At 36.8% G+C, this 88,039-nt stretch carries 89 protein-coding genes and 2 pseudogenes; 59 read left to right on the plus strand and 32 right to left on the minus strand.

The window, feature by feature from the left end; translation table 11 throughout:
- Positions 1 to 454 precede the first annotated feature (454 nt).
- Complete coding sequence (locus SP041_RS05560) at positions 455 to 1,924, plus strand: HD domain-containing phosphohydrolase (protein ID WP_025562730.1); 1,470 nt, start codon at positions 455 to 457, stop codon at positions 1,922 to 1,924.
- Between the two features lie 199 nt (positions 1,925 to 2,123).
- On the opposite strand, the gene alr is transcribed toward SP041_RS05560, so the two are convergent.
- Positions 2,124 to 3,206, minus strand: a complete 1,083-nt coding sequence (gene alr / locus SP041_RS05565) for an alanine racemase (RefSeq protein WP_025562729.1) — start codon at positions 3,204 to 3,206, stop codon at positions 2,124 to 2,126.
- Positions 3,207 to 3,215: 9 nt separating this feature from the next.
- Positions 3,216 to 4,475 (minus strand): D-amino acid dehydrogenase, encoded by a 1,260-nt coding sequence (locus SP041_RS05570; protein WP_025562728.1) that lies wholly within the window; start codon positions 4,473 to 4,475, stop codon positions 3,216 to 3,218.
- Between the two features lie 649 nt (positions 4,476 to 5,124).
- Here SP041_RS05570 and SP041_RS05575 point away from each other — a divergent pair.
- Positions 5,125 to 5,874, plus strand: coding sequence for an SDR family oxidoreductase (locus tag SP041_RS05575; RefSeq protein ID WP_025562727.1), 750 nt, complete (start codon positions 5,125 to 5,127; stop codon positions 5,872 to 5,874).
- Between the two features lie 134 nt (positions 5,875 to 6,008).
- On the opposite strand, the gene SP041_RS05580 is transcribed toward SP041_RS05575, so the two are convergent.
- From SP041_RS05580 to SP041_RS05610, 7 genes are all read right to left on the minus strand, one after another.
- On the minus strand, positions 6,009 to 6,578 hold the full coding sequence (locus SP041_RS05580) for a septation protein A (RefSeq protein WP_025562726.1): 570 nt from the start codon (positions 6,576 to 6,578) through the stop codon (positions 6,009 to 6,011).
- Between the two features lie 27 nt (positions 6,579 to 6,605).
- Positions 6,606 to 7,430 carry a tryptophan synthase subunit alpha gene (gene trpA, locus SP041_RS05585; protein WP_025562725.1) on the minus strand — a complete coding sequence of 275 codons (825 nt, stop codon included), beginning with the start codon at positions 7,428 to 7,430 and terminating at the stop codon, positions 6,606 to 6,608.
- The gene (gene trpB, locus SP041_RS05590; RefSeq protein ID WP_025562723.1) at positions 7,430 to 8,617 is read right to left on the minus strand and encodes a tryptophan synthase subunit beta; all 1,188 of its coding nucleotides are present in this window, start codon (positions 8,615 to 8,617) and stop codon (positions 7,430 to 7,432) included. Before trpB ends, trpA begins: the two co-directional genes overlap by 1 nt.
- An 83-nt stretch (positions 8,618 to 8,700) precedes the next feature.
- Complete coding sequence (gene trpCF / locus SP041_RS05595) at positions 8,701 to 10,122, minus strand: bifunctional indole-3-glycerol-phosphate synthase TrpC/phosphoribosylanthranilate isomerase TrpF (protein WP_025562722.1); 1,422 nt, start codon at positions 10,120 to 10,122, stop codon at positions 8,701 to 8,703.
- Positions 10,115 to 11,137 carry an anthranilate phosphoribosyltransferase gene (gene trpD, locus SP041_RS05600; protein WP_025562721.1) on the minus strand — a complete coding sequence of 341 codons (1,023 nt, stop codon included), beginning with the start codon at positions 11,135 to 11,137 and terminating at the stop codon, positions 10,115 to 10,117. The genes trpCF and trpD overlap by 8 nt, the downstream gene beginning before the upstream one ends.
- Positions 11,137 to 11,766 carry an aminodeoxychorismate/anthranilate synthase component II gene (locus tag SP041_RS05605; RefSeq protein ID WP_025562720.1) on the minus strand — a complete coding sequence of 210 codons (630 nt, stop codon included), beginning with the start codon at positions 11,764 to 11,766 and terminating at the stop codon, positions 11,137 to 11,139. The genes trpD and SP041_RS05605 overlap by 1 nt, the downstream gene beginning before the upstream one ends.
- A gap of 4 nt (positions 11,767 to 11,770) precedes the next feature.
- On the minus strand, positions 11,771 to 13,405 hold the full coding sequence (locus SP041_RS05610) for an anthranilate synthase component 1 (protein WP_025562719.1): 1,635 nt from the start codon (positions 13,403 to 13,405) through the stop codon (positions 11,771 to 11,773).
- A gap of 337 nt (positions 13,406 to 13,742) precedes the next feature.
- On the opposite strand from SP041_RS05610, the gene SP041_RS05615 reads away from it, so the two are divergent.
- From SP041_RS05615 to galU, 4 genes are all read left to right on the plus strand, one after another.
- Complete coding sequence (locus SP041_RS05615) at positions 13,743 to 14,588, plus strand: PHP domain-containing protein (RefSeq protein WP_037047847.1); 846 nt, start codon at positions 13,743 to 13,745, stop codon at positions 14,586 to 14,588.
- A gap of 59 nt (positions 14,589 to 14,647) precedes the next feature.
- Positions 14,648 to 15,268: an L-threonylcarbamoyladenylate synthase gene (locus tag SP041_RS05620; protein ID WP_025562718.1), complete on the plus strand. Its 621-nt coding sequence runs from the start codon at positions 14,648 to 14,650 to the stop codon at positions 15,266 to 15,268.
- 212 nt (positions 15,269 to 15,480) lie between these two features.
- On the plus strand, positions 15,481 to 16,353 hold the full coding sequence (rluB, locus tag SP041_RS05625; protein ID WP_025562717.1) for a 23S rRNA pseudouridine(2605) synthase RluB: 873 nt from the start codon (positions 15,481 to 15,483) through the stop codon (positions 16,351 to 16,353).
- A gap of 98 nt (positions 16,354 to 16,451) precedes the next feature.
- A complete protein-coding gene (galU, locus tag SP041_RS05630) occupies positions 16,452 to 17,279 on the plus strand; it encodes a UTP--glucose-1-phosphate uridylyltransferase GalU (protein WP_025562716.1) in 828 nt (275 codons plus the stop codon).
- Positions 17,280 to 17,860: 581 nt separating this feature from the next.
- On the opposite strand, the gene murQ is transcribed toward galU, so the two are convergent.
- Positions 17,861 to 18,754, minus strand: a complete 894-nt coding sequence (murQ, locus tag SP041_RS05635; RefSeq protein WP_025562715.1) for an N-acetylmuramic acid 6-phosphate etherase — start codon at positions 18,752 to 18,754, stop codon at positions 17,861 to 17,863.
- An 86-nt stretch (positions 18,755 to 18,840) separates the two neighbouring features.
- On the opposite strand from murQ, the gene SP041_RS05640 reads away from it, so the two are divergent.
- Positions 18,841 to 19,392 (plus strand): CidA/LrgA family protein, encoded by a 552-nt coding sequence (locus SP041_RS05640; RefSeq protein WP_025562714.1) that lies wholly within the window; start codon positions 18,841 to 18,843, stop codon positions 19,390 to 19,392.
- Positions 19,392 to 20,072, plus strand: a complete 681-nt coding sequence (locus SP041_RS05645; protein ID WP_025562712.1) for an LrgB family protein — start codon at positions 19,392 to 19,394, stop codon at positions 20,070 to 20,072. Before SP041_RS05640 ends, SP041_RS05645 begins: the two co-directional genes overlap by 1 nt.
- Positions 20,073 to 20,532: 460 nt before the next feature.
- Here SP041_RS05645 and purN read toward each other — a convergent pair whose 3' ends face one another.
- Together purN and purM are read right to left on the minus strand one after the other, a co-directional pair.
- Positions 20,533 to 21,186 carry a phosphoribosylglycinamide formyltransferase gene (purN, locus tag SP041_RS05650; RefSeq protein WP_025565476.1) on the minus strand — a complete coding sequence of 218 codons (654 nt, stop codon included), beginning with the start codon at positions 21,184 to 21,186 and terminating at the stop codon, positions 20,533 to 20,535.
- A 4-nt stretch (positions 21,187 to 21,190) separates the two neighbouring features.
- Positions 21,191 to 22,231 (minus strand): phosphoribosylformylglycinamidine cyclo-ligase, encoded by a 1,041-nt coding sequence (gene purM, locus SP041_RS05655; RefSeq protein WP_025565477.1) that lies wholly within the window; start codon positions 22,229 to 22,231, stop codon positions 21,191 to 21,193.
- A 276-nt stretch (positions 22,232 to 22,507) separates the two neighbouring features.
- Between purM and SP041_RS05660 the strand changes: the two genes are divergently transcribed.
- On the plus strand, positions 22,508 to 23,557 hold the full coding sequence (locus SP041_RS05660) for a DUF2066 domain-containing protein (protein ID WP_025565478.1): 1,050 nt from the start codon (positions 22,508 to 22,510) through the stop codon (positions 23,555 to 23,557).
- A gap of 8 nt (positions 23,558 to 23,565) precedes the next feature.
- The gene (hda, locus tag SP041_RS05665) at positions 23,566 to 24,294 is read left to right on the plus strand and encodes a DnaA inactivator Hda (protein WP_025565479.1); all 729 of its coding nucleotides are present in this window, start codon (positions 23,566 to 23,568) and stop codon (positions 24,292 to 24,294) included.
- 116 nt (positions 24,295 to 24,410) lie between these two features.
- On the opposite strand, the gene SP041_RS05670 is transcribed toward hda, so the two are convergent.
- Genes SP041_RS05670 through SP041_RS05690 form a run of 5 tightly spaced genes read right to left on the minus strand, consistent with a single transcriptional unit; the run spans position 24,411 to position 26,981 of the window.
- Positions 24,411 to 24,788 carry a DUF2069 domain-containing protein gene (locus SP041_RS05670; protein ID WP_025565480.1) on the minus strand — a complete coding sequence of 126 codons (378 nt, stop codon included), beginning with the start codon at positions 24,786 to 24,788 and terminating at the stop codon, positions 24,411 to 24,413.
- A gap of 47 nt (positions 24,789 to 24,835) precedes the next feature.
- The gene (gene arsC / locus SP041_RS05675; protein ID WP_025565482.1) at positions 24,836 to 25,186 is read right to left on the minus strand and encodes an arsenate reductase (glutaredoxin); all 351 of its coding nucleotides are present in this window, start codon (positions 25,184 to 25,186) and stop codon (positions 24,836 to 24,838) included.
- A gap of 25 nt (positions 25,187 to 25,211) precedes the next feature.
- A complete protein-coding gene (locus SP041_RS05680) occupies positions 25,212 to 25,652 on the minus strand; it encodes a YcgN family cysteine cluster protein (RefSeq protein WP_025565483.1) in 441 nt (146 codons plus the stop codon).
- A gap of 16 nt (positions 25,653 to 25,668) precedes the next feature.
- The gene (locus SP041_RS05685) at positions 25,669 to 26,694 is read right to left on the minus strand and encodes a lytic murein transglycosylase (protein ID WP_025565484.1); all 1,026 of its coding nucleotides are present in this window, start codon (positions 26,692 to 26,694) and stop codon (positions 25,669 to 25,671) included.
- On the minus strand, positions 26,691 to 26,981 hold the full coding sequence (locus SP041_RS05690; RefSeq protein ID WP_025565485.1) for a YcgL domain-containing protein: 291 nt from the start codon (positions 26,979 to 26,981) through the stop codon (positions 26,691 to 26,693). Before SP041_RS05690 ends, SP041_RS05685 begins: the two co-directional genes overlap by 4 nt.
- A gap of 126 nt (positions 26,982 to 27,107) precedes the next feature.
- On the opposite strand from SP041_RS05690, the gene minC reads away from it, so the two are divergent.
- Genes minC through minE form a run of 3 tightly spaced genes read left to right on the plus strand, consistent with a single transcriptional unit; the run spans position 27,108 to position 28,950 of the window.
- The gene (minC, locus tag SP041_RS05695; RefSeq protein WP_025565486.1) at positions 27,108 to 27,851 is read left to right on the plus strand and encodes a septum site-determining protein MinC; all 744 of its coding nucleotides are present in this window, start codon (positions 27,108 to 27,110) and stop codon (positions 27,849 to 27,851) included.
- An 18-nt stretch (positions 27,852 to 27,869) separates the two neighbouring features.
- Positions 27,870 to 28,682, plus strand: coding sequence for a septum site-determining protein MinD (gene minD, locus SP041_RS05700; RefSeq protein ID WP_025565487.1), 813 nt, complete (start codon positions 27,870 to 27,872; stop codon positions 28,680 to 28,682).
- A gap of 1 nt (position 28,683) precedes the next feature.
- Positions 28,684 to 28,950: a cell division topological specificity factor MinE gene (gene minE / locus SP041_RS05705; protein ID WP_025565489.1), complete on the plus strand. Its 267-nt coding sequence runs from the start codon at positions 28,684 to 28,686 to the stop codon at positions 28,948 to 28,950.
- 132 nt (positions 28,951 to 29,082) lie between these two features.
- Here the strand turns inward: minE and SP041_RS05710 are convergent, their stop codons facing one another.
- Both SP041_RS05710 and SP041_RS05715 read right to left on the minus strand, forming a co-directional pair.
- Complete coding sequence (locus tag SP041_RS05710; protein WP_025565490.1) at positions 29,083 to 29,631, minus strand: peptidylprolyl isomerase; 549 nt, start codon at positions 29,629 to 29,631, stop codon at positions 29,083 to 29,085.
- A gap of 110 nt (positions 29,632 to 29,741) precedes the next feature.
- Entirely contained in the window at positions 29,742 to 30,326 is a 585-nt protein-coding gene (locus SP041_RS05715; RefSeq protein WP_025565491.1) for a YajG family lipoprotein, read from the minus strand.
- Positions 30,327 to 31,211: 885 nt separating this feature from the next.
- Here SP041_RS05715 and uvrB point away from each other — a divergent pair.
- Positions 31,212 to 33,236: an excinuclease ABC subunit UvrB gene (uvrB, locus tag SP041_RS05720; RefSeq protein WP_025565492.1), complete on the plus strand. Its 2,025-nt coding sequence runs from the start codon at positions 31,212 to 31,214 to the stop codon at positions 33,234 to 33,236.
- A 333-nt stretch (positions 33,237 to 33,569) separates the two neighbouring features.
- Here uvrB and SP041_RS05725 read toward each other — a convergent pair whose 3' ends face one another.
- The 3 genes from SP041_RS05725 to SP041_RS05735 form a co-directional block, all read right to left on the minus strand.
- Positions 33,570 to 33,833 carry a glutaredoxin gene (locus tag SP041_RS05725; protein WP_025565493.1) on the minus strand — a complete coding sequence of 88 codons (264 nt, stop codon included), beginning with the start codon at positions 33,831 to 33,833 and terminating at the stop codon, positions 33,570 to 33,572.
- A 703-nt stretch (positions 33,834 to 34,536) separates the two neighbouring features.
- Complete coding sequence (locus tag SP041_RS05730) at positions 34,537 to 35,013, minus strand: hypothetical protein (protein ID WP_240791420.1); 477 nt, start codon at positions 35,011 to 35,013, stop codon at positions 34,537 to 34,539.
- Between the two features lie 140 nt (positions 35,014 to 35,153).
- Positions 35,154 to 35,735, minus strand: coding sequence for a Maf family protein (locus tag SP041_RS05735; protein ID WP_025562452.1), 582 nt, complete (start codon positions 35,733 to 35,735; stop codon positions 35,154 to 35,156).
- A 136-nt stretch (positions 35,736 to 35,871) separates the two neighbouring features.
- On the opposite strand from SP041_RS05735, the gene yceD reads away from it, so the two are divergent.
- The 23 genes from yceD (at position 35,872) to SP041_RS05850 (ending at position 58,474) form a co-directional block, all read left to right on the plus strand.
- A complete protein-coding gene (gene yceD, locus SP041_RS05740; protein WP_025562453.1) occupies positions 35,872 to 36,393 on the plus strand; it encodes a 23S rRNA accumulation protein YceD in 522 nt (173 codons plus the stop codon).
- A gap of 18 nt (positions 36,394 to 36,411) precedes the next feature.
- The gene (gene rpmF, locus SP041_RS05745; protein ID WP_025562454.1) at positions 36,412 to 36,582 is read left to right on the plus strand and encodes a 50S ribosomal protein L32; all 171 of its coding nucleotides are present in this window, start codon (positions 36,412 to 36,414) and stop codon (positions 36,580 to 36,582) included.
- Positions 36,583 to 36,591: 9 nt separating this feature from the next.
- The gene (gene plsX, locus SP041_RS05750) at positions 36,592 to 37,632 is read left to right on the plus strand and encodes a phosphate acyltransferase PlsX (protein ID WP_025562455.1); all 1,041 of its coding nucleotides are present in this window, start codon (positions 36,592 to 36,594) and stop codon (positions 37,630 to 37,632) included.
- The gene (locus SP041_RS05755; RefSeq protein WP_025562456.1) at positions 37,625 to 38,584 is read left to right on the plus strand and encodes a beta-ketoacyl-ACP synthase III; all 960 of its coding nucleotides are present in this window, start codon (positions 37,625 to 37,627) and stop codon (positions 38,582 to 38,584) included. Before plsX ends, SP041_RS05755 begins: the two co-directional genes overlap by 8 nt.
- 111 nt (positions 38,585 to 38,695) lie before the next feature.
- Positions 38,696 to 39,637, plus strand: a complete 942-nt coding sequence (gene fabD, locus SP041_RS05760; RefSeq protein WP_025562457.1) for an ACP S-malonyltransferase — start codon at positions 38,696 to 38,698, stop codon at positions 39,635 to 39,637.
- Positions 39,638 to 39,639: 2 nt separating this feature from the next.
- Complete coding sequence (gene fabG / locus SP041_RS05765) at positions 39,640 to 40,374, plus strand: 3-oxoacyl-ACP reductase FabG (RefSeq protein ID WP_037047665.1); 735 nt, start codon at positions 39,640 to 39,642, stop codon at positions 40,372 to 40,374.
- Between the two features lie 175 nt (positions 40,375 to 40,549).
- Positions 40,550 to 40,783, plus strand: coding sequence for an acyl carrier protein (gene acpP / locus SP041_RS05770; protein ID WP_025562459.1), 234 nt, complete (start codon positions 40,550 to 40,552; stop codon positions 40,781 to 40,783).
- 219 nt (positions 40,784 to 41,002) lie between these two features.
- A complete protein-coding gene (fabF, locus tag SP041_RS05775) occupies positions 41,003 to 42,244 on the plus strand; it encodes a beta-ketoacyl-ACP synthase II (RefSeq protein ID WP_025562460.1) in 1,242 nt (413 codons plus the stop codon).
- Between the two features lie 150 nt (positions 42,245 to 42,394).
- On the plus strand, positions 42,395 to 43,216 hold the full coding sequence (gene pabC / locus SP041_RS05780; RefSeq protein WP_025562461.1) for an aminodeoxychorismate lyase: 822 nt from the start codon (positions 42,395 to 42,397) through the stop codon (positions 43,214 to 43,216).
- Positions 43,213 to 44,208, plus strand: coding sequence for an endolytic transglycosylase MltG (mltG, locus tag SP041_RS05785; protein ID WP_025562462.1), 996 nt, complete (start codon positions 43,213 to 43,215; stop codon positions 44,206 to 44,208). Before pabC ends, mltG begins: the two co-directional genes overlap by 4 nt.
- 1 nt (position 44,209) lies before the next feature.
- A complete protein-coding gene (tmk, locus tag SP041_RS05790) occupies positions 44,210 to 44,863 on the plus strand; it encodes a dTMP kinase (RefSeq protein WP_025562463.1) in 654 nt (217 codons plus the stop codon).
- Complete coding sequence (gene holB, locus SP041_RS05795) at positions 44,864 to 45,922, plus strand: DNA polymerase III subunit delta' (protein WP_025562464.1); 1,059 nt, start codon at positions 44,864 to 44,866, stop codon at positions 45,920 to 45,922. It begins immediately after the preceding gene.
- Positions 45,916 to 46,698, plus strand: a complete 783-nt coding sequence (locus tag SP041_RS05800) for a YchF/TatD family DNA exonuclease (RefSeq protein ID WP_025562465.1) — start codon at positions 45,916 to 45,918, stop codon at positions 46,696 to 46,698. The genes holB and SP041_RS05800 overlap by 7 nt, the downstream gene beginning before the upstream one ends.
- Before the next feature lie 131 nt (positions 46,699 to 46,829).
- A complete protein-coding gene (locus tag SP041_RS05805; protein WP_025562466.1) occupies positions 46,830 to 47,441 on the plus strand; it encodes a fumarylacetoacetate hydrolase family protein in 612 nt (203 codons plus the stop codon).
- Between the two features lie 166 nt (positions 47,442 to 47,607).
- Positions 47,608 to 48,588 (plus strand): phenylalanine--tRNA ligase subunit alpha, encoded by a 981-nt coding sequence (pheS, locus tag SP041_RS05810; RefSeq protein WP_025562467.1) that lies wholly within the window; start codon positions 47,608 to 47,610, stop codon positions 48,586 to 48,588.
- 12 nt (positions 48,589 to 48,600) lie between these two features.
- Positions 48,601 to 50,988 (plus strand): phenylalanine--tRNA ligase subunit beta, encoded by a 2,388-nt coding sequence (gene pheT / locus SP041_RS05815; protein ID WP_025562468.1) that lies wholly within the window; start codon positions 48,601 to 48,603, stop codon positions 50,986 to 50,988.
- 3 nt (positions 50,989 to 50,991) lie between these two features.
- Positions 50,992 to 51,297: an integration host factor subunit alpha gene (locus tag SP041_RS05820; RefSeq protein WP_025562469.1), complete on the plus strand. Its 306-nt coding sequence runs from the start codon at positions 50,992 to 50,994 to the stop codon at positions 51,295 to 51,297.
- A 424-nt stretch (positions 51,298 to 51,721) separates the two neighbouring features.
- The gene (gene cobB / locus SP041_RS05825) at positions 51,722 to 52,444 is read left to right on the plus strand and encodes a Sir2 family NAD+-dependent deacetylase (RefSeq protein ID WP_037047669.1); all 723 of its coding nucleotides are present in this window, start codon (positions 51,722 to 51,724) and stop codon (positions 52,442 to 52,444) included.
- A gap of 173 nt (positions 52,445 to 52,617) precedes the next feature.
- Positions 52,618 to 53,454 carry a hypothetical protein gene (locus tag SP041_RS05830; protein WP_025562471.1) on the plus strand — a complete coding sequence of 279 codons (837 nt, stop codon included), beginning with the start codon at positions 52,618 to 52,620 and terminating at the stop codon, positions 53,452 to 53,454.
- A 58-nt stretch (positions 53,455 to 53,512) separates the two neighbouring features.
- Positions 53,513 to 54,178 (plus strand): DUF2987 domain-containing protein, encoded by a 666-nt coding sequence (locus tag SP041_RS05835; RefSeq protein ID WP_025562473.1) that lies wholly within the window; start codon positions 53,513 to 53,515, stop codon positions 54,176 to 54,178.
- Positions 54,179 to 54,298: 120 nt separating this feature from the next.
- Positions 54,299 to 55,003, plus strand: a complete 705-nt coding sequence (locus SP041_RS05840; protein ID WP_025562474.1) for a phosphoglycolate phosphatase — start codon at positions 54,299 to 54,301, stop codon at positions 55,001 to 55,003.
- 36 nt (positions 55,004 to 55,039) lie between these two features.
- Complete coding sequence (locus tag SP041_RS05845; RefSeq protein ID WP_025562475.1) at positions 55,040 to 56,485, plus strand: FAD-dependent oxidoreductase; 1,446 nt, start codon at positions 55,040 to 55,042, stop codon at positions 56,483 to 56,485.
- Between the two features lie 174 nt (positions 56,486 to 56,659).
- Positions 56,660 to 58,474 (plus strand): ABC transporter transmembrane domain-containing protein, encoded by a 1,815-nt coding sequence (locus tag SP041_RS05850; protein WP_025562476.1) that lies wholly within the window; start codon positions 56,660 to 56,662, stop codon positions 58,472 to 58,474.
- Between the two features lie 119 nt (positions 58,475 to 58,593).
- Here SP041_RS05850 and SP041_RS20845 read toward each other — a convergent pair whose 3' ends face one another.
- A complete protein-coding gene (locus SP041_RS20845) occupies positions 58,594 to 58,755 on the minus strand; it encodes a hypothetical protein (protein ID WP_170968522.1) in 162 nt (53 codons plus the stop codon).
- A gap of 454 nt (positions 58,756 to 59,209) precedes the next feature.
- Here SP041_RS20845 and SP041_RS05855 point away from each other — a divergent pair, with 454 nt between their 5' ends.
- From SP041_RS05855 to SP041_RS05865, 3 genes are all read left to right on the plus strand, one after another.
- Complete coding sequence (locus tag SP041_RS05855; protein WP_025562477.1) at positions 59,210 to 59,860, plus strand: hypothetical protein; 651 nt, start codon at positions 59,210 to 59,212, stop codon at positions 59,858 to 59,860.
- 426 nt (positions 59,861 to 60,286) lie between these two features.
- Positions 60,287 to 61,249: a hypothetical protein gene (locus tag SP041_RS05860; RefSeq protein WP_037047672.1), complete on the plus strand. Its 963-nt coding sequence runs from the start codon at positions 60,287 to 60,289 to the stop codon at positions 61,247 to 61,249.
- A gap of 2 nt (positions 61,250 to 61,251) precedes the next feature.
- Positions 61,252 to 61,626 (plus strand): hypothetical protein, encoded by a 375-nt coding sequence (locus SP041_RS05865; RefSeq protein ID WP_025562479.1) that lies wholly within the window; start codon positions 61,252 to 61,254, stop codon positions 61,624 to 61,626.
- Positions 61,627 to 62,100: 474 nt separating this feature from the next.
- Here SP041_RS05865 and SP041_RS05870 read toward each other — a convergent pair whose 3' ends face one another.
- Entirely contained in the window at positions 62,101 to 63,129 is a 1,029-nt protein-coding gene (locus tag SP041_RS05870; RefSeq protein WP_137297447.1) for an IS110 family transposase, read from the minus strand.
- A gap of 158 nt (positions 63,130 to 63,287) precedes the next feature.
- Here SP041_RS05870 and SP041_RS21015 point away from each other — a divergent pair, with 158 nt between their 5' ends.
- The 6 genes from SP041_RS21015 to SP041_RS05900 all read left to right on the plus strand — a co-directional run bounded on the left by SP041_RS21015 (position 63,288) and on the right by SP041_RS05900 (position 67,551).
- Positions 63,288 to 63,452, plus strand: a complete 165-nt coding sequence (locus tag SP041_RS21015) for a Type I secretion system protein TolC (RefSeq protein WP_137297448.1) — start codon at positions 63,288 to 63,290, stop codon at positions 63,450 to 63,452.
- A gap of 25 nt (positions 63,453 to 63,477) precedes the next feature.
- The gene (locus tag SP041_RS05880) at positions 63,478 to 64,281 is read left to right on the plus strand and encodes a hypothetical protein (protein ID WP_137297449.1); all 804 of its coding nucleotides are present in this window, start codon (positions 63,478 to 63,480) and stop codon (positions 64,279 to 64,281) included.
- Positions 64,282 to 64,540: 259 nt separating this feature from the next.
- Positions 64,541 to 66,091 carry a hypothetical protein gene (locus SP041_RS05885; RefSeq protein ID WP_025564725.1) on the plus strand — a complete coding sequence of 517 codons (1,551 nt, stop codon included), beginning with the start codon at positions 64,541 to 64,543 and terminating at the stop codon, positions 66,089 to 66,091.
- Between the two features lie 40 nt (positions 66,092 to 66,131).
- Complete coding sequence (locus SP041_RS05890) at positions 66,132 to 66,929, plus strand: hypothetical protein (RefSeq protein WP_025564724.1); 798 nt, start codon at positions 66,132 to 66,134, stop codon at positions 66,927 to 66,929.
- Between the two features lie 60 nt (positions 66,930 to 66,989).
- Complete coding sequence (locus SP041_RS05895; protein ID WP_025564723.1) at positions 66,990 to 67,277, plus strand: PAAR domain-containing protein; 288 nt, start codon at positions 66,990 to 66,992, stop codon at positions 67,275 to 67,277.
- Between the two features lie 79 nt (positions 67,278 to 67,356).
- Positions 67,357 to 67,551, plus strand: a complete 195-nt coding sequence (locus tag SP041_RS05900) for a hypothetical protein (protein WP_025564722.1) — start codon at positions 67,357 to 67,359, stop codon at positions 67,549 to 67,551.
- Positions 67,552 to 67,941: 390 nt separating this feature from the next.
- Here SP041_RS05900 and SP041_RS05905 read toward each other — a convergent pair whose 3' ends face one another.
- A complete protein-coding gene (locus tag SP041_RS05905) occupies positions 67,942 to 68,547 on the minus strand; it encodes an IS110 family transposase (protein WP_025562480.1) in 606 nt (201 codons plus the stop codon).
- 425 nt (positions 68,548 to 68,972) lie between these two features.
- Entirely contained in the window at positions 68,973 to 69,803 is an 831-nt protein-coding gene (locus tag SP041_RS05910; RefSeq protein WP_025562481.1) for a transglutaminase family protein, read from the minus strand.
- A gap of 711 nt (positions 69,804 to 70,514) precedes the next feature.
- Here SP041_RS05910 and SP041_RS05915 point away from each other — a divergent pair.
- The 3 genes from SP041_RS05915 to SP041_RS05925 all read left to right on the plus strand — a co-directional run bounded on the left by SP041_RS05915 (position 70,515) and on the right by SP041_RS05925 (position 72,741).
- Positions 70,515 to 71,657, plus strand: a complete 1,143-nt coding sequence (locus SP041_RS05915; RefSeq protein WP_025562482.1) for a cytochrome P450 — start codon at positions 70,515 to 70,517, stop codon at positions 71,655 to 71,657.
- A 229-nt stretch (positions 71,658 to 71,886) separates the two neighbouring features.
- Entirely contained in the window at positions 71,887 to 72,207 is a 321-nt protein-coding gene (locus tag SP041_RS05920) for a hypothetical protein (protein ID WP_025562483.1), read from the plus strand.
- Between the two features lie 156 nt (positions 72,208 to 72,363).
- Positions 72,364 to 72,741, plus strand: a complete 378-nt coding sequence (locus SP041_RS05925; RefSeq protein ID WP_025562485.1) for a DUF2237 domain-containing protein — start codon at positions 72,364 to 72,366, stop codon at positions 72,739 to 72,741.
- A gap of 451 nt (positions 72,742 to 73,192) precedes the next feature.
- On the opposite strand, the gene SP041_RS05930 is transcribed toward SP041_RS05925, so the two are convergent.
- The 5 genes and pseudogenes from SP041_RS05930 to SP041_RS05945 form a co-directional block, all read right to left on the minus strand.
- Entirely contained in the window at positions 73,193 to 73,678 is a 486-nt protein-coding gene (locus SP041_RS05930; RefSeq protein WP_137297450.1) for a hypothetical protein, read from the minus strand.
- A gap of 1 nt (position 73,679) precedes the next feature.
- Positions 73,680 to 73,901, minus strand: coding sequence for a hypothetical protein (locus tag SP041_RS05935; protein WP_137297451.1), 222 nt, complete (start codon positions 73,899 to 73,901; stop codon positions 73,680 to 73,682).
- Positions 73,902 to 74,196: 295 nt separating this feature from the next.
- Positions 74,197 to 74,826: an SGNH/GDSL hydrolase family protein gene (locus tag SP041_RS05940; protein ID WP_137297452.1), complete on the minus strand. Its 630-nt coding sequence runs from the start codon at positions 74,824 to 74,826 to the stop codon at positions 74,197 to 74,199.
- Positions 74,827 to 75,335: 509 nt separating this feature from the next.
- Positions 75,336 to 75,463, minus strand: a pseudogene (locus SP041_RS21165) (IS3 family transposase); the annotation flags it as partial.
- Positions 75,464 to 75,675: 212 nt separating this feature from the next.
- Positions 75,676 to 77,610: a sigma 54-interacting transcriptional regulator gene (locus SP041_RS05945; RefSeq protein WP_025565777.1), complete on the minus strand. Its 1,935-nt coding sequence runs from the start codon at positions 77,608 to 77,610 to the stop codon at positions 75,676 to 75,678.
- A gap of 458 nt (positions 77,611 to 78,068) precedes the next feature.
- Between SP041_RS05945 and SP041_RS05950 the strand changes: the two genes are divergently transcribed.
- From SP041_RS05950 to SP041_RS05995, 10 genes are all read left to right on the plus strand, one after another.
- Positions 78,069 to 78,551 (plus strand): MSMEG_0572/Sll0783 family nitrogen starvation response protein, encoded by a 483-nt coding sequence (locus tag SP041_RS05950; RefSeq protein ID WP_025565776.1) that lies wholly within the window; start codon positions 78,069 to 78,071, stop codon positions 78,549 to 78,551.
- Positions 78,552 to 78,615: 64 nt separating this feature from the next.
- Entirely contained in the window at positions 78,616 to 79,617 is a 1,002-nt protein-coding gene (locus tag SP041_RS05955; RefSeq protein WP_025565775.1) for a Nit6803 family nitrilase, read from the plus strand.
- A gap of 2 nt (positions 79,618 to 79,619) precedes the next feature.
- Complete coding sequence (locus SP041_RS05960; protein WP_037050136.1) at positions 79,620 to 80,708, plus strand: MSMEG_0568 family radical SAM protein; 1,089 nt, start codon at positions 79,620 to 79,622, stop codon at positions 80,706 to 80,708.
- A gap of 10 nt (positions 80,709 to 80,718) precedes the next feature.
- Complete coding sequence (locus SP041_RS05965; RefSeq protein WP_025565772.1) at positions 80,719 to 81,258, plus strand: MSMEG_0567/Sll0786 family nitrogen starvation N-acetyltransferase; 540 nt, start codon at positions 80,719 to 80,721, stop codon at positions 81,256 to 81,258.
- Complete coding sequence (locus tag SP041_RS05970) at positions 81,255 to 82,286, plus strand: sll0787 family AIR synthase-like protein (protein ID WP_025565770.1); 1,032 nt, start codon at positions 81,255 to 81,257, stop codon at positions 82,284 to 82,286. Before SP041_RS05965 ends, SP041_RS05970 begins: the two co-directional genes overlap by 4 nt.
- A gap of 10 nt (positions 82,287 to 82,296) precedes the next feature.
- Positions 82,297 to 82,584, plus strand: a complete 288-nt coding sequence (locus SP041_RS05975) for an MSMEG_0570 family nitrogen starvation response protein (RefSeq protein WP_025565769.1) — start codon at positions 82,297 to 82,299, stop codon at positions 82,582 to 82,584.
- Positions 82,585 to 82,598: 14 nt separating this feature from the next.
- Entirely contained in the window at positions 82,599 to 83,864 is a 1,266-nt protein-coding gene (locus tag SP041_RS05980) for an MSMEG_0569 family flavin-dependent oxidoreductase (protein ID WP_025565768.1), read from the plus strand.
- A gap of 239 nt (positions 83,865 to 84,103) precedes the next feature.
- On the plus strand, positions 84,104 to 84,586 hold the full coding sequence (locus SP041_RS05985) for a nuclear transport factor 2 family protein (protein ID WP_037050133.1): 483 nt from the start codon (positions 84,104 to 84,106) through the stop codon (positions 84,584 to 84,586).
- 705 nt (positions 84,587 to 85,291) lie between these two features.
- The gene (locus SP041_RS05990; RefSeq protein WP_025565766.1) at positions 85,292 to 85,618 is read left to right on the plus strand and encodes a hypothetical protein; all 327 of its coding nucleotides are present in this window, start codon (positions 85,292 to 85,294) and stop codon (positions 85,616 to 85,618) included.
- Between the two features lie 550 nt (positions 85,619 to 86,168).
- The gene (locus tag SP041_RS05995) at positions 86,169 to 86,573 is read left to right on the plus strand and encodes a hypothetical protein (RefSeq protein WP_025565765.1); all 405 of its coding nucleotides are present in this window, start codon (positions 86,169 to 86,171) and stop codon (positions 86,571 to 86,573) included.
- A gap of 314 nt (positions 86,574 to 86,887) precedes the next feature.
- Here the strand turns inward: SP041_RS05995 and SP041_RS06000 are convergent.
- Positions 86,888 to 87,881, minus strand: a pseudogene (locus tag SP041_RS06000) (integron integrase).
- Positions 87,882 to 88,039 lie beyond the last annotated feature (158 nt).

The raw sequence follows: 88,039 nt of genomic DNA on the forward strand, positions 1-88,039 counted from the left end.
TAAGTTAAAATAAGTATCAGTTAACAAATTGAAATTCTTTAAGGCTATCTTCGGATAGCCTTTTTTGTGCCTGTTGTCCTGCCTTGAAAATATTTTTTAATATGACTGAAGTAATTTTCACTGGTCAGTTGTTCGTTAGCTATCGATTAGCTATTCGTTAGTTATTGATTGGTTATTGATTAGTTAGTTGTCTACTGCAATAAATTTATTCTGACTTATTCTGACTTATTCTGACTTATTCTGATTTTTGTTTACTAATAAATGAGAAGCATTTGCTTAGTTTTTATACCTATTATTGGCTATAGTGTTATTTGGGTGTTTTTGTTTTTTTTGTTAAACATAAATTTCAATCTACTATTCGGCACTTTTAATGAGTGATAAATCATTGTAATAGTCATTTTTAGCTATTCAATAAATATAAAATATTATGAATCTACGTACTAAAAGGCGCACAATGAACAGCTCAAACTATAATGCTTCTCTTACTTTTAAACTCTATATTCTAGCGGCTATCTTATTTGCTATTTATGGTGGGAGAGTTTGCCCCTTTTTAGCGACTTTGACGACCAGTGAAGTATCGATACATGTATCCATTACTTTTTCTGTTTTATTGTTAGTCCGTCATTTCCTGCTACCTCATCACACCTTGAATAAACAGATAAAACAAATAAAGTTAGATACGTTTTGCTTCTTCATCGCCAGCCTTCCATTGGCGATTTATTACAATATTGGTTATGATTTTGGGTTAGATAGTAATGTTAAAATTGTTTTCGGGATGGCGCTGTTTGGTTTTTTTACAGGATGTATTTTACAGCTTTCAGCAAAGCTCGCACAAATGGATGAAATGGAGTTGAATGGGCAATTCGATTTTGAACTATCAGGTCAACGAAGTTCTTTAATTAATCAAATGATTTGGTTAGTGGTACTTTTATTAGTGATCCTGACGGGGGCATTATCTATGGTGGCAGTAAAAAATATTTTTTGGTTAAAGCATAATCCTGAACTAGTCATGGATGGCAGTGGTCAAATCAGTGTTATTAAAGAGCTTATCTATATTGCAGCTTTGGTGACAGGTTATGCGATGGCCGTTATGTTTTTATGGAGTAAGGTCATTAAGCGTATTTTATTAAGTCAAGAATGTGCCTTAAAAAGGGTAAGTGAGGGCGATATCAATACCCGTTTGCCTATTTTTAGTTACGATGAGTTTGGTTCAACGGCATCATTAACTAATAGCATGTTAGATAGTCTTGAGTTTGCTCAAAATGAAGTGAAAACAACAAGGGATGTAGCGATAGTTAGCTTATCTGCTTTAGCTGAATCTCGTGATAATGAAACCGGTGCACATATTTTACGTACACAAGAATATGTTAAGGCATTGGCTGAGAATTTAAGTGAATCTACTGCATATTCTGCGTTATTAACCCCTCATTATATCGAACTGTTATATAAGTCTGCTCCGTTACATGATGTAGGTAAAGTAGGTATTCCTGATAATATATTACTTAAACCAGGTAAATTAACCGACGATGAATTTGAAATTATGAAAGGGCACGCTCAAATTGGTGCGGACGCTTTATCGATAGCAGAAAAGCAATTAGGCAGTAGTTCATTTTTAGAAATTGCAAAAGAAATTGCCTTATCACATCATGAAAAATGGAATGGTTCAGGTTATCCGAATCAACTATCAGGGGAAAGTATTCCTTTGTCTGGACGACTAATGGCTTTAGCAGATGTCTACGATGCACTTATCTCTAAACGAGTTTATAAGCCTGCTTTTTCACATCAAGAAGCGAAAGATATTATTATGAAAGGGGAGGGTTCGCATTTTGACCCTGCAGTGGTAAAAGCGTTTCTTGCTATTGAAGATAAGTTTGTTGCTATTGCCGCTCATTTTCAAGACAGCGCCAAAGATTTATTGGCATAAAGTACGAAAGTTATTTGTGCTTGTTGAAGATTGAAGATTGAAGATAAAGATTGAACAGAATATTTTATTTTAAAGTAGTTGCGTAAAGGTAGGTATTTTTATAAAAGTGATTTGTTAAAGGTATAGTGAGTTAAAAGGTGAGGGTGTAGATAATTTAACGTGATTCATTGTTCACAAATCACGTTAAATTAATGATAGGTTATTTTATGTAAGTTTTACTGACTCGGCGTGTTAAACCACACAATAATGAATATGAGATAGTTTCTGAGCAGTTAGCTACCTCGGTTACTGAAATGTTATCACCCCATAATTCCACATCAAACCCAATACAGTCTTGTTGCTCAAACATAGATAAATCAACCATGACCATATCCATTGAAACACGACCTAATATTTGACTCTTTTTACCGTTGATAAAAACAGGCGTACCATTTTCTGCATGTCTAGGGTATCCATCAGCATAACCAATTGACACTGTCCCTATTTTTGTTGTCTCTTCAGCGGTCCATAAACCGTTATAACCAACACTTTCATCTTTATTGATCGTACGCTGAGAGATAACTTTTGCTTTAAATGTCATCGCAGGGATTAAAGGACACGCTAGCTCATCATCGTCGATAGGTGATGAACCATAAATAATAATGCCTGGGCGCACCCATTGGTTTCTACCTTTGACAGCTTTTGTCAATACAGCTGATGAATTAGCAATACTAATTTCACCAGGTAATTCACCAATCGTGTTTATAAACAACTCTGTTTGTTTTTTAGTTAATGGCGAGCTTAAATCATCAGCAGATGAAAAGTGACTCATGTGGGTGATACTAGCAACTTGCTCTAAGTTAGATAGCTGTTGCCAAGCATCTGCATATTCTTCAGGTAAAAAACCTAATCGATGCATACCTGAGTCCATTTTTAACCAAACATTAACCGGCTGCTTAAGCTTTACTGCTTTTAATGCATCAAGTTGATGTTGGTTATGTATTGCACACCACAAATTATTTTCACTGATGTATTCTAATTCGTCTGCTGTGAAAAAACCTTCCAACAATAAGATAGGTTGTTTAATACCAGCATCACGCAATTCTATTGCTTCTTCAATACACGCTACACCAAATGCATCCGCTACATCAGTTAAAGCGTTAGCGACTTCAATTGCGCCGTGACCATAAGCATTCGCTTTAATCGTTGCAATTGCTTTAGCAGGTGCAGCAAGTAATTTTGAATGTAAATAGTTTTGTTTAATCGCGTTTAAGTTAATAATCGCTGTTGCTGTTCTAGCCATTTTTCTCCCCTAACGTGCGTAACGATCAGCTGATAAGCCAGAATCATCAATATCCGGTGTTTTATCATTAATAACATCACTTACAAATTTTGCTGAACCTAAAGACATTGTCCAACCTAGTGTGCCGTGACCTGTATTAAGAAATAAGTTATCAATGTTGGTTTTACCTAAGATTGGCGTGCCATCAGGTGTCATTGCTCTTAAACCCGTCCAGAATTCAGCTTTAGTTAAATCTGTTGCATGAGGGAATAAATCAGCAATAGAAAACTCAATATTTTTACGACGTTTTTCTAATAACGCTAAGTTATAAGAGCTAATTTCAGCCGTTCCACCAACTCGAATACGATCGCCTAAACGCGTGATTGCCACTTTGTAAGTTTCATCCATCACGGTTGATTCTGGTGCTGCTGAATAGTCTTGAATTGGGATAGTAAGAGAATAGCCTTTAATAGGGTAGACAGGCACTCTGATATCAAGGTTTGCAAGCATGTGTGTAGAATAAGAGCCTAAAGCCATTAAATAAGCATCTGCAGTCAATTCACCTTTACTGGTAGAAACACTGACGATTTCACTACCTTGCTTATTGATTTTCTCAATATTGGTATCCATTACAAACTTAACACCTAAGCCTTCACACGCTTTAGCTAATTCAGTAACGAACATGTGACAATCGCCTGTTTCATCATTTGGTAAGTGAATACCACCTACGATTTTATCAATAGTATGATGAAGTGCAGGTTCATAACCTAAACAATCTTCAGCCGTTAGTATTTTATGTTCAACACCACACTCTTTTAATACTTCAATGTCTTTTTTAGAGCTCTTTACTTGGCTTTCAGTACGGAATACTTGCAATGTACCTTGCGTTCTATGATTGTATTCAATATTAATTTCTTTTCTAAGTTCTCTTAAACAATTTCGGCTATATTCTGCCACTCTCATCATTCGAGCTTTATTGATGTGATAATCTTTAGTATTACAGTTTGCGACCATTTTAGTCATCCAAACTAACGTTTCCGTGTCTAGATCTTTAATGCTAATTTTTAATGGTGCAAGTTCTTGCATTAACCATTTCATTGCTTTAACTGGAATACCTGGCGCAGCCCAAGGTGCAGAGTATCCTGGAGATATTTGCCCTGCATTGGCAAAACTTGTTTCATTAGCAACGCTTGATTGTCTGTCAACTACCGTGACATCATGTCCAGACTTAGCTAAATACCAAGCACTCGTTACGCCTATTACACCAGAACCTAATATTAAAACTTTCATTTTTATCCCAAAATAATCATCAATTCGAAGACACATCATAGATGATATTCACAATTATTAATGATTGTATTTACAGTTGTTTCAGCATAAAAAACTAAAATAAAACCAAAATTAGCATTTTAATCTGAAAAATGCAGTAGAACTAGGAGGTTAGACAATATTTAACCAATATGGAATCATCATTGAAACAGTAAAGTAACATTAAATAAACATAGGTAATAAGATTGTGTTATTTATGTTGATGATGACTTAAATAAAGCTTTAATTATAGGTGCATCGTTATAAAAATGAGGCTCTGTGGTAATGGTAATGGTTAGGGCTGAAGAACTAATGTCGATACATTCGCTTTATATATGAAGTATTGAATTACATGACGTAAGACGGTTATGTTTGATTTTACTTGGCCTTTAAAACCATCAAATAACTATTTAGCGCCATTTAACTCCACTGTCACTTTTAACTCGTTCAGATACCTGCTTTTAATAACAGCTTCTGATGTATAAGAGAGATGCAGATATTTAAGTCAATACCTGCATTTGACAGTTTCAAAGTTCAAAGTTCAAAGTTCAAAGTTCAAAGTTCAATATTTAATAGAGTAATACCATCGTTAAAGTGATGTCGAAATTACAATAATCAAGGAGAACGTTGAATGGCTTTTCAAGTGCTTAATCATTCGGTTGTGTTAGTCACCGGTGGCTCTCGAGGTATTGGAGCCGCGACTGCAAAACACCTTGCTAAGTTAGGTTATGCCGTTTGTGTTAATTATAGTGCAAATGAAACGGCAGCACATCACGTTGTATCTGACATCGAAAAAGAAGGCGGTAAAGCCATTGCAGTGCAAGCTGATGTTTCGAATGAAGATGACGTTATTCGCCTTTTTAATACACTTGATAATACTTTAGGCCCAGTGACACACTTAGTGAATAATGCTGGTATTTTATTACCGCAGATGCGTGTTGTTGATATGTCAGCTGAACGAATTAATAAAGTACTGATGATCAATGTAACCAGCTATTTTTTATGTTGTAGAGAAGCGATTAAACGAATGAAAAATGGTGGGGCAATTGTTAATGTTTCTTCCGCTGCATCAAGGTTAGGGTCTCCTTTCGAATATGTGGACTATGCCGCATCAAAAGGGGCAATAGACACCTTAACAACTGGGTTATCACTTGAAGTGGCGAAAGATAATATTCGCGTTAATTGTGTCCGTCCTGGGTTTATTGATACGACTATGCACGCTGATGGTGGAGAAGCAGATCGTATCGAACGTGTTAAACATTTAATCCCACTTCAACGAGGTGGTCGACCAGAAGAGGTTGCTGCATCAATTGCATTTCTGTTATCACATGACGCGTCTTATATTACTGGAACCTTTATTGATTTAGCAGGAGGTAAATAGGCGATTAATAGTTAATAGGGAAAGTAAGTAGGAAGAGGGAGTAGGGTTAATGTCGAGGCTTTTAAATAAAAAATCCGATGTATTAACGACATCGGATTTCTATTTACACAATAATTAAAGAGTTTCCAGAGGGATTACTCAGACTCTTTGTTAGTCTCTACTTCTGTTTTTTCTTTGTCTTTTGGTAGGTACTTATAAATATAAACACCACTGAATAGGGTGAACACTAATGTCGCTCCCATTAATCCAAAGACTTTAAAGTTTACCCAGACTTCTTGAGGCAAACTAAATGCAACATAGATATTAAGTAAGCTAAGTGCAATAAAGAAAAGAGCCCAAGCAATATTTAAATTATTCCAGACTTTATCAGGCAAGGTGATTTCTTTACCTAGCATCTGTTTAATGATTGGCTTTTTAAAGATGAATTGACTCGCTAACAGTGCAACTGCAAACAATGCGTAGATGAAGGTGACTTTCCATTTGATAAACACATCATCGTGTAAAATCAACGTTAATGTGCCGAATACAAAGACCATTATAAAGGTAATCACTTGCATTTTTTCAACTTTACCGTGCTTAAAGTAGTTATAAGCCAGCAATAAACCTGTGGTTACGATCAATGATCCCGTTGCCGCATAAATGTCGACCATTTTATAAACGGCAAAAAAGATAATTAGCGGTATAAATTCAAGCAATTGTTTCATGAAACTCTCTTCTTTAAAGTGAATAGGTTATTTAATAGTGGCTGCTTTCATTGCACTGATAAAGTCAGACATTTCTGTTTTCATTTTATCTGGGTTATCAAGATTACGTTCAATCACCTTAACCACTGCTGAGCCTGAAATAGCACCTGCTGCTCCAGATTTAATGGCATTAGCAACTTGCTCTGGTTGTGAAATACCAAACCCTAACAATGAAGGAGGAGCATTATACTCACCTAATGTTTCAAGCATATGTTCAACCGGCATACCTGCTTTTGCATCTGCGCCAGTCACACCCGCTCGGCTTAGTAGATAAGTATAACCTTGACCATATTCTGCAACTTGCTGCAATGTTGCTTTATCACCGTTAGGTGGGGCAATAAATATTTGTTGTAAACCAAATTTTTCAGCTGCTGCACGATACGGAGCACTTTCGTGTAAAGGAACATCTGCGATTAAAATAGAATCAACACCAGCTTCTTTACAACGTTGGTAAAAGTTCTCAATACCGTTACGGAACACCAAGTTTACATATAACAATAAACCAATTGGCACTTCAGGGTATTCAGCACGAACTTCTTTAATGATTTCAAAACAAACCTGCGGTGTCGTACCTGCTTCTAATGCACGAATTGATGCGTCTTGAATTACAGTACCGTCAGCCACTGGATCCGAAAATGGAATACCTAACTCTAAAGCATCAGCACCCGCTTCAACCAATGTTTTGATGATACTTAAAGATTGATCACGGTTTGGATCGCCAATAGTAACAAAAGGAACAAAAGCCCCTTCGTTTTTAGCGGCTAAACGTTCAAATAAGTCTGCATAACGTGTTGTTTGTAGATCATAAGTCATTAGATCAGGCCTCTTTTTTCGAAAATATCAGCAACAGTGAAAATATCTTTATCACCACGTCCAGATAAGTTAACAATAATCACTTGCTCTTTGTCATCTTCTTCAATGATTTTTAGTGCGTGCGCTAATGCATGTGCAGACTCTAAAGCAGGGATGATACCTTCTTGCTCCGCGAGTGCTTTAAATGCCATTAATGCTTCATCATCAGTAGCGTTCACATACTGTGCTCGACCTGTTTTTGCTAGATGTGCGTGTTGCGGACCAACAGATGGAAAATCAAGACCCGCTGAAATTGAATATGACTCTTGAATTTGACCTTGTTCATCTTGCATCATTAATGATTTCATACCGAAGAAAATGCCGTCAGTACCACACGCGATAGGGCAACCATGCTCACCTGTTTCAATACCGTGGCCACCAGGTTCAACGCCAATCAACTCAACCCCTTCGTCATCAATAAAGTCGCTGAAAATACCAATTGCATTTGAACCGCCACCAACACAAGCAATGACTTTATCAGGCAAAATACCTTCTTTACGTAGACATTGAATTTTTGATTCTTCACCAATTACTTTTTGGTATTCACGCACAATCGTCGGGAATGGGTGTGGTCCAGCCGCAGTACCTAATAAATAATGTGAGGTATCGTAACTACCAGCCCAGTCACGCAATGCTTCATTACACGCGTCTTTTAAGGTTGCAGAACCCGATGTTACAGGAATAACTTCTGCGCCCATTAAGCGCATTCTAAACATGTTTGGCTTTTGGCGTTCGCAATCTACTGCGCCCATGTAAATACGGCATTTTAGCCCTAATAGTGCGCAAGCTAACGCTGTTGCAACACCGTGTTGGCCTGCACCTGTTTCAGCAATAATTTCAGTTTTACCCATACGTTTTGCTAATAGCGCTTGTCCTAGTACTTGGTTAGTTTTATGTGCACCACCGTGTAATAAGTCCTCACGTTTAAGGTATAGTTTAGTCTTTTTACCTTTTGTTAAATTACGACACAATGTTAACGGAGTAGGGCGTCCTGCATACTCTGTTAATAATTCTTGTAATTCAGCATTAAAAGCATCATCTGTTTGTGCTTTTAAAAATTCTGCTTCAAGTTGTTGTAATGCTGGGACCAAAATTTGTGGTACGTACATACCACCAAAGTCACCAAAATAAGCGTCTAACGTTTTCATGTTTTTTTACCTTCTAATGCGTTTATTACTGCATGTTTCTTATCATGAGCCATGATTATGTCTTCATGACTATCGCTTCATGCCTATCGTTTCATGTAACGACGTATTGCTGAGAAACTACGATTTAATTTGTCTGCGTCTTTTTTACCTGGGGCAGATTCCACACCTGAATTAAAGTCTAATCCTGCACAGCCTATTAATGCTGCTTGTTGTGCATTTTCAGGTGTTAAACCACCGGCTAATATAATTTTACTTTTATCAATATCGAGTAATTTATCTTGTTGTGCAGTAAGCAGTGACCAATCAAATACTTTACCGGTACCGCCACTTTGCGTACCAACACGTGTATCTAATATATGTTTACTGACATTATATTTTTCAAATTCTGGCAAGCTATCGCTGATGCCATGGGCTTTCCAAATCTCACAGCTTTTAGGTAATACTGTTAATAGCTCTTTAATGTATTTTGGTGTTTCATCACCATGTAACTGCACTGCGCTTAACCCTAAGCTTTTAGCGGTGTAGGCGATTAACTCAATTTCTTCATTTTGGAATACACCGACGTACATTAATGGTGCGCCCAACATGACTAAACGAGCTTGTTCTAATGCAACAAAACGAGGTGATTTTTCAACAAAAATTAAGCCACCATAAACTGCGCCCGCTTTATGGACATCTGCTGCATCACGTGCGTGAGTTAATCCACACACTTTATTTTCGCCTAAAATAAGTTGTCTACAAGCTCGGTCAATATTGGGTTGAGACATAATAGAGCTACCGACTAAAAATCCATTCGCAAATTGACTTAGTTCTTTCACTTGCTGGTGGTTGTAAATCCCCGATTCTGAGATGACGATACGGTCTGCAGGGATTTTTACTGCTAGCTCTTTAGTACGGTTTAAATCGATACTAAGATCACGTAAGTCTCTATTGTTAATACCAATTACTTTAGCATTGAGCGCTATTGCTCGAACTAGTTCATGTTCATTACTGACTTCGGTTAACACACCCATATTTAAGCTATGTGCGGTATCACGATAAGCTTGGTAAGCATCATCATCTAACACAGAGAGCATTAATAAAATTGCATCTGCGTTGTAATGGCGCGCTAAGTAAATTTGGTATGGGTCAACAATGAAGTCTTTACAGATAACAGGTTGAGTGACTTGCTCACGTACTTTATTAATGTACTCAAAGTCACCTTGAAAGTATTTTGTATCCGTTAGCACTGAAATAGCTGATGCGTAGTTTTTATAAACGCCTGCTATTAAGTCTAAATCGAAATCTTCACGTATTAGGCCTTTTGATGGAGAGGCTTTTTTACATTCAAGAATAAAAACACTTTTATCTTGGTCTAGTGCTTGGTAAAAGTGGCGATCGCTTTCTACTAGTTCGTCTTTAAATTTAATTAAAGGTTGCTGTTGTTTTTTTTCTTCAACCCATAGCAACTTGTCATCAACAATTTTGCCTAAAATAGTATCTTGTAAACTTTGATCGTTAAGCATTGCTTTGCTCCGCAAGTTGTTTTAATAGTGAGAGAGGTTGACCTGATTGCATGCTTGCTAATGCCATTTCTGTACCTTGTTTAAAGTTATCTGCTTTACCGTTTAACACGAGTAGCGCAGATACGTTAATTGCGACAGCAGCTTGTTGAGCCGCGGTGCCTTTACCTTGTAAAATTTGTTCTATGATGACTTTGTTTTCTTCTGGTGTGCCACCAAAGATGCTCTCAACAGGGTAGTAATCAACGCCGAAATCTTCCGGTGTTAATGTGTATTCTGTTATTTCACCGTTATGTAATTCAGCGACCTGAGTGCTGCCATGTAAAGCGACTTCATCTAAACCACTGCCATACACGACCATGACACGTTTCATGCCTAATTGTTGGTGTACTTTTGCAATCGGTAACAATAACTCTGGTGCATAAACACCCATTAATTCAAAATCAGGACGTGCCGGATTCACTAATGGACCGAGCACATTGAATATTGAACGTGTTTTTAATGCTGCTCGAACGGGCGCTGCAAAACGCATTCCTGCGTGGTAACTTGGCGCAAAAATGAAACAAACGTTCAAATCATCTAAACATTGACGTGCTGTTTCTGGTGACATTTCAAGATTAATACCAAAAGCCGCTAATAAGTCAGAAGAGCCTGACTTACTTGAAACACTACGACTACCATGTTTACAGACTTTAACACCACAGGCTGCTGCCACAAATGCGCTCGCTGTTGAAATGTTAATGGTGCCTAGACCATCTCCGCCTGTGCCAACGATATCTGTAAAAGGATAATCAGGACGCGGAAACTTTTTAGCTTGCGCTAAGAGAGCTTTGGCTGCCCCTGTTATTTCAGTCGGTGTTTCACCTTTTATTTTTAGTGCCGTTAAGACTGACCCTAATACGATGGGATCGATTTCGCCTGAAACAACTTGTTCAAAAAATGCCTGACTTTGTTGCTCGCTGAGCCCTTCACCTTGATAAAGCTTTTCTAAGGTCGGTTGTACATCATATTGGCTCATTATTTGTTCTCCGTTGCAGTCAGTAAGTTGAGACTGTTTTCTAAAAGCTGTGCACCTTCACAAGTTAAAATGGATTCAGGGTGAAATTGAAAACCGATCACCTTATCTTGTTGATGATAAATCGACATGCACATACCGTTATATTGTGCCACGATTTCAAGTGAAGCGGGAACTGATGTACCCACTAAAGAGTGATAACGTGCAACAGATAGCGGTTGTGATAGTCCTGCGAACATTTTGTCAGCACAATGTTCAATTAAAGAGGATTTACCATGTTGTATTTCGTCTGCTTGGCCAACGACACCACCGTATTGTTCTATTAATGCTTGGTGACCTAAACATATCCCTAAAATAGGCACTTGGCCTTTACATAAAGTGATTAAATCGATCATACAACCCGCAGCACTTGGTGTTCCTGGACCTGGTGATAACACTAAAACAACTTCACCTTCACAAGCATCAATGTGTGCTTTAATTTGTTCTGCGCTTTGGTTATTGCGATAAATCTTAACGGGATAACCTGCGGTTTTAAATTGATCCACTAAGTTGTAAGTAAATGAGTCAAAGTTATCAAGAAAAAATAAGGTCGCTTTAAGCGTTTGGTTGATTTTATTAGTTTGAGTTGTCATGACCTTATTCCCCTTGCTTAGTGGCTGTGTCGTTAACTGCTGACGTTACTTTGGTTGACGTTACGTTAGCTAATGTTGTTCCGTGAGCTAATGCGACTGCATTTAATACGGCAGCGGCTTTACTACGTGTTTCATCTGCTTCAAGCTGAGGGACTGAATCATAAACAACACCGGCACCTGCTTGTGCTTGTGCAATACCATCTTTTACAAAAGCAGAACGAATAACAATACAGCTATCCATATCACCATTACCGTTAATGTAACCAACAGCGCCGCCATAACTACCACGACGTTTTTTCTCGACTTTTCGGACTAGATTAGACGCACTTATTTTCGGTGCACCGACTAAGGTGCCCATGTTCATACAAGCTTGATAAGCGTGTAGTGCATCTAAATCACTGCGTAATTTACCCACAACACGTGACACCAAGTGCATAACATGACTGTAACGGTCAACTTGTAATAGTTCAGCAACGTGGCGTGTTCCAGGTTCACTAATGCGTGCAACATCATTACGTGCTAAATCAACTAACATAAGGTGTTCAGAGGTTTCTTTTTTATCTAAACGTAACTCTAATTCTAAGCGGCCATCTAAATCTTTATTGATAGTGCCATCTTTATTAAAACCACGACGACGCGTGCCTGCAATAGGGTAAATTTCAACATCTTGTGTTTCTTGTGTAAATTTAATTGCGCTCTCTGGTGAGGCTCCAAATAAGATGAAATCACTGTCCTTTAAATAAAACATGTAAGGACTTGGATTGGTTTCTTTTAGTTTTTGGTAAGCTGAAATTGGATCTGGACAAGGTAATGAGAAACTACGAGAAGGCACCACTTGAAAAATGTCACCTTTGACGATATTGGTTTTGAGTTGCTTTACGATGTCGCAATATTCTGCATCTGAGACATCAACTGAAACTTTCGCATCAATGGTTATTTGCTGGTTAATAGGAGCGATGAAGTTATCGCATAGGCCTTGTAATTCAGCAATGCGTTGGGTAATTCTAAGTTCGCTTTCATCTGAATATAAACCACCAAAAATACTGCCTAATATTTCACCCTGTTGAGTTTGATGATCGTGAATCATTAATGTTTCTGCTACATAAAAAACATAATCAGGCGTGGTGTTCTCACCATCAGGCACCTCTATTAATTGCTCAAAAGTAGCAATAAAGTCATAGGCAAATACGCCACCTAAAAATAACGCTTCTGAATGTGCAGAACGTTTTTTGATACGGTCAACTAAACAACGTATGGCATCCATTGGAGAAGCTGATTTTAAACGTTGGTCTTCATCGCCACTAGTATCAGATTGTGGAAAAGTGAGTTGTAATTGGCTTGGTGTTTGACCAGTAATGAGCTGTGTTGAAAATTTTGGTGCAATGAAGGTGAGAAGATCTTTACCGTTATCGGTTAATGCTTCTAGTGTGACCACTAAACCTTGGCAAGTCAGTTTCAAACAGGCATCAACAAGTAGCAAACTTTTTAAATGTTCTTTACTTTCAATCTCTGCTGAGTCGAACAGTAAGTGATGGTCGCTATCTGCACTGATTTGTTGAAATAATCCTAGTGAATCTTGGATGTAACTGCAGGGTGCTTCAATGGTTTTTAATACGCCAATTGGGTGTAGAGTATTCATGTTTAAGTCCTTAATAATATAATGAGCAAATGGTTTTTTATTAGTGTTTTATTTGCCATCGCCAACTAAAGACTGTGTAAAAAATGGTCATTGTCGCCTACCTGTTTATTTTTTGTTTGTTCCAAATATGAAAAAAGCCCGCAAGATGCGAGCTTTAAAATTGGTTTTCTGGGGAAATTAAATATACAAAAACCTCATTGCTCGCTTATGAGAATGAGTGCCACCAAGAATCTTTAAGAGTAATTGTATTAAAAATCATATATTATGCGTCCCGTATTAATTAGGACTTATTTTTTTGCATTCTGCTCCTAATGTCAAGGTTATTTTTAGGATATTCATGTTAATCGATCTTCATTCTCATACTAAAGCCTCAGATGGACAACTCACACCCAGCGAATTAGTACAACGTGCTGAAAATAGACAAGTTCATTTTTTAGCGATTACTGATCACGATACTGTCGATGGATTAGTTGAAGCGACGCAGTATATTCAAGATAATGATTTAAAACTGCAATTAATTAATGGTATCGAAGTGACCACTAATTGGTTGAATCACGAGATTCATGTGGTTGGATTAAATATCGATCCTACACATCCTGCATTAGTTGAGTTAATTGAAATTCAGAAAGATAAACGTGAACAGCGTGCTATTGAAATGGGCAGACGTTTAGCGAAAGCTAATATAGAGAATGTCTATGAAGGGGCAAAGGCCTTAGCTGGCGATGGTGCTATCACACGCGCACATTTTGCTCGTTATCTCGTTGAAATTGGTGTTGCTCCTACTTTTCCTAAAGTATTCGATAAATACTTAAGCCGTGGTAATACCGGTTATGTGCCACATGATTGGGTCGATTTAGCTGATGCTATCGCTGTCATTCATGCCGCTGGTGGTCAAGCAATACTCGCTCATCCAGATGCTTACAGCTTATCGAATAAATGGTTAAGAAAATTGTTAATCACCTTTAAAGCCGCCGATGGCGATGCAATGGAAGTGGCTATCGGACAGCAATCACCACAAATGCGCTTACAGCTAGGTATGTGGAGTAAAGAATATGGCTTAATGGCTTCACAGGGCAGTGACTTTCATTTTGTTGGGCGTTGGCGTGATTTAGGAAAAAGTTTATTTTTACCTGATATTTGCCAGCCAATTTGGCATAATTGGCCTGCTTGCCAATCGGTTTGATTAAGTAACCTATTTTTATAAAAGATAAGCACAGCCATCATTAACAGTAGAAGAGAATTATGAGTCAGTTTTTTTATGTTCACCCTGAAAACCCACAAAAGCGTTTGATGAAACAGGCTGCTGAAATAATCGAGAAAGGTGGAGTAATTATTTATCCTACCGATTCTGGTTATGCATTAGGTTGTGCAATCGATGATAAAAATGCGTTAGAACGTATTTGCCATATTAGAAAAATAGATAAGAAGCATAATTTCACGTTAGTGTGTAAAGATCTTGCTGAAATTGCAGTCTATGCACGCGTTGATAATAGCGCTTATCGTATGTTGAAAAGTAATACGCCTGGGCCGTATACATTTATTTTTAAATCGACTAAAGATTTACCTAAACGTTTAATGAACCCAAGCAAACGTACTATTGGTATTCGTATTCCAGATAATGCAATTGCATTAGCGTTATTAGAAGAGTTAACAACGCCATTAATGACAACCAGCCTTATTTTACCTGGCAAAACCAGCACAGAATTTGACCCTGAAGAGATTAGAGACCTATTAGAGAATCAGGTTGATTTGATCCTTAATGGTGGATATCTCGGAGAATCACCAACGACGGTGATTGATTTATCTGATGACGAAGTTGTTATCGTCAGAGAAGGAGCGGGCGATTTAAGCCCATTCCAATAAAATTGAAAAAAACTGTTTAGTTTAAATCTAAATAGTTTTTTGCATAAATAGTTATATAAGTAGTTATATAAGTAGTTACATAGCGAACTACATGAAGTAGTTAGCAAATAATTCGTAAAGCAGTTAAAAATGAAATGTATGCACAGTCGCTTTTTGTTTAGCGTAGTAAAAAGTGCAGTTGGCATAATGTGAATTACCCAAAGGAAAAGAAAATGAGTGAAAAATTACAAAAAGTATTAGCCCGTGCTGGATTAGGTTCTCGTCGTAAAATGGAAACAGTGATTGCTGAAGGGCGTGTTAGCCTTGATGGTAAAATTGTTGAATTAGGCGAACGAGTAACACAAGAGCAAGTGATTAGACTTGATGGTCATGTTGTTAAATACCAAGCTGCAGAGAGTGTTGTATGTCGTATTTTGGCTTACAACAAACCTGAAGGTGAAGTTTGTACCCGTAGTGACGAAGAAGGGCGTAAAACAGTATTTGATCGTTTACCTGCATTAAAAGGTTCGCGTTGGATTTCAATCGGTCGATTAGATATCAATACATCAGGTTTATTGTTGTTTACAACAGATGGCGAATTCGCTAATAAAATGATGCACCCAAGTCAACAAATTGAACGTGAATACGCTGTACGTGTTTTTGGTGACGTTACTGAAGCTATTTTAAACCGTTTACGCATGGGGGTTCAGCTTGAAGATGGTGAAGCTAAATTCTTAGATATCAAAGAGCATGGCGGTGAAGGTATTAACCGTTGGTTCCATGTAGTATTAACTGAAGGCCGTACTCGTGAAGTTCGTCGTTTATGGGAAAGCCAAGGTCTACAAGTTAGTCGTTTAATGCGTGTTCGTTACGGTAATATCATTCTAAATAATCAATTACCGCAGGGCGGTTGGCAGGAACTAACACTAAAAGAAGTAAATTATTTACGTAAATTAGTGAACATGCCGCGTGAAACAGAGACAAAAGTCCGTGTTGAAGTGAATAAAGTGACTAACCCTCAAGCGAGAATTCGTCGAGCGGTTAAAAAACATAATCAACATCGTAAAGCCGGCGAACGTCGTCGTGTTACCCGTACAAGAAGTTAGATTTTTAAATTATCACTCTATTATGTTAGGTGTTTTATGCATAAAAGAGTGATAAAGTAGATTTAAATCAAGTAAATGTATTCATTAAGTGAGGGGTTATGATTAAAAAATGTTTATTTCCAGCAGCAGGTTATGGGACACGTTTTCTACCTGCAACTAAGTCTATGCCAAAAGAAATGATGCCACTTGTTAACAAACCTTTGATTGAATTTGGGGTTGATGAAGCAATTGAAGCAGGCATGACGGGTATGGGTATTGTGGTTGGACGAGGTAAGCATTCTATCTCAGATCATTTTGACCATAATTATGAATTAGAAAAAGAAATTAGTGGCACACCAAAAGAAGAAAAATTAAAAGATATCCGTAAAATTATGGACACGGCTACTTTTTCTTTCATTCGCCAACGTCAAATGAAAGGTCTTGGCCACGCTATATTGGTAGGACAAGAGTTGATCGGCGATCAACCTTTTGCTGTGGTCTTAGCTGATGACTTATGTATCAATCAAGAAGGTGATGGCGTATTAAAGCAGATGGTTGCTTTATACGAGCAGTTCCGTTGTTCAATTGTTGCAGTTGAAGAAGTACCTGAAGACGAAATTCATAAATATGGTGTCATTAAAGGGTCTGTCATCAGAGATGATATTTACCGCGTTGATGATATGGTTGAAAAACCAGCTCCTGGTACTGCGCCAAGTAACCTTGCAATTATCGGTCGTTATATTTTAACGCCTGATATTTTTGAAATCCTGAAGAACACTAAACCAGGTAAAGGAGGTGAAATTCAAATCACTGATGCACTATTAGCGCAAGCTAAATCAGGTTGTGTTTTAGCTTATAAATTCAAAGGTAAACGTTTTGATTGCGGTAGTGTACCCGGTTACATAGAAGCGACAAACTTTGTTTATGAAAATTTATATGAAGAATAAGCATTAATTTAAATCGCTTATTTATCTAAAACCGTTCACTAACCTGAACGGTTTTTTTTTGCCTTTTTTATATTTTAAGGCGATGTAGTGATTGCTTGTTATTTTTGCTTATCTTCCTTCGTGTGCTTCGTGCAGCGCAGCGACTTCGTGGTCGTTTGTTATTTTTAAAACCTTTTAAAATTCAAAACTAGATTAACCAGGAAGACTCGAAGGGAAAATAAGGTTAGAGAAAAGACGTTTATTGTTTAATCGTCTTGTTATTTTCCTTGTCTTCCTTCGTGTTCTTCGTGCAGCGCAGCGACTTCGTGGTCGTTTTTTTTCTAAAACCTTTTCAAATAAAAAACGAATTAACTACGAAGACAGGAAGGGCAAAGAAGGTTAGATAAAAAGGGTTATTTTTTAATAGCTTTATCATTTTTCTTGTTCTTCGTGCAACGAAGCGGCTTCGTGGTCGTTTTTATTTTTAAAACCTTTTAAAACCCAAAACAGAGTTAACCACGGAGACAGGAAGGGAGGAGAAAATTAAGTAAAAGGATTTTATTACTAAATTGTACTGAATCGAGTGGTAAATAATATTGTGGTTAAATGCATTGTCTTATAAAGCCTTGATGTTGTTTTAAACTGTTTTTGGCTTGGTTAACATCTAAGCCCGTTAGCACCATTACGATTGCTGTTTTACAATGATTACCTGATTCGTTTAATGCAACGTCTGCAATTTCTCGAGAGCACTCTGTTGCTTCCATTATTATTTTCTTTTGTCGCTCTATTAACTTTTCATTGGTTGCTTGTACATCAACCATTAGGTTACCAAAAACTTTACCACTTTTTATCATAGAGCCTGTTGTAAGCATGTTCAGTACCATTTTTTGTGCTGTGCCTGCTTTCATTCTTGAAGAGCCTGTGACGACTTCAGGGCCAACAATGATGTCTAATTTTATATCTGCAATATGAGACATTTCACTATTGTTGTTACAACAAAGGCTGATAACAGTACAACCTTGAACTTTTGCATATTGCATCGCACCAATAACATAGGGAGTTCGTCCGCTCGCTGCAATGCCGACAACAATATCTTTATTCGTTAATTGTATATTCTGTAAATCTTGTTGGCCTGCTTGAATATTATCTTCGGCATTCTCAACTGCTTTTAAAATAGCGGGTTTACCACCTGCAATTAATCCAATCACTTGTTCGGCTGGGCTGCCAAAAGTAGGAGGGCACTCACTTGCATCTAATATACCTAAACGGCCGGAAGTCCCTGCACCGCAATATAATAAACGTCCCCCTTTGCTAAAAGCTTGTTGAATAACATCAACGGCTTGAGCAATATGAGGAAGAATAGCTTCTACGGCAATGGCTACTTTTTTATCTTCGTTATTAATAATGGTCAGCATGTCTAATGTTGATACAGTATCAATATTCGCACTAGCTGGATTGCGGCTTTCGGTAATAAATTGCTGTAAAGATAAACTCATAATAGGCACTTAGTCATAATAGCTTTTAACACTGTGGATGTAAGTTGGTATAATAACAGCTCACTTAATCGAGTTGAATTGATATCATGAAACAGCCTTCGAAAATACCTAAGAAACAAGATCAAAATATAGCTAATCATAAAAGCAATAACATAAAAAATGATGGGGATAAACTAGAAGTGAAAAATGAAGATAATGCGAACAACGCAGGTAATGGAAGTAATCTAGATAAGCCTGATAGCATCGTGTTTACAAAAAAACAGAAAGTAGCGACATTAGTAAAAAATACGTTACAACTCGTATTGGGTTTACTCATTATCATGTTGTTCTTATCAATCGCTAAAATGATTGTTCGTTATTTTGAAATTACTTTTCCTGCTTCTATACTGGGTATGTTGATGCTATTTGTAGCACTTTCTCTTGGTATTATTAAATTAAGTTGGATTGAATTTACTGGTAACTTATTCTTAAAATATTTAGCCCTATTATTTATACCTATTGGTGTTGGCTTAGTTAACTATTTTGAATTAATTGCTGAACATTGGTTAGTGATTATATTCTCTTTGTTTTTTACTACATTATTTACGTTATTCATGGTCGGTCATTGTTATCAATGGTTAAGCAGAGAGGAAAGATAATGTTTGTTTATATTGCAGCGCCACTTACTTTATTGTTATTTTATTTGGCAAAAAAGTTATATAGCTTAAAACCAAGTGGGTTATTAAATCCTGTCTTGTTAACCATCTTTGGCTTAATTTTAACGTTACTCATCTTTGATATTCCTTTTGTTGATTATCAGCAAGGGACTTCTGTCATAACTGCCTTTTTAGAGCCCGCTATTGTTGCGTTAGCGGTGCCACTTTATTTACAACTAAAAGTCATTAGATCACGTTTGAAATTCATTCTTATCAGTTGTTTATTAGCCGTTTTTGTTGCTTTCTTTTGTGCTTTTTACATTATGCCGTTGTTAGGTGCTGATTTAATTACAGCGGCTTCTTTTGCTGGGCAATCGGTTACTACACCTATTGCAATGGAAATTAGTTCGAAGTTAAATGGTATTGTGTCATTGACTGCCGCTATGGTTATTTTTGCAGGTATTATCGGTGCCAGTATTGGTTTACCTTTTTTAACATTATGTAGGGTAAAGGATCAGCAAGCGATTGGCGTTGCAATTGGTTGTGCGTCACATGCTTTAGGGACAGCTAAAATTTTAGAAGATAATGAAGAAGCTGGGGCTTTTTCTTCTATCGCTTTGATTGTATGTGCAATATTATCAGCGTTGATTATGCCTATTCTGTATCAGTGGCTCATTGTTTAATCTTATTTTAATCTTATTTTAATCTTATTTTAAGATTACTTTAAACTAGCTTTATAGTTATGCCAATGGAATTAAATAAGTGATCAGAGATTGCGCAGGAAAAATTAACACTAATAAGGAGATAGTTGTTCTCACTTCAAAACTCACAACGCAGTTAGGGGTGAGTTTAACCAGCAAGAATGATCACCTTATTAATTCTTTTAGTATTATACCCATTACGTTAAGTATGAGATCTAAATTTGGCGCAGAAAAAACAATTTAATTCGAGGTATAAATTGAAGTAAATTATTGTTTCCTTTTACAAAATTTACAACAAAGAAGTGAATTTTTTAGCAAGTAAAATAGATCAGCTATTTATCAGAGTTAGTATTAACAATAGGCAATAAAAAACCGAAGCAAGCTTCGGTTTTTTTGATTTCACATTCATTACAGCTTAATAAATATAATGGGTAGTAGCCAATTAATCAGCCGCGTAACCAAATTCATTTAATTGCTTATCATCTAAATAGGCAAACTGACCTTGCATATTTAAACGACCACTAACAAACCAAGATGCGGCAAGAGCATATATTTGATGTTCTTGCGTTAATACTCGCTCAGTTAAGTCTTGTGCACTATCTTCAGAGAAAATAGGTACTTTAGCTTGTAATACTGTTGGACCACTATCAAGCTCTGGCGTAACAAAGTGTACTGTTGCACCATGCTCTTTATCGCCAGCATCAATCGCACGTTGGTGTGTATTAACACCTGGATACTTTGGTAATAAAGACGGGTGGATGTTAAGCATTTTACCTTGATATTGATTAACAAAATCAGAAGTTAAAATACGCATAAACCCTGCTAATAAAATAAGATCCGGTTGTAACTTATCTAACTCAACTGCTAATAAAGCATCGTATTGCTCACGCGATCCGACACCTTTACTTTCAACTAAGATAGCAGGAATATTTGCATCACTAGCACGTTGTAATCCAAACGCATCTGCTTTATTGCTGATCACAGCAATAATTTCGACTTGTTGATCATTTATTTGCTGCTTATGTAACTTATCCATTAGTGCTTGCAGGTTACTGCCGCTTCCTGAAATAAGTACAACTATCTTTTTAGTCGCCATTGTATTATTTGATCTCTACTTGAGATTCACCTTCAGCAGCGTCTTCGATATGACCTAATACCCAAGCGTTTTCACCTTGTGCATTTAAGATCTCAACTGCTTTTTCTTTTTCAGCAGCAGGAACAACAATCATTAGGCCAACACCACAGTTAAATGTGCGATACATTTCTTCTGTTTCTACGTTACCATTTTCTTGTAACCAGTTGAAAATAGCAGGCCATTCCCAGCTCTTACCATCAACAACTGCTTTGCTGCCAGCGGGTAATACACGAGGAATATTTTCCCAGAAACCGCCACCAGTAATATGTGAAATAGCATGTACAGGACAGTTTTTGATTAATTCTAATGTAGATTTAACGTAGATTTTAGTTGGCGTTAATAAAGTATCGCCTAGTGTTGAATCACCAAAGGGTGCACTTGTATCTGCTTTTGATACTTCTAAAATTTTACGAACAAGTGAGTAACCGTTTGAGTGAGGACCACTTGAAGCAACAGCAATTAATGCATCGCCAGCAGCGACTTTAGTACCGTCGATCACTTCTGACTTTTCAACAACACCAACACAGAAACCAGCGATATCGTAATCATCACCTTCATACATGCCTGGCATTTCAGCAGTTTCGCCACCGATTAATGAACAGTTTGATAATAAACAACCTTCACCAATACCCGTTACAACATCTGCAGCTACATCAACATCTAATTTACCTGTTGCGTAGTAGTCTAGGAAAAATAGTGGCTCTGCACCTTGAACGATTAAGTCGTTCACACACATAGCAACAAGATCAATACCAACCGTATCATGCTTTTTAAGGTCAATTGCTAAACGCAATTTTGTGCCTACACCATCAGTACCGGCAACTAATAATGGCTCTTTATAACCTGTTGGTAGTTGACATAAAGCGCCAAAACCACCAAGTCCGCCCATTACTTCAGGACGTTTAGTGCGTTTTGCTACACCTTTAATACGTTCAACTAATGCTGTACCTGCGTCAATATCAACACCAGCGTCTTTATAGCTTAAAGAGGTTTTTTGGTTGCTCACTTGCATTCCCCACAAATAGAAGTTAAAAGCGAATATCGCTTTAAAAAGTTTAGAAGATTAAAATTGCCCGCATTTTAGCATTTATAAGACTAGGGTCGAATTATTTCTGAAAAGAATTGTCTATTTTGCTGAATATTTTCGTAATACTCGTGCTAAGTGATTAAAATACATATAATAGTCAGGCCTTTTAAGATATTTATTACCTGAAACTTGCATTAGTATAGGATCTGCTTATGATCTCCCTCATATTGATTAATTTAATGGTTGTGTAAATAAATGAAAAGTAATCGTTTAGTTCGTTTTTTTGCTGTAATAAGTTTGTTTTTCTCGGTACATAGCGTTGCTTTACCTCAGATCAGCCCTTATCAAGGGTTAGTACCTGCAGAAGACAGCAATGAAGATAAATTAAGAGAAGAAGCGCTCGAACAAGTTTTAATTAAAGTATCAGGCAATGTCGATATTGTTAAGTTAGATGGCAGTAAAACGCTCGCTAAAAGCATACCTGATATGCTGGCTCAATTTGGTTATCAAGATATTAATGATAAACGTTTCTATTTTGCTCTTTTTGAAAAACAAGCCATTAATAGTGCGCTTATCGCGATGCAACAACCTATTTGGGGCGAAACACGACCTAGTCCATTAATTTGGTTAGTGAATGAAGATAGACAATTAACATCTGAAAACATGGTGGATAGTAGCCAAGATGGCGCAATATCATGGGGATTAAATAAGTCGCAAATAGAACGTGGGATCACGGGTAAATTTCCACTTGTTGATCTTGATGATCTCTTAACGGTTTCAGTGTCTGATGTAAGTGGACGTTTTTACCAAACCGTTGCGGATGCTTCTAAACGTTATGATGCAGAATATTTTGTGTTAGCTAATTTAACCAGTATCAACGCGCAGCAATGGCAGTTAAAATGGGAGCTAGTGCAGTACAATGCGCAGAGTAAAAAAAATCAGGTGTTGATTAAACAAACAAGTAATGGCGATAAAGCAGGTGTGATGTCTACAATGCTAGGTGAGATAGCTGATTACTACGCTAAGCAATTTGCCATTTTAGAAAATAATGGTGCAAGATCTGCTCAGCTATTAAATATTAATAATATTAACTCTCTCGAAAAGTTAATGAGTATTAACGATATTCTTAATAACTTAAATTCAGTAGAGAGTTTTGAAGTTGTTAGTTTAAATGATAAAAAATTAGAAGTATTAGTAACATTAAAAGGTAGCTTAGCAAGTTTGGAAAATGCATTGAATGCACAACCAAAATTGCAAAAAGATTTAATATCAACTGCTCCTTTTTACTATAATTGGCAACCATAGAGTATTTAATGCCTCAAGATGAATTAAGATTTCAATACCCTTTACTTGCTTTAAAGTTTCCAGACGATGAAACGTTTGCCAGCTTTTATCCAGGTCAAAATGCAGAACTGTTAACGTTACTTAAAAATAACGTGGTAGGTATCGGCGAACCAATATTATATATGTGGGGAGAATCCGGCAGTGGTCGTTCTCATTTACTACATGCATTATGTTCCGAAGTAGATGAAATAGGCGAAACCGTTGCTTATATTCCTTTGCACCATTATCGCAGTATGACCTTAGATATTTTCGAAAACATGGAAAATATTACGCTTGTTTGTATTGATAATGTCGATGCAATTGCGGGTGATAAAAAATGGGAAAAAGCTCTTTTTGATTTTTATAATCGTTGGTTAGATAATAAAGATAACCGAGTCCCTGGTGCTAATTTAGTGATTTCTGCTAGTGACTTACCTAAACAAATAGGGGTTGAGTTAGTTGATTTAGTCTCGCGTTTAGAGTGGGGCGCTTGCCATCATTTACAACCGCTTAATGATGAAGAAAAACTAGGTGCTTTACAATTACGAGCTCAATTAAAGGGCATGCGTTTACCGATTGATGTAGGACGTTTTTTATTAAATCGTCTGTCTCGTGAAATGTGTATGTTGCTGAATACATTAGACCAATTAGACAATGCCTCATTAGAAGCGAAACGAAAATTAACCATTCCTTTCGTTAAAGAAGTGTTACGTTTATAACTGGTTTATAAGTGAAAATGGATAGTTGACAACGTAAAATAAAAAACCAATTAAGAAGCCACTTACTGAAGTGGCTTTTTAATTTTAGAGAGCGCCTTAAAGGCAGTTTTAATGGGTCATTTCTTTTTTTTACGAATGCTTAACCCAAGCTCTATCCCACGGTATTTAGCAAAGTAGATATTACCCGCTAAAAATAAACTCGCGAATATAAATTCAATAATAGCTAACCAAAGTTCCTGATCGTTACCCATGATAATGACACTGCCATGCATGATGTAGATAAGTGATATAAAACCACTCCATGCATAGGTATAAGGATTGCCCTGAACAATGCCTTTTAAAGGACATAACAATGGAATTAACCAAATAAGTGTTATTAAAACTGGGCTAATACCTAATGGAGGTGGTGATAAATAAAGGTGCCAAAGGGGAACCAATATTAATAAACCAAAATATCCACATTGTGCAATACGTTGAAAATGTAAGGTGTTCATTTAATCCCTTTATCGTTAATGCTATTAATAAAAAGCAAAGTTTACAACTAAAGTATCGCGAGTACTGATTCAGGTGGACGGCCAATCGCAGCTTTTCCATTTGCCACTACAATCGGACGCTCAATTAGTTTCGGGTTCGCTTGTAAAGCGATTACTAAAGTCGACTCATCATGCTCTGAAGCAAGGTTTAGTTCTTTATATAGCGTTTCTTTCGTGCGCATTAGTTGTCGTGCAGAGTCAAAACCTAATTGTGAAATAAGTGTTTTAATCGTCTCTACTGACGGTGGATTCTCTAAGTACTTTATTATATCAACCGTATTTTTTTCATTATCGACTAACGCTAATGTTTCACGGCTTTTAGAGCAACGTGGATTGTGGTAAAAAGTAATATCTGTCATAACAACCTCGTATTATATTAAGTCTTTATTCGGCAGGCCAAATAGCAATGTAGTCTTCTAAATTATCTGGGTCAACTTGCGTTTCTGATACAATTTTACCTCGAATTGAATGACCCCCTTTATGCATAGCTGACTGGCTTCCTGTTATTAAAGGATGCCATTCAGGTAATGGTTTCTCTTCAATTAATCGTTTATAAGCACAACTCGCTGGCAACCAATGAAATTGTTCAATATCATCCAATGATATTTTTACGCAGTCAGGCACTATTTTTAATCGATTTTCATACTTTTTACATCGACAGGTTTTTGTATGTAAAAGATGACAAGCCACATTGGTAAAATGTAACGCTTCTGTTTCATCATCAATTATTTTATTAAGACAGCATTTACCACAACCATCACAAAGTGATTCCCATTCATTTTGAGACATTTGTGACAGTGTTTTAGTTTCCCAGAAATTATTCATTTATTACTCTTTTCTCTTACTTAACTACGATCGGTGGTGACATAATACGTTCAGATAAGTAAGTTACTGCGGTAGCAAAATAATAAGAACGATTCCAATGCATTAATACTTTATAATTATTGTACGCGAGATAAACTCGGCCATTTTTATCATCAGGAATAACGATAGAAGCTTGTAATTCTACGTTAGGTAAGTCTTGTCCTTCATATCGACGAACGCCTAAAGCTTGCCATTCTGCTAATGATTTTTGTTGTTTAATACCCGCTAGCTCAACATCGAAGCCTTCAGGTAACCTAACTTGACGTCCCCATATATGAGTATCATCCCAACCTTCAGTTTTAAGGTAGTTAGCGGCTGAAGCAAAAACATCGCCCGGTGTATTCCAGATATCTTTTTTACCATCACCGTCGTAATCAACGGCATAATTCAAGTATGACGTTGGCATAAATTGTACTTGACCCATCGCACCTGCCCATGAACCAATGAATTTATCTTGGGTAATGTGACCTTGCTCTAGGATGGTCAGTGCTGCAAATAATTGTTTTTTGAATAACGTTTCACGACGACCTTCATAAGCCATCGTTGTTAAAGATGAAATAACATAATGACGTCCAGTTAAACGACCAAAGTTAGTTTCGATACCCCATAAAGCAACAATAAAACGCGGTTGTACTCCGTATTCTTTACCGATTTTTTGTAGCAGGTGATAATGCTTTTTGTAAGCCGCTCTTGCTTGTTTAATTTTCCAATCAGGTACTGCTCTTGGAATATACGTATCTAATGTCATTTTAAATTCAGGTTGTTGCTTATCTGAAGACACACTGCGTTGTAAAAACTTAACGTCTTTAAAGGCATTATTGACTGTCTTTTCATCAATACCTGACTCGATGGCTTCTTTTTTAAGATCGTCTACATATTTAGTAAATGAAATGTCACGCTCAGTGTTTGCAAAACTACTTGTAGAAAAGCTACATAAAGTGATAATAGATAAACTTTTTAGAAAATAGTTGATGTTTTTTGAAAATAAATTAATTGTTTTCATGACTCTGATTCCAATTGCTGTAGTTTACGATTTTTATGGTCTTTTAAATAATCGATAGGTGGTGGTGGTAACTGTAAGTAAAAACCTGAATCAGTTACTGCTTTGATCACTCTAGAGGCCTCTGCCATCGCCATTTTTGTGGTTTCTTTGATATTTAATATAGAAACTAATTGTGGTGGCCCAAATTGTTCTAGCAAAGGAGTAGGGACTTGAGAGAAGTCATCTCGTTTTGCAACAAAAATATAGGTTTGTGGTTTACGGATACTTTTATATACAGCACATAACATAATACTTATCTAGCCCTTTGCTTGCCTAATGTTGATGCAAACTATAACATGCATAAGCATTTATTTTTTATAGAAATTGACTGAATTTTATGTCAAATAATAAAGATTTAATTAGAAAGGACAATTATGACGTTAAAATCGTTAAATTTTACCTTGTTAGTAGTAAACCTAGACAGTGAAAACCTTTCAGAGCTAGCCGAAGAATTAAATAAAAGGCGTTTAATGGCTCCAGAATTTTTCGCTAAGACGCCAATGGTAGTGAATATTGTAGAAACATCGTTAAATATCGATTTTTTACAATTGCAAAAAACCGTTGAAGAGCATGGTTTTATTTTGACAGGTATTACAGGCAAAGTGTCAGAACAGCAAAAACAACAAGCAAGTCAATATTCGATTGCTGTATTGCACGGTTCGAAAAGACAAATCGTTAAAACTGCCCCTACTGAGCAAAAATCAGAACAGGACGCGGATTCAACAAAAGACATTAAAGAAAGCACTGAAGCATCGCCGGAAGAATCATTTGTTCCTGGCGAAGTGAAAACGAAAGTGCATAGTGGCCGAGTTCGCTCAGGCCAACAGATTTATGCTAAAGAGTGTGATTTGGTGATTAGTGGTGATGTAGGCGCAGGTGCCGAAGTTATTGCTGATGGCAATATTCACATTTACGGAACGCTAAGAGGTAAAGCATTAGCGGGTGCCATGGGTAATACTGGCGCGGCTATTTTTTGTACTGTATTAGAGCCTGAATTAGTATCAATCGCAGGTGTTTATAAATTAAGTGAAACATTACCAGAGGATATGTGGTCAACCTCTTGCTCTGTTTCTTTAGAAGATCAGAATATGGTCTTTTCAAGTTTAAATAAAATTTAAAATACAAAGGAAAGTTATATGGCAAAGGTAATTGTTGTCACGTCTGGTAAAGGTGGTGTTGGTAAAACAACAAGCAGTGCAGCTATTGGCACTGGTTTAGCTAAAACAGGTGCTAAAACTGTCATCATTGATTTTGATATCGGTTTAAGAAATTTAGATTTGATCATGGGTTGTGAACGCCGTGTGGTTTACGATCTTATCAATGTTATTAACGGCGAAGCAAATTTGCAACAAGCATTAGTAAAAGATAAACGTGTAGAAACACTTTATATTTTACCTGCATCTCAAACGCGTAATAAAGATGCTTTATCACAAGAAGGTGTTGCAGAAGTTATCGAAGCGTTAAAAGCGGATGGCTTTGAATACATTATTTGTGATTCACCAGCAGGTATTGAGCAAGGTGCAATGATGGCATTGTATTTTGCTGATGAAGCGATTGTAACGACAAACCCCGAAGTATCGTCGGTGCGAGATTCAGACCGTATTACAGGTATGTTATCAAGCAAATCATATCGTTCAGAAAAACAAATGGAACCGGTTAAGGTTCATTTGTTGATCACACGTTATAGCCCTGAGCGTGTTGAGCGTGAAGAAATGCTTAGCATTGAAGATATTGATGACTTATTAGGCATTGATTTATTAGGTGTGATCCCTGAATCTAAGGATGTATTAAGCGCATCTAACTTAGGTGAACCAGTGATACTGAACCAAGAAAGTGATGCAGGTAAAGCTTATCAAGATGCAGTAGACAGACTATTAGGTCACCAACGTGATTTACGTTTTGTTACTGTTGAAAAGAAAGGCTTTTTAAGCCGCATATTTGGAGGGTAAGATGGGATTATTACAATACTTTAGAAAGGATAAACCTAAAAAAGGTACTGCAAAATTAGCAAAGGATCGCTTACAAATTATTGTTGCTCATGAGCACTCTAGTTTTGATGTCCCTTCATATATGCCTGAGTTACAAAAAGAGTTAGTCGCAGTTATCCGTAAATATATGGATATATCATCTGATGATGTTAAATGTGAATTTAATGATAGAGCAGATGATGACATGTCTGTCTTAGAAGTTAATGTAACGTTACCTAAACTAAAGTAAGTTTTCGATGATTTATTCACTTTGCTCATCGCTAAGTGAATAGATATAAGGATATTGCTGCTTCTTCTTACTATAAAAAATGCGACTACTAAGTCGCATTTTTTGTGGTCATAACATTATTTTATTAACGTATTATTCAGCGCTATCTTTTACTAATGTAATTTTATTAATAATAACAGGCTCTACAGGTTTATCTTGTGATGCTGTTTTAACGTTAGCTATTTTATCAACTACCTCTAAACCTACTGTCACTTTACCAAATACTGCATAACCCCATTTATTAGTGCTTGCATCCAAAAATGAATTATCTTTTTGATTAATAAAGAACTGACGAGAAGCTGAATGAGGATTGCCAGTACGTGCCATTGAAATAGTACCTCGTTCATTACTCAATCCATTTTTAGACTCGTTCTGAATCGATGCGAGCGTCTCTAAACGTTGACCTGATGCTAAGAAACCACCACCTTGGATCATAAAGCCTTCAATAACTCGGTGAAAAGTTGTTTCTTTGAATTCATCTCTTTTAATGTAAGCTAAAAAGTTAGCCACAGTTTTAGGCGCCTTTTCAGGATATAACTCGACAGTTATTTGTCCTTGGTTAGTATCAATCACCACACTTGGGTTGGCTGCTAGTGCTATATGGCTTGTTAATAATAAAATGAATGCCGTAATGTATTTCATGGTGATTCCTTGTGTTTGTTTTTTGTATTTAAATACTAATTTAAATTAGTATTTAAAAGTTGTAGTGAATACTAATTTGTTGTTAGGAAAAGTTCTAACATAATCGCTAATTAAAACACTTGCATCTGTTCGTTTAGTTCTTGGTCTTCAACTATTTGAGCCAATAAAAGTGATAATTGTTTATTCATGCGTTTAGTAATATTGGCTATATTAGCTGAGAAAGCAGCATCCCATTGTTTGTTTGAACGAAATAACTTGATGAAGGAGTTACCTTGGTGTGTTAATGCCACTTTAACCATCATTTGTGATGAGACATCGTAGCTAGCTGTATTTTCTGTCACTGTAGCAAGTGCTTTAACTAATTTAATATCGACCTTGTAATCGCTTGTATGAGCGATCTTTAATTGATTATCTGTCCAAGCTTTAGTTAAACTTTTTTCAATTAATAAACGTAAAGATTGTTGTTCATTAATGAGTTGTGCAACATTATCGCCATCAACTATTTCAATCAAATGACGAGCTACTCTTTCATCTTGGCTATTAATTACCCAGGGTTGTGGGTTTGTAAAAGTATAAGCTCCTTTTTCAATATTAAGCTCGGGCATTATATTGGTATAAGAAGGGGTCGAAGTACAACTGATTAATGTTAATAAACTGGTGATGATTAATAATGATTTGAAAAAAGCATTAAACATTTTAAGATCCTAATAAGAGAATTAAAAACACATCATAACAAACCTATTATTGAAGCGAATTAATAAATCTATCTGTTGGGATTAATTGTTTTAATTTTCACCCCAAATAATTTTAAAAATGACATTTAGCATAAAACAAGCTGTTTTTTATCATTAATACCTATTATTTTCCACTTTCAATAAATAAATGTGTCTATGAGTTTATAAAAACATTTTATGTAAAATATGATCAATATTACTGGTTTTTTATAAGATGAGATCTCCGTCATATTAACTTAATCTTTCTGTAACACTGATGAAGTCTAGGCTAGCGATGGTTATCCACTTTTTCTGTGGATAACTCTGTGGGAAGTTAATGAAGATCGTTCTGAAACCCTTGATATGACTTGGCTCTGGTTAAATAGAGTTATTTTTAACCGTAAAAAATAACCTTTGTTTTTCAACTGGTTATAATCGTCAAGTGGTTTTTTTTAGGTTTCCAAGGTTACCTTCAATATCCCTTTTGTTTTTTAGTCTGTCAATAGATTTCTGTGAATATATAGGGAATAAATATATTTATTTATATTGACAAAGTTTTCCTTTAAGGAATCTTAACCGCTCGTTTAATGAGCGGCATATTTGGTGGATATACTCAATTGATACACTATGCCTGTTATGCCACTTAATATTTTTTATTAATAGTTAAGGTATTTTATGACTGTTTTGTAGCATTTTTGTTAATAGAAAGATTAAGTTCGACATTAGATATCTCTATAAGCTCTATTTCCCTTAGTTTTCTAAACTCGCTTAATTTTTTATCAATATATTATTTTAAAAAATCATCCTACCGTTGCTCATTAGTAATGGTAAGATTAACGACTACACCAAGAGATATAATGAGGATCTATGAGTAAACCGTTTGAGTTAGTTTGTCCTTTCTCTCCCGCTGGAGATCAACCACAAGCGATTACTAAATTAGTTGAAGGCATAGAGTCCGGTCTTGCGTTTCAAACATTGTTGGGTGTAACAGGGTCAGGAAAAACATTCACCTTAGCCAATACCATCGCTCAATTAAATAAACCGACTTTAATTTTGGCACCCAATAAAACACTGGCTGCACAATTATACGGTGAGATGAAAGCTTTTTTCCCCAATAATGCGGTTGAGTATTTTGTTTCTTATTATGACTATTACCAACCTGAAGCCTATGTTCCTAGCTCAGATTCCTTTATAGAAAAAGATGCAGCAGTTAATGCCCATATTGAACAGATGCGTTTATCTGCAACAAAAGCGTTATTAGAGCGTGATGATGTGGTGTTAGTGGCATCCGTTTCTGCTATTTATGGCTTAGGTGATCCACAGTCTTATTTAAAGATGATGTTGCATATTAGTGTGGGTGAAATCATTTCTAGTAGAGAAATTTTACAACGTCTAGTGGATATTCAATACACACGTAATGAAACAGAGTTAAGCCGAGGTACTTTCCGTGTGCGTGGGGAAGTGGTTGATATCTTTCCTGCTGATTCAGAAAAACAAGCTATTCGAATTGAGCTCTTTGATGATGAAGTAGAAAATATTAGTGTGTTTGACCCATTAACAGGTCAACAAATTGAGCAATTGTCACGTACTACTATTTTTCCTAAAACTCACTATGTAACCCCTAAAGAGCAAATTTTTAAAGCGATAGAAGGTATTAAAGAAGAGTTACAAGATCGTAAGAAAACCTTCTTAGCTGAAAATAAATTGATAGAAGAACAGCGTATTTCACAACGTACTTTGTATGATTTAGAGATGATGAATGAATTAGGTTACTGTTCTGGTATTGAAAATTACTCTCGCTACTTATCTAGTCGTGGAATAGGGGAAGCACCGCCGACCTTATTTGATTACTTACCTAGCAACGGATTATTAGTCATTGATGAAAGCCATGTTACCGTGCCACAAATTGGTGCTATGTATAAAGGTGACCGATCTCGTAAAGAAAACTTAGTTAATTATGGTTTCCGTTTACCGTCTGCATTGGATAATCGTCCATTAAAATTTGAAGAGTTTGAAAAACTCGCACCCCAAACTATTTATGTGTCGGCTACTCCGAGTGATTATGAAATAAATAAATCACAAGGAGATATTATTAGACAGGTGATTCGTCCAACGGGTTTGTTAGATCCCATTATCGAAGTACGTCCAGTGGCTACACAGGTTGATGACTTATTATCTGAAATTAATATTCGTGTTCCAAAAAATGAACGTGTGTTAGTGACCACGCTAACTAAGCGTATGGCAGAAGATTTAACGGAATACTTAAGTGAACATGGTATTAAAGTGCGTTATTTACATTCAGATGTTGATACGGTTGAGCGAGTTGAGATTATTCGAGACTTACGCTTAGGTGTATTTGATGTATTGATCGGTATTAACTTATTACGTGAAGGGTTAGATATTCCTGAAGTTTCTTTAGTGACGATTCTAGATGCAGATAAAGAAGGCTTCTTACGTTCAGAGCGTTCTCTCATTCAAACCATGGGGAGAGCGGCGCGTAATTTAGAAGGTAAAGCGATTCTTTATGCCGATAGAATTACTGAATCAATGCGTAAAGCCATTAAAGTCACGGAAGATAGACGAATACTGCAAGATGATTTTAATAAAGCTAATGGCATTGAACCTAAAGGTTTATCTAAAGAAGTCACTGATGTGATGCAGTTAGGGCAAAAACCTCAACCGAAAAGCAATATCACACCTATTAATGTGGCAGAAAACGGTGGTTCATATAATGCCAAGAAACCATTACGTACAGAGAAAGATATCTTAAAAGAGATCGCAAAAATTGAAAAACAGATGTTTGCTTTTGCTAAAGATTTGGAATTTGAAAAAGCGGCACAATTACGTGACCAAGTGACAAAATTACACGAGCGACTGTTGTCTGTAGGGTAATGCGCGACAACATTGTTATAGAAATTTTGTTATAGAAGACACTGTTATGAGAACATTATTATAGAAGACACGGTTATAGAAAACATTATTTACTATAGAGCGATTCACTAGAGCTAGTTACAGTAGGGTTCTAAACCGTGTCATTATTGTAACGATTTGTTAGTGGCGCTTTGTGAATAGCATTGCGGAAGCTTTTACTAGATAGTGTCATTTAAATCTTATGTTTGTTTTGATGAGCAAAATAAACATAAGATTAATTCTTATCAAATTATATTTTTAATCTTGCAGCGTTAACTCGTTAATTAAAGATGTAAGCTGAAATCTTAATAATATTTATTGCGATATAAAGTTAACAATATCACTTGATTCATATAACCATTGTGTTTCACCATTGCTATGCTCGATACGTAAACAAGGTACTTGCTTTTTACCGCCACCTTGAATCAAATCACTTCGGTGTTGGTTATGCTGCTGAATATTTCTTGGTTCAATATTCACACCTAGTTTTTGTATCGCTTTACGTGTCATTACACAATAAGGACAGCCGTCATAATAATAAAGAGACATAGATTTAGGTTGTGTTTGTGATAACGTCATGTGCTTTTTCCTTAATGTGTATTAGTTTATTGTTTTCTATTTTCTATTTTAAATTCAAAGTAAATGCTAAGTAAATTATAGATGTGAATGAAATGTCTCGTTCAGATTTAATTAATTTAAACTAACTAAACTTAACTCTTCATCGCCAAATTAATGACTATAATCAATCGATAACGACAAAGCTGTATTTATTAAATACTCTATTTATGGCATTAATATAAGGTGTTGTGCAGTAATAAAGGCAACCAAATGTCTAAAGTTTGCCCCCATTTGTCCAAATGATTGTTTTAACCAATAAACTCTAGCGGTTATTTATTATGAGATATACCCGTTAGATATTCTTCTTTCTGCCTAGCACCTGCTTATACCAATGGAATTAAATAAGTGATCAGAGATTGCGCAGGAAAAATTAACACTAATAAGGCGTGAGTTGTAGGAGGTAGTTGTTCTCACTTCAAAACTCACAACGCAGTTAGGGGGAATTTTAACCAGCAAGAATGATCTCCTTATTAATTCTTTTGGTATTACTGCACTGCTTGCTGAATTTTGTTCCTTGAATGCTGACGGGTATACATCTACTTTGAAAATATAATTGGTGATCGAGCAAATGTTTTTAAGATAAGTGAGAAAGAGGGAGCTTGAAGTTAGTCTGCTTACTTTAGTTATTATTCGGGACTTACCAGTTATCAAATAAAATAAGAGGCTAACCTAATGGCGTTAAAGCGTGCTTTTTTGCAATGGCATTAGTGACTTGAATTAAACGCTTTTTAATTTCATATTCGATATTGATTTTTGTTTTGATTAAATCAGTAACAGCAATATATGCACTGGTGGTTAAGTTATTTTGTTGATAACAATAGGCTACATGGTTATCGATAATCCAATCCTCTTTATTTATTTCTGCGTTTTTTTCATTACTTATAAATGATAAGTCGTCTGCTAATGCTCTCACTAATGTAAAATGAAAAGATAACATACACGCGTCATCGCCATACCAATTTGCTTTTAATGCTTGAAAATTGATCCACATTTCTAGTTTATTTAATAAAGGGTTAAGTGCACTAGAAAATGTTTGATCTGCAATGATTTGAATAGGGAGTGTTTCTTGTGTCATATTGCCTACTATGCTGTTTTTATTGGATAGGTAGAAAATGACAAGAGTGTTACTTTGATAACTCATGTCAAATCCTACGTTCAGCTTATTACTTACTATGCCATTTATCTCGCGGTATTACTTACCTTACTGATTGTTTGCTTTCTACTATTTATTTAATAGGTATAAGCACAGTAATCAGTAGTCAGTAAATAGAATAATAAACATTAAAGTACAGCTAACCCTTCTTTTTCTAACAACTCAATCAAAGAGATAAGCGGTAAGCCAATTAAACTATTTGGATCTTTACCGTCAAAGCGACTGAATAAACTAATACCAAAACCTTCACTTTTAAAACTACCGGCGCAATTATAAGGTTGTTCTTTATTCAGATAGTTAGTAATCATCTGATCTGATAACGCTCGGAAATATACTTCAAAGGGTTCAACTAAAGAATGAACTTGGCCTGTTTTGCTATTAACGACAGCGAGTCCTGTGTAAAAAGTGACATGTTGACCGCTCGCCGCTTTTAATTGCTTAAAGGCATTTTCAAAGTTACCAGGCTTGCCTAATATTTTACCGTTGTTTAAACAAACTTGGTCAGACCCTATGATTAAGGCATCCGGAAAGTCACTAACCACTGCTTGTGCTTTTGCAATTGCTAGCCTCTCTACTAATTGAACTGCTGTTTCCCCTAGCAGTTCGTCTTCGTTAACCTGTGGGTTAGCTGTGGAAAAGTCTAGATGCAGTTTTTCTAACAACTGTTTTCTAAACGGTGAAGTCGATGCTAACACTAGCTTTTGTGGCATAATAGACCTTACTTAAGTATAAAAATAAGTTTATTTTAAGGACTACGAAAGAATAAAGCGATAGCTGAATAAAAACTTAAGAAAAATAGCGCTTTTTCTTTGACTATATTGAACTCTATCTATATTATTCGCCACCATGCAAAAGGTTAAACTACCGATTAGCGTTGATTCTGTTCGCGCTGCTAATAACAGATTAGAGATACTAGCTAGCCTAGACAAATCTTTATTAAGCAGATTAATAGAGTCAACAATCAGTATTCAATCTGATATCGATACTTATTTTGCCTTTGATGTTGATCAGCAAAAACTGAAAATATTCAATGGTAAAGCAAGCGTCGCAGTAGAACTCACTTGTCAACGGTGCAATGAGCCTATGATTTATCAGTGCGAAGCTGAATTTACGTATTGTCCCGTTCTTAATAAAGAACAGGAAAATAATTTACCAGACGTTTATGAACCCATTTATTACGATGAAAATGGGGAGGTAAATCTTCATCAAATAGTTGAAGACGAGCTATTATTAACACTTCCTCAAATTGCGAAGCATGCAATTGAAGATTGTAAATATGGTGAGTACGAAAGTACCTTCGGCGAAATTGAAGAAGAACAAGAACGTCCTAACCCATTTGATGCATTGGCTCAGCTAAAGCTCAAGTAACAAGCAGGAATTTTTAAAATGGCAGTACAAAAAAGTCGTAAGACTCCTTCAAAACGCGGTATGCGTCGTTCACATGATGCACTAAGTGCACCAACTTTAACTGTTGATAGTACTTCTGGTGAAACTCACCGTCGTCATCACGTTACTGCTGACGGCTTCTACAAAGGCAAAAAAGTCATCGAAAAGTAAGTTATTACTTTGCGTAACTTTACCATTGCGCTTGATGCCATGGGGGGAGATTTTGGCCCCCATATTTCTTTACCTGCCAGTTCGAAATCCTTACAATTACACCCCAATTTATACATCACTATCGTCGGTGATAACCAAATAATATCCCCTTTATTAAAACAATATCAGCTACTTGAACACCCTCGAGTTAAATTTGTGCACGCGCCAGAAACCATATCAATGGAAGATAATCCTGTTTCTGTGTTACGTCATCGCATTCAGTCTTCAATGCTCGTTGCGTTACAATTAGTGGCTAATAGTGAGGCCGATGCTTGTGTTAGTGCCGGTAATACAGGGGCGCTTATGCTATTAGCTAAGCACACTTTAAAAACACTAGATGGTATTTCACGTCCTGCATTAGTTTCTGCTCTTCCGAATAATAAAGGAGGACACAGTTATTTAATGGATTTGGGGGCTAACCTCCAATGTGGCTGTGATACATTGTTTAATTTTGCATTAATGGGTAGTGTATTGTGTGAAAAAGTTGAGCAATTAAGTGCGCCAAGCGTGTCATTGCTAAATGTTGGTCGTGAGATTAATAAAGGCAATGAGACGATAAAACATTGCGCAAATTTGTTGTCTAATACCGAATATATAAACTATATCGGTTATATAGAAGCGAACGAGCTGTTCGATGGTCGTGCGGATGTCGTCGTCACCGATGGCTTTAGTGGAAATATCGCACTGAAAAGTTATGAAGGAATGGGGCGGGTATTTTTTGACCAATTACAAAAAGCGATGAATGCAACTTGGTATAGTCGTTTTATTGGTAAGTTTTTGAATCCGTTGATAAAAAACCAATTAAAACATTTGCATCCAGATCTGTATAATGGTGCCAGTTTGATTGGGTTGCGTGGCATTGTTGTAAAAAGTCATGGTAGTGCAAATGTAGAAGCATTTACTTATGCAATAGAACAAGCGATTAAAGAAATTCAATGGCAGATACCTGCTTGCATCAGTGCAAGGTTGGAATCTGTCTTAGCAGAGCGAGATTGTTTATCACATGAATAGCAAAATTATAGGTACGGGTAGTTATTTACCAACAGCAGTACGCACCAACCAAGACTTGGAAAAGATGGTTGATACAAGTGACGAATGGATCACTGTACGTACTGGCATAAAAGAACGTCGCATTGCTAATGAACAAGAAACGATCGCGTTCATGGGCAAACAAGCTGGAGAGCAAGCTTTACAAGCTGCGAACTTGGAAGCAAGTGACTTAGATTTAATTATTGTGGCAACAACAAGTAACCACAATGCTTTTCCTTCTGCTGCTTGTGAAGTGCAAAACTTGTTAGGCATATACGATATTCCTGCATTTGATGTAGCTGCTGCTTGTGCTGGTTTTACCTATGCACTAAGTGTTGCTGATAACTTCATTAAAGCGGGCGGAGCAAAAAACATATTAGTGATTGGTGCTGATGCATTAGCTAACACTTGTGATCCAACAGATAGAAGTACAATTATCCTATTTGGTGATGGTGCTGGCGCAGTTGTCTTAACAGCCTCTGAAGAGCCTGGTATTTTATCTACTCATATCAATGCAGATGGTCGATTTGGAGACTTACTCAAATTACCTAATGTAGAAAGAGGTAAAGAAGATACATTGATTAATTCATATTTAACCATGGCGGGTAATGAAGTATTTAAAGTCGCGGTTAAAAAATTAAGCCAAGTTGTCGTTGATACATTAGCAGCAAATAATATTGAAAAAGATCAATTGGATTGGCTAGTTCCTCACCAAGCTAATCAACGTATTATTGCCGCTACGGCTAAAAAGTTAGGTATGTCTATGGATCAAGTTATCTTAACACTTGATAAACATGGCAATACTTCAGCTGCTTCTGTGCCGCTTGCCTTAAATGAAGGCGTAAGAAGTGGTAAAATTAAACCTGGTCAACTTGTTTTATTAGAAGCATTTGGCGGTGGTTTTACTTGGGGTAGTGCGCTTGTCGTTATGTAGTTATGTAGTTATATAGTTATACAACTAAGTAATTAAGTAGCTATACAAGAATAAGACGAGTTTATTTTAAAAACATTACAAAAGTAATAATAGAAAATTTAGGAATTAAAGATGACAAACTTTACATTTGCCTTTCCTGGCCAAGGTTCACAAAGCTTAGGTATGTTAGCTGATTTAGCGGCTACACATCCTGTTGTAATTGATACATTTAAAGAAGCAAGTGACGCTTTAGGTTATGACCTTTGGACATTATGTCAAGAAGGGCCTGTAGAAGCTTTAAACCAAACAGATAAAACTCAACCCGCATTATTAGCTGCATCAGTTGCTGTTTGGCGTGTTTGGGCTGAAATGGGTGGTGAGCAACCAACGACGATTGCAGGGCATAGCCTAGGTGAATATTCTGCATTGGTTTGTGCTGGTGTTATCGATTTTAAAGATGCATTAAAATTAGTAGAGCTTCGTGGTCAACTAATGCAACAAGCTGTTCCTGCCGGTGTTGGCGCAATGTATGCGATCATTGGGTTAGGTGATGCAGAAATTAAAGCCGCATGTGAGCAAGCTGCGCAAGGCGAAGTCGTTTCTCCTGTTAACTTTAACTCGCCTGGCCAAGTGGTTATTGCAGGTAATAAAGATGCAGTTGAACGTGCAGGTGTTTTATGTAAAGAAGCGGGTGCAAAACGTGCTTTGCCTTTACCTGTTTCAGTGCCTTCTCATTGTGCATTAATGAAGCCTGCAGCAGATGAATTAGCAATTGCATTGCAAACAGTAGAATTCAACACACCAACGATATCTGTTATTAACAATGTTGATGTCGCGATTGAAACAGATGCAGACAAAATTAAAGATGCATTAGTGCGTCAATTATATTGTCCAGTTCGTTGGACAGATATTATCGTTAAAATGGCAGAGCAAGGTATTAACTTACAAGTTGAAGCCGGCCCTGGGAAAGTATTAAGTGGTTTAGTTCGTCGTATCGATAAAAGTTTTACGGCACAAGCAATTAATGACACAGCAAGTTTAGCGGCTGCATTCGCTGCTGTTAAAGGAGAATAATAATGAGTATGCAAGATCAAGTAGTATTAATAACAGGTGCAAGTCGTGGTATTGGGCGTGCAATTGCAGAAAATTTTGTTGCATTAGGTGCAACGGTACTCGGTACAGCAACTAGCGAAAGTGGCGCTGCTGCTATTAGTGAATATTTAGGTGATGCAGGTAAAGGTTTTGTATTAAACGTAACTGAAACTGAATCAATAGATGGACTATTTGCTGAGATTAAGAAAGAATTCGGTAGTGTTGACGTATTAGTTAACAATGCTGGTATCACGCGTGACAACCTATTAATGCGCATGAAAGATGCAGAATGGGATGACATTATCGGTACTAACTTAACACCTATTTTTAAATTGAGTAAAGCGGCACTTCGTCCTATGATGAAGAAGCGTGCTGGTCGAATTATTAATATTGGTTCAGTAGTGGGTACAATGGGTAATGCTGGTCAAGCTAACTATGCTGCTGCAAAAGCAGGTGTAATTGGTTTCACTAAATCATTAGCACGTGAAGTTGCAAGTCGTGGTATTACTGTTAATACAGTGGCACCAGGTTTCATTGAAACTGATATGACAAAAGCATTGAATGACGAACAACGTGCTGCAACATTAACAAATGTACCTGCAGGTCGTTTAGGCGACCCGAAAGAAATCGCTGCTACAGTTGTGTTTTTAGCTTCTGAAGGTGCTGCTTATATCACCGGTGAAACGATTCACGTTAACGGTGGTATGTACATGGTCTAGTTGTTGACAAACTCTGTTAAGCAATTAAGCTAAAAAAAGATAGATATTCTACTAATTTATTGATTAAAATCTTAAAATACTGGTCTAACCAGTGATAGAATACTTGAATATTAAACGCGATAGAATAAACTACCGCAACTTAACGCAAAAGCGTAATTACAAAGGAAGATAAAAAATGAGCAATATCGAAGAACGCGTAAAAAACATCATCGTTGAACAGTTAGGTGTTCAACTTGACGAAGTTAAAAACGAAGCTTCTTTCGTTGACGATCTTGGTGCTGATTCACTAGACACAGTTGAGCTTGTAATGGCTCTTGAAGAAGAATTCGATACAGAGATCCCAGATGACGAAGCAGAGAAAATCACTACTGTTCAATCTGCTATTGATTACGTTGTTAACAACGGTTAATTCTTCACTTTAATGTGTAGAAAATTTCTAAAAGGCGGTCTTCTGACCGCCTTTTGTTTTCTAAAGATAAAGTTTTCTAAAGATAAATTTTTCTAACAATAAAAAGTGTTCTAAAGATAAATATTTTTCCAACCAACAATAATTAATTTGAAATAATATCTAAGTATTTTATAGAAAGTGTTTAGTTATTATTTTTAAAGCTTCATTTAGGAGAGTCTAGTGTCAAAGCGTCGAGTTGTAGTAACCGGTTTAGGTATGATATCGCCAGTTGGCAATACGGTAGAGCAATCATGGCAGGCAGTACAAGCAGGCAAAAGTGGGATTTCAAATATCGAACATTTTGATACTGAAAAATTCTCTACTAAGTTTGCTGGCCTAATCAAAGACTTTAATGTCGAAGAATACATGCCAAAGAAAGAAGCCCGTAAAATGGATTTATTTATCCAATACGGCGTTGCAGCAGCTGAACAAGCATTCCAAGATTCAGGTTTAGAAGTGACTGATGAAAATGCAGAGCGTATCGGTGTTGCTATTGGTTCTGGTATTGGTGGTTTAGGCATTATCGAAGCGAACAAAGATAACTTTGCAAAAAGTGGTCCTCGCAAAATCAGTCCATTCTTTGTACCTGCAACGATTATTAATATGATCTCTGGTCATGTTTCTATCAATAAAGGCCTAAAAGGCCCTAATATTGCAGTAACAACAGCCTGTACTACAGGTACACATAGTATCGGTTTAGGCGCTCGTATGATCCAACACGGTGATGCTGATGTGATGTTTGTTGGTGGTGCTGAAAAAGCATCAACAGAAATGGGCATGGGTGGTTTTGGTGCAGCACGTGCTCTATCTACACGTAATGATTCTCCAGAAACAGCGAGTCGTCCATGGGACGAGTCACGTGATGGTTTTGTGTTAGGTGATGGCGCAGGCGTATTAGTGATTGAAGAATACGAACATGCAAAAGCACGTGGCGCAAAAATTTATGCTGAATTTGTTGGTTTTGGTATGAGCGGCGACGCTTACCACATGACGTCACCACCAGAAAGTGGTGCTGGTGCAGCATTATCAATGAAAAATGCGATTAGAGATGCAGGTATCGAAGCAACTGATATTCAATATATTAATGCGCACGGTACTTCTACTCCTGCGGGTGATATTGCTGAAACTCAAGCCGTTAAAGGTATTTGGGGTGATGCGGCACAGTCAGTGATGATGAGTTCAACTAAATCAATGACAGGTCACTTATTGGGTGCTGCTGGTGCAATTGAAGCAATCTTCAGTGTATTAGCGATTAAAGATCAAGTGGCTCCGCCAACGATTAACCTTAAAAATCCAAGTGAAGGTTGTGATTTAGATTATGTTACCGATGGTAAGGCACGTCCTTCACACATTGAATATGCATTATCAAACTCATTTGGTTTTGGTGGAACAAACGGTACGTTAATCTTTAAACGTATCTAGTTTTTCTAATACTGTAGAAAATTAAAAACCTGATTTAATCCATCAGGTTTTTTTATATCTAAATTTTATAAACGTTAGCCATGTTATAAATAAAATAGGATCGGTATACTCAACTTCATCAATGAAATTATAAAAGTTAGTGATAAGTCGATGTTAATTAACGGACTAGAAAATAATAAAATTAATGCAGCCGATCGAGGGCTTGCTTATGGTGATGGTTTATTCTCCACCATCAAAATTGAGTGTGGTGATGTCATTGATTGGCCACTTCATCTTGAGCGTCTACAACAGGGAGCTGTTCGTCTATTTTTTCCTGATATTGATTGGCAGCAACTTCAACAGGAAGTGTTTACAGCGGCTAGTTCTGTACTAGGACAACCTCATTATGTATTAAAATTAATGCTAACCAGGGGAAGTGGTGGGCGAGGTTACAGTGCAGAAGGCTGTAATGATGTTCAGCGTATTATCAGCCTGTCTGCTTTTCCTGATGTCTATTTACAATGGCAACAGCAAGGAATCAATATTGTACAATGCGCCAGTCAACTCGCGCGTAATAAACAGCTTGCGGGTTTAAAATCATTAGCAAGATTAGAACAAGTATTCATTAAGCAAGAATTAGCAACCTTAAATGCGGTTGAAGGATTAGTGTGTGATGAGTTTGGAAATGTTATTGAAGCCTGTAGTGCTAATGTGTTTATTTACCTTCATGATCAATGGATAACACCTAAATTAGACTTTTGTGGTGTGGCGGGTGTGATGCGAGCACGTATCATGAAACATAGTGCCATTAACGTTGTCGAAAAAGAAATATCCTTAGAAGATGTAAACCAAGCTTCTTGTCTTTTTCTATCTAATGCTTTGATGGGCATTGTGCCTGTGAAACAATACCAACAAAAAAAATATAGCCAGCAACAGTTACAACGAATAACTGAATTACAAATAATACTTAAGCAAGGAAGTTTGCAACAATGATGAAGAAAATAGGGTTCGTTTTATTATTTCTCTGTTTAGTAATAGCCGCAGCATTACTGTGGTCTAAACAACAAATAGACGCTTACTTAGGTTCCCCGAGAGTACAAGAAACACAATTATTTACCTTAGCTGACGGTAGTTATTTCTCCCATTTAGCACCACAGTTAATTGATCAAGGCTTATTAGATAGTCAACGTTGGTGGAAGGTCGTCTCAAAATTAAGATCTGAATTAACAAAAATAAAGTCAGGCACTTATGAATTACCAAAAGGGGCTTCTTTAGAACAAATTTTGGTCATCTTAACGAGTGGACATGAGTATCAGTTTAAACTGACCTTTGTTGAAGGCAGTACTTATAAAAACTGGCAGGCTATTTTTACCAATGCCGAGCACATTCAACCGCTACAAAAAACAGAACAAGAATTATTAACTGCCCTAGAGAGCTCTTCTACTAAATTAGAAGGGTTATTGTTCCCTGAAACTTATCATTACACTGCTGATATGAGCGCGTTTAGTATTGTTAAAAAAGCCTATCTTCATCAACAACGTGTATTAGAAAAATTATGGGCGGAAAGAGACAATAACTTACCTTATAAAACCCCTTATGAAGCGTTGATCATGGCGTCAATTATTGAAAAAGAAAGTGGCTTAGCCAATGACCGCGATAAGATTTCATCGGTATTTGTCAATCGTTTAAAAATAGGGATGCGTTTACAAACTGATCCAACAGTTATTTATGGTATGGGTGATCGTTATAATGGACGTATTCGTAAAAAAGATTTACAAGAAAAAACCGCTTATAACACTTATACCATTAATGGTTTACCGCCAACGCCGATTGCAATGCCAAGCGAAGAAGCGCTTTATGCCGCATTACATCCAGCAACAACTAAGTATTTGTATTTTGTGAGTAAAGGAGATGGCACTTCTTATTTCTCAAAAAATTTAAGAGAGCACAATCGTGCTGTTAATAAATATATTCGAGGAATGTAATATGTCAGCACAACAAAAATTAGCCGGTAAATTTATCGTTATTGAAGGATTAGAAGGCGCGGGTAAAAGTACTGCGATTCAATATATTCAAGACTGGTTGATCAGCAAAGGTATTTCTGAACAAAAAATTGCATTGACCCGTGAACCCGGTGGCACTGTATTAGCTGAAAAAATGCGTGATATCGTTAAAATGGATGTTGATGATGAGCAGCTAGATGATAAAGCTGAGCTATTAATTATGTATGCTGCACGAGTTCAACTAGTAGAGCATAAAATTAAACCTGCTTTGGCAGACAATAAAGTGGTTATTGGTGATCGCCATAACTGGTCTTCTTTAGCTTATCAAGGTGGTGGTCGCGGGATTGATTTAAATCTTATTCGCGATATTAAACAAGTAGCATTAGGTGATTTCAAAGCTGACTTTACGTTGTTTTTAGATATTGAACCTGAGCTAGGGTTAAGCAGAGCACGTGGTCGCGGAGAGTTAGATCGCATTGAACGTTTAGCCATTGATTTTTTTAATCGCTCTCGTGCCGTATTTCAGCAATTAGTTGCAGATGAACCGAGCGCGGTTTGTATTGATGCAAGCCAATCATTTACTGACGTTGAAACCGCCATTAAGCAACAACTTGATACTTGGTTAGCGAGTTTATAAATGCCTACAAACAATGAAATGCCAGATACAGATAATGCTGAGGTGATTTTTGATAATGTTACCACACCTTGGTTAACGCCTTTTTATGAGAAGTTACAAAACACTTATCATGAAGGACGTTTTGCCCATGGTTTATTGTTCACTGGTAGTGCGGGTATTGGCAAATATAAGTTAGCAAAACAATTAGCTCAATTTTTATTATGTACCGATAAAAGAGACAATGATGCTTGTTTTGAGTGTCATTCTTGTCGTTTAATCAGTGCGAATAATCATCTTGATTTTCACTTGTTAGAAGCTGAAAAGAATAAATCAATTGGTATTGACCAAGTACGATTACTAACCGAGAAGCTGAATGAACGTCCGCAGTTAGGTAACAATAAAGTCGTTTTGATTAAAGGGGTTGATCAGTTAACAGAAGCGGCGGCTAATGCGCTGTTAAAAACACTTGAAGAACCGCAAGGAGACAGTTATCTTATTTTATTGGCGCGTACTCATCACCAATTAATGCCAACCTTGTTAAGTCGTTTACAGCAAACACATATTCATAGCCCAGACGATCAAACATTAATTGATTGGTTATATGCATTAGGGTACCAAGTGAGTGATTATGGCGTATTACGCTGGTTTCAAAATAGCCCATTAGCATTACTTAATCACTTAAAAGCACTTGAACAAGATGCGTCTCTGGATACACGTCGTCAGTGTGTTGAAGGTTTATTTAATTTATTATATCAACCTATTCATCTATTCTCGTTTTCGCAATTACTGATTAAAGATGTAGAACAAAATTTATTACTGGTATTTCATCTATTACACGATATTCATAAATTAAAATTAAATAATAATCAGCTTAATGAAGATGCTATTTATTATTTTGCATTGCCACAACTACAACTTTGGCAAGCGCAGCTCTCTTGCAAAAGTTTACGCGTATTAAGTACTGAAATATTAAAGACCCGTAGTTTATTAACCAGTCATTCATCGCTAAAAAAAGAACTGTTGATTAACGCATTATTGATAAAAATTAAAAACGAATTTAAGGAAAATAAAGCATGTTAGTAGATTCTCATTGTCACCTTGACCGCTTAGACTATAAAGAAAAACATAAGAATATCGCAGACGTTATCGACAAAGCCCAAGTACAAGGTATTACGCATTTATTAAGTGTTTGCGTAACCTTAGATGACTATCCAGCAATGGCTGAAATGATTGCACCTTATAAGCAAGTGTCTAGTACTTGTGGCATCCACCCATTGTACAAAGAGGCAGTGATGGATGAAGCTTTATTACTTGAATATGCAAGTTCAGATAAAGTGGTTGCGATAGGTGAAACGGGGTTAGATTTCTTTTATTCACCTGAAACAAAAGAATGGCAAATGGATGCGTTTCGTAGACAAATTAGAGTGGCTAAACAGCTTAATAAACCGCTTATTATCCATACGCGTGGTGCGCGTCAAGATACCTTAGATATTCTTCGTGAAGAAGGCGCAGAACAAGTGGGCGGTGTATTACATTGCTTTACTGAGTCGATTGAAATGGCCGAAGAAGCAATGAAAATGGGCTTCTATATCTCAGTGTCAGGTATCGTAACCTTTAAAAATGCTAAAGAACTGCAAGAAGTGATCAAAGCCGTACCGTTGGATCGTTTATTAGTTGAAACCGATTCACCTTACCTCGCTCCTATACCACATCGTGGCAAAGAAAATGAGCCTGCTTATACGCATGACGTTGCTAAATTTGTAGCAGATTTAAAAGGCGTTTCCTTTGAAGAATTAGCTGAAGTGACGACTAATAACTATTTCACGCTGTTCAAAGGGGCGATTACCGTTAGCTAATATTATCGTAATGGTCATTTATGCCTTGAATTGAACTGTTTTTCCAGCGCAAAATTTAGATAACATAGTTAATGTAATCGGTATAAACCTATAAAAAGGTCTGATATAAAATATGAGAAAAGGAAACTAATATGCAAACCGTATTATTAAATGGACAACAAATTACACCTTCAAAAGTGGTGTGCATTGGTCGTAACTATGTTGAACATATTGCTGAATTGAATAACGAAGTCCCGACTGAACCTGTTATTTTTGTAAAACCAAACTCAGCTATTTCAACAGAGATCAAAACACATGCCGTTGATGCCATTCATTATGAAGCTGAGCTGTCTTTTATCATAGAAAATAATCAATTTATTGGCGCAGGAATTGGTTTAGACCTAACCAAACGAGAAGTACAAAGTGTATTAAAAAGCAAAAGCTTACCTTGGGAAAGGGCGAAGGCTTTTGACGCTTCAGCGGTATTCTCTGAGTTTGTCGCGATTGACAATAAAGTGGAATCATTAAGTTTAGTCTTATTAATTAATGATGATATTATTCAACAAGCGAATTATGAATTAATGATTTATAAACCAGCACAAATAGTCGCTGCGGTTAATGAGTTTATGTCTTTTGAAACACACGATATATTAATGACGGGCACTCCAAAAGGCGTTGGTAAAGTGAATAAAGGCGATCGATTTACAGGTCAACTTTATGATCAAGACACGCTATTAGTGACTCAAACGTGGACCGTATTATAACGCTATATTTCACCTGTCTTTAGTAAGCGCTGGCTTGAACATGAAATAATTGTTCAATTCCAGCGTTTTATCGCCTGCAAACCGTCCTCAGCACTAGCCATATCACTTTGAACTGCGTAAAATTACACCCATATTTTTTATCACTTGTCTAAAGTAGAGTAATCAAATGCAGCATCTAGATGAAATCGTTGCTAATGCGCAACAACAGATCGAAAACGCCGCGGATACCAATGAATTAGAAGAAATTCGTTTACAGTATCTTGGCAAAAAAGGCTTAATGACTGAACAAATGAAAGGCTTAGGCAAATTACCGCCTGCTGAAAAACCAGCTGCTGGACAAATGATCAATCAAGCTAAACAAGCAATTCAAGCTGTTTTAGTTGAACGTAAAAAAGGTATGGAAGAAGCGATTTTAAATGAAAAATTAGCCTCTGAAACTATCGATGTCACTTTACCTGGTCGCGGTTCAAAGCAAGGTAATATTCACCCAGTAACACGTACAACAGAGCGTATCGTTGAGTTCTTTAGTGAATTAGGTTTTGAAGTTAAAGACGGTCCTGAAGTTGAAGATGGTTACCATAACTTTGATGCGTTAAACATTCCGCCTCATCATCCAGCACGTGCTGATCACGATACTTTCTATTTTAATCCTGATTTAGTATTACGTACACAAACATCAGGTGTACAGATTCGTACCATGGAAAATCAAGAGCCACCGGTTCGTATTATTTCCCCTGGCCGTGTTTACCGTAACGATTACGACCAAACACACACACCAATGTTCCATCAGGTTGAAGGCTTGATGATTGCTGAAAACGTTAGTTTTGCGCAACTTAAAGGTATTTTGAACGATTTCTTACATAACTTCTTTGAAGAAGATTTAGAAATCCGTTTCCGTCCATCTTACTTCCCATTCACGGAGCCTTCAGCTGAAGTTGATGTGAAAGGTAAGAACGGTTGGTTAGAAGTATTAGGTTGTGGAATGGTACACCCAAGCGTTTTAAAATCGATGGGTGTTGATCCAGAGAAATACTCAGGTTTTGCTTTTGGTATGGGTATCGAGCGTTTAACAATGCTGCGTTATGGCGTAAATGATTTACGTTCTTTCTTTGAAAACGATCTTCGTTTCCTCAAGCAATTCAAATAAGGGTTATTAATAATGAAATTCAGTGAAGCTTGGTTACGCGAATGGGTTAACCCAGAAATTAGTTCTGAAGCACTACAGCACCAAATTACAATGGCCGGTCTTGAAGTTGATGACGTAGAGCCTGTTGCTGGCGAGTTCAGTAAAGTACTTGTTGGTGAAGTAGTCGAATGTGGTCCGCATCCTGATGCAGATAAATTACAAGTCACTAAAATCAATATCGGTGAAGATGAATTAATCGACATCGTTTGTGGCGCTAAAAATTGTCGTTTAGGGTTAAAAGTGGCTGTTGCCGTTGTTGGTGCAGTCTTACCGGGCGATTTTAAAATTAAAAAAGCAAAACTACGCGGTCAACCATCATTTGGTATGTTGTGTAGTGAGTCAGAGTTAGGCATGGCTGACAGTGCAGAAGGGATTATCGAATTACCTTTAGATGCGCCAATCGGTCAATGTGTTCGTGAATACCTACAACTTAATGACGTGATTATTGATGTTGATTTAACAGCAAACCGTGCTGATTGTTTAGGTATTGCAGGTCTTGCTCGTGAAGTCGCCGTATTAAATGGCATTGAAGCAACACAAGTAACTTGGAACAATGTTGATGTAACGATTGATGACCAAGTCGCTATTAATTTACAAGCGCCTGAAGCATGTCCACGTTATCTTGGTCGTGTTATTAAAGGCATTAATCAAAATGCAACAACACCGCTTTGGATGGTTGAAAAACTACGTCGTTGTGGTGTGCGCAGTGTTGATGCTGTTGTCGATATTACACAATACGTATTACTTGAGTTTGGTCATCCAATGCATGCATTTGATTTAACTAAACTAGAGGGTGGCATTGAAGTTCGCCTTGCAGAGCAAGATGAAAAATTAACGCTATTAGACGGTAAAGAAGTTAAATTAAATGCTGATACATTAGTGATTGCAGACCAATCTAAAGCACTTGCAATGGCAGGTATCTTTGGTGGTCAAGATTCTGGTGTACAAGAAGGTTCAACAGATATCTTCTTAGAGAGTGCTTTCTTTGCACCTCTTGCTATTGCTGGTCGTGCACGTAGTTACGGTTTACATACTGACGCTTCACATCGTTATGAACGTGGTGTAGATCCAGTATTACAAGCAACGGCAATGGAACGTGCTACGCAGCTGTTAGTTGAAATCTGTGGTGGTCAAGTTGGTCCAATTACAGAAGCTGTCAATGAAGCGACTCTACCAAAACAAGCGACTATCGAGTTACGCCGTAGCAAGTTAGATCGTTTAATCGGTATTTCAATTGATTCTGATCGTGTTCAGAAAATATTAACGCAACTAGGTTGTGTTGTTTCTGAAACAGCAGAAGGGTGGTCAGCAGTTGCGCCTACTTACCGTTTTGACATGGAAATTGAAGAAGACTTAGTTGAAGAAGTAGCACGTGTATTTGGTTATAACAATATTCCAAATATTGCTCCTCAAGCAGCATTAACAATGCCTGCTCATAACGAGTCTCGTTTAAAATTATCTAAAATTCGCGATGTATTAGTCAATCGTGAATATCAAGAAGCAATCACCTATAGCTTCGTTGACCCAGATAAACAACTTAAGTTACACCCTGAAGCAGATGCACTTATTTTGCCGCACCCGATTTCGAAAGACATGTCAGCAATGCGTGTTAGTTTGTGGTCTGGTTTATTGGAAAGTGTGTCTAAAAACCAAAAGCGTCAGCAAAATCGTGTTCGTTTATTTGAAACAGGTTTACGTTTCATTAAAGATGAGCAAGCTGAAAATGGTATTCGTCAACAAGCAATGTTATCAGGTGTTATTATTGGTAACGTGAATGACGAGCATTGGTCTATTGAAACAGGCGCTGCTGACTTCTTTGACTTAAAAGCAGATCTAGAAGCGGTGTTAGATTTAACCGTTGATGATGCAAGTTTTGAGTTCAAAGCTGAAAAGCACAGTGCTTTACACCCTGGTCAATCTGCAGGTATTTACCGTAACGGCGTTAATGTGGGTTATATCGGTAGTTTACATCCAAGTTTGAAAAAACCATTTGCACTAAATGGCCAAGCTATTGTATTTGAAATAGAAATTGATGCAGTATTAACACGTCAATTACCGCAAGCTGGTGACATCTCTAAGTTCCCTGCGAACAGCCGAGATCTTGCATTTGTGGTCGATGATCAAGTAAATGCAGGTAAGGTCTTAAAATTTATAGAAAAAATTGGCGGTTCTCAGTTAGTTAGCATAAACTTGTTTGACGTATACAAAGGACAAGGTGTTGAAGAAGGTAAGAAAAGTTTAGCAATAGGCTTGATCTTACAAGATGCAACACGTACTTTGGAAGAACAGGAGATTGCTGATAGCGTTAATTTAATAGTTGAAGCGGTTTCTACGGAATTTCATGCATCGTTGAGAGATTAATTTATGGCACTGACAAAAGCTGAGATAGCAGCACATTTATCGGAAGAAATCGGATTAAGCAAACGAGAAGCAAAAGAGTTTGTAGAATCTTTCTTTGAAGAAATTAAATCTACACTTGAAGCTGGTTCACCAGTTAAAATTTCAGGTTTTGGTGGATTTGAACTTAAAGATAAAGGAGAACGACCTGGTCGTAATCCGAAAACTGGCGAAGATATTCCTATTGAAGCCCGACGAGTTGTTACTTTTAAAGCTGGTCAGAAACTGAAAGAGTTAGTGGAAACTAGCCTATCAGATAAGCCTAATAAATAATTAATACTAAGTTCTATAATTAGGTCATTATTCAATTTGGCATTATATCTCCTGAAAAAGTCGCTCTGCGGCTTTTTTTTTACCTAAAATTTACTGAACATATTTATTGAAATTCAGAGCAGTGATTAAATACCTAAGTAGTTGAATCAATATATTATGAACTTAGACACAAACTTTTTTTAATATAACACTACAATTAATAATGCTATTTTTTGATTGCCAAATAGATAGTCAAAAAAATAGCGTGTTAAGGTCAATTTTCAGGATAAGTTACTGATTCAGGGTATTGAGCTTAATTATTTAATTCGCTTAGAAAATTATATATTGGAAGCAGAGTGTTGAAATGAATATCTGAAATAAAGTGCTGAGCTAAACTATTAGCTGCTTTTTACTGTGAGTTATTAGCGTATATTTTAAAAAGTCGATGAGGTCTATTGTTGTGAGTGAGTATAAGAAAATTGTGATCTTAACAGGCGCGGGCATTTCAGCTGAGTCAGGCATTAGTACTTTTCGTGCAAAAGATGGTTTGTGGGAAAAATATAAACTCGAAGACGTCGCTACCTTAGATGGCTATAAACGCGACCCAGAATTAGTGTTAGACTTTTATAACAAGCGACGTCAAAGTTTTTGTTTAGGGACCAGTAAACCCAATGCGGCACATTATGCTTTAGCGGAACTTGAAGAAAATTTTGATGGTGAATTTTTACTCGTGACACAAAACATAGATAACTTGCATGAACAGGCGGGGTCTAAAAACGTCATTCACATGCACGGTGAATTATTAAAAGTACGTTGCGCCAAAACTAATCAAGTTATTCCATGGACAACAGACCTTACCAGCGATGATTTTTGTACCTGTTGCCAATATCCTTTAGCATTACGTCCGCATATTGTTTGGTTTGGAGAAATGCCGTTAGGCCTAGATATTATTTATCACCATCTCGCACAAGCTGATTTATTTATTGCTATTGGTACTTCAGGAACGGTTTATCCAGCTGCTGGTTTTGTTGAAGAAGCAAAAAGTGTCGGTGCAGAGTCAATTGAAGTTAATCTTGAACCGAGTGAAATAAATAGTCATTTCGATATTCTACTACATGGTAAAGCCTCAAAATTGGTACCTGAGTTAGTTAAAACACTCTTAGGTTAAGCAAGGTCAAAAATAACTTAGAGTATGCTATGCAGTTGATTTTTAAATAATACGCATAAGCGTTTAATCTACTTGAAAAGCTAACAGAACCCCCTACAATGATTTGCTGCTGAACAGCTGTTATTTAGCTGTTATTTAGCTTTTATTTATTCTAGTAGGGAAGTTAGCTTGTTATGAACTCAAAATATTTTGTATTAGGTGGTGATATTAAGAAATCACTGGCCGAAGGGTACCGATTCGATTTAAAAAAATTGTTATTAGATGCGCTTAAAGTAACCCGTAAACATTTTTTACCACTCCTTACCGCTTGTATTTTCATCATGCTCGTTTCCTTTGCTTTATTAAGTATCTTTATTGATGGCAGCACTTCTTTAAGTGACCCAACAGTGATTGGTGCTTTCTTTATTTTTGCATTACTAATTGCACCACCACTAATGACAGGTTTAATCATGATGGGGGTTCATCACTCTGTTGGTTTAAAAACTAATTCATTCCACTTATTTAACTATTTCAAAATGTTGTTGAAATTATCGTTAGCCGCAATGATGGTTAACTTGATGACGAATGCTGCAAGTATGGCACTTGGGCAAGTCTTTGGCAGTGCAGGAGTTGTGTTGTCTATTATTGTTTTACTGTATTTGAAAATGTCTTTTTGTTTGGTTTACCCTTTAATTGCTGAAAAGAAAGTGTCTCCTGTTGTTGCCTTAAAACTGTCCTTTAAATTAGTACATAAAAATATCGGGCAATTTACACAATTACTTATTATTTTCTGCGTGTTATTCCTTGTTGGGATTTTAACCTCTGGTATTGGCTTATTATTTGTTATTCCATTTTGCATTAATGTCATCGGATTGGTTTACCGTGATATTTGTGGTGTTAGCGTTGCCGTTACTGAAGCCTCTGACTCAAACGATCATGACCAAGATAAAAACAATGACCATAAAAATGATACTAATAACTCAGATGATGATCATCATTCAGGTCCTAAAAGCGGTGGTTTTGAAGCCTAGTTTCAGTCATTTAGTCTTTTATTCATTAATAGTAAGTAAAAAAGTAAGGAATTAAGGCATGCGCTTATTACTTGTCGTTTCGCTAATGTTGTTTTCTTCATTTAGCCAAGCATCGACTATCAAGCTAAATTATTCGGTTTTCTTTAGTTACATGAAAACCATGTATAAATTAGATTACCCTTATGTGACGACGGCTTTTTACTTAATAGACAAGGGTGATCAAAGCTTATGTCATATTAATAACGCAGAGATCGTCGTTGAAAATGTTAATGAACCCATTCTTTTCCAACCAGAAGGGCGCTTATTACCCTTTTATTCTGATCAACATCGTCAAGATGGCGCCGTTTTGGTGGTCGATCTCGATGATGGCAAAACACTTTCTAGCTGTAACTTACAAATAACAGTGATGGCAAAAGAACGTGAGCTTGCTAATTTAAATGAACAAAAGTTAGTCGCTATTGCTGAACAACTCGAAGGTGTATTAAAGAAAAATGCAGGCATGATTGGTAAATACTTTTTACCTGAGTTTGCAGGCGTTCGATTAACACCCACTTCGCCATTAACAGAATCACAGTTAAAGGCGCTAGGTAATCAAGTTAGTATGGCAAGTAACGGCGACCTTTTACTGAAAAAAAATGCTTTCATCATAATAAATAAAATAAATGAACTTAACCTTTTACTTAAACGTATAACCCCATGGATGGTAAATAATAACCCTAGTTAAATTAAAGGTTTAATAGAGGTTATTAACGTCATACATTTTGATAGTATGACTATATTGAAAGTAAAAAGTTATAGATAAAAGTTATTATAAGTTAAAAGCACAAGCACTTAGGAGTTACTCTTGAAATTTACAGGCAAAAAAGCGGTTTTATTTGATTTAGACGGCACTTTAATTGATAGCGCACCAGACCTAGCATTAGCTATTAACCACATGTTAACGAGTATTGGTCGTGAAGAAATTTCACCGACTATTATCCGTTCTTGGGTAGGAAATGGCGCGAGTATTTTAGTGCAAAGAGGCTTGTCTGGTCAGACTGAAATTGATAAAAATTTAGACCCTGAATTACTAGAAAAATCACTGGCTATTTTCCTTGATTTTTATGCTAAAAACTTATGTGTTGATACGGTTACTTATCCTCACGTTCGTGCATCACTTAAGATATTAAAAGCGAAAGGTTACCAATTAGCAATTGTGACCAATAAGCCGTACGACTTTATCCAGCCTATTCTTGATGGGTTAGATTTAAATGGATTGTTTGAGCTGTTAGTTGGTGGCGATACGTTAGAAAAACGCAAACCAGATCCACTACCATTGCATTATGCTTGTGAAAAGTTAGGTGTCACGGTTGCACAATGTGTCATGGTCGGTGATTCTAAAAATGATGTACTTGCTGCGAATGCTGCGAATATGCAGAGTATCGGGTTAAGTTATGGCTATAACTACGGTGAAGATATCAACGAACATAATCCAGATGTTAGTTTTGATGATTTTGCTGACATTATTGCGACGCTTTCTGATATCAATGAGTATGAACTAAGCGAGTAATTACAGTCTTTTAACATAGATATAAATGGTTTTATAATGACTACGAATGAAATGTCAGATAAAAAAATTGCGATTATCGGTGGTGGTATAGCAGGTGCTTCCATTGCATTGTGTTTAAGTGAAATAGGCTTACAAGTCGACTTGTTTGAAAAGGGGACGAGTTTAGTTAACGGTCCACCTATTTGTCATCTACATGCTGGTGGGAATTTGTATCGTGAGATTCCTGATAAGCAATGTATTACGTTATTAAAAGAGTCTATTGAAGCATTACGTCTCTATCCAGATTCAGTGGATTATCGACCAACAGTGGTTGCTATTCCTCAACAGGATGCCGGGCAACCATTAGATTTATTACCGCGTTTAACGTTATTGCAAAATGAATATCAAAAACTCATTGAACATGACATAAATAATCAAGTGTTAGGTGATCCAACTGACTATTATCGTTTATTTGAGCTAGAAGAGTTACAAGCGCTGGCTTTATTAGATGAGAAAAAAGTGCCTGAAACGGCTGAACAATGGATGATTCCATTTGCCAAACATGTTGATTTATCACTGCTTAAATTTCCTGTGGTATTAGTCCAAGAATTTGGTTGGAATGTATTTCGCTTAGGAGCGACTGCAGCACTTTCGTTAGAAAAAAATGAATTATGCCAAATACATTTAAATAATAAAGTGACTAAAATAGACCAAGATAAACAACAAAAATGGTCTGTCACCAGTGAAGAAAATGGCGTAATGAGTACACATGAGTTTGATTATTTGATCAATGCTGCTGGTTTTAAAACCGGTGAAATTGATGACTTAGCAGGTTTTTACCGCCAACGATTAGTTGAGTTTAAAGCCGCTTATGTGACGCAATGGCAAGGTACAGAAGGATTGTGGCCTGAAGTTATCTTTCATGGCGTTCGTGGTACACCAGAAGGCATGGCGCAGTTTACGCCTTATGCAGATAACCTAGTGCAATTGCATGGCATGACAGATGAAATAACTTTGTTTGAAAATGGCTTAGTCGCCAATGCTGAAAATAGCTCACAACCGAAGTTAGCACCTGAATTGTTACGTAAAATTGATGTTGGTTGGTTGAATCAAGAAATAACCACGCGAGGTCAACGTGCCATTGCACATTTGTCTCGTTATATTCCGGCCTTTAAAGAAGCGACGGTGACGGGTAAACCATTATTTGGTGCTCAGCAGATCCCCGGTGAAGATGCTAATTTACGTGCAGCGGGTGTTTCTTTTGAAAACAATAACTACGCGCGTTGTGAAATAGTAAAAGCCTCTTCAGTATTAACCTGTGCTGATGCCTTGATGGAGAAGCTATTTGAAATTGGTTTTGTTGATAAGAGTGCCATTGGTGCTCGTTTATTTCCAATTACACACTCTATCAGCGACCAAGCAATTACTGAACGCTCTGAGCTTTACACACAACAACGTGGCTACCCGATAGCATTAGCTTATCGTAATATTAAGCAGTCATAAAAAATTAAACCTTAAATGATGTAATCAAAAGCAAATCCTATGACTCACAGGTCATAGGATTTTTTGTTTCTCCATTCCTATCCTTGAATTATCCCTCTCTCGGCACCATTATTAACGCTCAACGCCTAATTTTTAGTTAATGATACGATCACCTCCTAACATATTGAGTATATTGTGAATAATACTTCTGCTGATGACGCCTATCTAGAAAACAAATCTAATCCAAAAGACAAGCTTAAAGCCTTCAATAGTTTATTACCTATATTCTCCTTTATAAAACCTTATAAATTAATGCTTTCTTTGGCTCTGCTTGCTTTATTAGTGACGGCCGCTATTAACTTGTCTTTGGGGCAAGCAGTTAAATCGGTTATCGACAATGGGTTTATTGCAGGCTCAGCGCAACAGTTACAAGCGACTATTTTAGGCTTGGTTTTTCTCGTCGGTTTATTAGCGGTGGGGACGTTTAGTCGCTTTTATTTAATGTCGTGGTTAGGTGAACGAGTGAGCGCTGATATTAGAAAGGCAGTATTTAATCGCATTGTCACTTTGCATCCAAGTTATTTTGAAGAAAACAGAAGTGGCGAACTCATGTCACGCTTAACCACTGACACTGCGTTATTACAGTCTATTATCGGCTCTTCATTTTCAATGTCGTTACGCAGTTTTTTTCTGTTGATTGGTGGGTTGGTCATGTTATTTGTCACCAACTTAAAGCTGTCTTTAGTGGTGATCGTCGCCGTGCCTTTTATATTAATACCGATGCTCATTTACGGCCGAAAAGTCAGGGCGTTAGCTGAAACGTCACAGGGTGCCATTGCCGATATTGGCACCTATGCTGGCGAGATCATTCAAAACATTAAAGTCGTGCAAAGTTATACGCATGAAGTCAGAGAGCAAATCGCTTTTGGTGAAGAAGTTGAGAAAGCTTTTGTAGTGGCAAAGCGCAGAGTAAAGCAACGTTCATTTTTGATTGCTATTGTCATTTTCCTCACTTTCGCGGCCATTAGCAGCATGTTGTGGATTGGTGGAATGGATGTGCTTTCAGGTAAAATGACCGGTGGTGAATTAGGCGCCTTTGTTTTTTACGCCATTATAGTGGCAACGTCGGTGGCCACCATCGCAGAGGTTTATGGAGAGCTTCAACGAGCAGCTGGTTCAGCAACCCGTTTACTCGACTTATTAAAAGTAGAAAGTGATATAAAACAACCTAACCAACCGAGTGTGATGAAAGCACAATCCACATCGGCGATTACTTTTGAACAGGTCAATTTCTCCTACCCGTCACGACCAGATATTCCTGCGCTACAGGATATTAATTTAATGATCCCAGCGGGAAAAACCGTCGCGTTAGTGGGGCCTTCCGGTGCAGGGAAAACAACACTCTTTGAATTGTTACAACGGTTTTATGACCCGCAGCAAGGCCACATAAAGTTTAATGACACGGATATTACCCAACTGGCATTAACTGATTTACGTGAAGCCATGGGTATGGTGCCACAACAACCGATTTTATTTAGCTCAGACGTTTGGCACAACATACGTTACGGCAACCCACAGGCGACCGATGCGCAAGTCATCGACGTTGCAAAACGCGCGCATGCCGATCAGTTTATTCATCAATTACCGCAAGGTTACGCGAGTTTCTTAGGCGAGCAGGGCGTACGATTATCGGGAGGGCAAAAACAACGCATTGCCATTGCAAGAGCGATTTTAAAAGATCCAAATGTTTTATTATTAGATGAAGCAACCAGCGCGTTAGATGCTCAAAGTGAACACCATGTGCAATCTGCATTGAATGAGTTAATGCAAGATAGAACCACCTTGATTATTGCACATCGCTTATCCACCGTGATCGATGCAGACTTAATTGTGGTCATGGATAAAGGTAGAATCGTTGACACGGGTGATCATCATTCGTTATTAACCAGTTCACCATTATATAAAAAATTATGTGACTTACAGTTTGATAAAAACAATACGAGTCAATAATGGGGGTGATTGAAAGCTTTAACGAAAGCTTTAAATGAGAAAGTAAGACAGCATTATTTATAAGGACTATTTGCAGAGGCTGCTCGCAATAATCACTAAGGTTATCTGCCTTTTACTCTCTATTTTTTATTATCGGTTGAGGTGTCTGATGCTTGTTCACCACGAAGTGCTTTTTGTGCTCGTTCATCAAGTGGGACACAGCAACGTTTATTTTCAGGCGTTAACCCCATTTCATCTAACCAATCGCAGTAGGTTTTCCATGCTTTTTTTATTATGTTCATAAAACCTCGATTTCTATTAATAATCTATCTACTCGCTGTGCATATAATACAGCGTTATTGCATTCGAAAAACCAATAAATAGTGATTATATGCTGTGGAACATATTAGGTTAGTTTGTTGTGGCAGAATTATGTTGGTCGCTAGTTTGAGGTTTTTCTCCAGTAATTTGTTGCTACGACTGTATTTCAACTTAATAAAAGCAAAAGATAAGATGTGGCCCCATTGGTATTTCTTAATGTAAGGGCTAAACCCTTAATCCAATAAATTCAGCATGTTTAACCTTTTAATACCATTTATGACTCAATTTAATCAATTAGTTAATAAAAACAAAATAATCTATTTAATCTCAATAAAATGTAGGCTACTGTCGTTTTTATTTAAATAAACAGACTGGAAATGAGAAATTCTGCAGCCTCGTTAGGCATTTTAGCATTCAATAATAGGAATTTTACGAATGATAGACTTCTTCTCCAATGGACTTGTTACTTACTGCCATTCTGTGAATCGAGAGTTGTCGAGGATTGAAAAATACAATAGCTTAATTGAAGACCTTTGGGTTAACAGCACGGTGGATATTGATGACAAGTATGCAAATGATTTAGCTTACTTAGAAGGTGATGAGAAAAATGATCTTGGCCAAACATATTACTCAGAATTAATTGAAGAAACTATCATTCCATCGATAATACATAATCAGTCGATAGTTGTAACATTGTCTTCATTCGTCGAATACTCTTTATATGAATTGTGCATAAAATTGGATCCAGTATCAAAAACTGATTTTAAATTAGCTAGGAACAAATCCAAGGTTCAGCAGTGCATGGAATATCTGGATAAAGTATTAGGTGTTAGCGATTGTTCTAAATTAGTCGATTGTTATCGAGTTCGTAACGAAATAGTCCATAATTCAGGTGTTTGTTCGGAAAAATACCATGTGAAACTTACAAAGTTTCCTAGAGAGCAAATAAAAGCACTTGAAGGTGACCGAATAGACATTAAATCACTTTTCATTACGTGCTACTTAAAGGTAATTAAGGAATATTTTGAGAGCTTAGATTTAGGTATTAAGAGCTTTATTCGAGCATATAACCAAACAAATGCTTAATCGGGTAGCCAGAACAAAGTAGGAGAAACCCAAACATTATTAACGCAAGGGCTAAGCCCTTAACTCAATAAATCCCTCATATTTATTCCTCTAATCCCATTTATGACTCAATTTAATCAATTAGTTAATAAAAAAAATAATCTGTTTAATCTCAAGTAAATATAAACTACTGTCATTTTTATTTAAAATAAACAGGCTGAAAATGAGAAATTCTACAGCCTCGTTAAGCCTTTGTGAAAGCTTTCTAATATTTCCACCAAATCATCAAAGAAACACTAAACAAAGACATTGATAATCTAAAATATATCAACTAAAGTGTCTGAATTTGTAATTGCTTGATTAAATAATGATGGTTGTTCGATTGAAGTTAAGTACTAAGTACTAAGTACTAAGTTATTGTTATATTTATCTTTAAAGGGATTGAAAATGAGCGAAATAATTTTATGTAATCGCACCTTTAGTGCAAGTACATTTAGAAATGAGTGTGGTATTGGGATTGAGCTAGCTTCATCTATTACGTGCCCTAATCCTGATATGATTATCGCTAATAAACCTTATTTATTAAAAAGTGGTAATTCATCTATTAGTACTACAACACTAGCAAAACTATCTAAGCCTGCAATTACAAAAAATCTTACGAGTTTATCCTTATCTTTTGGCGGGGATAACCTTGTTGCACTTTCTGCTATTTCTTCTCAATTACAAGAATACAATGTCGGATTAATGGGGGCATCAACCAGTGTATACGCTAATAGGATGGGTGGTTTTGTTGGTTCAGTAAAAAATTATCAATCGGCTTTAATGGAATACCGCCAAGCAGCAACAGCAAAATTGCCATCTAAAATGGCTGCCAAACAAAAAGCAAAAATGGCTTTTGATAAAATGCAGAGTAGCTTTAAACAAGAAGTTAAAGTGGTAACATCCCAAGTTAAGTCTAGTCGCGGTACTCCAATGACCAGCTTTAAGAGAGGTACTGATATTGCGAGAAGCAGTAGAAGTATTGCTAAATTAGACTTAGTTAACCCTGTTCAAGCCGACAATGTTGTTAAATTTGCTAAACACGCAAAATTCTTAGGCAACGGTCTTGCTGTTATTGATTTTGGTAGCCGTGTAGGAAATATTAACAATAGCTATAAAGCAGGTGGAAATTGGGAACGAGAAATGTTCATTGAATCGAGTAGTTTTGCTGCTAGTGCTGTAGCAGGATCTTTGGTGGTAGATGCAGGGTTAGCAATTTTGATTTTTGCAACACCAGTTGGTTGGATGGGACTTGTTGTTGGTGGCTTAGCTGTTGCAGGTGCCGCTGCTATAACTTCTATTGCAGTTAACAGTGAGTTTAAAAGTAATAGTGGTGAGTGGTATGACTCTTTAATGACATTAGTGAATTAGATATGAGTTTATTTTCACAATTATTAGCTGTTTCTGCGGTTGTTGGTTTTTTTGCGTTAATTTTTTATGTTATTTTTGGTCAAATCACAGTGCGAAAACTTAGAAAAAATGCAAAAACCAAAGACGCACTTGGAAGTGAGTTGGCAAGTGGGTGGGATATTTTAAATGTGGCTAAAGCATTGGCTCTTCCGATCTCATGGAGTAAAAAATTTGAGAATAGCCCTTTATCTTTTATGTATGCTAATTCAAGTGTAGTACTTGAATACACCAATAAGCTGGATCGCTTTTTAGGAATAGTATTTTTTTGGTTATGGCTAGTATCGGGTAGCATGATGATATTTCTGATACTTTTAAAGTACATAGGCGTTTTTTCATAATAAGGCGTAAAAGTAGGGTCAAGTCTTGTTTTTTTACCTTTTAACAACAAAGATCTGGACATATATGGACGCTCTCTCGTAGTCAAGACGAGTTAATACAGAACACGAAAATAGTTTCATGTTCGTCATGCTTTATAATCTTAAATACCTTCTCATTAACTCGCTTGTGATGACTGACTCAATGGGTTTATTGAATAAACCGTTCTGACATATATTCGAGCTATGGATAAATACCATGCTCCTGATGAATTGCGAACCAGAATACCAATGATAAAAAATCAACCAAGCGAACTATAAGTTCGTGTCCTTTGCTGGTTTCGTTCTGGTTGGCGTGAGCCTTTTCTTTTCATCTTAAAGCGACGGTTAGAGAGAAGTTAATACTTTTTAATTAAGCACTCTCTAGCGACCTAAACACCCATTCAGGCTCATGGCCTTTGTCCACAACAAGTTTCGCTAGAGAGTAAAACGGGTTAATCATTGTGTTATTTCTTTTGCTATTTGTGGCGTGTAATAACTGTTTTTTTGAAGCAACGTCCACATAATGCGTGCTAGCTTATGTGCCGTGGCAACCGCGGTGCAATTGAAGCTTTTTCGTTCTCTTAATTGGCAAACCCATTGGTTTAATGCATCTTGCTTTTTACCTGCATGGTTAATCATCGCACGCGCACCATGAATTAATAATGTTCGTAAATACTGGTCACCTCGTTTACTGATGCCAGTCATGATGCTTTTATTACCAGAGGCAAATTGTTTCGGTGCAAGACCTAACCACACTGCAAAATCTTTCGCACTAGCAAAGGCTTGCCCGTTACCGATTGAGGCAATAAAAGCAGAGGCATTGAGATAACCGATACCAGGTATGCTTAGTACAACCTTACCTAAAGGATGTCGCTCTATTTCTGACTTTAATTTCTTTTCAATTTCTTTAATTCGATTATTTAACAGTGCGTATTCACTATAAACATCGTTAACTAACCATCTCAATGTCTCTGATAATGATTCATCTGAGCATAAATCAATGAGTTTTTCATTAAATCCCTTATGGCCTACTGGGAAGATAATACCAAAATCAGTGAGTACGCCGCGTAACTGATTACTTGTTGCTATTCGAGTGCCCAATAATCTTTCACGTAAACGATGCAGTATTAATGCTTCTTGTTGTGCCATGGTTTTAATAGGAACAAAACGAATAAATGGACGGCAAGAGGCTTCAAAAATAGCGAGTGTATCGTTACTGTCATTCTTATTACCACGTACAAAAGGAGTGACATGTTGAGCCGGTATTAAACCAACATTATGCCCCATAGACTCAAAGGTACGACCCCAATAATGAGATGAATAACAAGCCTCCATCACCACACGACATTTAATTTGCATCTGCATAAATTCAATCAATTGTTGTCTGTTTAGACGCTTATTGAATAACGTTTTACCTGTGTTAGTAAATCCCATTACTTGAAAAACATGCTTTGCTAGGTCAATTGATATTGTGCTAAGTTTCATGATGGACGCTCCTTAAGTTAACTATTGATATTACATTAGTTTGGCGCATTGACGCCGTATTGGGGAGCGTCCATCTCATCACCCATCTATTTGAATAATTGCCATCGTTAAACTATCTTTTATAAATGCGTGTTTTTGCATTTAGGAGGTAGTTTATTATGACTCAATCTCGCCAATCACAAGTATCATTATCTGATACACCTTATTACCACTGTATTTCACGTTGTGTTCGTAGAGCTTACTTATGTGGTGAAGATAAATACACCGAAAAATCCTTTGAACATCGCCGCCAGTGGGTTGTTGAGCGAATGCATTACCTTTAATATTGATATCTGCGCTTACGCTATCATGTCCAACCATTATCATCTCGTATTGCACATAGATGAGCAACATAATGAAAGCCTAACGCATGAAGAAGTTTGTGAGCGTTGGTGTCAGCTCTATTCGACACCTGTATTAGTTGAGCGTTGGCAAAACGAACAAACCACCTCAGAAGCCGAAAATAAAGCCGCATTAACCATTATTAATGGATGGAGAGGGCGATTAGCTGATATTTCATGGTTTATGCGCTGTTTAAATGAATTCATTGCGCGAAAAGCGAATAAAGAAGATGAATGTTCAGGGCGTTTCTGGGAAGGACGTTTTAAGTCTCAAGCTTTATTGGATGAAGATGCACTATTAACCTGCATGGCTTATGTCGACCTAAATCCAATTCGCGCCAAAATGGCAGCTAGCGTTGAAACATCAGAATATACCTCCGCTTATGAGCGCCTATTACCTTGCAAAAAAGCTGGTGTTGCTCAACCACAAGAAAAACCGTCAGATTTATATGATAAGAAACCACTGTTTGGCTTTATTGGTGATGAAATTCAAAATGATACGCAGGGTATTCCATTTTCACTATTAGATTACATCGAGCTTGTCGATTGGAGTGGCCGTATTATTCGAGAAGATAAACGGGGGGCTATTTCAAGCCAACGTCCAAGAATACTCTCCACTCTTGGTTTAGATAATGATACTTGGTTATCACTAGCTAGTAGTTTTGGAAAAGATTATCACGGAGCGGTGGGCTCTTTAGAAGCATTAGCTGCTTATGCAGGTAACACAGGCAAACGTTGGATAGCCAGTAAAAATCAATTACGACTGCATTAAGTCGCGTATTTTTATTTAAAACAAAATAAACACATTATTAGCAGCGGCTAACATCAGTCATACCTGAAAAAGTCATTATTTGCGTAAAACTTCTCTTAATTTATGATTTTCTACTATCAAAAGTTTTTAGATTACCGTTTTAATAATGGAAATAGGATTATGTTTGATGGTTTAAGTCGATGGATGTCCGCATTTTCCCTCACTTTATAGTGAAATACCAGGCAAGTCTGCTTCTAGTCGCTTACTAATTAGTAGTGCTTTGATTAACTCATTTGTTGATCCGCTTCATTCTACAGGATTAAAAACGAATCCAAATTACTTAAATGATTATAAGCAATGGATAGAAGACTACGAAAAAGCATTACATTACAGCAAAGTTAAAAATCCTGCCGCAGCAAAGAAGGCAAATGCAGAATTATTAAAGTTAAAAGCGAATAAACCTTGGGTTATTTTGTTAAATAGTGATGATATAATGTCAACGCATCGCGTTAAACAAGTTGAGCAAATAAATCATTTGTTAAATAAAACCGGAGAGGTAGTGAAAACCGGTATTGTGTGGGGCGGAGTTGTTTTAAACCTTTGGAATGTTGCAGAAACTGAAATTCCAAATGAATTGAGTTTTGATTTTAAAAAAAATCCTGATTCAGCCAAAAAAACCTACGCTTATGTATCAAATATGGCTTATTTAGCTCAATCTATTACAGGGCTTTTTTCTAGCGCTGAAGACAACCTTATTAAGATGGTTACTGAAAATGAAAGTATCAATAAAGGGAGAGGATTCTATAAAGTAACTGCTGAACTGCGTGAGGGAGATAAAATATTATTAAGACTTTCACTAGCTGAAGCTAAAGTAGCTTATGGAAAAACAACGGGTGCAGCGCTTTATAAATTGATAAAGAGTTTTCGATTATTTATTGGAGTACTAGGTGTATTTACTGTAATTGCAACTGCGCTTGAAGTTGTTCCTTTATATCATAAATTGACTGGCTCAAATAAACAACGTTTAAATAACATTGAATATGGTTTAACCACTATTAAAGCAGCCTCTGTTGGAGTTATGCTGCTAGGTGGCGTGTATCAGGGATTATTGTATTTTAGAGTTTTTGCTGGTTTCGCTTGGGCAGGTCCTGTTTTAGCGATTGCCGGGATTGTTTATTTGGCGGTTACTCTCGCTTTACTTTATTATTCTCGTACGGATATAGACTTATGGCTGAATAACTGTCGGTTTGGTAAAAAACCTAATAGTAACTGGGTAAACGCTCCTTTATTAGAGTTACAAAAATTACAAGATGTTTTATTAGTGCCAAGTGTTTACGCAAAATCCCTCATCGTATTAAGTGCACCTGATACAATAGACAAGAATACACAACCTGAAGATTTTAAGATGGATACAACGGGAACTTGGTTAATCTTATATCTTCCTGGTGATGATTGGTTAATTGATATAGCAGAATTTAATAATGAAAAATTTGTCCTTAATAGAAAAATTATTAATAGTTTTCCTCGTTATTTAACCAAATCACAATATGAGTCAATTCAAGAAAATGGTTTTCCTCAATCTTTCTCTGAACCCATTCCTGGTGGAAGTAGTTCAGAGAATTCTGGCTTGTATTTATTTGGCTTACCTTTTGAGAAAAATAACAGTAAACTTTTAATTAAATTACAACAATTGAGTAGTCATAAATCTCGAGTATATGAAGTTAAGATGAATTTAACTGGGAAAGTATTGACTGAAACAAAGGTACCCTTTCCAGAAGGGCCGGGACCTATTAGTATGAATCTGATCCCAATCTCCAACAATCATAGTTAATCAATAATTAGATAAAAGAATTAATATAGGTAAATATATAATGTCCCATTTAATACAACGACCAGATTACATTCAATATAGCCAAGTAGGTTTAGAAAAGGGAAGGTACACCGTTGAAGACAGAGAAAAGCTAGAAGATGAACCTGCAATATTTCAATGGGAGGTTCCTTATGCTTTTATGTTCGAAGAAGGGCCTATTAAATTACATTTAAAAGCTTTAAGTATTATGTGTGTGCCTTATTTACTTTGTTTTCTATATTCCATCTATAATTCTATTAATCATAATAGAAGCCCCTGGGAAGATAACGGTATATTTGTTTTTTTTGGTGTTTTTATTGTTTTTGCTTACAGCCTCTTTTGGTATATTTCACGCACTCAATATTACCATGTTGTATATAAAATAACGGAGTCAGGTATTTTAAGGGATGTGTTAAAACGCTACCCTAAGTTTCGTTACCGTAAACAAGACCCAGCTAAATTAATGTACTTTCTTCGCTTTGTGTCCATTCCCTTAATAATAATGGCACTTGTCATTGACCCGCTATTATTAGCAGGGGCTGCAGGTGCTGTTTTTTTATCTTTTGTGCGTTTTCCTGCTGATGAAGGCGAACGCGCCGATTATATTCCATCATTTTGGAATAAGCCCAATTTACCTGAAGAAAAAAAATTATCTTATATTAATATTAGCAACAAACGAAAAATAATTGATGTTTTAAGTAAAGATGGCTCTAAAGGTGTAATTATACAGTGTACTTCTAATAATTTTGAAGAAGTTAAAACCTTTATCATAAACAAGCTTCCAAATGCTGAACTTGATGATGTACCTGCATATACCTAAAATATCTAAGTTTAAATTTATTTATAATGTACTCTTTATGTAGTACTTACAGGAAGAATAATGGGTAAACCAGCAGCAACTATTTCAAGTTATCACATGTGCCCCAACAAAACGGCTAAAAAACCACACGTGGGTGGGCCTATTGTTGCAGGTGCGGCTAATGTATTCATTGGCGGTTTACCAGTGGCATTAATTGGTGATAAATGTGTGTGTGAAGGACCCCCTGATGCAATTGCTGCAGGCTCAGCCACTGTCACTGTTAATGGTAAAGGCATCGCGCGTTTAGGTGATGCTACCGTTCATGGTGGTAAAATCATGGAAGGTAATCCAACTGTCTTGGTGGGTTAAACTAAATAATGATTATTCTTACTGACACTTGTCAAGGTAACTTTGTCTGTTGTACGCCTGTTGTTTGGACGTGCTTTCAATGAGCTTATTAACTGAATTGCTTGCGCAGCGCGAGCAATTTATTAACGCCGATTATGCATACAAAAGTAACGTTGATAAAAACCGATTACAGTTATTAGCTTGTGCGCGTTTACTTGCTAAGAAAAATCACCCTTTCTTTGCTGAGACTCAACCAAGAAAAAAGATCTGGACATATATGGACGCTCTCTCGTAGTCAAGACGAGTTGATAGAGAACACGAAAATAGTTCCATGTTCGTCATGCTTTATAATCTTAAATACCTTCTCATTAACTCGCTTGTGATGACTGACTCAATGGGTTTATTGAATAAACCGTTCTGACATATATTCGAGCTATGGATAAATACCATGCTCCTGATGAGTTGCGAACCAGAATACCAATGATAAAAAATCAACCAAGCGAACTATAAGTTCGTGTCCTTTGCTGGTTTCGTTCTGGTTGGCGTGAGCCTTTTCTTTTCATCTTAAAGCGACGGTTAGAGAAGTTAATACTTTTTAATTAAGCACTCTCTAGCGACCTAAACAGCCATTCAGGCTCATGGCCTTTGTCCAGAGCAGGTTTCGCTAGATAGTAAAACGGGTGAATCATTGTGTTATTTCTTTTGCTATTTGTGGCGTGTAATAACTGTGTTTTTGAAGCAATGTCCACATAATGCGAGCCAATTTATGTGCAGTAGCAACGGCTGTACAATTGAAGCTTTTTCGCTCTCTTAATTGGCAAACCCATTGGTTTAACGCATCTTGCTTTTTACCGGCAGTATTAACGACGGCACGCGCACCATGAATAAGCATTTTTCGTAAATATCCATCACCACGCTTACTGATGCCTGTCATGATACTCTTATTACCAGAGGCAAATTGTTTCGGTGTAAGACCTAACCACACTGCAAAATCTTTCGCACTAGCAAAGGCTTGCCCGTTACCGATTGAGGCAATAAAAGCAGAGGCATTGAGATAACCGATACCAGGTATGCTTAGTACAATCTTACCTAAAGGATGTCGCTCTATTTCTGACTTTAATTTCTTTTCAATTGTTTTAATACGATTATTTAACAATGCGTATTCGCTATAAACATCGTTAACTAACCATCTCAATGTCGCTGATAATGATTCATCTGAGCATAAATCAATGAGTTTTTCATTAAATCCCTTATGGCCTACTGGGAAGATAAAAGGATAAAATAGGGTCAAGTCTTGTTTTTTGCCTTTTTAAAATACGACATCAAACCCCCAAGAAAAACGATGTTGGATATGGTTACAACTTCCCCACCGTAAAGCTTTCTGAAGCGATAAATGACTTTCAGCAGCAAACAGGACGTTTGCTGCATGAGTTGGTGCGTTAAGAAAGGATGTCGCAAATAGGGCGAAATCTCAGCTGATAAGAACTTAATTGCCCAAATGAACAGTAATCGTCCCCAAAAACAATAAAAGAAAAAAGTACAGAACACCCAATGTTAATAACAGAAATAGTTTTGTTTTTGATGGTTTAAATTATTGGCTGTACAACTCTATTATTAAATTAAATGATTAACTAATTTCGTTACCGTTTTGATAAATAACGAAATAGTATTAAGTTAAACGTTTATAGATTTTTGATTTTCCATAAACCTAATAGCCTAAGCCGTTGAAACAGGAGAACCGTTATTATAGGGGAAATCGGAATCTGCAGATGTAGCCTCTACTTTAATAAACTGCATTTTCGCCTGACCGACAATATTAGCAAATGACGTGGTTGCGGCATCAAGTCCAATGCCTATTCTGACTAGTCCACTTAAGGGTGCCATTTGAGTGGCGTCAAAAAGATACCAGCGATCCCCTAAATAGGCTTCGAAAAATCCATGGAAATCAGGTGGCTTTAAACCAACGGCATAACCCGATACATAACGAGCAGGAATACCTAAAGCACGACATAGAGCGATACTCACATGTGCAAAATCACGACACACACCTGCTCGTTGAATAAGTACATCACAAGCGCTTGAAGATGCATCGGTACTACCCGCAACATAATCAATATGATTATTTACCCAGTTGCAAATTTCGACGACTCGGGAGTAGCCACTTGGTAATTGACCAAACTCTTTCCAAGCAAGGCGTCCTAGACGGTCTGACTCACAATACCGGCTTGGGTTTAAAAAAGGGAGGACAGAGGTTGGTAAGCTTTTATGCTCAACTTCATTTATATACTTATCCTGTTCAATATCAGGAGATAATTGTACCGTGGCGCTATATTGGATACTTAATTCACAGGGTTCTACTTTTAGGCGAAGCCCACGACAACCAAAGTCGTTAAGTTGAAACCATTCACTGTCAATCGTTGGTGATATAGTCAGGTTTTCTTCTATTGTTTGTTGATGCACCGTATTAGCCGCTGCAATATTAAAAACAAAACTTGATGTAGCATCGACCGTATAAATAAGCTCTGATAAGATTTTTACAAAATACATAATAAATAACCTTTAATGGCTGATAATAACGAAATGAAGAAAAAGACTGATAAAGCTTCCTTTATAATTAAATTTTGCCTTATTGGTTCTCCTATATCTTACAAAACAATGAGCACCCAATATTTACTCTATCAAATTAAATCCATTGTCGATATCAATGAATTAAGCACACTAAACTCTATAAATGTTGACTCGCTAAGTATTGATAAGTAGCGGGCAACCATCTATTTGAATAGTTAAACTATCTTTTAAAAATGCTTATTCCTGCATTTAGGAGGTGATTTTTTATGGCTCAATCTCGCGAATTACAAGTATCATTATCTGATACACCTTATCGAATAAGTACTGGATAGCCGTATAGGTAATGTGTAAGTAATGGACAGTCATAAACACTAAAAGACAAAAGACGAAACGCGACCCCATTGGTATTGTGCACTCCCTATTCACCCCCAAAAGTACGTAAAAACACAACGTTGATTCTGATCAATAAAAGACCGATTAGTTATGTATAACAAAGAATACAAAGCCCTTTTACTATTCAAAAGTGTTTTAATCACTAGCCTGTTTATCAGCTAAATCAATAGGTTTACTCTTAGCCATTTTCTGAAAAGTGACGAGATAAAGAGGATGTGTATTCATGACTACATGAATAATGACGTCATATTTACCTATCTCGATTCCCTTAAGTTATATTTTCTCATAGGAAGTGTTATGACTGAAAAATTGCCAATCGACTTATCTCTCGCAGGCAACGATGTTCGAGCTTTTACCGATGAATTAAGAACCAAACATGCCATTGTCAAAAATACGAGCGGTGAATGGGTTTTATTAAAACACCACAATGTCATGGCAGCAGCGTTGGACCATGAACGCTTTTCAAGTCATGTTTCTCGTTACTTACAAATTCCGAATGGTTTAGATGGTGAAAAACATACTCAATACCGGGAAGTGCTCGATCGTTATCTAACGCATGAAGCACTGACACCCTTTATTCCTGTTTTTGAACGTGTCGCTAGCGAGTTGATTGCACAAGTACCCAAAGGTAAAGTGATTGATGCCGTTAATGATATTGGTGCTGTATTCGCGGTTCGTGCTCAATGCCAATGGTTAGGTTGGCCTGCAGAATTAGAACCACGTTTATTAGCGTGGATGAAAGAAAACCATGCGGCAACACGTTCAGGTAAACATGAATGGACAGCCAAAGTCGCAGAAGAGTTTGATGATATTGTACGTGAAATTATCCAATCTCGTCGTATTGAACAAAATGGAACTGCTGACGACATTACTGCCCAACTTTGTCGAGAAACAGTGAATGGAGAGTTATTAACGGATCAAAAAATTGTTTCTATATTACGTAATTGGACTGGCGGAGATCTCGGCTCTATCGCTTTATGTGTTGGTGTTATTATGACACATATTGCCCAACACCCTGAGTTTATTACCACAATAAAAACATCTTCAAATAAACAGGTAGAAGCAATTATTAATGAAATATTACGCATTGATAATCCTTTTGTTTCTAACCGAAGAGTTACAAAATGCCCTGTACATATTAGTGGGCAGGATATTCCAGCAGGTGCAAAAATACAACTGAATTGGACGTCAGCAAATCGTGACCAAGCGGTGTTTGATAACAATCAATTTGACCCCATTAAAAATGCGAATAAAAACCTAGTTTACGGAATAGGTAAACATGCTTGCCCTGGGCAATTATTAGCTTCTTTGGAGTTAAGGATCGCATTACAAACTCTGCTTTCATCAGTCAACAGCATTAGCTTTGTCGATGAGCAACCACCTGAACGAGAAGTCGCACCTGTCGGTGGATACCATCGAGTCCCTGTGATCTTAAGTTAATGGTTCTGTTCATATCGTGGGGTTGAATATCTTTCGCACAGCATAATGTTCTCGACAATAGAGTCATTCTACCGCCTCGTTATTTGTCATGCACGTACGTGTATTTATCCACTTTTGGGCGTAGCGTTCTATTCCCATATTGAAAGCAAATGTAGGCGCTATAAAAGCGTTCTATATTTATTCGATCTATATTTATTCGTTCCATACTTATTAATGTTGAGAGGTAAACATGAGATTTAGTCATAAAGATAAAAAGGATAGTCGCGTTGCTAAGCAATCAACCTACGCCTTCGATTATCCGTCAAAGTTAGATCAAGCTCCTAAAGAGCAAGGTGCTTTTGTTTTGTTAAATGAAAGTAGTGATGTAATGTATGTCGGGGTTGCATCGGCTAACTGTTTTGAGAAAACGCTGGCCGCCTTGATTGACACAATCGCCACTGATAAGGTGGTGGTATATCGTTGGTTTGTTACTGAGTGCGAAAATTCAGCGAAGTCACTGGCTCAGGATTGGATTAGTAAATATCAGCCTAATAATCAGAATATTCGGTAGTGTAATAGCTAAAGCATATAAGCAATTTAAACGGTAACTGAAATGTAAATAAAGCAGTGGCTTTGCTTTCTATTTCTACACATTCAAACCCACGATGTTTGTCCGCTTAAGCGGGCGTAAGCTTTCTCACTAGTGATAAAATAAAGGTATTGTACGATGGAAATGGATGAATCGATAAATGTGTATGGTGAAGCGTTAGAAATGTGTTGTGATGATCCAATCACAGGCTTTTACCGCGATGGAAAATGCAATACGAATAAAGATGATGTTGGTTCGCATACTGTCTGTATTAACGTAACAAAAGAGTTCTTAGAATATTCAAGGTTTAGAGGTAATGACTTATCGACTCCTATCCCTGAATATGGCTTTAAAGGTTTAAAGCCGGGCAACAGCTGGTGTTTATGTGCTGCGCGGTGGTTAGAAGCAGAAAAGGCTAATATGGCACCCAGAATTCATCTAACGAGGACCCACATTAAAGCGTTAGAAATTGTGCCAATGGAATTACTGAAAAAATACGCAATGGATCTAAATTAGAGTATTAAAAATAAGCTGAAAGTATTGGGATAAAAGTAGTAGATAGCCATAAACTTCGAAGACTAATATTTTTAGTTCTCCCTTTTAGTCATGTAGCTTTTTACATACTAAAAGGTAGTTGTTATGACCTAGTCTCGCTAATTTCAATATTCGTTATCAGATTCCCCTTATTACTATTGTATTTCACGCGGTGTTCGTCGTGCTTATTTGACTAATTAAAGCTGGATAGCCATAACGGTTAACCTTATTTGCTAGTCATATTGGCAAGTGCCATATTTCTCATACTTAAAAAAGTGGGTATAACGACCATTCTTTGTTTAATTCCACGCTTTACCATTAAATAGAAACCTACTTCCGTTACTATTTTGATTTGCTAGCAATGAAAATAATAATATGAGGCGAGTAAAAGTATAGGGATGTCATATTCTATGTTTCCTGGCCTATGTTGTGTCTACAATAATTCAATTAGACGACCACACTCAAAATATAGCCCTGCATATTCATCTTTATCGACAGTATTATTTTCACCAAAAATAATACTGTTAAGTATTAATGATAATTTTTTATCATTATCCCAGAATGTATCTTTGATTGCAGTAATAGCTAAGTATTCAGATCCGTGTTCAAAGAACAATGGAATTAATAACTCAAGTAGCTCTGCTTCTTGAAAAATAACTCCCCATCCTCTGTTTTGATATCCATAATTAACTATCTTGATTCTATCTATATTTATATTAAGCAACTTTAATGCTTCAAATTTTTCCGTAAGTAATGATACATTTCGTGCAGGCTGTGGCGCTATAAAATAGAAATGCTCATCGTCTGATAATTTGAATTTAATTTGTTCTTCAAGTAACTTAACGATTGTTTTTTTTGTTTTAAAATCATCATCAACATTACTTTTTTCCTGCCATTCTATTTGTGGTAACTCTGTCATTTTACATACCTTGTTTAACACCGTGTGCAAGAAGTTTCAATAACCCTTTAACCACAAGTTTCCAATTTCCTTCATGATTTAAGACCCGATTAACTCCTACTATCCTACCATTAACAACTAATTTACCACTATGAGTAACGAATCTAAGAATATATTGGCCAGAGTTATTACTAATATTAATAATTGTCATTCCATCTTTTGCTCGTCCACTTGCATAGCCCATTGCAACACGACCAACTTCTAATCCACCAGGTTGCCCCCCAACTCCAAAACGGACAGCTGATCTTTCCCAAGTTATTTGTTCATTTTAGTAAAGCTAAATAGGATGTTTGGATTAGTTGAGGCTAGTGAATAGATGCACATTCGAAACGGGTCGTTTAAAATGAGTTAATTACTTGGATGATAAAGTAGAGACGCCGATAGGGCGAAACCACTGTTATCAAATATCGAAAGGCTCCGAAGAGGGCAGACGCGTTAATTACAAATTAAGAGTGCTAAAGTTGGTGACCTAACTTTCATTAGTCCAATGGTAATATCGTAGGAATCAATTGACTCAACTTATTGGCAAGTTTTATATGCTCCCCAGGAGGCCAATGTATTCCCTCTTTTTTACAAGGTTCTATAAACTTAGCAGCGTCTAAAAAGTGACAACCTAATTCCTTCGCGCGTAACTCATAGTAATAAGCAAACTGTTCGGATTTAGCTTGAGCACCATCCCAGCCTTCTTTACCATTATCTAGTTCCAATACATGTGCTGGAGAAATTAAAAGCACTTCAGGCGCTTGGTTCATAAAGCCTGGATTGAAATTTTTAGCAAGTTCAACTAACTTTGCGGCGCCCTTAGATATATCGCTCGCGGTAACATTAAATCTGGATTTTAAATCGTTGGTACCCAACATAATGATCACCAAATCAGGGTGATGGCTTCCTAAACAGGGGAGTATGTACTCGAGACCTTTTTTACCCGCTTCAAATGGGTCTTCAAATACTGTGGTACGGCTATTCAATCCCTCTTCAATAATACGATATTCATTAGGTAATTGAGATTGCAGCAACATAGTCCATCGTTCAGATTCGTTATAACGTCGTTCTAGAGAAGGAGAGTATCCCCAAGTGTTGGAGTCACCAAAGCATAGAATGGTTTTCATTGTTCAATATCCTTTAATAAAACTAATTAATTTATTTTAGAATATCCAATAACTTACAATAAAACAATCAAGATAAAATTAGGCAGATTCAAGTCTGAAGTGCATAACGACTAAGCAGCTATAGCTGCCATATGTTCAACCATTAATTTTGCGCAGGAAAAATGACTTAGTGTAAGGCGTAAATTGAGCCTTTCGAAGATTAACTTCGTTAATCGTCTATCGGAGAATTAATCAAAAGATGTTAATTCTTTAATGGCTGTTTCCTTTATGAAATTTACAACGAAGAAATAAGTTATTTTAACCAGTAAAATAGATTAGTTAATTAGTGTGATTGGTATAGTTACTTATACCAAAAGAATTAATAAGGTGATCATTCTTGCAGGTTAAAATCACCCCTAACTGCGTTGTGAGTTTTGAAGTGAGAGCAACTATCTCCTACAACTCACGTCTTATTAGTGTTAATTTTTCCTGCGCAATCTCTGATCACTTATTTAATTCCATTGGTATTAGATTGCTATCATGTATTCAGGGCCATTATCAGAGCGGATATCTTTAGGATGTCACGCCACTCAATAATGCTATCAATCGTCCGAATGACTCGTTTAGTTGGCAAAGATATATTCGTATCAACCACTAAAATTTAACGAGGTTGGGAAGGTGATAGCATGTGAGTTGCTAATATTTGTCTACTTTATTCTATTTTCTGCTTGGAGATGTTTTCAGGTTGATAAAATGCCTTATGAAGTGCCTGACGGTTATGGATATCGTGTATGAATTTCACTTTCACGATATCAGTTTTATCGTGAAAAAATGGGTAGCGGTGCTAGATAATTACATCCAACACACAGGCTAAAAGTGAGATGATTTTTTATGCGTATCTCTTGATAAACCAAGACGTTTAATGCGTGAAGCTAACGTTGTTGGTTTCATGCCTAATAGTTTAGCCGCGCCAGCATCACCAAAAACTTTCCAATGGCACTGTTCTAATGCCGCTAGCATGTTGTTTTCAACGATTTCCTGAATTTTTATATCTGAAATTATCGTTCTATCTTGTTGGGTATAATCTTCAAATATGTCAGGGGTAGCATTATTACCATTAGGTAAATTTAACTCTGCTACACCGTTAACGGCTGTTATTACTGCTCTTTCTATAACATTTTGTAACTCTCTAATATTACCTGGCCATAAATATTCTTCGATTTGTTTTAAAGATGATTTCTTTAATTTAACTAATGTTGCTCCATATTTTTGTGATTCACGTTGTAAAAAGTGCATTGCTAATAATGCAATATCACCGGCTCGTTCACGAAGTGCTGGCGAGTGAATAGGAAAAACATTCAATCGGAAAAATAAATCTTCTCTGAAATTATTTTTAAGTGACTCTTGTTTTAAATCACGATTAGTCGCTGCAATTATTCTTACGTCAACCATACGAGTACAGTCTTCGCCTACTCGTTCAAATTGTCCTTCTTGTATTACTCTTAGCAATTTACTTTGTAAGTTAAGTGGTATTTCACCCACTTCATCTAAAAATATAGTACCGCCATTAGCTAATTCAAAACGGCCTATTCGGTCACGAACTGCGCCAGTATAAGCCCCCTTTATATGACCAAAAAACTCACTCTCAAATAATTCGTGTGGAATAGCTGCACAATTAACGCGTATTAAAGATTTTTCTTTACGGTTACTGGCTTCATGTATTGCCATTGCGATTAATTCTTTACCGGTGCCAGACTCACCAGTAACCAACACATTCGCATCGGTTTTTGCAACAAGGTCAATTTGCTGCATTACATGTTTAATAGATGAGCTTTCACCAACAATGCCATAAAAATTCTTTTCGATTAAAAACTCTTGCTGCAAATAAGCATTTTCATCTTCTAATCGTGCTTTTAATTCATTTAATTCGTCTAGGGTGTCTTTTAAATATTGTTCTGTTTTTAAGCGTTCGCTAATATCTCGAAAAACAACCACTGCGCCAATAATTTTACCGTCTGAAATAATAGGCGTGCTGGTAAATTCAACAGGAAAAGGGGGGCCATCATGCTTCCAAAATAACTCTTGTTTACCTTCATAGATAACGCCATCTCTAACGGCTGCATAGATAGGGCAGTCTTCAACATGGTAATGGCTGCCATCATCATGTGTATGATGGTGAATGTAATGAACATTTTGCCCTAATACTTCTTCACTTGTACGGCCCAATAATTTTTTTGCTGCTGGATTCATAAAGGTACACAAGCCTTCGGTATCAACACAATAAAGTCCGTCACCTACTGACGACAACATTAATGCGTTATCTAGCTTATGTTGATGGTACATATTTTCTAAATGTTTAAGTTCTAATAAGCTACTACTAGAAATGCGGTTTATTTCTTTGGTTTCATACTTTAGCTTTTCAAGCTTACTGTCTTTCAAGCTTAAAATAATTAATTCACGTTGATTAATAACCGTTCTAGCTGCTTGTAACTCTACTGAAATATAGTCGCCTTTGGAATTTTTACAGTGTATTTTCGAACTTGATGCACGACCATAAATTAATACCTCTTCAGTAAAAACAATTAATTCACCTAGGTCTTTATCATGTATTTTTGAAATAGGCATCATCAAAAGCTTTTGCCGTGGATAACCTAATAAAGCTGACGCAGCTACATTACAATCAATGTATTTGTTTTCGATAGGATCTAAAAGCATCAATGCTTCAGGGCAATGTTCAAAAGCCGCATTTCGCATCCAATAAGCCAACTTGCTCCAGTTGTCGCTCGAATCTAATTGATGTTCCATAAAGATAACCTTACCGAAGAAGTAGTTTTAATATTGTTAACATTAATGAGTAGGTCATCATGCTTCAATGCATCTAATGTTACTCATTATCGTAATTATTTCAACTTTCCATTCAGTTTCATAAAAACACCCCCAACCAGATCCCTTATATAAAAGGCTTTTGTGCTTCGCTTATATTTAATCGATTTTCTACACAGTACTTAAAATACAACACTCGGATCATTATATTCAAATAACACTTTGTATTACTCAAATTCGTAATTAAACACTAATTTGCGTAATAACTACAATATTGAGTAATTATTGCTTTTAGTAAAACGAATGGTATTGGTTGTTAGTTATTGATATTTAAAGGTAATTTTTTTATTTTCATTTTGGCACAGTTTTCGCTATAGCTGAGTCAGTGAACTAACAATTTTGTAGTCACGTGATACACAATAACTTTAGAGGATTTAAACATGCCAAAAGTCGATAAAGAGCATCATAAAACGGGTGATTTTCTCGTAGATTACGAAGAAAAGGTATTTGAAGATGTACAAGCTGAACCAGGTGCAAAAGCGTTAATTACATTTCATACCGTTGCATTTGAAGGCTCAATTGGTTTAGTGAATTTATTACAAGCTAAGCGTTTACAACGCAAAGGGTTTGAAACAAAAATTTTGTTATACGGACCAGGTGTACTTTTAGGCGTGCAACGTGGATTTCCAACATTAGGTTCAGAAGCTTTCCCTGGTAATTTGGCATACAACACTCAAATTCAACAGTTCATGGACGAAGGTGGTGAGGTTTACGCGTGTCGCTTTGCTCTTCAAGCATTATATGGCCAAACAGAAAAAGCATTAATGGAAGGTATACGCCCAATTAATCCTTTAGACGTAATGGATTTACAACTATTAATGGCAAAAGAAAATGCATTTGTTGTTCATACCTGGACAAGTTAAGCAGTATCTCTACTTAGCTAAGCTCTGATTAATATTAATAAAATAAGATAATAAGGCACAAACGATGACAAAAATAATTGCCGCTGCGGTTCAATGTAGTCCAGTACTTTACTCATGTGCAGGTACTGTCAATAAGATATGCGATTGGATTCACAAGCTTGGTAAAGATGGCGTTGAGTTTGTTGTTTTTGCAGAAACATTAGTGCCTTATTATCCTTATTTTTCATTTGTTCAACCTCCCTACCAAATGGGAAAGCAACACCTTTTATTAATGCAAGAAAGTGTTGAGGTACCTTCTATTTATACACACCAAATTGCAGAAGCCGCCAAAGCCGCAAACATGGTTGTATCGGTTGGTATTAATGAACGGGACAACCAAACACTTTATAACGCACAGTTATTATTTGATGCTGACGGCACGCTTGTTCAGCATCGACGAAAAATTACGCCAACCTATCATGAACGCATGATTTGGGGGCAAGGTGATGGCTCTGGTTTAGCGGCGGTAGATACCAAAGTAGGCCGTATTGGATCACTGGCCTGTTGGGAACATTACAACCCATTAGCACGCTATGCCTTAATGGCTGATCACGAGCAAATTCATGTCAGCATGTTTCCCGGTTCATTAGTAGGAGAAATATTTGCCGAGCAAATCGAAGTCACTATTCGTCATCACGCACTAGAAAGCGGTTGCTTTGTGGTAAATGCGACTAGTTGGTTAAGCCCTGAACAACAGCAGCAAATAATAGATGATACTGGTTGTCCAATTGAAGCCATTAGCGGCGGAAGCTTCACCGCAATTGTATCACCAGAAGGCCGTTTACTCGGTGAAACATTACGAAGTGATTCAGGTGAAGGTGCTTGTGTTGCTGAATTAGATTTAAGCTTAATCAGTAAACGTAAACGCATGATGGATTCTGTTGGGCATTACAGTCGTCCAGAACTATTAAGTTTACTGATTGATAAAACTCCTACTGCACATATGCACGACATGAGTCAATTGTCAGGTATTCAACAAGAGAAAAAACCGACTGACGCACCAACCATTACTGCTGAGGAGTTGTAATTATGGGGTTGAATAAGCAACAACTTACCGACCTTCAAACGCTTGGTATACGTTGGTTTGATATGGATGAATATGACCTAAATCGCAAAGGTGGTGCAGGGCCAACCGATCACAAAGCATTTAATTTTGCAGAGCAAACTACCATGGTGCCGATTTTTAATGACCAAGTTAAAAAATCAAATTATTCAGCAACCTATAGTGAAAATAAAGATCACGTTTTAATTTATGAAAATGACACGTTAGTGGATAAAGCAACCATACCTGCGCAACCTAATTTTTATAAATTGAAAACAAAAGAAGGCATACCTTACTCAAAAATAGCCACCTTACACAGTAAAAATGTATTAGCGACAACCGTCTTTCAAAAATGTGTACGCTACGGTAATAGAGATACTTCATGTCAATTTTGCGCTATTGAAGAATCACTAAAAAGTGGCGCGACTATCGCCCATAAAAAGCCGGAGCAATTAGTTGAAGTAGTCAAAGCCGCCATTGAACTCGACGGTATTACGCAAATGATAATGACCACCGGTACTCCTAATTTAAAAGATCGTGGCGCAAAAATGTTACTGGAAAGTGCGACAGCCGTTAAAGCTGCGGTTGATATTCCTTTACAGGTGCAATGTGAGCCACCTGAAGATGATTTTTGGTTTCAAGCACTAAAAGACGTAGGCGTTGACGCCATCGGTATGCACCTAGAAGCCGTGAGCCAACGAGTACGTGAAGCTATTATGCCCGGCAAAGCCAGCGTGCCAATGTCGCGTTATATATCCGCTTATAAAGCGGCAGTAAAAGTGTTTGGCCGGGGTAATGTAAGTACCTACATACTGGCAGGGCTTGGCGATACAGAAGAAGAAATCATTTCAGTAAGCACTATGTTAATCGACCTAGGCGTTTACCCGTTTGTTGTGCCATTTACGCCTGTTGCAGGCACGCCGTTAGAAAATCATCCCATGCCTGATCCTGAAATGCTGAAACGTATTTTTTCTACCTTAGGCCCGATTTTGAAAGACAAAATGATGACCTCTGATTCATTAAAAGCTGGCTGTGCTAAATGTGGTGCATGCTCATCAATGAAAAGTTACGAATAGGAGTAATACCATGGCTAAAGCTAAATTTGCGGTAATTAATGATGTATTTCCAAGTTTTCGTTCGCAACATATTCAAGTAAAGGTCGCGACTTCTCCATGGGAAAAGCAGGAATATTTTCAATTACGTAATAAAACATTTACGCAAGAACAAACAATATTGACGGGAAAAGAGAAAGATACAAAAGACTTTGAAGCTATTCCTATTATTGCGTTAGCGTCTAATTGGTCAATTGGTGAAGAAATCGCAGGCGCGGTGCGTATTTATAAAATCTCTGACGCCGACAACACATGGTATGGCGGTCGACTTTGCGTTGCGCGTACTTATCGCGGTTATCAAAATATTGGCAAAGCGCTTATTAACGAAGCGGTATCTCGTGCTAAAGATCTTGGTTGTCAAACGTTTCTAGCAACGGTGCAGCCTCAAAATGAAAAGTATTTTAAATCCGTACACTGGAAAACACTCGGTTCAATAGAGGTAGCGGGCAAACCTCATGTGCACATGGAAGCTAACTTAGACATGTATCCCTTTATGACGAGGGATCTGCAATGAATCATTGTCAGACTATTTATGAAGCAAATATTGAACCTGAAGGTGAGCTTGAGTCACTATGCCGTAGCTTAAAAGCATTGCCTGAAATAGAAGCTAAAAGAGCAATAAAAATAGCGGCCTCACATGCTTATAAAGAAAGTAAACATGCTGAAAATATTGAACAACTTTATGCATTACCCGGCGATGATTGCGCGGCATTTAAAGCAGGAAGCGGCTATCAGCTATTAGCAATGGAAGGCATGCTGCCTGATTTTGTAAAAAAAGACCCAAGAGCTGCTGGCTGGTCATCGGTAATGGCGAATGTAAGTGATATTGCCGCCATGGGGGGAAGACCAACCGCCATTGCCAATGCTTTTTGGCATAACGACATAGCGCAAAGTGAAACGTTAATTTTTCATATAAAGCGTGCGTGTACTACGTTCGGTGTTCAGTTCTCAGGAGGCCACAGCAGTATTAATGCATCAATGCATCCTAATTTAGCGGTCGCCATCACTGGTTATGCTGAAAAACTCTTATCGTGTTACCACATACAACCCGAAGACAAGCTTTTTATATTGTCAGACCTTACTGGAAGCTGGCATGGCAACTTACCTTATTGGGGCTGTGTACAAGGTAAAACAGACGAACAAATTCAAGCGCAGTGGGGCATTCCAGCAGACCTTGCTGAAAAAGACCTCGCTATTGCCGCGAAAGATATTAGTAACGGCGGCATTATGGGGACGCTAATCATGATGATAGAGCTAACCAAATGCGGCGTAAACATAAATATAGACACCATTCCCGCGCCAGAAAATCCACACGACATACGTTGGCTTAGAGCCTTTCAAAGCTTTGGTTTCTTACTTGCCGTTCGCCCAGAAAAAGTAGCTGAATTAAATAAATACTTTGCTAACAGCCACCTTAGTTGTGTTGAAGTCGGTACGTTTAATCACAGCGGAAAAATTCATATTCAAACCCAACATTCATCATCTGAATTTTGGGATATAAACCACGAACAGCTTACCTGTATGGGTAAAGCGCCTCTTTAAGGATCTACATATGCCAGCAGTAAACTTTACCGTAAATTGGCCTGACGGCGAAATAGTAAGCTATTACTCCCCATCTACGGTTATTCACAATTACTTATCATTAGGTATTGAGTATGACCTTAGCAAATTTAAGCTCACTGTTGATCAAGCATTAGACGCTGCATCCGAGCGCGTTAAAAGCACGTATGGTTTTTATTGCTCTGCCGCAAGCGACGAAAAGTCAAAAATCGAACGTAAATATAACCAACTCATTAACACACACAAAAACGGTAAAGTTTACGTTACCGTTTTTAATTAAAAAATAGGCTAACAATGACACATTCAACCACAAACTCACTTTCGTCTAGCTCAACGCATTATACTGTTATTGTTGTCGGCTCAGGGCAGGCAGGTATGTCAATGAGTTACCATTTAAAACAAGACAACATCTCTCACTTAGTTATTGAAAAGAATAGTGAAATTGCATATAACTGGAAAAATGAACGTTGGGATGAATTTTGTTTAGTTACCCCAAATTGGCAATGCCAACTGCCAGGTCATCATTATCAAGGCGACGATCCAGATGGCTTTATGGTTAAAGATGAAATAATTAATTACTTACAGTCTTATTTTGATTCTTTTAAGCCGCCAGTCGTGTTTAACAGCGTTGTTGATTCAATTACAAAAGTAGACAGCATATTCCATGTGACAACAGACTGTAATGGTATCAAAAACCATTACACCGCTGATAAAGTAGTACTTGCCTGTGGTAGCTACCACCAAGCCTTTATTTTACCGTCAGCACAAAATATGCCTGAAAAAATAAAACATATTCATTCACGTGATTATAAAAATGCAGAATCACTACCCGCTGGCGACATCATGGTAGTAGGTACAGGCCAAAGTGGGGCACAAATAGCAGAAGACATTCACCTACAAGGGCGAAACGTTCACCTTTGTGTCGGTAATGCCCCGCGCGTAAACAGACGTTACCGCGGTAAAGACGTTGTGCAATGGCTTGAAGACATGGGCTACTACGACACAACCATTGACAAGCACCCAGATGGTGAAAATGCACCACATTCAACAAACCACTACGTCACTGGTCGAGATGGCGGCCGCGATTTAAACCTACGCATATTTGCTGAACAAGGCATGAAACTTTATGGCCAATTAGGCGAAGTAAATAACGGTGTCGCAAACTTTTTAGACGACTTGTCAAAACATTTAACAAACGCAGACGACTCAGCAAAACGTATTACCGATAAAATTGAAGAATACATTCAACACAACAACATTGAAGCACCTGCAGACGATAATATTCATTCAACCTACCTGCCTGACACGCCAGCAACACTTGATATGAACACAAGTAAAATAAGCACTGTTATTTGGGCGACAGGTTTTAGAATGAATTTCGATTGGGTTAAATTACCTGCGTTTGATGACCGAGGACTACCACTAGAAAAACGCGGTGTTAGCCCAGTAGAAGGATTGTACTTTTTAGGTTTAAATTGGATGAACACATGGGGTTCTGGACGTTTTTTTCACGTAGGGAAAGACGCACACTTTATAAAAAATGAAATATTGAAAAGCTAAAGGCTCTGAAATAATAGGGCAGATTCAATTTTGAAGTGCATAACGGCTAAGCATTTAAGCAGCTAAGCACCTAAGTTCCTATAGCCACCATGTATTCAAACATTAACTTGCACACTTTCATTACAGGAAGTGTGTTTTTTACATTCTTTCTGCAAAAATGGATTTGTCCAAATAATTAAATACTTGGTATTCATTAGGGGATATCAGTCAATTTATAATGACTACCAAAAGAGGATTATATGAACATTACACTTGAAGAAACGAGATACCCAATACCTAACTTTACTGAAGAAGAAGCGATTGAGAAGGTACGTAAAGCAGAAAATGCATGGAATACCAAGGATCCAGAAGTGGTTGCTACAGCTTATACACTAAATAGTAAGTGGCGTAATCGAAATGAATTTATAACGGGAAGACAAGAAATTATTACGCTTTTAACCCAAAAATGGGAAAAAGAGCAACACTATAAATTAATTAAAGAATTATGGGCTGTAAAAAACAACAGAATTGCCGTTAGATTTGCATATGAATGGCAAGATAAATCAGGGCAATGGTTTAGGTCGTATGGCAACGAGAATTGGCAATTTAGTGAGAAAGGACTAATGGAAGAACGTTATGCCAGCATTAACGACCTTAAAATAGACGAGTCTGAACGAAAACTATTATGGAAAGATGGAGTGCGTCCTTTAGATTACCCAAGCTTATCGGATTTAGGCTTGTAAAACCTATAAACTTCCATTGATTAGACGACTCTTAGTGACATAAATTAAGAGTCGATGTGATTCGGTAAGAACAATGCGCAACAATTAATTTAATTAATTGAGAAAGGTGAGAGTAGCTAAGTATGACGTACCTTTTGACCTTTCTCAGATAAAGATTTTTTATTACAGTTTCCATTGAATTAAGTAAGAGTTAAGTAAGAATTAAGTAAGCATTAAGTAAGCATTGGTCATCTTATTTATCTTATTTAGAGTTTCAACACTTTTAAATTAACAAAGCTAGTCCTCAACGACCTTTCTACTTAATTAACTCAGTATTCTTGCGAAGAAGTTAGTGTTGCTAAGTGAAAATATTTCAGCTAACAAAAAGCCAATTAATAAATACACAGATTTAGCTAGTGATAAATTTAAATTATTTTCACCTTTTGAATATTGCAAAGCGTCCTCTCAAACAAGGCTTTGCTTTTTGAAACCGTTATCAAGTTGTTGTGGTTCGGGTTTTTGGGGCATAAATACATAGCTTCTAAGTCGGAAAGGGGCACAAAGCGACATAGGGTTTATGTGTTATTTTGAAATATCTAATGTCAGCTGTTCCGACATAACAGACATTAGAATTAATAATTTTTTGGTCTATTTACAGCGTTTCAGAAGATACAGGTTAACTCATCCTAATAGACAACTGAGCACTTTATGTCTAAGGAGGATGTTATGAATCTCGTCATTAATGAAATGGTTAGCTCTAGTGATAAGTTCCTAAAGGGTGACTATTCACTAATTAAAGGTAACCAAAGCGAAATCAAGTTCAAAATTAATGAGCTATTTCCTCACTTACATAATGGATTAAGCAGCGTAAAAGCAATAAAAGATCAAGTTGAAAAAGATCTCATTATATTAAATGCTACTATTGATAAAATTGAGAATGAAATTAGAACTGTATTTGAATCAGAAAAAACTATCGTAATAAAAGACTCCCATATCAGTTCGGATAAGGAAATGTTATCAAAAATCAGAGGCACGCTTGATAAGCTAAAGTAAGTGTATTGTATTAAGACCAATGTGGTATATGTAGCAGGTGAATAAACTGGGCACATAGCTAGAGTTTTTGTCATGAGAAAAAGTAAGTCAAATACCAAACCAAATATCGTACAGAAAATCTAACTTAAAACACAATGTGGCATAGATAATTTACGAAACACATTAGAGAAAATTCGGATATTTTTTAGCCGGGCATACCACCACAGATAGCTTGTGAATGATCAGATGCAATAACTGAAAATGGGGCAAAGCCGAGTTAGCTTTAACATGCGAAGTGAATATTAAAGCGTCTTTACTGAATTTTTTTTCATCATCATGGAAAGAAAAATAACGCTCGCTTTTGTCCGAAAGCAAAGCATAATTATGAACACAAATTTTTAGTTTTGTAAGCCGCTATGGTGCCGTTAGCGAGTTAGTTTTCTTAGTCTTGTCCCTTTGTTTCTGAATCAAAATTTACTCCCCCCATACGTGGTGGAGATGGTGTACATTCAACCTTTTTTCTGAATTTATGCAAAAGGCTTGTCTGTCTCTCTTTTTTTTGCCATCTGTGATGCTAACCTTTAGCCATAATTTAAAACAAGAGATAAGTGAAATACGAGCGATGGAAAATGTCAGTTTTATTAATATCGAAGACGATGGTATCGACTTGATTTTATCATTTGCAGTTTATGATTCAGATCCTGGTGACATAGAAAGTCTCATCCTTATGAGGACACCAAGTTATGAGAGTTTTCTAGAAGATTATGAGCGTGGTGTATCTGTTTCATTCAAAAACATTGAAGATAGCTTTCGTCTAAAAAGCGTGGCGCTAGGAGATGATATTGTTGAAATCTCTGATGAAGAAAATAAATATGTTCTTGATATGAGGCGTGTAGAAAAAGAAGATATTAATGAGTTAGAAGGAATATTGAAGAAAATGAATTTTGATAATAACTTCATCATCGGCCGTGTATAGAAAATCTGCTTTCTAAGTCGGAAAGGGGCACAAAGCGACATAGGGTTTATGTGTTATTTTGAAATATCTAATGTCAGCTGCTCCGACATAGCAGACATTAGAATTAATAATTTTTTGGTCTATTTACAGCGTTTCAGAAGATACAGATCTTCCTTATCCTGAGAGACAACTAAGCCACACAGGTGACCTTATTAATTTTTAGTTCTATCTTGGAAAGGGGCATAGCGAGTTAGTTATATTATTAAGTTTCTTATTTCTAAGGTTCTAATGCCTTTAAATAATATTGTTAACATAGCAATTACTCTCCACTTACTTTATTTTCTATCAATCATTAAATCTGATAGCGGACTTCTTACACAATTTGCACCCGCATGTAATACATGAGTGTAGATTTGTGTGGTACGGATATCTGTATGGCCTAATTGCTCTTGTACAGTTCGAATGTCTGCTCCCCTTTGTAATAAATGAGTTGCAAATGAATGGCGTAATGTATGAGGGGTAACTTGCTTACTAAAGTTCAATTTTTGTGCCGTCTTTTTTATTGTTTTTTGAATATTTGTTTCATGTATATGGTGACGTCTTAGGTTTTTAGTTCCTGGTTCAATCGATAGCAGGGACGAAGGAAATAGGTAATGCCACTTGAATTCTTTAGCCGCATTCGGGTATTTACCTGCTAATGCATAAGGTAAATAAACTCCTTTATAATCAGCCCGTTGTATATCTTCCTGATAATACAAATGAACTTTAGCTATTTGATCTTGTAAAACACCCTTAAGTTCAGGAGCAAGTGTTACTCTGCGATGTTTACCTCCTTTAGCATGCCAAATATTAATTGAGAGGTAATCAAAGTCAATATCTTGTATTCGTAATTTAACAGCCTCCATTAGCCTCAACCCACTCCCGTATAATAAATAACAAGGGAGTGAGATTGATACCGGAATCTCTGCTAGCAAAACCGAAACTTCTTCGGGTGTCAGCACAATCGGTAGTTTGGGTTGTGTATTCGTTTTTTTAAACTTAAGCGTCAAAGTTAATGGTTTATCTAAAAAATCTCGATATAAATAAACTAATGCATTTAGGGCTAAGGCTTGACATTATCTTAGAATAAAAAGGTGGTGCGACTTTTTTTGTATTCGCTAGATGAGAAAGGAAAGACTCTACTTCTTTATCATGGCAATCAAATGGGTGTTTTTTATTATTAAAGTAAATATAAGACTTTATCCAATATACATAAGCTTTAATTGTTTTTTCTGCATAAAACTTCATGCGCATATTTTCAGTAACTGCTGACAAAAATGGAGATTTCATATTTGCTCCTTACTTAATTCATATGTTCTTATATGGCTCTGTTGTAGTTTGGTGTTGATGGTTTAATATTTAGTTATCATTACTTTGAAATTCAAGGTGTAGCTATGATCAACAATAAACTAAAAGGCATTCTCAAAGAAGTTACCAACCTAAACTAC

This window comes from Psychromonas sp. SP041 (genome assembly GCF_000470315.2).
Classification (GTDB): Bacteria; Pseudomonadota; Gammaproteobacteria; order Enterobacterales; family Psychromonadaceae; genus Psychromonas.

Bases quoted from the DNA above. Each gene is read 5' to 3' on its own strand.
- SP041_RS05910 (WP_025562481.1), bottom strand. From the start codon at position 69,803: ATGTATTTTGTAAAAATCTTATCAGAGCTTATTTATACGGTCGATGCT.
- SP041_RS05925 (WP_025562485.1), top strand. From the start codon at position 72,364: ATGGAAATGGATGAATCGATAAATGTGTATGGTGAAGCGTTAGAAATG.
- SP041_RS05805 (WP_025562466.1), top strand. From the start codon at position 46,830: ATGCAAACCGTATTATTAAATGGACAACAAATTACACCTTCAAAAGTG.
- SP041_RS05570 (WP_025562728.1), bottom strand. From the start codon at position 4,475: ATGAAAGTTTTAATATTAGGTTCTGGTGTAATAGGCGTAACGAGTGCT.
- SP041_RS05640 (WP_025562714.1), top strand. From the start codon at position 18,841: ATGAAACAGCCTTCGAAAATACCTAAGAAACAAGATCAAAATATAGCT.
- galU (WP_025562716.1), top strand. From the start codon at position 16,452: ATGATTAAAAAATGTTTATTTCCAGCAGCAGGTTATGGGACACGTTTT.
- SP041_RS05615 (WP_037047847.1), top strand. From the start codon at position 13,743: ATGTTAATCGATCTTCATTCTCATACTAAAGCCTCAGATGGACAACTC.
- hda (WP_025565479.1), top strand. From the start codon at position 23,566: ATGCCTCAAGATGAATTAAGATTTCAATACCCTTTACTTGCTTTAAAG.
- SP041_RS05830 (WP_025562471.1), top strand. From the start codon at position 52,618: ATGAACTCAAAATATTTTGTATTAGGTGGTGATATTAAGAAATCACTG.
- fabD (WP_025562457.1), top strand. From the start codon at position 38,696: ATGACAAACTTTACATTTGCCTTTCCTGGCCAAGGTTCACAAAGCTTA.
- SP041_RS05980 (WP_025565768.1), top strand. From the start codon at position 82,599: ATGACACATTCAACCACAAACTCACTTTCGTCTAGCTCAACGCATTAT.
- SP041_RS05960 (WP_037050136.1), top strand. From the start codon at position 79,620: ATGGGGTTGAATAAGCAACAACTTACCGACCTTCAAACGCTTGGTATA.
- SP041_RS05670 (WP_025565480.1), bottom strand. From the start codon at position 24,788: ATGAACACCTTACATTTTCAACGTATTGCACAATGTGGATATTTTGGT.
- trpCF (WP_025562722.1), bottom strand. From the start codon at position 10,122: ATGCTTAACGATCAAAGTTTACAAGATACTATTTTAGGCAAAATTGTT.
- SP041_RS05940 (WP_137297452.1), bottom strand. From the start codon at position 74,826: ATGAAAACCATTCTATGCTTTGGTGACTCCAACACTTGGGGATACTCT.
- alr (WP_025562729.1), bottom strand. From the start codon at position 3,206: ATGGCTAGAACAGCAACAGCGATTATTAACTTAAACGCGATTAAACAA.
- murQ (WP_025562715.1), bottom strand. From the start codon at position 18,754: ATGAGTTTATCTTTACAGCAATTTATTACCGAAAGCCGCAATCCAGCT.
- SP041_RS05965 (WP_025565772.1), top strand. From the start codon at position 80,719: ATGGCTAAAGCTAAATTTGCGGTAATTAATGATGTATTTCCAAGTTTT.
- rpmF (WP_025562454.1), top strand. From the start codon at position 36,412: ATGGCAGTACAAAAAAGTCGTAAGACTCCTTCAAAACGCGGTATGCGT.
- cobB (WP_037047669.1), top strand. From the start codon at position 51,722: ATGAGGTCTATTGTTGTGAGTGAGTATAAGAAAATTGTGATCTTAACA.
- rluB (WP_025562717.1), top strand. From the start codon at position 15,481: ATGAGTGAAAAATTACAAAAAGTATTAGCCCGTGCTGGATTAGGTTCT.
- SP041_RS05690 (WP_025565485.1), bottom strand. From the start codon at position 26,981: ATGTTATGTGCTGTATATAAAAGTATCCGTAAACCACAAACCTATATT.
- SP041_RS05820 (WP_025562469.1), top strand. From the start codon at position 50,992: ATGGCACTGACAAAAGCTGAGATAGCAGCACATTTATCGGAAGAAATC.
- SP041_RS05575 (WP_025562727.1), top strand. From the start codon at position 5,125: ATGGCTTTTCAAGTGCTTAATCATTCGGTTGTGTTAGTCACCGGTGGC.
- yceD (WP_025562453.1), top strand. From the start codon at position 35,872: ATGCAAAAGGTTAAACTACCGATTAGCGTTGATTCTGTTCGCGCTGCT.
- SP041_RS05645 (WP_025562712.1), top strand. From the start codon at position 19,392: ATGTTTGTTTATATTGCAGCGCCACTTACTTTATTGTTATTTTATTTG.
- SP041_RS05970 (WP_025565770.1), top strand. From the start codon at position 81,255: ATGAATCATTGTCAGACTATTTATGAAGCAAATATTGAACCTGAAGGT.
- pabC (WP_025562461.1), top strand. From the start codon at position 42,395: ATGTTAATTAACGGACTAGAAAATAATAAAATTAATGCAGCCGATCGA.
- pheS (WP_025562467.1), top strand. From the start codon at position 47,608: ATGCAGCATCTAGATGAAATCGTTGCTAATGCGCAACAACAGATCGAA.
- SP041_RS05855 (WP_025562477.1), top strand. From the start codon at position 59,210: ATGATAGACTTCTTCTCCAATGGACTTGTTACTTACTGCCATTCTGTG.
- SP041_RS05620 (WP_025562718.1), top strand. From the start codon at position 14,648: ATGAGTCAGTTTTTTTATGTTCACCCTGAAAACCCACAAAAGCGTTTG.
- SP041_RS05930 (WP_137297450.1), bottom strand. From the start codon at position 73,678: ATGACAGAGTTACCACAAATAGAATGGCAGGAAAAAAGTAATGTTGAT.
- SP041_RS05845 (WP_025562475.1), top strand. From the start codon at position 55,040: ATGACTACGAATGAAATGTCAGATAAAAAAATTGCGATTATCGGTGGT.
- SP041_RS05990 (WP_025565766.1), top strand. From the start codon at position 85,292: ATGAATCTCGTCATTAATGAAATGGTTAGCTCTAGTGATAAGTTCCTA.
- holB (WP_025562464.1), top strand. From the start codon at position 44,864: ATGCCTACAAACAATGAAATGCCAGATACAGATAATGCTGAGGTGATT.
- purN (WP_025565476.1), bottom strand. From the start codon at position 21,186: ATGGCGACTAAAAAGATAGTTGTACTTATTTCAGGAAGCGGCAGTAAC.
- SP041_RS05755 (WP_025562456.1), top strand. From the start codon at position 37,625: ATGAATAGCAAAATTATAGGTACGGGTAGTTATTTACCAACAGCAGTA.
- trpD (WP_025562721.1), bottom strand. From the start codon at position 11,137: ATGAGCCAATATGATGTACAACCGACCTTAGAAAAGCTTTATCAAGGT.
- arsC (WP_025565482.1), bottom strand. From the start codon at position 25,186: ATGACAGATATTACTTTTTACCACAATCCACGTTGCTCTAAAAGCCGT.
- SP041_RS05680 (WP_025565483.1), bottom strand. From the start codon at position 25,652: ATGAATAATTTCTGGGAAACTAAAACACTGTCACAAATGTCTCAAAAT.
- pheT (WP_025562468.1), top strand. From the start codon at position 48,601: ATGAAATTCAGTGAAGCTTGGTTACGCGAATGGGTTAACCCAGAAATT.
- SP041_RS05660 (WP_025565478.1), top strand. From the start codon at position 22,508: ATGAAAAGTAATCGTTTAGTTCGTTTTTTTGCTGTAATAAGTTTGTTT.
- SP041_RS05895 (WP_025564723.1), top strand. From the start codon at position 66,990: ATGGGTAAACCAGCAGCAACTATTTCAAGTTATCACATGTGCCCCAAC.
- SP041_RS05685 (WP_025565484.1), bottom strand. From the start codon at position 26,694: ATGAAAACAATTAATTTATTTTCAAAAAACATCAACTATTTTCTAAAA.
- SP041_RS05920 (WP_025562483.1), top strand. From the start codon at position 71,887: ATGAGATTTAGTCATAAAGATAAAAAGGATAGTCGCGTTGCTAAGCAA.
- SP041_RS05900 (WP_025564722.1), top strand. From the start codon at position 67,357: ATGAGCTTATTAACTGAATTGCTTGCGCAGCGCGAGCAATTTATTAAC.
- SP041_RS05890 (WP_025564724.1), top strand. From the start codon at position 66,132: ATGTCCCATTTAATACAACGACCAGATTACATTCAATATAGCCAAGTA.
- SP041_RS05865 (WP_025562479.1), top strand. From the start codon at position 61,252: ATGAGTTTATTTTCACAATTATTAGCTGTTTCTGCGGTTGTTGGTTTT.
- SP041_RS05975 (WP_025565769.1), top strand. From the start codon at position 82,297: ATGCCAGCAGTAAACTTTACCGTAAATTGGCCTGACGGCGAAATAGTA.
- SP041_RS05880 (WP_137297449.1), top strand. From the start codon at position 63,478: ATGTCCAACCATTATCATCTCGTATTGCACATAGATGAGCAACATAAT.
- SP041_RS05835 (WP_025562473.1), top strand. From the start codon at position 53,513: ATGCGCTTATTACTTGTCGTTTCGCTAATGTTGTTTTCTTCATTTAGC.
- fabG (WP_037047665.1), top strand. From the start codon at position 39,640: ATGAGTATGCAAGATCAAGTAGTATTAATAACAGGTGCAAGTCGTGGT.
- SP041_RS05945 (WP_025565777.1), bottom strand. From the start codon at position 77,610: ATGGAACATCAATTAGATTCGAGCGACAACTGGAGCAAGTTGGCTTAT.
- SP041_RS05995 (WP_025565765.1), top strand. From the start codon at position 86,169: ATGCTAACCTTTAGCCATAATTTAAAACAAGAGATAAGTGAAATACGA.
- minC (WP_025565486.1), top strand. From the start codon at position 27,108: ATGACGTTAAAATCGTTAAATTTTACCTTGTTAGTAGTAAACCTAGAC.
- SP041_RS05610 (WP_025562719.1), bottom strand. From the start codon at position 13,405: ATGAATACTCTACACCCAATTGGCGTATTAAAAACCATTGAAGCACCC.
- minE (WP_025565489.1), top strand. From the start codon at position 28,684: ATGGGATTATTACAATACTTTAGAAAGGATAAACCTAAAAAAGGTACT.
- SP041_RS05710 (WP_025565490.1), bottom strand. From the start codon at position 29,631: ATGAAATACATTACGGCATTCATTTTATTATTAACAAGCCATATAGCA.
- SP041_RS05560 (WP_025562730.1), top strand. From the start codon at position 455: ATGAACAGCTCAAACTATAATGCTTCTCTTACTTTTAAACTCTATATT.
- SP041_RS21015 (WP_137297448.1), top strand. From the start codon at position 63,288: ATGACTCAATCTCGCCAATCACAAGTATCATTATCTGATACACCTTAT.
- SP041_RS05730 (WP_240791420.1), bottom strand. From the start codon at position 35,013: ATGAGTTATCAAAGTAACACTCTTGTCATTTTCTACCTATCCAATAAA.
- SP041_RS05725 (WP_025565493.1), bottom strand. From the start codon at position 33,833: ATGACGTTATCACAAACACAACCTAAATCTATGTCTCTTTATTATTAT.
- trpB (WP_025562723.1), bottom strand. From the start codon at position 8,617: ATGAAAACGTTAGACGCTTATTTTGGTGACTTTGGTGGTATGTACGTA.
- SP041_RS05935 (WP_137297451.1), bottom strand. From the start codon at position 73,901: ATGGGCTATGCAAGTGGACGAGCAAAAGATGGAATGACAATTATTAAT.
- SP041_RS05605 (WP_025562720.1), bottom strand. From the start codon at position 11,766: ATGACAACTCAAACTAATAAAATCAACCAAACGCTTAAAGCGACCTTA.
- acpP (WP_025562459.1), top strand. From the start codon at position 40,550: ATGAGCAATATCGAAGAACGCGTAAAAAACATCATCGTTGAACAGTTA.
- SP041_RS05800 (WP_025562465.1), top strand. From the start codon at position 45,916: ATGTTAGTAGATTCTCATTGTCACCTTGACCGCTTAGACTATAAAGAA.
- SP041_RS05915 (WP_025562482.1), top strand. From the start codon at position 70,515: ATGACTGAAAAATTGCCAATCGACTTATCTCTCGCAGGCAACGATGTT.
- SP041_RS05985 (WP_037050133.1), top strand. From the start codon at position 84,104: ATGAACATTACACTTGAAGAAACGAGATACCCAATACCTAACTTTACT.
- trpA (WP_025562725.1), bottom strand. From the start codon at position 7,430: ATGACTTATGATCTACAAACAACACGTTATGCAGACTTATTTGAACGT.
- SP041_RS20845 (WP_170968522.1), bottom strand. From the start codon at position 58,755: ATGAACATAATAAAAAAAGCATGGAAAACCTACTGCGATTGGTTAGAT.
- minD (WP_025565487.1), top strand. From the start codon at position 27,870: ATGGCAAAGGTAATTGTTGTCACGTCTGGTAAAGGTGGTGTTGGTAAA.
- SP041_RS05950 (WP_025565776.1), top strand. From the start codon at position 78,069: ATGCCAAAAGTCGATAAAGAGCATCATAAAACGGGTGATTTTCTCGTA.
- uvrB (WP_025565492.1), top strand. From the start codon at position 31,212: ATGAGTAAACCGTTTGAGTTAGTTTGTCCTTTCTCTCCCGCTGGAGAT.
- SP041_RS05955 (WP_025565775.1), top strand. From the start codon at position 78,616: ATGACAAAAATAATTGCCGCTGCGGTTCAATGTAGTCCAGTACTTTAC.
- SP041_RS05715 (WP_025565491.1), bottom strand. From the start codon at position 30,326: ATGTTTAATGCTTTTTTCAAATCATTATTAATCATCACCAGTTTATTA.
- SP041_RS05580 (WP_025562726.1), bottom strand. From the start codon at position 6,578: ATGAAACAATTGCTTGAATTTATACCGCTAATTATCTTTTTTGCCGTT.
- SP041_RS05735 (WP_025562452.1), bottom strand. From the start codon at position 35,735: ATGCCACAAAAGCTAGTGTTAGCATCGACTTCACCGTTTAGAAAACAG.
- tmk (WP_025562463.1), top strand. From the start codon at position 44,210: ATGTCAGCACAACAAAAATTAGCCGGTAAATTTATCGTTATTGAAGGA.
- SP041_RS05870 (WP_137297447.1), bottom strand. From the start codon at position 63,129: ATGAAACTTAGCACAATATCAATTGACCTAGCAAAGCATGTTTTTCAA.
- SP041_RS05860 (WP_037047672.1), top strand. From the start codon at position 60,287: ATGAGCGAAATAATTTTATGTAATCGCACCTTTAGTGCAAGTACATTT.
- mltG (WP_025562462.1), top strand. From the start codon at position 43,213: ATGATGAAGAAAATAGGGTTCGTTTTATTATTTCTCTGTTTAGTAATA.